101 protein-coding genes, 1 tRNA gene, 1 other RNA gene and 3 pseudogenes (2 of these 106 only partly in view) are annotated in these 113,051 nt (G+C 64.3%); 43 read left to right on the forward strand and 63 right to left on the reverse strand.

Annotated elements, in window-relative coordinates:
- The 4 genes from ABD024_RS08090 to cmk form a co-directional block, all read right to left on the reverse strand.
- Positions 1-110, reverse strand: partial view of a lipopolysaccharide assembly protein LapA domain-containing protein gene (locus ABD024_RS08090; RefSeq protein WP_343851429.1) — the beginning only. The gene continues 139 nt to the left of window position 1, outside the view; 110 of the gene's 249 nt are visible here — the first part of the coding sequence; its start codon is at positions 108-110; its stop codon lies off the left edge, out of view.
- Positions 111-277: 167 nt separating this feature from the next.
- Complete coding sequence (locus tag ABD024_RS08095) at positions 278-577, reverse strand: integration host factor subunit beta (protein ID WP_343851431.1); 300 nt, start codon at positions 575-577, stop codon at positions 278-280.
- A gap of 71 nt (positions 578-648) precedes the next feature.
- Positions 649-2,322 (reverse strand): 30S ribosomal protein S1, encoded by a 1,674-nt coding sequence (rpsA, locus tag ABD024_RS08100; protein WP_343851433.1) that lies wholly within the window; start codon positions 2,320-2,322, stop codon positions 649-651.
- Positions 2,323-2,499: 177 nt separating this feature from the next.
- Complete coding sequence (cmk, locus tag ABD024_RS08105; protein ID WP_343851435.1) at positions 2,500-3,180, reverse strand: (d)CMP kinase; 681 nt, start codon at positions 3,178-3,180, stop codon at positions 2,500-2,502.
- Positions 3,181-3,291: 111 nt separating this feature from the next.
- On the opposite strand from cmk, the gene ABD024_RS08110 reads away from it, so the two are divergent.
- The 4 genes from ABD024_RS08110 (at position 3,292) to ykgO (ending at position 7,002) form a co-directional block, all read left to right on the forward strand.
- The gene (locus ABD024_RS08110) at positions 3,292-3,549 is read left to right on the forward strand and encodes an acyl-CoA-binding protein (protein WP_343851437.1); all 258 of its coding nucleotides are present in this window, start codon (positions 3,292-3,294) and stop codon (positions 3,547-3,549) included.
- Positions 3,550-3,635: 86 nt separating this feature from the next.
- A complete protein-coding gene (locus tag ABD024_RS08115) occupies positions 3,636-5,654 on the forward strand; it encodes an oxidoreductase (RefSeq protein WP_343851439.1) in 2,019 nt (672 codons plus the stop codon).
- 249 nt (positions 5,655-5,903) lie between these two features.
- Positions 5,904-6,815, forward strand: coding sequence for a LysR substrate-binding domain-containing protein (locus ABD024_RS08120; protein WP_343851441.1), 912 nt, complete (start codon positions 5,904-5,906; stop codon positions 6,813-6,815).
- A gap of 61 nt (positions 6,816-6,876) precedes the next feature.
- Positions 6,877-7,002 carry a type B 50S ribosomal protein L36 gene (gene ykgO / locus ABD024_RS08125; protein WP_007080705.1) on the forward strand — a complete coding sequence of 42 codons (126 nt, stop codon included), beginning with the start codon at positions 6,877-6,879 and terminating at the stop codon, positions 7,000-7,002.
- A 114-nt stretch (positions 7,003-7,116) separates the two neighbouring features.
- Here ykgO and greA read toward each other — a convergent pair whose 3' ends face one another.
- Genes greA through carA form a run of 3 tightly spaced genes read right to left on the reverse strand, consistent with a single transcriptional unit; the run spans position 7,117 to position 11,946 of the window.
- Positions 7,117-7,593: a transcription elongation factor GreA gene (gene greA / locus ABD024_RS08130; protein ID WP_343851444.1), complete on the reverse strand. Its 477-nt coding sequence runs from the start codon at positions 7,591-7,593 to the stop codon at positions 7,117-7,119.
- On the reverse strand, positions 7,590-10,817 hold the full coding sequence (gene carB / locus ABD024_RS08135) for a carbamoyl-phosphate synthase large subunit (RefSeq protein ID WP_343851446.1): 3,228 nt from the start codon (positions 10,815-10,817) through the stop codon (positions 7,590-7,592). Before carB ends, greA begins: the two co-directional genes overlap by 4 nt.
- A complete protein-coding gene (gene carA, locus ABD024_RS08140; protein WP_343851447.1) occupies positions 10,810-11,946 on the reverse strand; it encodes a glutamine-hydrolyzing carbamoyl-phosphate synthase small subunit in 1,137 nt (378 codons plus the stop codon). The genes carB and carA overlap by 8 nt, the downstream gene beginning before the upstream one ends.
- Positions 11,947-12,159: 213 nt before the next feature.
- Here carA and ABD024_RS08145 point away from each other — a divergent pair, with 213 nt between their 5' ends.
- Positions 12,160-12,855, forward strand: a complete 696-nt coding sequence (locus ABD024_RS08145; RefSeq protein ID WP_343851449.1) for a 2OG-Fe(II) oxygenase — start codon at positions 12,160-12,162, stop codon at positions 12,853-12,855.
- 54 nt (positions 12,856-12,909) lie between these two features.
- On the opposite strand, the gene dapB is transcribed toward ABD024_RS08145, so the two are convergent.
- The 5 genes from dapB to hrcA all read right to left on the reverse strand — a co-directional run bounded on the left by dapB (position 12,910) and on the right by hrcA (position 18,757).
- Complete coding sequence (gene dapB / locus ABD024_RS08150) at positions 12,910-13,710, reverse strand: 4-hydroxy-tetrahydrodipicolinate reductase (protein WP_343851451.1); 801 nt, start codon at positions 13,708-13,710, stop codon at positions 12,910-12,912.
- A 52-nt stretch (positions 13,711-13,762) separates the two neighbouring features.
- Positions 13,763-14,890: a molecular chaperone DnaJ gene (dnaJ, locus tag ABD024_RS08155; protein WP_343851454.1), complete on the reverse strand. Its 1,128-nt coding sequence runs from the start codon at positions 14,888-14,890 to the stop codon at positions 13,763-13,765.
- Between the two features lie 111 nt (positions 14,891-15,001).
- Entirely contained in the window at positions 15,002-16,921 is a 1,920-nt protein-coding gene (gene dnaK, locus ABD024_RS08160) for a molecular chaperone DnaK (protein ID WP_343851457.1), read from the reverse strand.
- Between the two features lie 153 nt (positions 16,922-17,074).
- Positions 17,075-17,608: a nucleotide exchange factor GrpE gene (gene grpE / locus ABD024_RS08165; RefSeq protein ID WP_343851459.1), complete on the reverse strand. Its 534-nt coding sequence runs from the start codon at positions 17,606-17,608 to the stop codon at positions 17,075-17,077.
- A 78-nt stretch (positions 17,609-17,686) separates the two neighbouring features.
- On the reverse strand, positions 17,687-18,757 hold the full coding sequence (gene hrcA / locus ABD024_RS08170) for a heat-inducible transcriptional repressor HrcA (RefSeq protein ID WP_343851461.1): 1,071 nt from the start codon (positions 18,755-18,757) through the stop codon (positions 17,687-17,689).
- Between the two features lie 123 nt (positions 18,758-18,880).
- On the opposite strand from hrcA, the gene recN reads away from it, so the two are divergent.
- Complete coding sequence (recN, locus tag ABD024_RS08175) at positions 18,881-20,554, forward strand: DNA repair protein RecN (RefSeq protein ID WP_343851463.1); 1,674 nt, start codon at positions 18,881-18,883, stop codon at positions 20,552-20,554.
- A gap of 15 nt (positions 20,555-20,569) precedes the next feature.
- Here recN and ABD024_RS08180 read toward each other — a convergent pair whose 3' ends face one another.
- Positions 20,570-21,205 (reverse strand): response regulator, encoded by a 636-nt coding sequence (locus ABD024_RS08180; RefSeq protein WP_343851465.1) that lies wholly within the window; start codon positions 21,203-21,205, stop codon positions 20,570-20,572.
- A 96-nt stretch (positions 21,206-21,301) separates the two neighbouring features.
- Here ABD024_RS08180 and ABD024_RS08185 point away from each other — a divergent pair, with 96 nt between their 5' ends.
- Positions 21,302-22,900 (forward strand): MASE1 domain-containing sensor histidine kinase, encoded by a 1,599-nt coding sequence (locus ABD024_RS08185; RefSeq protein WP_343851467.1) that lies wholly within the window; start codon positions 21,302-21,304, stop codon positions 22,898-22,900.
- A 293-nt stretch (positions 22,901-23,193) separates the two neighbouring features.
- Here the strand turns inward: ABD024_RS08185 and fur are convergent, their stop codons facing one another.
- The gene (gene fur / locus ABD024_RS08190) at positions 23,194-23,619 is read right to left on the reverse strand and encodes a ferric iron uptake transcriptional regulator (protein ID WP_343851469.1); all 426 of its coding nucleotides are present in this window, start codon (positions 23,617-23,619) and stop codon (positions 23,194-23,196) included.
- Positions 23,620-23,694: 75 nt separating this feature from the next.
- Here fur and ABD024_RS08195 point away from each other — a divergent pair, with 75 nt between their 5' ends.
- Positions 23,695-24,165: an outer membrane protein assembly factor BamE gene (locus ABD024_RS08195; RefSeq protein ID WP_343851471.1), complete on the forward strand. Its 471-nt coding sequence runs from the start codon at positions 23,695-23,697 to the stop codon at positions 24,163-24,165.
- A 30-nt stretch (positions 24,166-24,195) separates the two neighbouring features.
- On the opposite strand, the gene ABD024_RS08200 is transcribed toward ABD024_RS08195, so the two are convergent.
- Both ABD024_RS08200 and ABD024_RS08205 read right to left on the reverse strand, forming a co-directional pair.
- On the reverse strand, positions 24,196-24,474 hold the full coding sequence (locus ABD024_RS08200) for an RnfH family protein (protein WP_343851473.1): 279 nt from the start codon (positions 24,472-24,474) through the stop codon (positions 24,196-24,198).
- The gene (locus ABD024_RS08205) at positions 24,467-24,898 is read right to left on the reverse strand and encodes a type II toxin-antitoxin system RatA family toxin (RefSeq protein ID WP_343851475.1); all 432 of its coding nucleotides are present in this window, start codon (positions 24,896-24,898) and stop codon (positions 24,467-24,469) included. The genes ABD024_RS08200 and ABD024_RS08205 overlap by 8 nt, the downstream gene beginning before the upstream one ends.
- Positions 24,899-24,981: 83 nt before the next feature.
- Here ABD024_RS08205 and smpB point away from each other — a divergent pair, with 83 nt between their 5' ends.
- Positions 24,982-25,473, forward strand: a complete 492-nt coding sequence (gene smpB, locus ABD024_RS08210; protein WP_343851477.1) for an SsrA-binding protein SmpB — start codon at positions 24,982-24,984, stop codon at positions 25,471-25,473.
- A gap of 54 nt (positions 25,474-25,527) precedes the next feature.
- On the opposite strand, the gene ssrA is transcribed toward smpB, so the two are convergent.
- Positions 25,528-25,882: a transfer-messenger RNA gene (gene ssrA / locus ABD024_RS08215) on the reverse strand.
- Between the two features lie 211 nt (positions 25,883-26,093).
- Here ssrA and ABD024_RS08220 point away from each other — a divergent pair.
- Both ABD024_RS08220 and ABD024_RS08225 read left to right on the forward strand, forming a co-directional pair.
- Positions 26,094-26,417 (forward strand): c-type cytochrome, encoded by a 324-nt coding sequence (locus ABD024_RS08220; protein ID WP_343854555.1) that lies wholly within the window; start codon positions 26,094-26,096, stop codon positions 26,415-26,417.
- Positions 26,418-26,436: 19 nt separating this feature from the next.
- The gene (locus ABD024_RS08225) at positions 26,437-26,790 is read left to right on the forward strand and encodes a c-type cytochrome (RefSeq protein ID WP_343851479.1); all 354 of its coding nucleotides are present in this window, start codon (positions 26,437-26,439) and stop codon (positions 26,788-26,790) included.
- A gap of 73 nt (positions 26,791-26,863) precedes the next feature.
- On the opposite strand, the gene ABD024_RS08230 is transcribed toward ABD024_RS08225, so the two are convergent.
- The gene (locus ABD024_RS08230; protein ID WP_343851481.1) at positions 26,864-27,472 is read right to left on the reverse strand and encodes an NfuA family Fe-S biogenesis protein; all 609 of its coding nucleotides are present in this window, start codon (positions 27,470-27,472) and stop codon (positions 26,864-26,866) included.
- A gap of 154 nt (positions 27,473-27,626) precedes the next feature.
- On the opposite strand from ABD024_RS08230, the gene ABD024_RS08235 reads away from it, so the two are divergent.
- Entirely contained in the window at positions 27,627-27,971 is a 345-nt protein-coding gene (locus ABD024_RS08235) for a 4a-hydroxytetrahydrobiopterin dehydratase (protein WP_343851483.1), read from the forward strand.
- Here the strand turns inward: ABD024_RS08235 and ABD024_RS08240 are convergent, their stop codons facing one another.
- On the reverse strand, positions 27,972-28,970 hold the full coding sequence (locus ABD024_RS08240) for an RluA family pseudouridine synthase (protein ID WP_343851485.1): 999 nt from the start codon (positions 28,968-28,970) through the stop codon (positions 27,972-27,974).
- A gap of 335 nt (positions 28,971-29,305) precedes the next feature.
- Between ABD024_RS08240 and ABD024_RS08245 the strand changes: the two genes are divergently transcribed.
- A complete protein-coding gene (locus ABD024_RS08245; RefSeq protein ID WP_343851487.1) occupies positions 29,306-32,533 on the forward strand; it encodes an Rne/Rng family ribonuclease in 3,228 nt (1,075 codons plus the stop codon).
- A 92-nt stretch (positions 32,534-32,625) separates the two neighbouring features.
- Here the strand turns inward: ABD024_RS08245 and ABD024_RS08250 are convergent, their stop codons facing one another.
- From ABD024_RS08250 to ABD024_RS08275, 6 genes are all read right to left on the reverse strand, one after another.
- Entirely contained in the window at positions 32,626-33,279 is a 654-nt protein-coding gene (locus tag ABD024_RS08250) for a response regulator (protein WP_343854560.1), read from the reverse strand.
- A gap of 163 nt (positions 33,280-33,442) precedes the next feature.
- A complete protein-coding gene (locus ABD024_RS08255) occupies positions 33,443-33,697 on the reverse strand; it encodes a hypothetical protein (protein WP_343851489.1) in 255 nt (84 codons plus the stop codon).
- A 521-nt stretch (positions 33,698-34,218) separates the two neighbouring features.
- The gene (locus tag ABD024_RS08260) at positions 34,219-34,482 is read right to left on the reverse strand and encodes an AlpA family transcriptional regulator (protein ID WP_343851492.1); all 264 of its coding nucleotides are present in this window, start codon (positions 34,480-34,482) and stop codon (positions 34,219-34,221) included.
- A gap of 182 nt (positions 34,483-34,664) precedes the next feature.
- Entirely contained in the window at positions 34,665-35,189 is a 525-nt protein-coding gene (locus ABD024_RS08265; protein ID WP_343851494.1) for a hypothetical protein, read from the reverse strand.
- Between the two features lie 241 nt (positions 35,190-35,430).
- Positions 35,431-36,273, reverse strand: coding sequence for a ParB/RepB/Spo0J family partition protein (locus ABD024_RS08270; protein WP_343851496.1), 843 nt, complete (start codon positions 36,271-36,273; stop codon positions 35,431-35,433).
- Positions 36,263-36,481, reverse strand: coding sequence for a hypothetical protein (locus ABD024_RS08275; RefSeq protein WP_343851498.1), 219 nt, complete (start codon positions 36,479-36,481; stop codon positions 36,263-36,265). Before ABD024_RS08275 ends, ABD024_RS08270 begins: the two co-directional genes overlap by 11 nt.
- A gap of 442 nt (positions 36,482-36,923) precedes the next feature.
- Between ABD024_RS08275 and ABD024_RS08280 the strand changes: the two genes are divergently transcribed.
- The gene (locus tag ABD024_RS08280; RefSeq protein WP_343851500.1) at positions 36,924-37,136 is read left to right on the forward strand and encodes a hypothetical protein; all 213 of its coding nucleotides are present in this window, start codon (positions 36,924-36,926) and stop codon (positions 37,134-37,136) included.
- A 109-nt stretch (positions 37,137-37,245) separates the two neighbouring features.
- Here ABD024_RS08280 and ABD024_RS08285 read toward each other — a convergent pair whose 3' ends face one another.
- From ABD024_RS08285 to tpiA, 5 genes and pseudogenes are all read right to left on the reverse strand, one after another.
- Positions 37,246-38,256, reverse strand: a complete 1,011-nt coding sequence (locus ABD024_RS08285) for a tyrosine-type recombinase/integrase (RefSeq protein ID WP_343851502.1) — start codon at positions 38,254-38,256, stop codon at positions 37,246-37,248.
- A gap of 24 nt (positions 38,257-38,280) precedes the next feature.
- Positions 38,281-38,526, reverse strand: a pseudogene (locus tag ABD024_RS16290) (Arm DNA-binding domain-containing protein); the annotation flags it as partial.
- A gap of 167 nt (positions 38,527-38,693) precedes the next feature.
- Positions 38,694-38,778, reverse strand: a tRNA-Leu gene (locus ABD024_RS08290).
- 11 nt (positions 38,779-38,789) lie between these two features.
- The gene (secG, locus tag ABD024_RS08295) at positions 38,790-39,242 is read right to left on the reverse strand and encodes a preprotein translocase subunit SecG (RefSeq protein WP_343851504.1); all 453 of its coding nucleotides are present in this window, start codon (positions 39,240-39,242) and stop codon (positions 38,790-38,792) included.
- A 7-nt stretch (positions 39,243-39,249) separates the two neighbouring features.
- Entirely contained in the window at positions 39,250-40,017 is a 768-nt protein-coding gene (gene tpiA, locus ABD024_RS08300; RefSeq protein WP_343851506.1) for a triose-phosphate isomerase, read from the reverse strand.
- A 127-nt stretch (positions 40,018-40,144) separates the two neighbouring features.
- Here tpiA and ABD024_RS08305 point away from each other — a divergent pair, with 127 nt between their 5' ends.
- On the forward strand, positions 40,145-40,954 hold the full coding sequence (locus tag ABD024_RS08305) for an SDR family NAD(P)-dependent oxidoreductase (protein ID WP_343851508.1): 810 nt from the start codon (positions 40,145-40,147) through the stop codon (positions 40,952-40,954).
- 59 nt (positions 40,955-41,013) lie between these two features.
- On the forward strand, positions 41,014-41,685 hold the full coding sequence (locus ABD024_RS08310) for a DUF6445 family protein (protein WP_343851510.1): 672 nt from the start codon (positions 41,014-41,016) through the stop codon (positions 41,683-41,685).
- A 4-nt stretch (positions 41,686-41,689) separates the two neighbouring features.
- Here the strand turns inward: ABD024_RS08310 and ABD024_RS08315 are convergent, their stop codons facing one another.
- The 4 genes from ABD024_RS08315 to orn form a co-directional block, all read right to left on the reverse strand.
- Complete coding sequence (locus tag ABD024_RS08315) at positions 41,690-42,625, reverse strand: isopenicillin N synthase family dioxygenase (protein WP_343851512.1); 936 nt, start codon at positions 42,623-42,625, stop codon at positions 41,690-41,692.
- 98 nt (positions 42,626-42,723) lie between these two features.
- The gene (gene glmM / locus ABD024_RS08320; RefSeq protein WP_343851514.1) at positions 42,724-44,076 is read right to left on the reverse strand and encodes a phosphoglucosamine mutase; all 1,353 of its coding nucleotides are present in this window, start codon (positions 44,074-44,076) and stop codon (positions 42,724-42,726) included.
- 58 nt (positions 44,077-44,134) lie between these two features.
- Positions 44,135-45,049 (reverse strand): dihydropteroate synthase, encoded by a 915-nt coding sequence (folP, locus tag ABD024_RS08325; RefSeq protein WP_343851516.1) that lies wholly within the window; start codon positions 45,047-45,049, stop codon positions 44,135-44,137.
- A 31-nt stretch (positions 45,050-45,080) separates the two neighbouring features.
- Positions 45,081-45,647, reverse strand: coding sequence for an oligoribonuclease (gene orn, locus ABD024_RS08330; protein WP_343851518.1), 567 nt, complete (start codon positions 45,645-45,647; stop codon positions 45,081-45,083).
- A gap of 71 nt (positions 45,648-45,718) precedes the next feature.
- Here orn and sbcB point away from each other — a divergent pair, with 71 nt between their 5' ends.
- Both sbcB and ABD024_RS08340 read left to right on the forward strand, forming a co-directional pair.
- Entirely contained in the window at positions 45,719-47,164 is a 1,446-nt protein-coding gene (gene sbcB / locus ABD024_RS08335) for an exodeoxyribonuclease I (RefSeq protein WP_343851520.1), read from the forward strand.
- Between the two features lie 33 nt (positions 47,165-47,197).
- Positions 47,198-47,884, forward strand: coding sequence for a DUF2461 domain-containing protein (locus tag ABD024_RS08340; RefSeq protein WP_343851523.1), 687 nt, complete (start codon positions 47,198-47,200; stop codon positions 47,882-47,884).
- On the opposite strand, the gene ABD024_RS08345 is transcribed toward ABD024_RS08340, so the two are convergent.
- Positions 47,881-49,179 (reverse strand): MFS transporter, encoded by a 1,299-nt coding sequence (locus tag ABD024_RS08345; protein ID WP_343851525.1) that lies wholly within the window; start codon positions 49,177-49,179, stop codon positions 47,881-47,883. The two genes, ABD024_RS08340 and ABD024_RS08345, sit on opposite strands and share 4 nt — an antisense overlap.
- 186 nt (positions 49,180-49,365) lie before the next feature.
- Here ABD024_RS08345 and aqpZ point away from each other — a divergent pair, with 186 nt between their 5' ends.
- Positions 49,366-50,067: an aquaporin Z gene (gene aqpZ / locus ABD024_RS08350; RefSeq protein WP_343851527.1), complete on the forward strand. Its 702-nt coding sequence runs from the start codon at positions 49,366-49,368 to the stop codon at positions 50,065-50,067.
- A 35-nt stretch (positions 50,068-50,102) separates the two neighbouring features.
- Here the strand turns inward: aqpZ and epmA are convergent, their stop codons facing one another.
- Genes epmA through rnk form a run of 3 tightly spaced genes read right to left on the reverse strand, consistent with a single transcriptional unit; the run spans position 50,103 to position 53,911 of the window.
- Positions 50,103-51,059, reverse strand: a complete 957-nt coding sequence (gene epmA / locus ABD024_RS08355; protein WP_343851529.1) for an EF-P lysine aminoacylase EpmA — start codon at positions 51,057-51,059, stop codon at positions 50,103-50,105.
- The gene (gene ligA, locus ABD024_RS08360; RefSeq protein WP_343851531.1) at positions 51,059-53,449 is read right to left on the reverse strand and encodes an NAD-dependent DNA ligase LigA; all 2,391 of its coding nucleotides are present in this window, start codon (positions 53,447-53,449) and stop codon (positions 51,059-51,061) included. Before ligA ends, epmA begins: the two co-directional genes overlap by 1 nt.
- A 54-nt stretch (positions 53,450-53,503) precedes the next feature.
- Entirely contained in the window at positions 53,504-53,911 is a 408-nt protein-coding gene (rnk, locus tag ABD024_RS08365; RefSeq protein WP_343851533.1) for a nucleoside diphosphate kinase regulator, read from the reverse strand.
- Positions 53,912-54,085: 174 nt separating this feature from the next.
- On the opposite strand from rnk, the gene ABD024_RS08370 reads away from it, so the two are divergent.
- The 4 genes from ABD024_RS08370 (at position 54,086) to ABD024_RS08385 (ending at position 59,520) form a co-directional block, all read left to right on the forward strand.
- Entirely contained in the window at positions 54,086-55,561 is a 1,476-nt protein-coding gene (locus ABD024_RS08370) for an MFS transporter (RefSeq protein WP_343851535.1), read from the forward strand.
- A gap of 55 nt (positions 55,562-55,616) precedes the next feature.
- Positions 55,617-56,816 (forward strand): cation:proton antiporter, encoded by a 1,200-nt coding sequence (locus ABD024_RS08375; protein ID WP_343851537.1) that lies wholly within the window; start codon positions 55,617-55,619, stop codon positions 56,814-56,816.
- Positions 56,817-56,914: 98 nt separating this feature from the next.
- Complete coding sequence (locus tag ABD024_RS08380) at positions 56,915-58,330, forward strand: bifunctional enoyl-CoA hydratase/phosphate acetyltransferase (RefSeq protein ID WP_343851540.1); 1,416 nt, start codon at positions 56,915-56,917, stop codon at positions 58,328-58,330.
- On the forward strand, positions 58,327-59,520 hold the full coding sequence (locus ABD024_RS08385; RefSeq protein ID WP_343851542.1) for an acetate/propionate family kinase: 1,194 nt from the start codon (positions 58,327-58,329) through the stop codon (positions 59,518-59,520). The genes ABD024_RS08380 and ABD024_RS08385 overlap by 4 nt, the downstream gene beginning before the upstream one ends.
- 2 nt (positions 59,521-59,522) lie before the next feature.
- On the opposite strand, the gene ABD024_RS08390 is transcribed toward ABD024_RS08385, so the two are convergent.
- The gene (locus ABD024_RS08390) at positions 59,523-61,925 is read right to left on the reverse strand and encodes a phosphoketolase family protein (protein WP_343851544.1); all 2,403 of its coding nucleotides are present in this window, start codon (positions 61,923-61,925) and stop codon (positions 59,523-59,525) included.
- Positions 61,926-62,199: 274 nt separating this feature from the next.
- On the opposite strand from ABD024_RS08390, the gene mgtA reads away from it, so the two are divergent.
- Genes mgtA through ABD024_RS08405 form a run of 3 tightly spaced genes read left to right on the forward strand, consistent with a single transcriptional unit; the run spans position 62,200 to position 65,461 of the window.
- Positions 62,200-64,755: a magnesium-translocating P-type ATPase gene (mgtA, locus tag ABD024_RS08395; RefSeq protein ID WP_343851546.1), complete on the forward strand. Its 2,556-nt coding sequence runs from the start codon at positions 62,200-62,202 to the stop codon at positions 64,753-64,755.
- Between the two features lie 37 nt (positions 64,756-64,792).
- Positions 64,793-65,302, forward strand: coding sequence for a CDP-archaeol synthase (locus ABD024_RS08400; protein WP_343851548.1), 510 nt, complete (start codon positions 64,793-64,795; stop codon positions 65,300-65,302).
- A gap of 18 nt (positions 65,303-65,320) precedes the next feature.
- On the forward strand, positions 65,321-65,461 hold the full coding sequence (locus ABD024_RS08405; RefSeq protein WP_343851550.1) for a hypothetical protein: 141 nt from the start codon (positions 65,321-65,323) through the stop codon (positions 65,459-65,461).
- 92 nt (positions 65,462-65,553) lie between these two features.
- Here ABD024_RS08405 and ABD024_RS08410 read toward each other — a convergent pair whose 3' ends face one another.
- The 4 genes from ABD024_RS08410 to ABD024_RS08425 form a co-directional block, all read right to left on the reverse strand.
- Positions 65,554-65,991, reverse strand: coding sequence for a universal stress protein (locus tag ABD024_RS08410; RefSeq protein ID WP_343854562.1), 438 nt, complete (start codon positions 65,989-65,991; stop codon positions 65,554-65,556).
- 593 nt (positions 65,992-66,584) lie between these two features.
- Positions 66,585-67,034 carry a phosphoribosyltransferase family protein gene (locus ABD024_RS08415; protein ID WP_343851552.1) on the reverse strand — a complete coding sequence of 150 codons (450 nt, stop codon included), beginning with the start codon at positions 67,032-67,034 and terminating at the stop codon, positions 66,585-66,587.
- A 7-nt stretch (positions 67,035-67,041) separates the two neighbouring features.
- Positions 67,042-67,518 (reverse strand): ribose-phosphate pyrophosphokinase-like domain-containing protein, encoded by a 477-nt coding sequence (locus ABD024_RS08420; protein WP_343851554.1) that lies wholly within the window; start codon positions 67,516-67,518, stop codon positions 67,042-67,044.
- The gene (locus tag ABD024_RS08425) at positions 67,515-69,059 is read right to left on the reverse strand and encodes a thymidine phosphorylase family protein (protein ID WP_343851556.1); all 1,545 of its coding nucleotides are present in this window, start codon (positions 69,057-69,059) and stop codon (positions 67,515-67,517) included. The genes ABD024_RS08420 and ABD024_RS08425 overlap by 4 nt, the downstream gene beginning before the upstream one ends.
- 280 nt (positions 69,060-69,339) lie before the next feature.
- Between ABD024_RS08425 and ABD024_RS08430 the strand changes: the two genes are divergently transcribed.
- The 3 genes from ABD024_RS08430 to ABD024_RS08440 are packed head-to-tail and all read left to right on the forward strand — an operon-like array spanning position 69,340 to position 70,894.
- Positions 69,340-69,567 (forward strand): hypothetical protein, encoded by a 228-nt coding sequence (locus tag ABD024_RS08430; protein ID WP_343851558.1) that lies wholly within the window; start codon positions 69,340-69,342, stop codon positions 69,565-69,567.
- Between the two features lie 14 nt (positions 69,568-69,581).
- The gene (locus ABD024_RS08435) at positions 69,582-70,067 is read left to right on the forward strand and encodes a DUF3775 domain-containing protein (RefSeq protein ID WP_343851560.1); all 486 of its coding nucleotides are present in this window, start codon (positions 69,582-69,584) and stop codon (positions 70,065-70,067) included.
- Positions 70,064-70,894 (forward strand): universal stress protein, encoded by an 831-nt coding sequence (locus tag ABD024_RS08440; protein WP_343851562.1) that lies wholly within the window; start codon positions 70,064-70,066, stop codon positions 70,892-70,894. The genes ABD024_RS08435 and ABD024_RS08440 overlap by 4 nt, the downstream gene beginning before the upstream one ends.
- 58 nt (positions 70,895-70,952) lie before the next feature.
- On the opposite strand, the pseudogene ABD024_RS08445 reads toward ABD024_RS08440, so the two are convergent.
- From ABD024_RS08445 to ABD024_RS08465, 5 genes and pseudogenes are all read right to left on the reverse strand, one after another.
- Positions 70,953-71,294, reverse strand: a pseudogene (locus ABD024_RS08445) (erythromycin esterase family protein); the annotation flags it as partial.
- Positions 71,295-71,373: 79 nt separating this feature from the next.
- Complete coding sequence (locus ABD024_RS08450; RefSeq protein ID WP_343851564.1) at positions 71,374-71,817, reverse strand: Hsp20/alpha crystallin family protein; 444 nt, start codon at positions 71,815-71,817, stop codon at positions 71,374-71,376.
- Between the two features lie 151 nt (positions 71,818-71,968).
- Positions 71,969-73,312, reverse strand: coding sequence for a phosphoribosyltransferase family protein (locus tag ABD024_RS08455; RefSeq protein WP_343851566.1), 1,344 nt, complete (start codon positions 73,310-73,312; stop codon positions 71,969-71,971).
- Positions 73,313-73,351: 39 nt separating this feature from the next.
- Positions 73,352-73,939: an OmpA family protein gene (locus tag ABD024_RS08460; protein WP_343851568.1), complete on the reverse strand. Its 588-nt coding sequence runs from the start codon at positions 73,937-73,939 to the stop codon at positions 73,352-73,354.
- A 181-nt stretch (positions 73,940-74,120) separates the two neighbouring features.
- On the reverse strand, positions 74,121-75,173 hold the full coding sequence (locus tag ABD024_RS08465; RefSeq protein WP_343851570.1) for a zinc-dependent alcohol dehydrogenase family protein: 1,053 nt from the start codon (positions 75,171-75,173) through the stop codon (positions 74,121-74,123).
- Between the two features lie 164 nt (positions 75,174-75,337).
- Between ABD024_RS08465 and ABD024_RS08470 the strand changes: the two genes are divergently transcribed.
- Both ABD024_RS08470 and ABD024_RS08475 read left to right on the forward strand, forming a co-directional pair.
- On the forward strand, positions 75,338-76,075 hold the full coding sequence (locus tag ABD024_RS08470) for a response regulator (protein WP_343851572.1): 738 nt from the start codon (positions 75,338-75,340) through the stop codon (positions 76,073-76,075).
- 8 nt (positions 76,076-76,083) lie between these two features.
- A complete protein-coding gene (locus tag ABD024_RS08475) occupies positions 76,084-78,138 on the forward strand; it encodes a PAS domain S-box protein (RefSeq protein WP_343851574.1) in 2,055 nt (684 codons plus the stop codon).
- Between the two features lie 6 nt (positions 78,139-78,144).
- Here ABD024_RS08475 and ABD024_RS08480 read toward each other — a convergent pair whose 3' ends face one another.
- Entirely contained in the window at positions 78,145-79,083 is a 939-nt protein-coding gene (locus tag ABD024_RS08480; protein ID WP_343851576.1) for a Crp/Fnr family transcriptional regulator, read from the reverse strand.
- Between the two features lie 92 nt (positions 79,084-79,175).
- Positions 79,176-79,979: a universal stress protein gene (locus ABD024_RS08485; RefSeq protein ID WP_343851578.1), complete on the reverse strand. Its 804-nt coding sequence runs from the start codon at positions 79,977-79,979 to the stop codon at positions 79,176-79,178.
- 239 nt (positions 79,980-80,218) lie between these two features.
- Here ABD024_RS08485 and ABD024_RS08490 point away from each other — a divergent pair, with 239 nt between their 5' ends.
- Positions 80,219-80,710 carry a universal stress protein gene (locus ABD024_RS08490; protein WP_343851580.1) on the forward strand — a complete coding sequence of 164 codons (492 nt, stop codon included), beginning with the start codon at positions 80,219-80,221 and terminating at the stop codon, positions 80,708-80,710.
- Between the two features lie 305 nt (positions 80,711-81,015).
- Positions 81,016-82,302 (forward strand): NRAMP family divalent metal transporter, encoded by a 1,287-nt coding sequence (locus tag ABD024_RS08495; RefSeq protein ID WP_343851582.1) that lies wholly within the window; start codon positions 81,016-81,018, stop codon positions 82,300-82,302.
- Between the two features lie 150 nt (positions 82,303-82,452).
- On the opposite strand, the gene ABD024_RS08500 is transcribed toward ABD024_RS08495, so the two are convergent.
- A complete protein-coding gene (locus tag ABD024_RS08500; RefSeq protein ID WP_343851584.1) occupies positions 82,453-85,116 on the reverse strand; it encodes a TonB-dependent receptor plug domain-containing protein in 2,664 nt (887 codons plus the stop codon).
- Positions 85,117-85,207: 91 nt separating this feature from the next.
- Between ABD024_RS08500 and ABD024_RS08505 the strand changes: the two genes are divergently transcribed.
- Positions 85,208-85,360: a hypothetical protein gene (locus tag ABD024_RS08505; protein ID WP_343851586.1), complete on the forward strand. Its 153-nt coding sequence runs from the start codon at positions 85,208-85,210 to the stop codon at positions 85,358-85,360.
- A gap of 39 nt (positions 85,361-85,399) precedes the next feature.
- Positions 85,400-85,786, forward strand: coding sequence for a response regulator (locus ABD024_RS08510; RefSeq protein ID WP_343851588.1), 387 nt, complete (start codon positions 85,400-85,402; stop codon positions 85,784-85,786).
- A gap of 142 nt (positions 85,787-85,928) precedes the next feature.
- On the opposite strand, the gene ABD024_RS08515 is transcribed toward ABD024_RS08510, so the two are convergent.
- The 4 genes from ABD024_RS08515 to lexA are packed head-to-tail and all read right to left on the reverse strand — an operon-like array spanning position 85,929 to position 91,656.
- A complete protein-coding gene (locus ABD024_RS08515) occupies positions 85,929-89,000 on the reverse strand; it encodes an error-prone DNA polymerase (protein ID WP_343851590.1) in 3,072 nt (1,023 codons plus the stop codon).
- Entirely contained in the window at positions 88,997-90,400 is a 1,404-nt protein-coding gene (locus ABD024_RS08520; RefSeq protein WP_343851593.1) for a Y-family DNA polymerase, read from the reverse strand. Before ABD024_RS08520 ends, ABD024_RS08515 begins: the two co-directional genes overlap by 4 nt.
- 12 nt (positions 90,401-90,412) lie before the next feature.
- Entirely contained in the window at positions 90,413-91,036 is a 624-nt protein-coding gene (gene imuA / locus ABD024_RS08525) for a translesion DNA synthesis-associated protein ImuA (protein WP_343851595.1), read from the reverse strand.
- Positions 91,036-91,656, reverse strand: a complete 621-nt coding sequence (lexA, locus tag ABD024_RS08530) for a transcriptional repressor LexA (RefSeq protein WP_343851597.1) — start codon at positions 91,654-91,656, stop codon at positions 91,036-91,038. Before lexA ends, imuA begins: the two co-directional genes overlap by 1 nt.
- A 156-nt stretch (positions 91,657-91,812) precedes the next feature.
- Between lexA and ABD024_RS08535 the strand changes: the two genes are divergently transcribed.
- From ABD024_RS08535 to ABD024_RS08550, 4 genes and pseudogenes are all read left to right on the forward strand, one after another.
- Positions 91,813-94,266, forward strand: a complete 2,454-nt coding sequence (locus ABD024_RS08535) for a DEAD/DEAH box helicase (protein ID WP_425543134.1) — start codon at positions 91,813-91,815, stop codon at positions 94,264-94,266.
- Entirely contained in the window at positions 94,263-95,090 is an 828-nt protein-coding gene (locus tag ABD024_RS08540) for a ribonuclease H-like domain-containing protein (protein ID WP_343851599.1), read from the forward strand. The genes ABD024_RS08535 and ABD024_RS08540 overlap by 4 nt, the downstream gene beginning before the upstream one ends.
- 720 nt (positions 95,091-95,810) lie before the next feature.
- Positions 95,811-95,969, forward strand: a pseudogene (locus tag ABD024_RS08545) (type II toxin-antitoxin system RelE/ParE family toxin); the annotation flags it as partial.
- Position 95,970: 1 nt separating this feature from the next.
- Entirely contained in the window at positions 95,971-96,387 is a 417-nt protein-coding gene (locus ABD024_RS08550) for an addiction module antidote protein (RefSeq protein ID WP_343851601.1), read from the forward strand.
- Between the two features lie 268 nt (positions 96,388-96,655).
- Here the strand turns inward: ABD024_RS08550 and ABD024_RS08555 are convergent, their stop codons facing one another.
- Positions 96,656-96,823 (reverse strand): hypothetical protein, encoded by a 168-nt coding sequence (locus ABD024_RS08555; protein ID WP_343851603.1) that lies wholly within the window; start codon positions 96,821-96,823, stop codon positions 96,656-96,658.
- A gap of 360 nt (positions 96,824-97,183) precedes the next feature.
- Here ABD024_RS08555 and ABD024_RS08560 point away from each other — a divergent pair, with 360 nt between their 5' ends.
- The 3 genes from ABD024_RS08560 (at position 97,184) to ABD024_RS08570 (ending at position 101,192) form a co-directional block, all read left to right on the forward strand.
- Positions 97,184-98,107 (forward strand): hypothetical protein, encoded by a 924-nt coding sequence (locus tag ABD024_RS08560; protein WP_343851605.1) that lies wholly within the window; start codon positions 97,184-97,186, stop codon positions 98,105-98,107.
- Between the two features lie 750 nt (positions 98,108-98,857).
- Entirely contained in the window at positions 98,858-100,078 is a 1,221-nt protein-coding gene (locus ABD024_RS08565; protein WP_343851607.1) for a tyrosine-type recombinase/integrase, read from the forward strand.
- Complete coding sequence (locus ABD024_RS08570) at positions 100,071-101,192, forward strand: hypothetical protein (protein ID WP_343851609.1); 1,122 nt, start codon at positions 100,071-100,073, stop codon at positions 101,190-101,192. Before ABD024_RS08565 ends, ABD024_RS08570 begins: the two co-directional genes overlap by 8 nt.
- Here ABD024_RS08570 and ABD024_RS08575 read toward each other — a convergent pair.
- From ABD024_RS08575 to ABD024_RS08585, 3 genes are all read right to left on the reverse strand, one after another.
- Positions 101,175-102,410 (reverse strand): YagK/YfjJ domain-containing protein, encoded by a 1,236-nt coding sequence (locus ABD024_RS08575; protein ID WP_343851611.1) that lies wholly within the window; start codon positions 102,408-102,410, stop codon positions 101,175-101,177. The two genes, ABD024_RS08570 and ABD024_RS08575, sit on opposite strands and share 18 nt — an antisense overlap.
- Positions 102,411-102,619: 209 nt before the next feature.
- Positions 102,620-103,024, reverse strand: coding sequence for a helix-turn-helix transcriptional regulator (locus tag ABD024_RS08580; protein WP_343851613.1), 405 nt, complete (start codon positions 103,022-103,024; stop codon positions 102,620-102,622).
- 326 nt (positions 103,025-103,350) lie between these two features.
- Complete coding sequence (locus ABD024_RS08585; RefSeq protein ID WP_343851615.1) at positions 103,351-103,647, reverse strand: hypothetical protein; 297 nt, start codon at positions 103,645-103,647, stop codon at positions 103,351-103,353.
- A 621-nt stretch (positions 103,648-104,268) separates the two neighbouring features.
- Here ABD024_RS08585 and ABD024_RS16295 point away from each other — a divergent pair.
- The gene (locus ABD024_RS16295) at positions 104,269-104,535 is read left to right on the forward strand and encodes an Arm DNA-binding domain-containing protein (RefSeq protein WP_425543135.1); all 267 of its coding nucleotides are present in this window, start codon (positions 104,269-104,271) and stop codon (positions 104,533-104,535) included.
- Here the strand turns inward: ABD024_RS16295 and brxL are convergent.
- From brxL to brxC, 4 genes are all read right to left on the reverse strand, one after another.
- Positions 104,487-106,529, reverse strand: coding sequence for a protease Lon-related BREX system protein BrxL (gene brxL / locus ABD024_RS08590; RefSeq protein ID WP_343851617.1), 2,043 nt, complete (start codon positions 106,527-106,529; stop codon positions 104,487-104,489). The two genes, ABD024_RS16295 and brxL, sit on opposite strands and share 49 nt — an antisense overlap.
- A 10-nt stretch (positions 106,530-106,539) precedes the next feature.
- Positions 106,540-109,179: a BREX-1 system phosphatase PglZ type A gene (gene pglZ / locus ABD024_RS08595; protein WP_343851619.1), complete on the reverse strand. Its 2,640-nt coding sequence runs from the start codon at positions 109,177-109,179 to the stop codon at positions 106,540-106,542.
- A gap of 63 nt (positions 109,180-109,242) precedes the next feature.
- A complete protein-coding gene (pglX, locus tag ABD024_RS08600) occupies positions 109,243-112,782 on the reverse strand; it encodes a BREX-1 system adenine-specific DNA-methyltransferase PglX (RefSeq protein ID WP_343851621.1) in 3,540 nt (1,179 codons plus the stop codon).
- 3 nt (positions 112,783-112,785) lie between these two features.
- Positions 112,786-113,051, reverse strand: the 3' end of a protein-coding gene (gene brxC / locus ABD024_RS08605; RefSeq protein ID WP_343851623.1) for a BREX system P-loop protein BrxC. It continues 3,382 nt past the right edge of the window; the window shows 266 of its 3,648 coding nt (coding positions 3,383-3,648); the start codon falls outside the window, past its right edge — the gene reads right to left on this strand; the stop codon is at positions 112,786-112,788.

Here is a 113,051-nt window from a genome sequence, read left to right on the forward strand (position 1 = left end):
TGCACCTGGGCAAACGCAAGGTCGTAGCCGACCAGATCGGCATTGAGCGCGCCCAGCACGACGCCGGCAGCGATGAAGATCATGAGGACGATGATGGCGAGCAGTCGCATGGCCGAGACTTTACCCGATTGCTCGTGACAGGCACAGGCAGCGCAGACGGTTCATGTGGCAATGATTCATGACGGCCCTGCGGCCATCGCGAACGGCGCGCAACAAAAAGGCAGGACAACTTGCGTCGCCTGCCTTCGATCAGCTTTCCTGCATGTCGACCGACTTGTCAGGCGGTGGTCTGCTCCAGGTCCTGGTTGACGCGTTCGCGCAATTCCTTGCCCGGCTTGAAGTGCGGGACGTGCTTGCCGGGCAGCGCCACGGCTTCACCCGTCTTGGGGTTGCGCCCCATGCGCGGCGGTCGGTAGTGCAGCGCGAAGCTGCCGAAACCACGCACTTCGATGCGTTCGCCATGAGCCAGGGCATGGCTCATCTGCTCGATGACGCTCTTCACGGCCATCTCGACATCGGCAAACGCAAGATGGGTCTGGCGTCTGGCGAGCGCCTCGATCAATTCGGATTTAGTCATGGGCCCCAATGTCCGTGACATGAAACAGCGGGGCGGCGATATGCCGCCCCGCGTCAGGCTGATGCAGGTGATCAGTCGGCCTTGTTGAACTGCTCTTTGAGCAGCGCACCAAGCTTGGTCGTGCCGCTGGCAGCGGACGAGTAATCCACCGACGTATCGGGCACATCTTCCTCGTCCTTCGCGCGAATCGAGAGCGCCAGCTGGCGACCCTTGCGATCCATGCCGGTGAACTTGGCCTCGACCTTGTCGCCCACCTTCAGATGCAGCGTGGCATCCTCGATGCGCTCCTTGGCGATGTCGTTGGCACGCAGGTAGCCCTCCACGCCCTCGCCCAGGTCGATCACGGCGCCCTTCGCATCGACTTCCTTGACGGTGCCGTTGACGATGCTGCCGCGCGGATTCGCCGCCATGAACTGGCCGAACGGATCCTGCTCCATCTGCTTGATGCCGAGGCTGATGCGCTCGCGCTCCGGGTCCACTGCCAGCACCACGGCCTCGATCTCGTCGCCCTTCTTGAAGTTGCGAACCAGATCTTCGCCGGACATCTGCCAGGAGATGTCGGACAGGTGCACCAGACCATCGATGCCGCCATCCAGGCCGATGAACACGCCGAAGTCGGTGATCGACTTGATCTGGCCGGAGACCTTGTCGCCCTTCTTGTGCATCGCAGCGAACGCTTCCCACGGATTGGAACGCGTCTGCTTGATGCCCAGCGAGATGCGGCGACGCTCCTCGTCCACGTCCAGCACGGTGACTTCGGTCTCGTCACCGACCTGAACCACCTTGGCCGGGTTGACGTTCTTGTTGGTCCAGTCCATCTCGGACACGTGCACCAGGCCTTCCACGCCCGGCTCGATCTCGACGAAGCAGCCGTAATCGGTAACGTTGGAAACCTTGCCGAACAGACGGCTGCCGACAGGGTAACGGCGGGCAATGGCGACCCACGGGTCGTCGCCCAGCTGCTTCAAGCCCAGCGAAACGCGGTTGCGCTCCTTGTCGTACTTCAGCACGCGCACGTCCAGCTCGTCGCCGACGTTGACGACTTCGGACGGGTGACGCACGCGCTTCCACGCCATGTCGGTGATGTGCAGCAGGCCGTCGATGCCACCCAGGTCCACGAACGCGCCGTAGTCGGTGAGATTCTTGACGGTGCCCTTGACCACGGCGCCTTCGGTCAGACGCTCAAGCAGCTTCTCGCGCTCCTCGGAGAACTCGGTCTCGACGACGGCGCGGCGGCTGACCACCACGTTGTTGCGCTTGCGGTCCAGCTTGATGATCTTGAACTCGAGTTCCTTGCCCTCGAGGTAGACCGGGTCGCGTACCGGGCGCACATCGACCAGCGAGCCCGGCAGGAATGCGCGGACGTCCTTGATGTCGACGGTGAAACCGCCCTTGACCTTGCCGGAAATCATGCCGACGATGGTCTCTTCCTTGTCGAACGCCTGTTCCAGGTCGTCCCACACCATCGAGCGTTTGGCCTTCTCGCGCGACAGCTTGGTCTCGCCGAAACCGTCTTCCAAAGCTTCGAGGGCTACCTTCACCTCGTCGCCTACCTGCACCTCCAGCACGCCGTCCTCGCTCTTGAACTGCTCGATCGGGACGATGCCTTCGCTCTTCAGGCCGGCATTGATCACGACGACGTCATTGCGGATTTCCACAACGATGCCGGTGACGATGGCGCCGGGCTTCAGCTTGGAGATAGCCTGTTGGCTCTGTTCAAACAGTTCGGCAAAACTTTCAGTCATGTTGATTCCATAGTGGGAAAAGACCGTGATTCGTTGCGCCTTGGTTGGGTGTTGCGCACGAACTTTCCGGTCCACCGGTTGAGGGTGTTTTCGGGTGGTTCCGCAGAACCGACCGTCGTCACCGTTGGCCAAAACCCCCTGCCTGCGCAGGGGCACAGAAACCGCCGCGCGGTCCGATCAGGACTGCACGACGGCAAGTACTTTCGCGACGACCTCGTCGATGCCCATCCCGGTGGTGTCCACCAGCACGGCATCTTCGGCAGGCCTGAGCGGTGCAACCGCCCGCGATGCATCGCGGCTGTCGCGCGCCTCAATTTCTCGCTGAAGGCCGGCAAGTGTAACGCTGAGGCCCTTTTCCTTCAACTGCTTATAGCGCCTTTTCGCCCGCTCGGCGGCGCTTGCGGTGAGGAAAACCTTGTACCCCGCATCCGGAAAGATCACCGTGCCCATGTCGCGCCCGTCGGCGACCAAGCCGGGCGCCTTGCGGAAGCCCAGCTGCAACGCCACCAGGGCTTCACGTACCGGCGGCATCGAGGCGATCGCCGAGGCCGCCGCACCGGCGGTTTCGGTGCGCAACTCGTCGGTGGCGTCGTGTCCATTGACGATTACCCTGGTCTCGCCGCCGTCGCTGGCCGCGCGAAAATGGATCTTCGTGCCCTGCGCACAGCGGGTCACCGCCTCGACGTCCGACAGGTCCAGCCCGGCCATGCCCGCGGCGTAGCCCACGGCGCGGTACAGCGCGCCGGAATCCAGCAGCCGCCAACCCAGCCGTTCGGCCACCAGCGCGCTGATGGTGCCCTTGCCCGATCCCGACGGCCCGTCGATGGTAAGTACGGGAGCGGCGAGAGCATGGCTCATGACAAGATCCTGGCTGAATGGCGAAAGCGGGGAGTTTACCGCGTTGACCCCACCAGGGACGCGTGCTATCTAGCCGGTCTCCTTGTCCGCAAGCCATGTCCGACCTGCCTTATGACCGATCTTCGCCGTGAGTTCGACCAGGCTGCCAAGGACATCCAGCGATTGGCCAAACGCCCCGACAACGACACCTTGCTGAAGCTCTACGCGCTCTACAAGCAGGGTTCGGAGGGCGACCTCAAGCGCACCCAGCCCGGCTTCTTCGACTTCGTCGGCACCGCCAAGCACGAGGCCTGGGCGCAGTTGAACGGCGTCCCCGAAGAGGAAGCCATGCGCCGCTACGTCGCGCTGGTGCACCAGCTGCTGGCCTGACCCGGCCGCCGCGCGCATGCGGCGCTTGCTTTCGGATACCGAACACCGGCACATTCATACGATCGTTTGAGTCTCGTGTGGATCGCATGAATTATCCGAACCTGTTCGCCCCGCTCGATCTGGGCCACGTCACCCTGCCCAATCGCATCCTGATGGGCTCGATGCACACCGGGCTGGAGGACAAGGCCAGCGACTACGACAAGCTGGCCGCGTATTTCGCCGAACGCGCTCGCGGCGGCGTGGGCCTGATGGTCACCGGCGGCATCTCGCCCAGCATCGAAGGCTGGCTGAAACCCTTTGGTGGGCGGCTCACCATGCCCTGGCACAAGCCGCGCCATCGCAAGCTGACCGGCGCCGTGCATGCCGAGGGCGGGCGCATCTGCATGCAGATCCTGCACGCCGGCCGCTACGGCTATCACCCGCTGTCGGTGGCGCCGTCGAAGATCAGGTCGCCGATCACCCCGTTCACGCCGCGGGCGCTGTCCGCACGCGGTGTGGAGCGCACCATCGGCGACTTCGTGCATAGCGCGAGGCTGGCGCGGGACGCCGGCTACGACGGCGTCGAGGTGATGGGCTCGGAAGGCTACCTGATCAACGAATTCATCGCCGCCCGCACCAACCGGCGCAGCGATGCCTGGGGCGGCAACGCGGCCCGGCGCATGCGTTTTCCGATCGAGATCGTGCGCCGCACGCGCGAGGCCGTGGGCCGCGACTTCATCATCATCTACCGGCTGTCGATGCTCGACCTGGTCGAAGGCGGCCAGGACTGGAGCGAGATCGCGAGCCTGGCCAGGGCGATCGAGGCGGCCGGCGCCAGCATCATCAACACCGGCATCGGCTGGCATGAGGCGCGCATTCCGACGATCGTCACCAGCGTGCCGCGTGGCGGCTTCGCCTGGGTCACGCAAAAGCTCAAGGGCGAAGTGGCGATTCCGCTGGTCGCCACCAACCGGATCAACATGCCGGACGTGGCCGAACGCATCCTTGCTGGCGGCGAAGCCGACATGGTCTCGATGGCGCGCCCGTTGCTGGCGGACCCGGCTTGGGCGAACAAGGCCAAGGCCGGCCGCAGCGAGCGCATCAACACCTGCATCGCCTGCAATCAGGCCTGCCTCGACCACGTATTCCAGAACCGGCGCGCCAGTTGCCTGGTCAACCCGCAGGCCTGTCACGAGACCGAGCTGAAGATCGAGCCGGCCAGCGTGCGCAAGCGCGTCGCCGTGATCGGTGCGGGCCCGGCCGGCATGGCCTGTGCCTGTACGCTGGGCGAGCGCGGCCATGCTGTGACCCTGATCGATCAGGCCAGCGAGATCGGTGGCCAGTTCAACTACGCCAAGCAGATCCCGGGCAAGGAAGAGTTCCACGAAACGCTGCGCTATTACCGTCATCGACTGATGGACACCGGCGTCGACGTTCAGCTTGGGCAGGTCGCGGATGCCGCCTCGCTGCACGCCGGCGGCTATGACGAGGTCGTGATCGCCACCGGCATCACGCCGCGTCAGGTGAACTTCCCGGGCAGCGACGATCCGCGCGTGCTGAGCTATCTCGACGTGCTGGCCCGGCATCGGCCGGTGGGCGCCAGGGTGGCGATCATTGGTGCTGGTGGCATCGGCTTCGACGTGGCCGAGTTCCTGGTCGAACACGCTCCCTCGCCCACCACTGACGTGACTCGCTGGACCCGCGAATGGGGCGTGGACATGCAACTGCGGCAACGCAGTGGTCTGCAGCCGCCGCAGCCGGAAGCGCCGGCGCGGCAGGTGTGGGTGCTCCAGCGCAGCGAAGGCCGCCCCGGCGCACGGCTCAACAAGACCACCGGCTGGGTGCACCGGGCCACGCTCAAGGCCAAGCGGGTAACCATGCTGGGCAAGGTCGGCTACGAACGTTTCGACGACCAGGGCCTGCACGTCACTGTCGACGACAAGTCGCAGGTTCTGCCGGTTGACAACGTGGTGGTCTGTGCCGGCCAGGAACCGAACCGCCGGCTGGCCGACGAACTGATCGCGGCCGGCATGAAGGTGCACGTGATCGGTGGCGCCGATGTGGCTGCTGAACTGGATGCCAAACGTGCCATTGCCCAAGGCACTCGACTGGCCAGCAACATCTAGTCCTGGCACACCGACATCGCTGCCGTCAGGCGGCGGTGTCGGTCGTGGAAAAGAAAGCGCCCCGCAGGGGAGACGCATCGACATGGGTTCAGGGGGGGAGTTGAACCAGATGTCGTATTTAGCGTCGCTGCGGGGCGAGGGCCGCCGCCACTAGGGGGGAGGGGAAGTGGCGGGACGAGAGTGATTTTATGATCGACGTAATAAAGTATCTAATATATATTTAGCGCCACATTAATTCGAAATTGCTATATGTTTGATCTTCGCCAGTTGCGCTATTTCGTTGCCGTCGCCGAGGAGCTCAGCTTCACCCGGGCGGCGTTGCGCCTGCACCTTTCCCAACCACCGCTGTCGCAACAAATCCAGTCACTGGAACAGGATCTGGGCGTACGCCTGCTGGAGCGCACCAAGCGCAGCGTGGCGCTGACTGAGCCAGGCCGGATTTTCCTGGAGCAGGCCCGGCAGATCCTCGCCCAGGTCGACGAGGCACGCAGCCAGGTCGTGGCTGCCGCGGCGGGCTACAGCGGCCAGCTGCGATTGGCCTATACCGTTTCGGTCTCGTTCCACCCGGCCATGCCGCAGGCCTTGCTGCGTTTTGGCCAGATCGCGCCCAACGTGCGCCTGCAACTCAGCGAGATGTATACCGAACCGCAGTTCGCCGCCTTGCTTGCCGGCCAGATCGACGTCGGTTTTGTCCGCGACGAACCGGTGCACGCGCAGGATGCCCGCGGCTTGCGATTCAGCGTGATCGACCGTGAACCCCTGTTGCTCGCCCTGCCCGCCGGTCATCCGATGGCCGGCCGCGACAGCTTGCGCCTGGCCGAAGTGGCCGGCGATGCCTTCGTGTCGCAACCGCGCGAACTGGCCGCCACGCTCTACGACCGGCTGGTGGAACTGGCGACGCGGGCGGGTTTCCAGCCATCGATCACCCAGCACGCACAACAGATCAACGGCCTGCTCGCCCTGGTTGCGGCCGGCTTGGGGTTGGCCCTGGTACCGGCCAGCATGCGCACTGTGCGCCTGGCCGGGGTCTGTTATGTGCCGCTGGAAGATCCCGATGCCCACCTGCTGCTGGCCGTGGCCTGTCGGGCCGATGACCATTCCCCGGTCCTGCAGCAATTCCTGGCCACGGTGGCGGATACGGCCGTCGCACCGGGCTTGTGACAAGCCGATGGAGTCGTTACACTTGCGTGCTTACATTTTCGTTTAGTGTCAGGAGCTGGCCGTGAAGGTGCTTAACTCTTTGAAGTCCGCCAAGGCGCGGCATCGCGACTGCAAGATTGTGCGCCGTCGCGGCAAGGTGTTCGTGATCTGCAAGAGCAACCCGCGTTTCAAGGCTCGTCAGCGCTGAGTCCAGTCTGTCGACGCCGTGAAAAAGGCCGCGCAAGCGGCCTTTTTTGTGGGCATCCATCAGTGGGTATCCATCAAGGCCCCGGCGGCGACGCCCCGGGGCCATCGACCGCCGTCATGCGTAACGGACGTCGATGATTTCATAGTGCTTGACGCCGTTCGGCGCGGTGAACTCGAAGCTGTCGCCGGCACTCTTGCCGATCAGGGCCCGGGCGATCGGCGAAGACACCGCGATCAATCGCTGCTTGATGTCTGCTTCCAGGTCGCCGACGATCTGGTAGGTCACCGCTACACCGGAGTCCTCGTCCTCCAGGTCCACGGTGGCGCCGAACACCACGCGATTGCCCGGCTTCAGTTGGGCAACATCGATCACCTCGGCGGTCGACAGCAAGGCCTCCAACTGGGCAATGCGGCCCTCGGTAAAACTCTGCAGTTCGCGCGCGGCGTGATACTCCGCGTTCTCCTTGAGATCACCGTGCGCGCGAGCCTCGGCAATCGCCGCGATGATGCGCGGGCGGTCGGCGGACTTCAGCCGTTCCATTTCCGCGCGCAGACGCTCGGAGCCGGTCTTGGTGATGGGGGGGCGACTCATGCGCTGAGCTCCTCGTGCAGTTCCTGCAGGCTGTGCACTTCACCATCGCCGTGAAAATCCAGCGAATGCACGAGCGCACGGGCGCCTGCCACGGTAGTGGAATACGTGACGCGATGCTGCAGTGCTTCGCGCCGGATCGAGAACGAATCGGCGATCGCCTGCTTGCCCTCGGTGGTGTTGACGATGTAAACGATCTCGCCGTTCTTGATCAAGTCGACGATGTGCGGGCGGCCTTCGAGCACCTTGTTGATGCGCTCGCAGGCGACGCCATGCTCGGTCAGGTAGCTGGCGGTACCGGAGGTCGCCACCACGTTGAAACCGCGCGCAATGATCTCCCTGGCCACCGGCAACAGGGGGGCCTTGTCGCCATCGCGCACCGACAGGAACGCCTTGCCGATCGTCGGTACCTTGATCCCGGCCGCCTCGTGGCCACGCGCGAACGCGGCACCGAAACTGCGGCCCACGCCCATCACTTCACCGGTCGAACGCATCTCGGGTCCGAGAATCGGGTCGACGTTCTGGAATTTCAGGAACGGGAAGATCGCCTCCTTCACCGAGTAGTACGCCGGGATTACCTCGCGCGTCGCGTTCAGGCTGATCAGCGAACGGCCGGCCATCACGCGCGCAGCAATCTTGGCCAGCGGCACGCCGGTGGCCTTGGACACGAACGGTACCGTGCGCGAGGCGCGCGGGTTCACTTCCAGAATGAACACCGTGTCGCCCTGGATCGCGAACTGCGTGTTCATCAGGCCGATCACCTTCAGTTCCTTCGCCATGGCACTGACCTGGCGACGCATCTCGTCCTGGATTTCCGCGCTCAGCGAGTACGGCGGCAGCGAACAGGACGAATCGCCCGAGTGCACGCCGGCCTCCTCGATGTGCTCCATGATGCCGCCGATCAGCACGGTGCCCTCGGCATCGGCGATCACGTCCACGTCGACCTCGACTGCGTGGTCGAGGAAACGGTCCAGCAGCACCGGCGAATCGTTCGATACCTTCACCGCATCGCGGATGTAGCGCGACAGGTCGGCGTCGTCATGCACCACTTCCATCGCGCGGCCGCCCAGCACGTAGCTCGGCCGCACCACCAGGGGATAGCCGATCTCGCGCGCCAGCGCCAGCGCCTCGTCGGCGTTGCGCGCGGTGCGGTTCGGTGGCTGCTTCAGACCGATCTTCTCGATCATGTGCTGGAAGCGCTCGCGGTCCTCGGCCAGGTCGATCGAGTCGGGGCTGGTGCCGATGATCGGTACTCCGGCCGCTTCCAGCGCGCGCGCCAGCTTCAGCGGAGTCTGCCCGCCGTACTGCACGATCACGCCCTTCGGCTTTTCGACGTGGACAATTTCCAGCACGTCTTCCAGCGTCAGCGGCTCGAAGTACAACCGGTCGGAAGTGTCGTAATCGGTCGACACCGTCTCCGGATTGCAGTTGACCATGATGGTTTCGTAACCATCCTCGCGCAGCGCCAGCGACGCGTGCACGCAGCAGTAGTCGAACTCGATGCCCTGCCCTATCCGGTTCGGGCCGCCGCCGAGCACGATGATCTTGTCGCGGTTGGTTGGCGCCGCCTCGCACTCTTCCTCGTAGGTCGAATACATATAGGCCGTGCTGGTGGCGAACTCGGCTGCGCAGGAATCCACCCGTTTGTACACCGGACGCACACCGAGCGTATGACGCAGATGGCGCATCGAGGCTTCGTCAGTGTTGAGCAGTTCGGCCAGGCGTGCATCGGCGAAACCGAGCCGCTTGAGTTCACGCACGCGCGGCTCGTCGAGCGCGGTGATGCCCTGCGCCACGACTTCCGCTTCGGTCAGCACGATGTCCTCGAACGCGGCGAGGAACCATGGGTCGACGCGGCTGAGGCTATGCACTTCTTCCAGCGAGAGGCCGGCACGGAATGCGTCGGCCAGGTGGAATACGCGATCCGGGCGGGGCTCGCGCAGCTCGCGCTTGAGTGAAGCCAGGCCGTCCGCCGTGCTGATGTCCAACCCGGTCGGATTGAGTCCGGTCTTGCCGATCTCCAGCCCGCGCAGCGCCTTCTGCAGCGACTCGTGGAAGCTGCGGCCGATCGCCATCACTTCGCCCACCGACTTCATCTGAGTGGTCAGACGGGCATCGGCGGCCGGGAATTTCTCGAACGCAAAGCGCGGAATCTTGGTGACCACGTAGTCGATCGACGGCTCGAACGACGCCGGCGTCAGGCCACCGGTGATGTCATTCTTCAGCTCGTCCAGCGTGTAGCCGACCGCCAGTTTCGCGGCAATCTTGGCGATCGGGAAACCGGTTGCCTTCGACGCCAGCGCGGATGAACGCGACACGCGCGGATTCATCTCGATCACCACCACGCGACCGTCTTCGGCATTGATGCCGAACTGCACGTTGGAGCCGCCGGTATCCACGCCGATCTTGCGCAGCACCGCGATCGAGGCGTCGCGCAGGCGCTGGTATTCCTTGTCGGTGAGCGTCTGTGCCGGCGCCACGGTGATCGAGTCGCCGGTGTGTACGCCCATCGGATCGAGGTTCTCGATCGAGCACACGATGATGCAGTTGTCCGCGGTGTCGCGGACCACCTCCATCTCGAACTCCTTCCAGCCGAGCACGGATTCCTCGACCAGCACCTCGCCCACCGGCGACAGTTCCAGACCGCGCTTGACGATCTCCTCGAACTCCTCGCGGTTGTAGGCGATGCCGCCGCCGGAGCCGCCGAGCGTGAAGCTGGGCCGGATGACCGTGGGAAAACCCACCTTGGCCTGGGTCAGCAGCGCCTGCTCGAACGTGCGCACTATTTCGGCCTTCGGGCATTCCAGCCCGATCTCGCCCATCGCCACGCGGAAAAGCTCGCGGTCTTCGGCCATGCGAATGGCTTCACGCTTGGCGCCGATCAGCTCGACGTTGTACTTCTCCAGCACGCCATGGTCGGCCAGGTCGAGTGCGCAGTTCAGGCCGGTCTGGCCGCCCATCGTGGGCAGCACCGCGTCCGGGCGCTCCTTGGCGATGATGCGTTCCACCGTCTGCCAGTTGATCGGCTCGATGTAGACCGCGTCGGCAGTGTCCGGGTCGGTCATGATCGTGGCGGGGTTCGAGTTCACCAGGATCACCCGGTAGCCCTCTTCCTTCAGCGCCTTGCAGGCCTGCGCGCCGGAGTAGTCGAACTCGCAGGCTTGGCCGATCACGATCGGGCCGGCACCGATGATGAGGATGCTCTTGATATCGGTACGCTTAGGCATGCGTGCGGGCCTCCTGCATCAGTGCCGCGAAACGTTTGAACAGATAGCCGACGTCGAGCGGGCCGGGGCTCGCTTCGGGATGGCCCTGGAAGCAGAACGCCGGACGGTCGGTCAGCGCGAAACCCTGCAGCGAACCGTCGAACAGCGAGGTGTGGGTGACCCGCACATTGGCGGGCAGCGTCGTCGGATCCACCGCGAAGCCGTGGTTCTGCGAGGTGATCAGCACGCGGCCATCGTCCAGGTCCTTGACCGGGTGATTCGCACCGTGATGACCGAACTTCATTTTCAGCGTCTTGCCGCCCAGCGCCAGGCCCATCAGCTGTTGGCCAAGGCAGATACCGAACAGCGGGATCTTCGCGTCGAGGAATGCACGGGTTGCCGCGATGGCATAGTCGCAAGCCGCCGGATCGCCGGGGCCGTTGGACAGGAACACGCCATCGGGCTGCATCGCCAGCACCTCCGCGGCAGGCGTCTGCGCCGGCACCACGGTGACCTCGCAGCCCTGCTCGGCGAGCAGACGCAGGATGTTGAGCTTGGTGCCGTAATCGTAGGCAACTACCTTGAAGCGCATCGCGGGCTGGTTGAACGCGGTGCGGTCGAGGTCGTACACGCCCTGGTTCCACACATACGGTTTGGTGGTGCTGACCACCTTGGCCAGGTCCATCCCGTTCAGGCCGGGAAACGCGCGTGCCTTGGCGAGCGCGGCCTCGGCGTCGATCTGCTCGCCCGCCACGATGCAGCCGGCCAGCGCGCCCTTGTCGCGCAGAATGCGGGTCAGCCGACGGGTGTCGATGCCGGCGATCGCGACCGTGCCATGGCGCTTCAGGTAATCCGGCAGACTTTCGGTGCTGCGCCAGCTGCTGGCACGGCGCGGTACATCGCGCACGATCAGTCCGGCAGCATGCACGGCAGTGGACTCGACATCCTCGGCATTGACGCCGGTATTGCCGATATGCGGGTAGGTCAGCGTGACGATCTGGCGCGCATAGGAGGGATCGGTGAGGATCTCCTGGTAACCGGTCATCGCGGTGTTGAAAACCACCTCGCCAACGGTTTCGCCGGTCGCTCCGACGGCGTGACCATGGAACACGCTGCCGTCTTCGAGGGCCAGCAGGGCAGGAATAGGCATACGGTAACCGCCTTTTGGATGCAGCAAAGTCCGCAAGCCGCACGATTGCTGGCTTGAGGAGCTTGGAAGGGAAAGGATCTGGGCGGGTAGAAATGATAAGCGGCGGCGCCGTTTCTGTCCACCTCACAGAACATGAATCTTGCGATTTTTCGCCCATATCCGCTGATCGGTCGGCGCTACACTAGGCCACATTTTGCTGGAGTCCGATGTCCCATGAGTGCTGCTGTCCTGCTCGATCCCGCCCGCCTCGATCGCCCGGATACCACGGTGCAGCAGCAGCCCTTTCCGTTCATGGTCGCGCATGGCCAGTTACCGAACGAAGTGCGCGGCGACCTGGACCGCGATTTTCCGCGCTATGCCAGCGCCGGCTTCTTTCCCTACGATCCGGCCGACTGTGGCCCGAGCGTCAATGCACTGATCGAGAACATGACTTCGCCGGCGTTTGCCCGTGCCGTCGGCGAACGGCTGGGGATCGACAATCTCGGCCAGTACCCGACCCTGGTGACACTGTGTCGCCTGCTCAACAAGCGCCATGGCACCATCCATACCGACAGCAAATCCAAAGTGGCGACCGCGCTGATCTATCTGAATGCGCAATGGCCGGATACCAGCGATGGCTGCCTGCGTTTCCTGCACAAGATCGACGACATCGACAGCGTCGTAGCCCCGGAGCTGGCACCACTCTACGGCGAGTTCGCTGTATTCAAGCGCTGCGAGAACTCCTTCCACGGCCATCTGCCCTATGAGGGCGAACGGCGGGTGATCCAGGTTGCCTGGTTGACCAGCGAAGAGGAGAAGCTGCGCAAGACGAAGCGCGGAAACTTCTCGCGCATGTTCAAGAAATTGTTTGGCAGCCTCGACGCCAAACTCGGCGCAGGCCGCGATCGCAACGCCTCGCACCGCGGCTGAAGTCTGTCCGGCAGCGCCGGTTCGCCCCACGGGTCCATGACTTGCTGTGCCGTCTCAGCGCAGCGCGGTGATCACGTCGTCCAGCTGCCACTGCCCCGGCGCACGACCCGCCAGCCAATGCGCCGCGTGCAAGGCGCCACGCGCAAAGATCGAGCGGTCGGTGGCGCGATGCACGAGTTCCAGCCGTTCACCCTGCCCGATCAGCATGGCGGTGTGCTCGCCCACGATGTCGCCGCCGCGCACCACGGCGAAACCGATGCTGCCCTCGACCCGTTCGCCGGGGCGGCCTTCGCGGCTGTATACCGCCGCTGCTTCCAGCGTGGTGTTGCGCGCCGCCGCCGCCGCTTGGCCGAGCGCCAGCGCGGTGCCGGAGGGCGCGTCCTGTTTGCGGCCGTGATGCGCTTCGACGATTTCCAGGTCCCAGTCCGGCAGGGCTGCTGCGGCTTCGCGCAGCAAGCGTGTCAGCACTGCCACGCCGAGGCTGAAGTTGGCGGCGCGCAGGATTGCGATGTGCTGACCGGCATCGGCCAACCGCGCTTCCAGCGCAGCCTCCACACCGGTGGTGCCGCTGACCAGAGCCGTGCCATGCGCCAGGCAGTGATCGAGCGCCAGCGCCAGCGCGGCCGGGCCGCTGAAGTCGACGATGACGTCGATCGGCGGCGCCTGCGTCCAGTCGTGCGCATACCGCAGGGAACCCGCTGCAGCGGCAGATACCGGCTGGCCATCGTGGACCGAACCCGGCGCCACCACCGCATGCACCAGTTCGAAGCGGGCGTCTTCGCCGAGCAGATCCAGCAGCGCGTGGCCCATGCGGCCGGAGGCACCACTGAGGGCGAGGCGAAGGGGGCGGGTCATCGGCGGCGCACTCCAGTGGTCGGTCCGTACATGCTAGCGGGGGCGATGAAGCTTACGCGGTGACTTTCGACCAGAATTTCCTCACGCCGTCGACCCAACCCTTCGCACGCGGGGTGTGCTTGCCGGTGTCGCTGCTGTCGAAGGTGGCTTCCAGCGATTCCAGCAACTCGCGCTGCTGCCTGGTCAACCGTACCGGCGTCTCCACCACCACACGGCAGATCAGATCGCCGTGGCGACTGCTGCGCACCGACTTGACGCCGCGGCCGCGCAGGCGGAACTGGGTGCCGGTCTGCGTCTCCGGCGGAATGCTGACCGGCACTTCGCCTTCCAGCGTCGGCACCGGCAGTTCGGCGCCCAGCGCCGCCTGCGAAAAGCGGATCGGCAACTCGCAGTACAGATCGTTGCCGTCGCGTTGGAAGATCGCGTGCTCGCGCACGTGGACTTCCACATACAGGTCGCCGGCCGGCGCACCGGATGGGCCGGCCTCGCCCTGCCCGGTCAGGCGAATGCGATCGCCGTTGTCGACGCCCTCGGGGATCTGCACCGACAGCGTGCGGGTTTCCTCGAGGCGGCCTTCACCGTGGCATTTCCTGCACGGCTTCTCGATTGCCTGGCCGCTGCCGCCGCAGTGCGGGCAAGCCTGTTGGATCGAGAAGATGCCGTTCTGCATGCGCACCTGGCCGTGGCCGTTGCAGGTCTTGCATTTGCTGACCTTGCCGTCCTCCGAGCCGCTGCCGTTGCAGTGATGGCAGTTGACCTGGGTGGGCACTTCGATCTGCCGGCTGACGCCGAACACGGCCTCCTCCAGGTCCAGTTCCATGATGTAGCGCAGGTCGGCGCCGCGCCGCGGACGGCCGCGCCCGCCACCACTGCGGCCGAAGATGTCACCGAAAATGTCGCCAAAGATGTCGCCGACATCGCCGAAACCGGCGCCGCCGCGACCGCCCATGCCGTTCTCGAAGGCGGCGTGGCCGTGCTGGTCGTACATCGCGCGCTTCGAGGCATCGGACAGCACTTCATAGGCCTCCTTGGCCTCCTTGAACTTGTCCTGTGCCGTGGGATCGTCCGGGCAGCGGTCCGGATGGTATTTCATTGCCAGCCGGCGGAAGGATTTCTTCAGTTCGGCTTCGCTGACACTGCGCTCGACGCCCAGCACCTCGTAGTAGTCACGCTTGCTCATTCATGCATCCACACTGCTTGCCACGCCCCTGCCCTGCATTCAACAAACAGCCCGCGCGGGGAGGATTCCTGGCGCGGGCTGGTCAATCGGCCGTGCCGATGACGGTACCGATTATTGCTTGTCGCCCTTCACTTCAGTGAATTCGGCGTCGACCACGTCGTCCGGCTGGGCCGAACCGCCAGGCGCGGATTGTGCGCCGGCATCGGCCGGACCACCACCCTGCGCGGCGGCGTAAAGCGCCTGCGCCACCTGCTCCAGCTTCTCGACCTTGGCCTCGATCGCGGCCTTGTCGTCGCCGTCCTTGACCTTCTCCAGATCGGACAACGCGCCCTCGATGCTGCTGAGCTGATCGGCCGGCACCTTGCCGCCATGCTCCTTCAGCGCGCTGCGAGTGGCATGCACCAGCTGGTCGGCCTTGTTGCGCGTGGCGACCAGTTCGTGGAACTTCTTGTCCTCTTCCTTGTTCGCCTCGGCGTCGGCGACCATCCGCTGGATCTCTTCCTCGGACAGGCCCGAGCCGGCCTTGATCTCGATCTTCTGTTCCTTTCCGGTCTTCTTGTCCTTGGCCGACACATGCAGGATGCCGTTGGCGTCGATGTCGAAGGTGACCTCAATCTGCGGCATGCCGCGTGGCGCCGGGTCGATGCCCTGCAGATCGAACTTGCCCAGCGACTTGTTCGCGCTGGCGCGTTCACGCTCGCCCTGCAGCACGTGCACGGTCACCGCGGTCTGGTTGTCGTCGGCGGTGGAGAAGGTCTGCGAGGCCTTGGTCGGCACCGTGGTGTTCTTCTCGATCAGCTTGGTCATCACGCCGCCCATCGTCTCGATGCCGAGCGACAGCGGGGTGACGTCGAGCAGCAGCACGTCCTTGACCGAACCGCCCAGCACGCCGCCCTGGATCGCCGCGCCTACGGCAACGGCCTCGTCCGGGTTGACATCCTTGCGCGGCTCCTTGCCGAAGAAGTCCTTCACCGCTTCCTGCACCTTCGGCATGCGGGTCTGGCCACCGACCAGGATCACGTCGTCGATGTCGGACACGCGCAGGCCGGCGTCATTCAGCGCGGTGCGGCACGGATCGATGGTGCGCTTGACCAGATCCTCCACCAGCGCTTCGAGCTTGGCCCGGGTCAGCTTGATGTTCAGATGCTTCGGGCCGGACGCGTCGGCCGTCACGTACGGCAGGTTCACGTCGGTCTGGTGGTTCGAGGACAGTTCGATCTTGGCGCGCTCGGCGGCGTCCTTCAGGCGCTGCAGCGCGAGCGGATCCTTGCGCAGGTCGATGCCCTGCTCTTTCTGGAATTCCTCGACCAGGTAGTCGATGACGCGCATGTCGAAATCCTCGCCACCGAGGAAGGTGTCGCCGTTGGTGGCCAGCACCTCGAACTGCTTCTCGCCGTCGACTTCGGCGATCTCGATGATCGACACGTCGAAGGTGCCGCCACCCAGGTCGTACACCGCGATCTTGCGGTCACCGCCCTTCTTGTCCAGGCCATAGGCCAGCGCGGCCGCAGTCGGCTCGTTGATGATGCGCTTGACGTCGAGGCCGGCGATCTTGCCGGCGTCCTTGGTCGCCTGGCGCTGGCTGTCGTTGAAGTAGGCCGGCACGGTGATCACCGCTTCGGTGATCGTCTCGCCGAGATAGTCCTCGGCGGTCTTCTTCATCTTCATCAGCACCTTTGCGGCGATTTCCTGCGGCGCCATCTTCTTGCCGTCGGAGGTCTGCACCCAGGCATCGCCGTTGTCGTGCGCAAGGATGCCGTAGGGCACGATGTGCAGATCTTTCTGCACTTCCTTGTCGGTGAACTTGCGGCCGATCAGGCGCTTCACCGCGTAGAAGGTGTTCTTCGGGTTGGTCACGCTCTGCCGCTTGGCCGAGGCGCCCACCAGCACTTCGCCGTCCTTGGTGAAGGCGACGATGGAGGGCGTGGTGCGGTCGCCTTCCGAGTTTTCGATGACCTTCGTCGTACTGCCGTCCATCACGGACACACAGGAGTTGGTCGTGCCCAGGTCGATACCGATGATCTTGCCCATGCGTATGCTCTCCAAATCTATCTGCGGCCGCCGCGGCCGCGCTGGTTTTCAGATGGGGTTCTGCCTTGGCGATTCAATGCCGGCAAGGCCCCGGATGCGATTTCGTGGTGTTCGCCGCCGCGCCGTTCAGGTGGGCGCAGGCGACGGTGCCGCTCAGTCCTTCGCCACCGCGACCAGCGCGGGGCGCAGCAGGCGATCGTTCAGCACATAACCCTTCTGCAGCACGCTGACCACGGTGCCCGGCGCCTGACCCGGCGCCTCGACCATGCTCACCGCGTGGTGGCGTTCCGGATCGAGCGGCTGACCCAGCGGGTCGACCTGCGCCATGCCGTGGTTCTCGGCCACCTTCAGCAACGCCTTCAGGGTCAGACCGAGGCCTTCGCGCATCGAGGCGAAGTCGCCGCCCTCGATCGCCAGGCCACTCTCCAGGCCGTCGTAGACGGGCAGCAATTCGCTCAACAGTTTTTCGTTGGCGAAGCGACGGGCCTGCTCCAGGTCGCGATGCAGGCGGCGGCGCTGGTTCTCCAGCTCCGCATGTTCACGCAATACCGTCTCGCGCAACTCGGCATTGCTTGCTTCCAGCTCGGCCACGCGCACCTGCAGGCTCTCCAGTTCAGTGGTCGTCGACTCGGCGGGCGGGGCCTGGGTCGGCGCCTCGCCCGGCGACTGCGGATCGTTGTTCTGCATGCTCACTCCAAACGATTGTCATGGCCGGCACGGATGCCGACCGTCCAGATTTGCGAGAAACCCCGCCTCCCGCTGCGGTTATAGGGTCGTGGCGGCGCGATTCAAGGCGTCGCTGAGCAATTCGGCGGTGGCCTGTACCACCGGGATCACCCGCGCGTAGGCCATCCGGGTCGGGCCGATCACGCCGACCGCGCCGAGCACACGCCCCTGCGCGCCATAGCTGGCGGTGACCACGCTGCAGCCGTCAAGCGCGGTAAAGCCGGATTCCTCGCCGATGAACAGGCGCACGCCCGGCGCCCGGGCACAGACTTCCATCAGCTGCAGCAATTCGTTTTTCTGCTGGAACGCCTCGAACAGCTCGCGCAGGCGCTGCATGTCGGCCAGCTCGGAGTAACCCATCAGATTGGTCTGGCCACTGACCAGCACGTCCGGACCGCTGGAGCCGTTCGCCGCCGGCGCGAACGAGGCGGTAGCCAGTTCCACCGTGCTGGCCAGCAGATGGTTCAGCTCGCTGCCGGTCTTGCGTACTTCGGCCAGCAGGTGGGCGCGGATGTCGTCCACGCGCAGGCCGACGAAGTGGTTGTTCAGGTAGTTCGCCGCCTGCTCCAGCTCGCGGCCGTCGAGCGGCCGGGCCAATTGCACGATGCGGTTCTGCACCTGATTGTCGCTGAACACCAGAATCACCAGCACCCGCGCATCCGGCAACGCCACGAAGTCGATATGCCGCAGCGGAAAGTCGGCTTGACGCGGTACCGTGACCACCCCGGCGAAATGGGTCATCGCCGACAGCAGAGTGGAGGCATTGCCGAGCAGGTCGCGCGTGGTGGTCGGCCCCGGCGGCAGTTCGCGCTGCAGGCGAGCCATTTCCGCGCGCGGCAGCGGCTGCAGCTCGATCAGGCTGTCGACGAACAGGCGCAGGCCGCGCGGTGTCGGTACACGTCCCGCCGAGGTATGTGGCGAAGCGACCAGGCCGGCATCTTCGAGATCGGCCATGATGTTGCGGATCGTCGCCGGGCTCACGTCCAGGCCGGACGAACGCGACAATGTGCGTGAGCCAACCGGCTCGCCGTCGACCAGGTATTGGGCGATCAGCGTGCGCAACAGGCTGCGCGCGCGTGAGTCGAGGTCGTGGCCATGCGGGTTGATCATGCTGTTGTAGCAATCCTTGAGACCCGACAGAAATAAGGTCTGCGCACGCGGCTTGCAAGTGGAACGTGTCCAGGAGCCATCCGGCTGCCGCTACAATCCCACCACCCCATCATCAACCTGCCCATGCTCACTTCGCTCTACGTCCGTCATTTTGCCGTCGTCGAAGCCGCCGAGGTCGCGTTCGGCCCGGGCCTGACCGTGGTCAGCGGGGAAACCGGGGCCGGCAAGTCGCTGCTGGTCGACGCACTGATGCTGCTGGCTGGCGCCCGCGCCGACAGTGGCATGGTGCGCACCGGCAGCGATCGCGCGGAGCTGGCGGCCGAGTTCGACCTGACCGACCTGCCCGAGGCCCGTGACTGGCTGCAACGCGAGGAACTGGACGAGGATGGCGGCTGCCAACTGCGCCGGGTGATTCGTGCCGAAGGCAGCTCCAAGGCCTGGATCAATGGCCGCCCCGCGAACGCCCGCCAGCTTGGCGACCTGGCCGCGCTGCTGGTCGAGATCCACGGCCAGCACGAGCACCAGGCACTGCTGTCGCGGTCGCACCAGTTGGCTCTGCTGGATGCCTATGCCGGTCACGACGACTTGCTGGCGCAGGTGCGCGACAGCGCCGTGCAATGGCGCGAACTGGGCGCGCGCATGCGCAAGCTCAGCGGTGGCGATGATCGCGACCGGCGCATCGAGCTGCTGCGCCATGAGATCGGCGAACTGGAAAAATGGGCGCTACCGCCCGCCGAACTGGAAGAACTCGAGGCGCACCACAAGCGCCTCGCCAACGCCGGCCGCCTGGCCGAAGGCACCGCCGGCGTGGTCGAACTGCTCGATGGCGACAGTGAATTCGCGTTGCGTCGCGCACTCGGCCGGGCGCATGCCGAACTCGGCAAGCTGGCGGCGCTCGACGGCAAGCTGACTCCGCTGCTGGAACTGCTGGACAACGCCGGCATCGAACTCGGTGAAGCCGCTGACGGCCTGGCGCGCTATGCCCAGGACGTCGATCTCGACCCGGAACGCTACACCGAAGTCGACAATCACCTGGCCCGCCTGCACGAGCTGTCACGTCGGCATCGGCTGCCGGTGGCCGAGCTGCACGAGCGACTGGCTGCGCTGCGCGCCGAGCTGATCGAGCTCGAGGGTGCCGGTGACGCACTGGAGCAGTTGGCGGCACAACGCCAGCGCCTGCAAGACGGTTACGCCAGCACGGCAGCCAGGCTCAGCGAGGCGCGTACGACAGCGGCCACCCGGCTCGGCGATGAGGTCAGCGTGTTGATGGCCGAACTGGGCATGGCCGGCGGCTTGTTGCGCGCCGAACTGGAACCGGCGGCCGGTGACGAACCGGATCCGCAAGGGGCGGAACGCTGCGAACTGCTGGTAAGCGCCAACCCCGGCCAACCGCTGCGCCCGCTGCGCAAGGTTGCCTCCGGCGGCGAGCTGGCCCGCATCAGCCTGGCGATCGAGGTCGCCACGCTGGGCAAGGACACCGTCGGCAGCATGATCTTCGACGAGGTCGACACCGGCATCGGCGGCGCGGTTGCCGAAGTGGTCGGACAGAAACTGCGCGCGCTGGGCGCCCAGCGGCAGGTGCTGTGCGTCACCCACCTGCCGCAGGTAGCCGCCCAGGGCCATGCGCACCTGCGGGTCAGCAAGCACAGCGACGGCGACTCCACCCGTACGCAGATCGAAAGGCTTGATGCGGCTGGCCGCCGCGACGAGTTGGCGCGCATGCTGGGTGGTGTCGAGATCACCCGCGAGACGCGGGCTCATGCGAAGCAGATGCTGGCGCGGGCGCAGACTGCCTGATGCGACGATCCGGCGTCACCCGGCCGGCGGCAACATCCCGCGCTCGGTCGCCATCCGGTACAGGTCCAGTTCCGAACCCGCACCCAGCTTGCCCATCAGGCTGGCGCGGTGAATGTAGACAGTCTTCTGGCCGATCCCCAGCTCCGCCGCCACCTGCTTCGGGGCACGGCCGCCGGCCAGCAGTAGAAACACCTCGCGTTCGCGCGTGGTCAGCCGGTTGATCGGATCCAGCGCCGCATTCGGCCGATCGGCCCGGCGCTGGCGCAAATCCGAACTGAGGAAGCATTCGCCCTGCATCACCGCGCGCAGGCCAGCGACCAGCTCTTCCGGCGCCACGCCCTTGGTGACGTAACCGCTGGCGCCGCGGCGTAGTGCCTCGGACACGTACGGTTCGCCATCGTGCATGCTCAATACCACGATGTGGGTTTGCGAGTGGACGCTGAGCAGATGTTCGATCAGCGGCAGCCCACTGCCGTCAGGCAAGGACAGATCCAGCGCGACCAGGTCAGGGCGCCAGTGACTGACCGCCTCGACCGCATCGTCGGCGTTGCGGCACTCGGCTACCACGTCGAGATCCGACTCCATCTCGATCAGCCGCTTGAAGCCCTCGCGAACGATGGCATGGTCATCGACCAGAACAATGCTGTACATCCCGTTACTTTACACAGGGACCTCACGGTTGTGCAGATCCGGCTTGCCGGCGACAAGGCCGACCATCACGCTGCAGTGCGCATGTAACATCCGCGCATGCGCCTGAAACCCCTACGCCTGCCCGACTCCGGCCCCTTGCTAGCTGCCGGCTACCTGCTGTTGTGGCTGCTGTTGTGGCTGACTGTGCAGCCGTACTGGATGCTGCCGTACGGCTTGCGCTTTGGCGCCCTGTTGCTCACCCCGGTTCGCTACTGGGGCTGGCTGCTCGGGGCTGAACTGGTCGCCACCGCCGGCATCGGCGTGGCCCATGGCCTGCCGCTGGGCTGGTTCGGTTTCGCTGTCGACGAATTGCCCGAGCCGCTGGTGATGGCCGCCGGCCTGTGGCTGCTGCGACGGTTCAACCTGCACGCCAGCCTGCACAGCCCGCAGGAGGTGACTCGCCTGATGCTTTCGGTGGTGCTGGTGGTGACCGCAACCACCGCCGTCGATGCAGCGCTGCTGGCGCTGGTCAGCACGCCGAGCTCACCCGAACTGATGATCCGCGTACTCGGCGAGGAACTGCTCAGCCATTACCTGGGCATCCTGCTGATCGTGCCGTTGATGATCATGCTGTTGCGTACCCGGATCGAACAACGCGCCTTGGCCAGCCTGTTCATGGATGGACTGCTGGTGATGTTGCCTTCCATGACGATCCTGCTGGTGCTGTCCGAACAGGCCGCGCCGCAACCGCAATTCGCCCGTGTACTGTCGTTGGCGCCGGTGTTGTTTTTCGCGTTCCGCCACGGCTGGCGTGGCGCCAGCCTCGCCATGCTGATCACCAGCCTCGGCATGACCCTGGTCGACCAGCACCTGGGCCATGCTCCGTCGAACGCCGCGGCCTACCTGTTCCTGGCGGTGGCCGGTACCGGTGCGCTGATGCTGGGGTCAGCCACCGATGCATTGCGCCGAAGCAGCGAGCGCGTCGCCGAGCAGAACGTCTACCTGGGCGCGGTCAACCGCCGGCTGGACCAGTTGGCCCATCAATTGCGCGACGCCGCCCGCGGCAACCTGCAGGCGGACGAGAACCAGCGCCGACACCTGGCTGCCGAACTGCACGACGAACTGGGCCAGAACATCACCGCGATCCAGACCCACGTGAAACTGGCCCAGGCGCGCCTGCACCAGGCCGGCATGGAGGACATCAGCACCTCGATCAATACCATCCTGGCGCACATGCGACGCGCCCTGCACCGCCTGCTGGATGACCTGCGCCCCGCCGTGCTGGATGAGTTCGGATTGCTGCGCGCCCTCGACGAAGGCCCGATCCGCGACCTGCTGAACACCGCCGGGATGGCCTACCGCACTGAATTGCACGGCGACCCGCGCCTGCTTGACGACGACACTCGCACCGCGATCTACCGGCTGGTGCAGGAAAGCGCGACCAATGCCGTCAAACACGCCAAGGCCAGCGAGTTCAGGCTGCGCCTGCGCATTGGCGAGCGCCAAGGCATCGCGGTGGCCTTGCTCGACCTGCGCGACGACGGCGCCGGCCTGCCCAGCCGACTGCCTCGAGGCGGCCGCGGCCTGCAAGGCATGCGCGACCGGGTCACCTCGCTCGGCGGACAGTTCCGCCTGCGCCCCGCCCCGGCCGGTGTCCACCTGCGAATTTTGCTGCGCGGCAACAACAATCCATCCGAGAGTAACCGGCAAAACTAGGAATTTTTCCGATACCGGAAACGTAAAGCCCTCGTTAGGATCCCTTCATCGATGTGGGGGAGCCACCATCGCAAGATGGTGGATCAGAGTCACCGTGGGGACGGGGGCTCTGAAACAACGGCAGGATGCCGTTTCGCCGCTACCTGGCGAGAGTCAAGGGCAACAGCGAGCCATTCGCATTGCCGGCCGACAGGTAGGGGAGCAGCCGCGGGCGGACAGGAGTCCTCCTCGCGGCTTTTTTATGCCCGCTTTCATCGCCCGGCATTCCCGCAGGACTCAAGACAGCGACTCTTCTAGTCTTTGCGAGAGGCACGCTGTTTCGGCCGCACGTACAGCACCAGGCTGTGGTCCTCGATCACGTAACCGTGCTTGGCCGCAATCTCGTGCTGCAGGCGCTCGATCTCCTCGCTGACGAACTCGATCACTTTCCCGCTGTCCACATCAATCATGTGATCGTGATGCTTGCCGCGATCGAGTTCGTAAACAGCCTGGCCACCTTCGAAATTGTGCTTGACGATGATGCCTGCCGCCTCGAACTGGGTCAGCACGCGATACACCGTGGCCAGGCCGATGTCTTCCTGGTGGGCAAGCAGTTTTTTGTAGACGTCTTCGGCGGTGAGATGCTGTGCCCCCTCCTCATCGAAGATTTGCAGGATGCGCATGCGCGGATGGGTCACCTTGAGGCCAACCCTGCGCAGCTCTTTGGTTTCCTGTTCCATGACCCACCCCCGCACACGGCGTTTTCGAGCCGGTAGTGTATCATCCGACACCTTCACGATCCGGACGCAACACGCATGCAAAAGCTGATTACCCTGCTGGTTTTCGCCGTGCTGGCGCTTTCCATTGCCGGCTGCCATATCGTCTACAAACCCGACGTGCAGCAAGGCAACCTGCTCGACAAGAAAACGGTGGATCAGCTCAAACCCGGCCTGACCAAGCACCAGGTATTGGTGCTGATGGGGACGCCTTCGGTGAGTACACCGTTCGACCAGAGTCGTTGGGACTACGTGTCGACCCTGTCGCACCGTGGTGGCGCCATGAAAGTGCGCACGTTCACCCTCACCTTCAACAACGACACCCTGGTGCGCACCGAGGGCGATTTCTTTGCGCAGGATGCCCAGCAGCTGGTCAAGGACAGCAAGAAGTACAACGCCGGCTATCCGGTCAATGAGACCCGGGGCGACAAGAACACGTCGCCGGACGACAAGAAGAATGATGGTGGCTTTGGCCAGGGCGGCAACCAGGGCAGCAACGACGGCCATTGATCGGGGTGGGTCACCCAGCCCGGCCGGCTTTCAGCGGGCGCGCCGACGGCGGGCCTCCATCGGATCAAGCAGCAGCGGCCGGTAGATCTCGATCCGGTCGCCTTCCCGCACGAGCCGGTCCGGCGTCACTTTTCGCGCGAAAATGCCAAGACGAGCCGGTTCGATCGCACCGTCCGGAAGCATGGCGGCAATCCCCGAGGCATCGATCGCCTGCATCACCGTGCTGCCCTCGGCCAGCGCGGCCCGACGCTGGATCGGTCGCTCCGCCCCCGCGTAAACCACCTCGACGCGGATCGTGCGCTCAGCCATAGACACGCTCGGCTTCGCGGCAGAAGTCATCCACCATGCGTCCGGCCAGCCCCTGGAAACCCAGCTTCAGCGCGCTGCCACCAAGTCGGCCGGCATAGTCGAAATCCAGCGCAAACGCGACCTTGCAGCCGGCATCGCCGAGGGCGATGAAGTCCCACACGCCTTCAAGGCTGCGGAACGGGCCGTCGACCAGGTCCATCCGCAGGCGCTGCGGCGGATCGATCGTGTTGCGCGTGGTGAAGCTCTGGTGGAATCCGGCAAACTTGAGATCCAGCCGCGCCACCAGCACATCCTCCTTGCGCTCGATGACCTCGGCAGCGGCACACCAGGAGAAGCGCTTTGGGTATGCTTCAACTTCATTGACCAGGTCGAACATCTGCGCCGGCGAATACTTCACCAACGCGCTGCGACGAATTTCGATCACGGCAACCTCTTCACATCACGCTTGGTTTGGCCCGGTATGCGGCGGAATCGGCATCAGGGCAACAAGGCCCGAGTTTAACGGACATGGCCAAGGCGAAGGACAAAGACAACAAGGGTGGCGGCACCATCGCGCTCAACAAGCGCTCGCGTTTCGAGTACCACATCGACCAGCGCTTCGAGGCCGGCATCGCCCTGCAAGGCTGGGAGCTGAAGGCACTGCGCGCTGGCCGGATCAACTTCGGCGACAGCTACGCGGTCGTCCTGAAGAACGAGATATTCCTGATCGGCACCTCCATCCCGCCGCTGATCAGCGCCTCCACCCACGTCATCGCGGAAGATCGACGCACCCGAAAATTGCTGTTGCATCGGAAGGAAATCGATCAACTGGTCGGCGCCGTCGAGCGCAAGGGCTACACCCTCGTGCCCACCGCGATGTACTGGAAAGGCAACAAGGTGAAAGTCGAGATTGGCCTCGCTCGCGGCAAGCAGGAACACGACAAGCGCGATACGGAAAAACAGCGTGACTGGCAGATCGAGAAGCAGCGCACGATGCGTTCGCACAATCGCGCCGCCTGACTCCGCCACGACAAAACCACAAAAAAAACCCCCGATCGCTCGGGGGTTTTGCATTGGTGGAGGTGGCGGGAGTCGAACCCGCGTCCGAAGGCGTTAAATGCCCGGATCTACATGCTTAGCTCACCGTTCGATCTCGTTCCGCGACAAGCACGGTGGGCGAAGCGCACCGCGGAACCAGCCTGATTGATTTAGCCTAGAACCGCCAGGCGGCAGCGTTCGGCGATCTCATGATAATGACCCTACACCGACGAGCATGAGCACAAGTGGGTTCGGGGCTTACGCCTTAAGCGGCGAGAGCGTAGTTGTCGTCGTTGGCAACTATGAGTTTGCTGCTGGATTAACGAGGAAAGCTGCCCCCTCGGCATGCACCAAGTCATCTCACTACCCCCGTCGAAGCCAGGACACCCCCGGGGAAAACGATATAACCACGCCAGTATATGGGGGCAATGGCCACCACAGCAATGTCGCCCGATGCTGTCAGCGTGAAACACGCGATATCGGACGCACGCTGCGCAAACATTGAGCATTCCCGAGCGCAGTGTTGTTCACGCGTTAAAGCAACGTCTATACTTGGTGGCTTATATGACCCTGTACCCGTCGCACTCGTGGGAATGATCTCGATGACTCGATTGCAATTGCTTGGCCTGGCCGTGGCCACAGCCCTCTTCGCCGCCACCAGCGTTCACGCTGAAGGTGACAAGGCTGCCGGACGCAAACTCATTTACACGTGCGCTGGTTGCCATGGGATACCTGGCTACACCAACGCCTACCCGCAGTACCCGGTGCCGAAGATCGCCGGCCAGAACGAGCAGTACATCATCAATGCGCTGCAGGGTTACCAGAACGGCGACCGCAAGCACCCAACCATGGATGCGCAGGCGCAGAGCCTGTCCGCAACGGACATCCAGAACATTGCCGCCTATCTTTCCAGTCTCGCCAAGTAAGTTGCCAAGGACCTCCCGCATGAAACGTGCGATTACCCTGCTTTCATTCGGCGCCATCCTGGCGTTCGCTTCCACCCAGCTGCTTGCCACCGGCAACGCCGAGAACGGCAAGCAGAAGGCAGCCACCTGCTTCGCCTGCCACGGTGTCGACGGCAATTCGATCGACCCGCAGTACCCGCGCCTCGCCGGCCAGTACAACCTGTATCTGCAGCGCGTGCTGCACGAGTACAAGGGCGGCCAGCGCAACAACCCGATCATGAAAGGCATGGTAGCCACGCTGTCCGACCAGGACATCGAGGACGTTGCCACGTACTTCTCCAGCCTGCCGAGCAAGCTCGATACGCTGAAGGGCCACATCAGCGGCGACAAGTAAACCTGCTGCCGCGCTGCATGAAAACAAAGGCCCGCTTCGGCGGGCCTTTGTTTTTGCGCGATCCGGACTTGGTTCAGGCAATCGCTGACTTGCCTTCGGCCTTGCTGTAGTAAGGCTTTTCGCCGACGGCGTGGTTGGTGGCGTCGCGTACCGCGGTGATTTCCGGCACCCGCTCGCGCAAGGTCTTTTCCACGCCTTGCTTCAGCGTCACGTCGACCATGCCGCAGCCATGGCAGCCGCCGCCGAACTGCAGCAGCACCGCACCGTCGGCGTCGATCTCCAGCAGACTGACCCGGCCGCCGTGCGAGGCCAGCTTCGGATTGATCTCCGCCTCCAGCACGTAGCGCACACGCTCGATCAAACCCGCTTCTGCCCCCGGTACGTTGCCCTTGATCTTCGGCGCGCGGATGTTCAGCTGGCCACCGGTGGCATTCGGCTCGAAATCGATACTGGCGTGGTCCAGCCAGCTGGCGCTGTCGCCGTCGACATGGAAGTCGAAGCCGGCGCACTCGATCGTCCACTCGCCACCGGCTAGGTCCGCGGGTTCGCAGAATTCCAGCTCGCAGTTGGCCGCTGGCGTGCCCGGCGAGGTCACCCGCAGGCGGATGCCCAGCCCGTCGATGCCCTGTTGTGAGAGAAGCCGCAGAAAGTGTTGCTGCGCGCGTTCTGAAATGTCGATCATGCCTGCTCCAGTGTCACCAAACGGGCGCCCGTAAACCTTACCGGCGATACAGCACCATTTTAGTCCTGTTTCAAGTTCCATGCGCGCTTTGACATTTGCGTGCACAACTTCGACGCTTCGCATCCCAAGACTTTCAGCCCTGATGGAGATCCCCATGAACGCGAACGACCTGGCCACCCGGCACTGCCAAGCGCTCAAGGGCAAGGAACACGCGCTGGGCGCCGGGCAAGTGGCCGAGCTGTTGCAGTTGCTGCCGTCGGGCTGGCAACTGCGTGGTGACGGTGCGGCCATCGTCAAGGACTTCAAGTTTGCCGACTTCCATCACACGCTGGGCTTCATCAACGCGGTGGGCTTCATGGCCAACCAGGAAGACCACCACCCGGACCTCGAAGCCGGTTACGGTCATTGCCAGGTGTTGTGGTCGACCCACGACGTCGGTGGGCTGTCGCTGAACGACTTCATCTGCGCCGCGCGGGTCGAGGCCCTGCTGGCGCGCTGATCAGAAGTCGGTACGCGATTTTTCCTTCATCCACAGCAGCCGCTTGCCTTTCACCGACAGCACGTCGAGAAAATCCTTCAGATCGTCCGGCAGCGGCGCGGAAAAGCTGTAAGCGCGCCCGTCCAGGTCGAAGCTCATGTGCGAGGCGTGCAGGAACATGCGGCTCAAACCCATCTCGCGGAAGCGCTTGTTCATCTCGCGGTCGCCGTATTTCGGGTCGCCAGCCAGCGGATGACCGATATGTGCCGCATGCACGCGGATCTGATGGGTGCGACCGGTGCCCAGCGTGGCCTGCATCAGGCGGGCGCTCGGGTACTGCTCCATTTCCCGGAAAAACGTCAATGACGGCTTGCCGTTGTCGGCCACCCGTACCATCCGTTCGCCGCCCTGCATGACCGATTTCAGCAACGGCGCGTTGACGTCGAACTTCGCCTTGGACGGGTGACCGAGCATCAGGCACAGGTATTGTTTGGTGACTTCGCCGGCGCGGATCGCCGCCTGCAGACCGGTCAGCCCGGCCCGGGTGCGGGCAAACACCAGCACGCCGCTGGTATCGCGATCCAGCCGATGCACCAGCTCCAGGTGTTCCTGTGGCCGGGCCGCGCGCAGCAACTCGATTGCGCCATGGCTGACGCCGCTGCCGCCGTGGCTGGCGACGCCGGACGGCTTGTCGATGACCAGGAAATGCTTGTCCTCGAAAATGATCGAATCGGCCACGGATGCCACCAGACCGCTGGCCGGCGCACGCCCCTCCGGTCGTTCCGCCACCCGCACGGGTGGAATGCGCAGCGTGTCACCGTCAGCGAGACGGGTATCCGGCTTGGCCCGCTTGCCGTTCACGCGTACCTGGCCGGTACGCAAAAGCCGATAAATCATGCTCTTGGGCACGCCCTTGAGCAGGGTCACCAGTGCATTGTCGATGCGCTGGCCGTCCCGCTCGGGACCGATCGCGACTTGACGTACACCGTGAGGTGCGTCAGGGGAAGTTGCCGTCTGCATTGAAAAAAACCTGCTTAAATAGGATACTCGGCGGGCGCTACATTCTGCCCATCGAAGTCTGGATCGGGTCGAGTGCCCGCCCGTAACGTCGGCGAGGATTGCTCCGGTTGCCTTCTGGCCGCCGGTAGCGACTCCCTTTCATCGTAACGGTTTGGGTTGCTGTTTGTCCGATGCCATTGCGGGATCGGGGCGGCGGGCGCAGCTGACCGAATCATCCCGACGCCGGAAACGGTGCCGTTTTTTTGCCGCTTAACCGCAGCGGCGCGATCCCCGGCAGGCCGCCATTGTGGCGCCACCGTGGCGCGCGACGCGCGGCCAAGCCGAGGATTACCACCATGAAACGTATGTTGATCAACGCGACTCAGCGTGAAGAGTTGCGCGTGGCCATTGTCGATGGCCAGAACCTGTACGACCTGGACATCGAAATCCCTTCACGGGAACAGAAAAAGTCCAATATTTACAAGGGTCGGATCACTCGAGTTGAGGCTTCACTCGAAGCCTGCTTCGTCGAGTATGGCGCCGAACGCCACGGCTTCCTGCCGCTGAAGGAAATCTCCCGCGATTACTTCACCGCGGGCATGGACCCGCACAAGGCGAACATCCGCGAACTGATCAAGGAAGGTCAGGAAGTCGTCGTTCAGGTGGAAAAGGAAGAACGCGGCAACAAGGGCGCTGCCCTGACCACGTTCATCAGCCTGGCCGGCCGCTACATGGTGCTGATGCCGAACAACCCGAAAGCCGGCGGCGTCTCGCGCCGGATCGAGGGCGAGGACCGGCAGGCGCTGAAGGAAGCGCTCGACCACGTCACCGTGCCTGACGACGTCGGCCTGATTGTGCGCACCGCCGGCCTCGGCCGCGACGCCGAAGAGCTGCAGTGGGACCTGGACTACCTGCTGCAGTTGTGGAAGTCGATCTCCGAAGCGGCCAACAAGCAGAAAGCGCCGTTCCTGATCTATCAGGAGTCGAAGCTGTTCATCCGTGCCCTGCGCGACTACCTGCGCAGCGACATCGGCGAGATCCTGATCGACGACGAGCCGCTGTACAACGACGCCCGCGACTTCATGCAGCAGGTGATGCCGAACGCGCTGCGCAAGCTCAAGCTGTACCGCGACGACACCCCGTTGTTCACCCGCTACCAGATCGAGACGCAGATCGAGAGCGCGTTCGATCGCCAGGTACGCCTGCCGTCGGGTGGTTCGATCGTGATCGACCAGACCGAGGCGCTGACCGCGATCGACGTCAACTCGTCCAAGGCGACCAAGGGCAGCGACATCGAGGAAACGGCGTTCAACACCAATTGCGAGGCCGCGGTGGAAATCGCCCGCCAAGCGCGCATCCGCGATGCCGGCGGCCTGCTGGTGATCGACTTCATCGACATGGATAGCCCGAAGCACCAGCGTGAAGTGGAAGATCGCCTGAAAGACGCGCTGAAACTGGACCGCGCCCGCGTACAGATCGGCCGGATCTCGCGCTTCGGTCTGCTCGAGATGTCCCGCCAGCGACTGCGCCCGAGCCTCGGTGAGGCGACCCAGATCACCTGCCCGCGCTGCGAAGGTCACGGCCACATCCGCGGCGTGGAATCGCTGTCGCTGTCGACCCTGCGCCTGATCGAAGAACATGCGATGAAGGACAACACCGGCCAGGTGCTGGTGCAGGCGCCGAGCAGCGTCGCCAACTTCCTGCTCAACGAGAAGCGTGCCAGCGTGGTCGAGATCGAACTGCGCCACAAGGTGCACGTGATGATCGTTGCCGACGAGAAGCTGGAAACCCCGCATATCGAGATCCAGCGCATCCGCGAAGCGGACATGGGCGAACACAGCAAGCCCAGCTACGAACGCCTGACCACGGTGGAAACTGCCGAGCTGCCGAAGATGGGCCAGGCCCTGGGCAGCGGCGAACAGCCTGCGGTGAGCGGTATCGTGCCGTCCAGCCCGGCCCCGGTGCGCGAGGAAATTGTCACGCCGGTCGCTGCTCCGCAGCCTGTCGCGCGCCGCCAGCCTGCTGCTGCCCCGGTGGCCCGTACTGCGCCGACCGGCGGCGTCATTTCGCGCCTGCTGGGTTGGTTCCGCAGCGCGGAAGCGGCTGCTCCGGCATCGACGCCAAAGCACGCCGACAACAACAGCAACGACGGCGGCAACCGCAATCGCCGTGACGAGCGCGGCAATCGCGGCGGCAACACCGCGACTGCGTCGTCCTCGCGCCAGCCGCGGCGCGAAACGACGCAGCAGCCGAAAGCTGCTGCCCAGCAGCAGGCCCGCAGCAACCGCCAGCGCAACAACGAGGCGCAGTCGCGTCCGTCGCAGCAGGCCCAGACGCAGGCCGTCAAGGCGGAGCGTCAACCCAAGCCGGCCGCAGCTGAAAACAACCAGGCACGAACCGAGCGCAAGCCGAGCCCGCAGCAGCAGCCGAAGGCCGAACGGCAGTCTCGTATCGTCACCGATGAACGCCCCACCACTGCCGCTCCGCTGGATGACGCAGCCAAGGAAGCCGAGTTGCTGCTCACGCCGCTGGCCGAGTCGACCGCGCCGGAGTCCGCTGACAACGCAGCGGATACCGAAGGCAGCCAGTCACGCCGTCGCCGGGGTCGTCGCGGTGGCCGCCGCCGGCGCCGTCATGACGAGACCGGCGCGAGCGGTACGGACGTCGACAACGAGCAGGCGCAGGCGCTCGATGACGAAGATCGCGACGAAGATGCCACCGCTGCTCCGGCAACGGGTAGCCAGGCAGTACGCAGCGAACAATCGCCGCGTGAATCGCTGCCCGCGGCTGCCGCTGTCGCCAGCAACAACGCGACCGACGATGCCATCCATGCAGTTGCTCCCCTGGTTCGTCAGCCGGTTGTTGCGCAGTCAATCGAACAGCCCGTCGCTGCCCCGGTCGACAGCCAGCCCAAGCCGTTCGTCACGGCCGCGGTGGCAATGGTCAGTGCCGCGGCGCCGCCCGCTACGGCATTCAACCTGCCAACTCTGCCGCCGATCCCGAACCAGGGGCAATCTGCAGCGGCAACGACCTCAGCCGAGCGGGACACCGTCAGGATCACTCCAGCACCCGCCCACGCGCCGATTCCGTCTGCGCCGCCGGCTGCCGCGGCCGGTGTGGATACTCCCGCTGCAAAGGTCGAAGCTGCTCCCGTGGCACCGGCAGTCATCACGACGGTTGCCGCGGCTCCGACGACGGTCAGTCGACCGACTCCTGATGCGGACCAGCTGACGGCCCAACCGACGACGGCGCGACCGGCCCCGGCTCCGACAGGCCCGACAGTCGCGGCCCCTGTGACTGTCGCTCCGGCTACGCCGGTGGTAACGCCGACAACCCCGGCTGTCCATCAGGACGACCATGCGGTCAGCGTGACGGCACCGGCGCTCACGGCCGGCGCTTCTGAGAAGCCGACAGCAGCCAACCCCATAGCCTCGCTGCCACTGCCCAAGCAAGGCGACTTGCTGACCCAGCCGGTCCCTTCTCATCCGGCAAAGCCGACGATGCCGGCTGACGAGGAAAGCGAACCCGCGTCGCCGCTGTCGCACGACGAGTCCGACGCACACAAGAGTGACTCACACGGCTGAGTCATCACGACATCGCGTCACACAATGAAAAACCGGACTCGCGTCCGGTTTTTCATTGTGGCGAGTCACGACGCGGCGATGCGGTCGTCGCGTCAGTTACCGACGTGATGGTTCGGCGTATCGATCAATCCGTGCACCGTCATCAGATGGGCCAGGCTGAGCACATGGTCCACGCGCAGCTTCTCCATCAGGCGTTGCTTGTAGGTGGATACGGTTTTTGGACTCAGGTTGAGCTGCTCGCCGATGATCGTCAGCGGCTTGCCGCGAACCAGCATCATCGCCACCTCGAGTTCGCGGCTGGATAGCACGTCGAACGGTGAGGCGCTGCCGTCGAGGGTGGCCAGCGCAAGCTGCTGCGCGACTGCCGGGGCAAGATAACGACGGCCCCCGGCCACCTGGCGCACGGCAGACACCAGTTCATCGGCGCTGCAGCCCTTGGTCAGGTAGCCGAGCGCGCCTGCATCAAGCAGGCGCTTGGGGAAACGCGCGTCATCGACCACCGTCACGATGACGACATGCGTGGACATTTTCGAGCGGCAGACGCGCTCGGTGAGCTCGATCCCGCTCATGCCAGGCATGTGCACGTCGACCAGGGCGATGTCCGGCGCCAGCGTCCGGATCAGATGCAGGCCATCTTCGGCACTGCCCGCTTCGCCGCTGACGCGGATGTCCGGCTGTTGCTGCAAGATCATTCGAAAGCCGGTGCGAACCAGCTCGTGATCGTCCACCAGGACCACATTGATCACTTGACGCCCTCCTTGGTTGGGCTGGATGAAATTAGGCTGCACGACGCCTCATTGCAAGCAGTTCGGTACTTCCGTTGTATGGCACGAGATCCGGCGCATCTGCGGCGCGCAGGTACGCTGGCGCGGCATCATGGCGTGATAGGGACCCCAAGCCAAAAGTTGCTCAGGCGGCCAGCGCGTCGGCCGCGTTGCTTTTGCTTTCGTCGTCGTCGTCGGCATATTGCGCCAGCACGATCGTGGAAAGCGAGCCCGGCATTTCCACCCGGACCTGTTGCCCGAGGCGCTGATGCTCATCGCGAGCCATTTCCCGGGCAAGCTTGATTGCCGCCTCCAGCTGCAGGTCATTGAACAACGTGATCCGGCAGCGGCAGACACGCCAGTTACCCGTGGCCGATTGCTCCAGCGAAATCGCCACCATGACACCCCCTCCCCCTTCCAGTGAGGAACCACCTGGCAGCGACACGACCGATCGGTCATCCGATGCCTCCATCGTCGGGGCACAATGTGTCATGGTCGCAAGGCTGGATATGTCGGCCACCACCCACAAGCATTGTGCGGGAAGCACGGCGCGGCTACCCGGCTGGCTGCCCGATGTTCGGAACACCCCCCCTGTTGGTTCGAGTCCCCTCTTGGGCACCAATACAGGGTTTCAATGAGCAATCGCTGAAACCGCAGCAGACAGGAAAACCGCCAGTTGGCGGTTTTTTTGTATGCACGGTGATATCAGCCGCCCCGTTGGGCTCTCGATGGGGCCCAAGAGGAGACCCGAAAGATACTTCATGCAATTGATTTTACACGAGTAAATTCGTAGCTCTCGCCACTACATGCCCACTTGCCTACCCAAAAGTTATTGCTACACCTGTTTCCGCAGTTCCGGATGCTAATTCAATGGCGGGGACTTTTGGGTAGGGAGGTGGGTAGGAAGTCCCCGGCAGCGGGTCAGGCTGCCAGCGGCGGTTGGGGTGTAGCGCGTGCGTCCATTCGATCAGTGATCCACTGCGCGATCTCGGCGCGCATCCATCCAACAGAAGACAAGCCTAGCTTCACTTGCTGCGGAAACTCGCCCAGCTTCATCAGTCGGTAGATGCTGGGGCGGGACAAGCCTACTGACTGCAAGACCTCGGGTAGCCGGATGATGGCCGGCAAGATGGGCGGGACTGGCGCGGTGGTTTGCTGCTGGTTGCTGCTGGTGTTGTCGTTCATGCTGTCATTCCTTCGCGCACGGCAAGGCAGCCGCTGGACTGGCTGCTGTGCCCTGCTGGGTGGTGTGGTGTCGACGGGGGTGTGGCGTGGTGGCGCCGGGGTGCTACGGGGGGTCTGCGCGGACTTCAATCGCTCATATACCCCTGCGGAAATCTGCGGTGAACCTTTTGGTCTCCCTCGGCTCACTGCGGCGCGTTGGTGGCCTGCCCGGTAGTGCGGAGGGCCGTGGGGTGCCTGCTGTTCTCCATGGTCTCCAGCGGTGTGCTACGGCGCTTCCGTCGGCGGCGGGGTGCGGCGTTCGCTGCCGGTGTGATTCCTGCTGCTCGCAGTGCGTCGGTGGTGGGGAACCAATCGGAGGCAGCGAACCATGCGCGGCCGGGGTAGGTCGTCAGGTTCTCGGAGCGCAGATTCAGTGTGTTGCCGTCATTGCAACGGACGCGCTCACCGTTGCCGGCATCGGCCAGCAAGCGAGCTACGGGAATCATCCGGCCGCGTCCCTCGCGGGTGTATGCGCAGAGCGTTACATAGGCGCTCCCGCGCCCGTCTTCGGTGTACTGCCAATGCCGGGAGAAACCTGCATCCATCAGTCGCCGGTAGTCCTCGACGTACAAGGTGGCCCGCTGGTTGCTGTTCGCCAATGCCACGTGCGCAAGCCGCTGGCCGTCTGCGTCGGTGGTGTATTCGGGTGCTGCCTGCTGTTTCTTCATGCGGTCGTTCTCTCTATGGAATAGCCGCCCGTCACCGTCTGCGAGGCAGGCAGTGAAGGGGGTGTATGGGTGGGTGGTGGGTGTTGCTGGTGGGTGTCTGCTACAACCAGCCAGCGAGTGGCCGGCGTCGGCGGTGTCTCACTGCGACAGCTGGCTGGTGGTGTCTCACTGCGACAGCTGGGTGTCGCAAACCCCGTCACTGGTGCGACAGTGGGCCGCTATCTGGTGCCGTTTCTGCGGGTCAGTAATCGGCGTCGGCGTCAGCGGTTTCCCGCGCAAAGTCTGCGGCGTCTTCGTTGACGGTATCCATCAGTACCTCGCTCTCGTGGAGCTGCAACCCGAGCCGGATTTCCTCGACGGTGAATTGGTCGATTAGCGCGCCGTACTTTTTGGCGAACTGTTCGGCGTTGTGTCGTGTGATCTGTTCCACATTCATCTCCTCTGCGTCCTGTGTCCATCCATCAGGCCCTCGGCGTACACGGGGCCACCTCGGCCAACCGGTGCCCGGATCAAGGTGACCCTCGTGGTCCTTCGGGTTCACCTTTGGCAGCGTGCGCAACATCCGCTGCACCGTGTCTTTCCCGATGCCGAAACGGCCGGCGACGGTCCGGAAGGATTCGCCCGTGGGCAGCCCTTTAGCTCCTCTGTGCGTCACTGCGGCCAGGTATTGCCACGCGGCATCCCGCCTCTGTTCGGGGTGCATCTCCAGCGCCCTCTCTGCGCAGTTGACCAGCTTGGAAACCAGCACGGCCTCCCGGTGGCTCATGGGCAACACGCGGGCCGGTATGGTCTCCCGCTTCGCCAGTCGATACGCCTTCAGGCGGTGGTGACCGTCGGCTACGAACAGGGCGCCGCCGATGTCTGCCGCAAACACGGGTTCAAGCTCGGTGGTGTGTGCTGCTTCCAGTGCAAGCCGCAAGGTGCCGGCGTGCTCCTCGCTGCGCCTCTCGACTCTCATCTGTTCTCTGAGGGGAACCATGCGGGCCTCGCGGGGCTGCAATGCTTCGTCGGTGTTCAGTGCCTTCAGTGGCAGGTGTTGCACCTCGGCGGCCTGAAGCCGCTGAAGTACCCGTTCAACGTCCATCGCCCAGCGCCTTCACTTCCGGGTGCGTGTGAATCAGATACTTCAGAATCTCGGCGTTGCCGGTGTCCCTGCGGATGAAGCTTTCCAGCTTCCGCTGAAAGCCCTTCAGGCGGTCGAAGGTGGGCACGTCGAAGGCGATGGTGCGGATGTTCAGCGGCTCGCTCAGTGCGATGGCTGCGGCCAGTGCTACGGGGTCGAAGTCGATCATGCGTGGTGTCTCTCTGCGGTCGGTGGTGGTGGGTGTGTCCGAATGACGGGCACGGCAAGGCGCCGGGGGCCGCTGGGGTGCCCTCGGGTGGTCATGGGTGGTGCGGGGTGTGGTCTGTGGTGGTGTGGTCGGCGGCGTGAGTGTTCAGCGGCAGGGGCCGGCTGCGCCGTTCCCTTCTGTGATGATGACCACTTAATTCTCGGGCAGTCTCAGGCCGGCACGGGCGGCGCTGTGGCGTCTCTTTCGGTGATGTTGACGACTATATCCATTCACCATACACATCAAAGGCTTGCAGCCGCTTCGCCGTGATGTATCCCGCTATCGGGTTGCATCCCGCCACGGGTTGATTTTTCCGGTCTATCCTCCCGCCGCCGCTGCGCTCAGACCGCCACGCTGCGGCATCCTCGAACGGCGGGCAAGCAAGGAGAAGCGTGTGTCTCATTTGAATCTGCGGCTGTGCGGTCGGGCCTTCACCATCCAGCGACGCGGCTGTGATCCCGTGAACTTCGGCGAATGGTTCGGCCGTGCGACGCTGGCGGCTGGTTGCACCCTGTACGCCATCGGGCCGTGTGTGCTGTACGCGGAGCGCAGCAAGGGTGGTGCCAGTGTGCCCCGGTTCGGGCTGGCGCTGGGGCGGTTCGCGTTGGCCTTCTAAACGGCCGAATGGTGGCCGCTGGTATCCTGCTGGCGGCTGCCGTGTTTCCGATGCAAAACGACAGATCAAGACAGACGGACAGCAAACCATAGACGCGGGGGCGTGGCTTTTACGCCTTCCGCTTGAACTCGACCACGTTGCCGCCTTTCAGCTTGTCCAGATGGTCGGCCCATGCCTGCATGACGTCCCGGCGCTGCTCCTTGAACTTCACCCGCGCGTAGGCTGCTTCAATCTCGTCCTTCGGCGCATGGGCAAGCTGTGCCTCCAACACGTCCACGTCGATGCCCAGCCGCTCACGGCCTAGCGTGCGCAGTGATGCCCGGAAGCCGTGAGTGGTGTGTACACCCTGAAAGCCCATATCCCTGAGCGCCTTGCTCAGCGCATCGCGGGACAGGTGCGGCGTCTTCTGCCGGGCCTGTGGTGGGAAGACGTGTTCCTCACCCGCACTCCTCGCGTGCATCTCCCGCAACACCTCCAGCGCCTGCTCCGGCAGCGACGTGCTGTAATCCTGCCCGGTCTTCATTCGGTTGCTGCCGTCCGGCTCCTTGCCCGGAATCTTCCACTCCCCTGCCTCCAGGTCAATCTCTGACCATCGCGCGCTTGCAACCACGCCAGACCGCATGACGGTCAGAGCTGCCAAGGTCAGCGCCGCACGAACCACGCGGTTCCCGTGGGCATCAATGGCGCGCATGACTTCGCCCAGCTTGCCCTCGTCGTCGGTGACGGCCGGCATGTGTCCGCTGCGGAAGGTGGGCAGGCTCCGGGCAAGCCTGAGCGCGCTTTCATCCGGCCGCAGTCCCTCGTTGATCGCATGATCCACGATGCTGCCGACGTACTGCCGGGCCTTCCGGGAAAGCTGTGGTGTCTTGGCTGCCATCTCGATCAGCATGGGCCGCACGTCTTTGGTTTCCAGCGTGCGCATGTCGGCATCGCCCAGCTTCGGCACAAGGTAGGAGTCCACGACAAGCCGCGCCTTCCGGTACGTTTCGGCTGCCCAGCTTGGCCGCTTCTCTGCCAGCCAGCGGCCCGACACGGCGCTAAAGGTGGCCTGCAATGCCCGCGTGTCGGCCAGCTGCTCCGCATTGGCGGCCATCGCTGCGGCCTGCTGAATCTTCCGCACGCCTTCGGTTGCTCTTCCCTGCCTTGCGTCTCGCTGTGCTTCCACGGCTCGCACACGCGCCTGCGCGAGACTCATTGCCGGGTAGTGGCCGATGATGGCCGGAGCTGGCCGCGATCCATCGGGGAGCCGGCAGCGGACTGTCCACGCCTTGAGCCCTGCTGTACTCACTGCGAGAGACAACCCATTGCCATCGGAGAGTGCATACGGCTTGGCTTTGGCGCGGGCTCTGCTGATTTGTGTCTCTGTAAGCGGGACAGCGAGGCGGGGCATAACGTGAGACCATGTTGGGTAGGAATAACCGCCAACATACCCAAAAACCTACCCAAAAGTCCAAGCTTTCCCGAGACGACGCAAGACCGTTAGAAACAAAAAACCCCGCTTCTCTGCGGGGTTTCGTGTGATCCAGAGACTTCGTGAGACTCCCTGAAACTGTCAAATGGTGCCCAAGAGGGGACTCGAACCCCTACGACTTGCGTCGCTACCACCTCAAGGTAGTGCGTCTACCAGTTCCGCCACCTGGGCAGGTGTATTGCTCAGTGCTTGGCCGGCGGCTTGGTGGCTGCCGGCACCTCGCCCTGACTCTGGGTCGGGGCGGGGGTTGCCGCCGGCGCTGCGGCCGGGACGGCGTTGTTGTTTGCGGCAGGAGCCGCCGACGGTACTTCCGAGCCGGCGGCCGGCGTTGCCTTGCCCGCAGCCGGTTTGTCGGCGAGCGCGGCCATCACGCCCAGATCTTCCGTATTGGTGTGCGGCGCCCCGTTGCCATGCAGGTAGATGCCCATGCCAAGGCTGAGCAGGAAGAACAAACCCGCAAGCACGCCAGTGGCACGAGTCAGGAACGTGGACGAACCACGCGCACCGAACACCGTGGCCGACGCGCCGCCACCGAAGCCCGAGCCGGCATCGGCGCCAGCGCCGTTCTGCAGCAGGATCAGCACGATCATCGCCGCAGCGATCAGAATGTAAAACACGCTGAAAATGACGAACATAAGGTTTCTATTGAGCCTGTAGCGCCTGATGCGCCGCGGCGCAGATTCCAAGGAAGTCGGATGCGGTCAGAGAGGCACCGCCGATCAGCCCTCCGTCCACGTCCGCCTGCGCGAACAATTCCGCGGCATTGGCCGCCTTGACGCTGCCGCCGTAAAGCAGTCGGGTCAGACGGGCAATCATAACATCTTCTTTTTCCAGTTGGCTACGAATGAAGGCATGCACTTGCTGTGCCTGCTCCGGGCTGGCGGTGTGGCCGGTGCCGATCGCCCAGACCGGCTCGTAGGCGATGACCGCGGTGTCGAAACTGGCCACGCCATTGAGCGCCAGCACGGCCCGCAGCTGCCGTGCGATGACCGCCTCGGTTTCACCGGCTTCACGCTGCTCCAGGGTCTCGCCCACGCACAGGATCGGCGTCAGGCCGCCGGCATGGGCCGCGGCAAACTTGCGCGCGACCAGTTCGTCGTCTTCGCCGTGATACTGGCGGCGCTCGGAATGCCCGACCAGCACCCAGCGCGCGCCAATGTCCGCCAGCATGGCGGCAGAGACTTCGCCGGTATATGCGCCCTGCCCCTCATGCTCGCTGACGTCCTGCGCGCCCACGCCCAGACCGGAGTCGGTGTGCTGCCAGGCCAGTTCGGCCACGTACGGAAACGGCGGGAATACGGCCACATCGATATCGTCCGGCATGCCGGTGGCGATGTCGTTCACCAGGGCCTTGGCCATCGAACGGCTGCCGTGCATTTTCCAGTTGCCGGCGACGAATTTCTTGCGCATGTGCTGCTTCCGTTGCGGTCAAACCGCAAGCTTACCGACGGCCCCGGATATGGGCAAACCCGCACTGCCTACTGGCGCCGATCGGCCGGCCCGGTCAAGAATGACGATTCGCCACATGGAACGCCGCATGCCGCCTCCCCGCCCGCTCAGCCTGATCACCGGTGCCTCGTCCGGCATCGGTGCCGCGTTTGCCCGGCAACTCGCCGCGCTCGGCCACGACCTGGTGCTGACCGCGCGCCGCGCCGATCGGCTGGAAGCTCTCGCCACTGAACTTCGCGGACAACATGCCATCCAGGTTACCGTGCTGCCGCACGACCTCGCTGACCCAGCCACGCCACGGGCACTGTGCGATGCACTGGAACAGCGTGACCTGCAGGTCGACTGGTTGATCAACAATGCCGGGTACGGCGTGCCCGGCACCTTCGTCGCCAACGACTGGGCCACCCACGCGGACTTCCTGCAGGTACTGCTGACCGCGCCCACCGAACTGGCCTGGCGCTTGCTGCCCGGCATGCGCCAGCGTGGCCATGGCCGCATCATCAACGTCGCCTCGCTCGCCGGGCACGTCCCGGGCCCGGCCGGACATACCCTGTACGCCGCCAGCAAGGCCTATCTGATCAAGTTCTCGCAGTCGCTGGCGCTGGAAAACCGTGCGGCCGGGGTGAATGTCTGCGCGCTCTGCCCCGGCTTCACCTGGTCGGAATTCCACGACATCACCCGCACCCGCGACAAGATGGACAAACTGCCCGGCTTCATGTGGCTGAGTGCGGAAGAGGTGGTGCATCAGGGCATCGCGGCGGTCGAACGCGGCGACGCCGTGTACATCCCGGGCCAGGTCAACCGCACCATCAAGGCCGTCATCCAGTTGCTGCCGGACCGGCTGGCCATGTGGCTTTCCGCACGGGAGTCGAAACGCTACCGGAATACCCAGATCTAGCTTCGTGGATTTGCGTCGTCGGCTACCGTTTTCCCGCACACACCATCGGCCTTCATCGAATGTCCCTGTTCCCTGTCCAGATGCGCCCGTTGCCTTATCGCAAGCCCGTCGAAGGCCGCGATTACTGGGTGGTCGACGACGTGCTGCCGAATGCCGACGAGGTGCGCGCGCGCTGCCTGGCCAAGACCGACTGGGAAATGGGTTATCCGTACACCGGCGAGGTATGGCCGGGCATGCGCGCCATGCCCGCCTTGCTCGACGAAGAGCTGGCCGCACTGGATGCCCAAGTGTGCCGGCTGACCGGCGCGAAGAAAGTCTGGGTCGAGCAGACCGGGACCGGCATCCGGCTCAACCACAATTGCGTGCAGGTGGTCGGCTCGGTCGAAGGCGCGGTCAAGCCGCATACCGATTCATCGAATCTGTGTCGCTACGCCGCCGTGCTGTATCTCAACCCCGACGTGCCGGAGCAATGCGGCACCAGTTTCTTCCGCCAGCGCATGCCCGGCGGCCAGCTCGGCGGCAATATCGTGCTGCCGCCGCACCGCAACCTGGCCGAGGCACTGGGTAATCGCTTCGTGCAGCCGAATTCGTTTGTCGAGGATGTGCGCGTGGCGCATCGCTACAACCGGCTGCTGGTCTACAAGGCCAACCTGATCCATAGCGCCAGTGCGTATTGGGGGCTGGAAACAGCGGCCAAACGCATGGCCGCCGTATTCTTCTGGATGGCCTGAAACCTCAGATCAGCTTGATCTCGCGCAACCGCTGCAGCAGGTACTCGTGCGAGGTGATCGAGGTGTCGTAGCGACGCGGGTTGTCCGGCGTGATGCACGAATCCAGCGGGTCCAGTACCACGTCCGGATTCGGGTGCAGGAAGAACGGTACCGAATAACGCGGCTTGCGCGCGTTTTCGTTCTTCGGGTTGACCACCCGGTGCGTGGTGGACGGATACACGTGGTTGCTCAGCCGCTGCAACATGTCGCCGATGTTCACCACGATCGCGTCACCCTCGGTGGTGATCGGCAGCCACTCGCCCTCGCGGGTGAGCACTTCCAGCCCTTCGGCGCTGGCGCCGACCAGCAAGGTGATGAAGTTGATGTCCTCGTGCGCGCCGGCACGCACGTTGGGGATGTTGTCCTGGGTGATCGGCGGATAGTGGATCGGGCGCAGGATCGAGTTGCCGACGTCGGTCTTGTCCTCGAAAAAGTTTTCCGGCTCGTCGATATGCAAGGCCAGTGCACGCAACACGCGCGTACCTAGCTGGTCCAGCGCCTCGTACAGGCCGTAGCCGTACTGCCTGAAATCCGGCACTTCGCTGGGCCAGATGTTCGGCGGCATCACATCGGCGAACTTCGAATCGCGCGGGATCTCGCGGCCGATGTGCCAGAACTCCTTGAGGTCGGCGTACTGGCTGTCCTTGGCGGTCTCCACCTTGAACGGCGTGTAGCCGCGCGCACCGCCGGCACCGGCGATGTGGTACTTCATCTTGGTTTCGGTGGGCAGCGCGAAGAAGCGCTGGAACACGTCGTACGAGCCGTCGATCAGCTCACGCGCAATGCCGTGGCCACTGATGCAGCAGAAACCGAATTCCCGGTAAGCCGCGCCGATCTCGGCGACGAAGGCGTCACGATCGGTGTCGTAACGGCGGATGTCGAGGGTTGGAACATTCTTCATGGCTGTAGTCACCAGGTTGGGCGTGCGGTCGATTCATCCGCCACCGCAAGGGCGGGGCACGTCGGGCCAATCCATGGCGACCCAATACCACTACAGGTTCACGAGCGTTCGGCTGCGGATTTTACAGTCCCCGCGAGCTTCTCTGCCAACCGTTGCACTTCCGCCGCATCGGCCCCCTCGATGGTGACGCGCACCAGCGGTTCGGTACCGGAAGCGCGCAGCACCACCCGGCCGCGGCCGTGCAGGATCTGCTCCGCCTCGGCCAAAGCCTGTTTTACCTCGCTGCTCGCCAGTGCCTCGCGTGCGCCGGCGGCACGCACGTTGAGCATCACCTGCGGCATTTTCTGCAGACCCTGCCGTGCTGCGGCCAGGTCCACGCCGGAACGCGCCAGCGCCTCCAGTACGGCCAGCGCGACGACGATGCCGTCGCCGGTGGTGGCACGATCCAGACACAGGACGTGGCCGGAAGTTTCGCCGCCGAGCACGCCGCCATGCTCCTTCAGCTGCTGCAGTACGTAGCGGTCGCCCACGTTGGCGCGGATCAGCGGCACGTCGAGTTCGGCCAGCGCGAGCTGCAGGCCATAGTTGCTCATCAGGGTGCCGACCACCGGCCCCTTCAGGATTCCCTGCGCATGCCAGCTGCGCGCCAGCACATAGAGGATGTCGTCGCCGTCGGCCAGTACGGCATGCCGATCGACCAGCTGCACGCGATCGCCATCGCCATCGAACGCGATGCCGAGGTCGGCGCCGTGCGCCAGCACCGCCTGTTGCAGGGTTTGCGGATGGGTCGAGCCGACTTCGCGGTTGATGTTGAAGCCATCCGGCTTGTCGCCGATGGCGATCACCTCGGCGCCCAGCTCGGCAAATATTTTCGGTGCCACCTGGTAGGTCGCGCCGTGCGCGCAATCCAGCACCAGCTTGAGCCCGCGCAGACTGAAATCCTCGGCCACGGTGCCCTTGCAGTATTCCGCGTAACGGGCCACCGCATCGTCGATCCGGCGGGCCCTGCCGAGCCGCTCGGACGGCACCGTGACGAACTCGGCGTCGATCTCCTGCTCGATCGCCAGTTCGACCGCGTCGGACAGCTTCTCGCCATTGGCGGAGAAGAACTTGATGCCGTTGTCGTGATGCGGGTTGTGCGAAGCGCTGATCACGATGCCGGTCTGCGCGCGCATCGAGCGGGTCAGGTATGCCACCGCCGGCGTCGGCATCGGGCCGAGCAGGCCCACGTCGGCGCCGGCGGCGACCAGGCCAGCCTCCAGCGCAGCCTCGAACATGTAGCCCGAAATACGGGTGTCCTTGCCGATCAGCACATTGGGCCGCTCCTTGCCGTCGCGTGCCAGCACGCTGCCGACGGCGCGACCCAGCCGCAACATGAAGTCCGCGCTGATCGGCCATTGCCCGACCAGGCCGCGAATGCCGTCCGTACCGAAATATTTGCGCTGGCTCATCGTGTCCGTCATTCCGAAAGGTTTTCCCCGTTTCCGCCGCGCCACCTCGCCCAGCCGATCAATCGTCGTCTGGCCAGCGCGGGGCGGCGGGTTTGTTTTCGCGCCGCGGTACGGCGTCGACCGCATGCACCGCCTGCCATACCGCCAGCGCATCCACGGTGGCGGCCACGTCATGCACGCGCACCATGCGGGCGCCACGCTGAACTGCGATCAACGCGGCCGCGGCCGAGCCGGCCGCACGTTCGGCGGGTTCGCTGCGGCCGGTCAGCGTGCCGATCATCGACTTGCGCGACAGTCCGGCATACACGCCGCTGCCGAGGTTGGCGAAACGCTCCAGCGCACACAGCAGCGCCAGGTTGTGTTCCAGCGTCTTGCCGAAACCAAAGCCGACGTCGACCAGCACCTTGCGCCGGTCGATCCCGGCCAGTTCGCAGGCGAACAGCCGGTCGGTGAGGAACCGATGCACCTCGCCGACCACGTCGTCGTAGTGCGGCTCGGCCTGCATGCTGCGCGGTTCGCCCTGCATGTGCATCAGGCACACCGGCACGCCCAGTTCAGCCGCGGCCTCCGTCGCACCGTCGCGACGCAGCGCATACACGTCATTGATCATGCCGGCGCCGGCGGCCACCGCCGCACGCATCACTTCCGGCTTGGAGGTGTCGATCGCGATCGGCAGCGTGGTGCGCGCGATCAGTTGTTCGATCACTGGCAGCACCCGGCGCAACTCTTCCTCGACCGATACGTCGGCCGCGCCGGGGCGGGTTGACTCGCCGCCGACATCGATCATGTCGGCGCCCTCTTCCGCTAGGCGCAGCCCGTGTGCCACGGCCGCTTCCACGCTGTCGTGCGTGCCGCCGTCGGAAAACGAGTCGGGGGTGACGTTGAGGATGCCGACCACCCGCGCGCGATCGAGCCGCAACGGACGCCCGGCGCAATCCAGCACCGGCGCAAACAGATCGATCGACATGCTCATGACCTCGTCAATTTCGGAAACGGCGCAGCGCTCAGGCTTCGATACTGCCGCCCAGTTCGCCCATGTAGCGGCGATAATGACGCAGCTCGGCGATGGAGTCGCGGATATCCGACAGTGCGGTATGCGCCGATTCCTTGCCGACGCTCTTGGCGATCTCCGGCGCCCAGCGTCGGGCCAGTTCCTTGATCGTGGAGACGTCCAGGTTGCGGTAGTGGAAATAGCGTTCCAGTCGCGGCATCTGCCGGTGCAGAAAGCGGCGGTCCTGGCAGATCGAGTTGCCGCACATCGGCGACTTGCCCGGCGGCACCCACGCGCGCAGGAAATCGACTGTGGCCTGCTCGGCCATCGCGTGATCGGTTTCCGAGATCAGTACCTGTCGCCACAGGCCCGACTTGTGGTGCTGGTTGGTATTCCAGCTGTCCATCGACTCCAGCCGGTCGATTTCATGACGCATGGCGAATACCGGCCCTTCGGCCAGCACGTTCAGGTCCTTGTCGGTAACCACCGTGGCGATCTCCAGAATCGAGTCGTTGTCGGTGTCGAGGCCGGTCATCTCCAGATCGATCCAGATCAGGTTGTCTTCGTGTACTTGGCTCATGGGCTCTCCTTGTGGGGCGGAGTTTATCAGCCTCATGCCGGCCCGGCTTTCGGCCATGCGATCATGGCCGGATGCAGACCTTCTTCTGGCACGACTACGAGACCTCCGGCGCCGACCCGCGGCGCGACCGGCCGCTGCAGTTCGCCGGCATCCGCACCAACATGGAGCTGGAGGTCATCGGCGAACCGGTGATGTTCTACGGCAAGCCGTCGCTGGAGATGCCACCCCACCCCGATGCCTGCCTGATCACCGGCATCGCCCCGCAACAGGCCGAACGTGAAGGCGTCAGCGAGGCCGAATTCGCTGCCCGCGTGCACGAACAGCTGGCCGCGCCGGGTACCTGCGGCGTGGGCTACAACTCGCTGCGCTTCGACGACGAGTTCACCCGGCAGATGCTGTACCGCAACTTCTACGAGCCATACGGTCGCGAGTGGGAGAACGGCAACTCGCGCTGGGACCTGATCGACCTGGTACGCCTGTGCCAGGCGCTGCGGCCCGAAGGCATCGTCTGGCCGACCCGCGAGGACGGCTCGCCCAGCTTCAAGCTGGAACACCTGGCCAGCGCGAACCGGCTCACCCAGGAGCGCGCCCACGATGCCTTGTCGGATGTCCATGCGCTGATCGAGCTGGCCCGGCTGATCCGCGTGCGCCAGCCGCGGCTGTGGGACTGGTACTACGGCCTGCGCCGCAAGCAGAAGGTGTTCGAACTGCTCGACGTGGTGAACATGACGCCGCTGGTGCACGTCTCTTCGCGCTACCCGGCCAGCCGCCACTGCCTGACCGTGATTGCACCGCTGGCGCCGCATCCCAGCCGCCCCGGCGAGGTGATCGTGTACGACCTCGCCACCGACCCGGCCGCATGGCTGGCGCTGGACGAGGACGAGATCGCCGACCGCATCTTCACCGCGCGCGCCGACCTGCCGGAGGACGTCGAACGCATTCCGCTGCGCACCGTGCGCGCGAACCACGCGCCGGCGCTGGCGCCACTGTCGGTGCTGCAAGGCGTGGACCTGGAGCGCCTGCAGCTGGACCTGGCCCGCTGCCAGGGCCATCGCGACGTGCTGCATGCCGTCGACGGACTCGCCGAGAAACTGCGCCGCGTGTTCCAGCGCGCCGCCGAACTGCCGCCACCGGAAGACCCCGAACTGGCCTTGTACGGCGGCGGCTTCCTGCCCGACGCGGACAAGCGCCTGCTGGCCCAGGTGCGCGCCACGCCGCCGCAGGAGCTGGGCACGCGCGCGTTCCCGTTCCGCGATCCGCGCTATCCGGAACTGCTGTTCCGCTACCGCGCGCGCAACTGGCCCGAGACGCTGGATGCCGGGGAACACGCGCGCTGGGAAAGCTTCCGCCAGGCTCGCCTCACCCGGCACACGCCGCTGACCGGGCTCACCCTCGACGACTATTTCGCCCGCCTCGATGAGCTGCGCCACGATCCGCACGCGCAGGACAAACTGGCCCTGCTCGACCAGTTGCAGGCCTGGGGCGAACAACTCGCCGTCAGCGTCGAACCCCTCTGATCCAACCCACCCGATCCGCCCTCAAGACCCGCCATGCCCCAGAGCTATTTCACCCCCGCAACCTTCCGCTTCCTGCGCGCGGTCGAGCGCAACAACAACCGCGAATGGTTCCACGCGCACAAGGACGACTACGAGCGCCACGTGCGCGAGCCGTTCCTGCAGCTGATCACCGACCTGCAGGCCCCGCTGGCGAAGATCAGCGCGCATTACCGCGCCGACCCGCGCAAGAACGGCGGCTCGCTGTACCGCATCTACCGCGACACGCGCTACTCCAACAACAAGCTGCCGTACAAGTCGTGGCAGGGCTCGCGCTTCTTCCACCAGCGCCGGCACGAGATCCAGGCGCCCGGGTTCTACCTGCACATCGAACCCGGCGAATGCTTCGCCGGCGGCGGCATGTGGCACCCGGAACCGGATGCGTTGAAGCACATCCGCGAATTCCTGGTCGACAACCCGGCCGCATGGAAGCGCGCCACCCAGGGCAAGGCATTTCGCGAGCACCTGCAGCTGGGTGGCGAATCGCTGGTGCGCCCACCGCGCGGCTACGATCCCGCGCACGAGCTGATCGAGGACCTCAAGCGCAAGGACTTCGTCGCCACCACCGTGTTCAGCGAAGCGCTGGCCTGTTCCGACGAGCTGCTGCCGTGGACGGTGGCCACGTTCAAGCAGGTCGCGCCGCTGGTCGACTACCTGTGCGCGGCGCAGGAACTGGAGTTCTAGGCAGGAACCGCCGCGCGCCGCACGGTCAGCAGCCAGGCCGCCACGGCGATCCCGATCATGGCGGTGAACGCCACGTAGTGCGCCGGTGCGAGCACACCGAACTGCTTCATCAGCAGGCCGATCAGTGGCGGCGTCAAGCCGCCGAACAGCGCATAGGCGACGTTGTACGAGAACGACAGGCCGGAGAAACGCACCGCCGGCGGAAACGCCACCACCATCAGCGCCGGCACCACGCCGACCACGCCCACGGCGAAACCCGCCAGTGCGTACAGCGCGACGAAATGCGCGGCACCGGCCTGCAGGTCGAGGTACAACGCGTAGCCGCACACCAGCAAACCGATCGCGCCGAACAGCAGCGCCCGCGCGTAACCGGTGCGGTCGGCCAGCCAGCCGTAGAAAAGGCAACCCAGCGCCAACGCGAACGAGGCCACGCTATTGCCGAAGAACGCGCGCGCCGGCGTGACATGGAACGCCGACTGCACCAGCGTCGGCGTCATCAGGATCAGTACCACGATCGCGGCGGTGAGCATCCAGGTCACCAGCATCGACAGCAGCACGCTGGGCAGATGCCGTTCGAACACCAGTCGCAGCGGCAGCCCCGAAGCCAGCTCCTTGCGCGCATGCATCGCTTCGAACACCGGCGTCTCGCTGAGCCACCGGCGCAACCACACCGCGAAGAAACCGAACACGCCGCCGGCCAGGAACGGCAGCCGCCAACCGTGGTCGAGCACCTCGGCCGGGGTCATCCGGCTGTTGATGGCCGCGGCCACCAGCGAACCGATCAGGATGCCCACGGTGAGTCCCGAGGTAAGACTGGCGCAGGCAAAACCGATCCGCTTCGGCGGCACGTGCTCGGCCACGAACACCCACGCGCCCGGTACTTCACCGCCCACCGCAATGCCCTGCACCACCCGCAGCACCAGCAACAGCAGCGGCGCCAGCATGCCGATCTGCGCGTACACCGGCAGCAGGCCGATGGCGAGCGTCGGCACCGCCATCAGGAACACGCTGAGCGTGAACATCTTCTTGCGCCCCAGCTTGTCGCCGTAGTGCGCCATCACGATGCCGCCCAGCGGCCGCGCCAGGTAGCCGGCCGCGAAGATGCCGAATACCTGCAACTGGGCCAGCCACGGTGCGGTGTCGGGCGGAAAGAACAGATGGCTCAATGGGATCGCGAAGAACACGAACACCACAAAGTCGTAGAACTCCAGCGCACCGCCCAGCGCAGACAGCAGCAGGGTCTTCACGTCGCGTGGACGCAGGCGCTCGTGGTCGGCTACGGACGGCGCATTCATCAACGGACGGTCCCGGCGGCGGAAGGCGCGCCACCTTACCGCAGATTGCCCCGCGTTCGCCGGCACGACGGCATCCGGCATGGCGGACAACACCCGGGTGTGCTTGACTTGGCGCGCCATGCGCTGCCGCAGCATGCGCATGGGCACGCCAGGTATCTCCTTCCCTTCGCAGCAGGAGTTCCCACGATGAACATGAGCAAGCGTCTCGGTGCCGAATTCTTCGGCACGTTCTGGCTGGTGTTTGGTGGTTGCGGCAGTGCGATCTTCGCGGCGGCGTTCCCGGAGCTGGGCATCGGTTTCGCCGGCGTGGCGCTGGCCTTCGGCCTCACCGTGCTGACCATGGTCTATGCGGTAGGGCACATTTCCGGCGGGCACTTCAACCCTGCGGTCACCGTGGGCCTGTGCGCCGGCGGCCGTTTCCCGGCAAAGGACGTAGTGCCGTACGTGGTCATCCAGGTGCTTGGCGCGATCGCCGCCGGTGCCGTGCTGTACATCATCGCCAGCGGCAAGGCCGGTTTCGACGTGACCGCCGGCAGCTTCGCCTCCAACGGCTACGGCGAACACTCGCCCGACCACTACTCGCTGCACGCGGCGACCGTGGCCGAGCTGGTACTCACCGCGTTCTTCCTGATCGTGATCCACGGTGCCACCGACAAGCGCGCACCGGCCGGTTTCGCCGGCATCGCGATCGGCCTGTCGCTGACCCTGATCCACCTGGTCGGCATCCCGATCACCAACACCTCGGTCAATCCGGCCCGCTCGACCGGCGTGGCGCTGTTCCACGGTGGCTGGGCGATCGACCAGTTGTGGGTGTTCTGGCTGGTGCCGCTGATCGGCGGCATCGTCGGCGGCCTGATCTACCGCTACCTGCTGGAAAGCCGCGACTGATCCGCGTCGGACCCCGCAGGTGGCGGGGCCCGTTTTCAGGCTTCGGAAAACGGGAAGGCCAGCACGTCGGCGATCGCGTCGGTGTCGGCCAGGCACATCAGCAGGCGCTCCACGCCCAGTGCCACGCCGGCGCAGTCGGGCAGCGCGTCGAGCACGCCGAGCAGGCGTTCGTCGAGCGGGATCTCGCGCTGACCGCGCGCACGCCGCACCGCGTTGTCGCGCTCGAAGCGCGTGCGCTGTTCAGCCGCATCGTTCAACTCGTGATAGCCGTTGGCCAGTTCGTGGCGGCCCAGGTACAGCTCGAAGCGCTCGGCCAGCGGCGGTTCGCCGGGACGGATCTTCGCCAGTGCGCACTGGCTGGCCGGGTAGTCGTGGATCAGCGTGATGCGATCGCGCGGAAACGCCGGTTGCAGCTTGTGCGTGATCAAAAGGTCGAGCCAGTCATCGTGGCTCAACCCTTCCGGACCGATACCGAACTCCACCAGTGGTGCACGCAGCTCGTCGATCGAGGCATGTATCGGGTCGATGCCCAGCCCATCGAGAAACAGTTGCCGGTAACTCGTCACCAGCACCTCGGCGCGCCGTTCCACCATCGCCAGCGCGGCCTCGACCAGCGCGATGGTTTCCTGCATCAGCCGGCGATGGTCCCAGCCGACCCGGTACCACTCCAGCATGGTGAACTCGGGGTTGTGCCGCCCGCCCGCCTCGCCGTTGCGGAACACCCGGCCCAGCTCGTAGCAGTCGCCGATGCCGGCCGCGAGTAGCCGCTTCAGCGGATACTCCGGCGAGGTGCGCAGCCAGCGTTCGCGTGCGCCGGCGTCGACGTGACCACTGAACGTGGTGCTGAAGCTCTCGATGTTCGGCTCGGTGTTGCCGGCCGCCGACAGGATCGGCGTCTCCACTTCCAGCACATGGCGCTCGGCGAAAAAGGCGCGGATCAGCGCGTACAGCCGCGCGCGTAATTGCAGGGCGGCGAGTGGTTCGACGCCCATCAGCCGGCCTCGTGCTCGCCGAGCAGGGCCAGCAACTGCGCCTCGTCCCACACCGGCACGCCCAGCTCCTGCGCCTTGTCCAGCTTGGAGCCAGCGGCTTCGCCGGCGATCACCGCGCTGGTCTTCTTCGACACCGAACCGGAGACCTTGGCGCCCAGCGCTTCGAGTCGATCCTTCGCCTCGTCGCGGCTGAGCGAGGCCAGCGTGCCGGTGAGCACGAAAGTCTGCCCTTCCAGCGGCGCCGTGGCCGCCTTGGCCGTGCGCGGAATTGCTTCAAGCAGGCGCTGCATCGCGGCCTCGGCCTCGCGCAGCTCGGCCAAGGCGGCGGGATCGGCGAGATGGCTTTGCAGACTGGTCGCCGCTGCCTGCGGCACACCGGCGGTGATCCAGTGTGCCGAGCCGCCGGCCAGCAGCAGGTCGAGCGTGGGAAAATGTTGCGCCAGCAGTTTGCAGTTCTTCGGACCGAGCTTGTTGATATGAGCCATGGCCAGCAACACGCCAAGGTTCAGGCGTTCGCGCAGCAGCGGTGATGGCGCGCCCTCGTCGCTGAACATGATGCCGGCTTCGAGCAGCGCGTCGACCACCTGCTCGTTGCCCGCCTGCGCGAAGAAGCCGGCGATCGAAGTGGCCACTTCGCTGCCGATATCCGGCAGCACGCGCAACACCGGCGCCGGCGTGCTGCGCACGAAGTCGAGCCGGCCCAGCCACGCCGCCAGCGTCTTGGCCGTGCTTTCGCCGATGTGCATGATGCCCAGCGCGTACAGGAAGCGCGCCAGCGTGGTGTGCTTGCTGGCCTCGATCCCGGCCACCAGGTTTTCCGCCCACTTGGTCGCGACCTTGCCGGCCTTCACCGTCTCCGGCGTGGTGCCGTCGCGCTCGTCGATGGCCTGCTTCATCGCCACGAAGCGTTCCACCGTCAGCGCATACAGGTCGGCCGGCGAGTGCACGATGTCGAGTTCCACCAGTGCCTCGGCAAAGCGCTCGCCCAAACCTTCGATGTCCATCGCGCGGCGCGAAGCGAAGTGGATCAGCGCCTCCTTGCGTTGCGCCGCGCAGACCAGCCCGCCGGAGCAACGCCAGGCCGCGGCGCCCTCCTCGCGCAGCAACGCGGAGCCGCACACCGGACAGTGCGTGGGCATCGTCCACGGCACCGTGCCGGCCGGGCGCAAATCTTCGACCACGCGCACCACTTCGGGAATCACGTCGCCGGCGCGGCGCACGATCACCGTGTCGCCCACGCGCACGTCCAGCCGCGCGACCTGGTCGGCGTTGTGCAGCGTGGCATAGGTCACCGTCACTCCGGCCACCTGCACCGGTTCCATCCGCGCGCGTGGCGTGGCGGCGCCGGTGCGGCCGATCTGCACCTCGATGTCGAGCAACTGCGTGGTCTGTTCCTGCGCCGGAAACTTGTGCGCGATCGCCCACCGCGGCGCGCGCGAGACGAAACCCATCTCGCGCTGGCCGGCGTAGTCGTCCAGCTTGTACACGACGCCGTCGATGTCGTACGGCAGGCTGTCGCGCCTGGCGCCGATGCGGTGGAAGTAGGCGATCAGTCCGTCGAAGCCGCGTGCGATACCCACTTCGGGCGAGACCGGAAAGCCCCACTCGCGCAACTGCTGCAGCGTGGCCGAATGCGTCGGCGGCAGCTCGCCGCCCTCGACCACGCCGATCGCGTAGGCGAAGAAACTCAGACGCCGCTTCGCGGTGATCGCCGGGTCGAGCTGGCGCAGCGAACCGGCCGCGCCGTTGCGCGGGTTCGCCAGCGGCTTCTCGCCGTGCTTGCGGGCGTAGTCGTTGAACGCCTCGAAATCCTTGTGCAGCATGATCACTTCGCCGCGCACTTCGAGCACGTCAGGCCAGCCCTTGCCGCGCAGCTTCAAAGGTATGGCGCGTACCGTGCGCAGGTTAGCGGTCACGTCCTCGCCGGTCTCGCCGTCGCCGCGGGTGGCGCCCTGCACGAAGACGCCGTGTTCGTAGCGCAGGCTGATCGCCAGGCCGTCGAGTTTCGGTTCCACCGAAAATACCGGCTCACGCCGTTCCAGCGTTTGCTCGATGCGGCGCTCGAACTCGGCCACTTCGCGGAAGCGTTCGCGCTCGGTGTCGCCATCCTGCTCGAACGCATTGCCCAGCGACAGCATCGGGATCGCGTGGCGCACTTCGGCAAAGCCGCCGCGCGCGCGCGCGCCGACCTTGCGCGTGGGCGAATCGCGCGAGGCCAGCATGGGATGCTCGGCCTCCAGCGCCTCGAGTTCGCGCATCAGCCGGTCGTACTCGGCGTCGGTGATGTCCGGGTCGTCAAGCACGTGGTAGCGGTAGTTGGCCTGCTCGATCTGCGCCCGCAGCGCGGCGGCGCGGGCGACAGTCTCGGCCGGGGCCGGGCGTTCGGTCATGCGGGTCTCCTTCGGATCTCCCCGCAGTTTAACGACACCGGCGCGCGATGGGACTCAGCGGTGGAAGTGTCCCGCCGCCTCCGGCTGGTAGGCGATCTCCAGCACCTTCAGGCGACGCTTGCGGCCGTCCGGCGTGGGCCAGTCGATCTGCTGGTCGCGCGCCAGCCCGAGCAGCGCGCTGCCCACCGGCGCCAGGATCGACACCGTGCCGGGCGCACCGGCGGCCACCGGGTACACCAGGGTCAAGGTCAGCTTTTCGCCGTTGCTTTCGTCCTCGAAAGTGACGGTGGAGTTCATCGTCACGATATGCTGCGGCATCGCCGCCGGCTCGACCACGTCGGCACGATCCAGCTCCGCGCGCAGCGCATCGAGCTTCTCGGCCTCGGCGGCCGGCAGGCGCTCCAGCAACGCTTCGATGCGTTCCAGGTCGATGCGGGAAACAGTGATCGGTGGCTTGCTCATGACTTTTCCTGATACTCGCGGCTCCTGCCGCACAAAAGCACACGCCGGAACGAAGACGCCCCGGCGCGTGCGGTAGTAAATGGCCGTCATGTCTATCTGGGCATGACTGGCAGGTGAAACAAGGCTCACTGTGCTGATATCGCCGGCGAAAATCAAGCTGTCATAGCAGTTACCATGCCGGAAATGCCTCCCCACACTGCCGCGGACACCCACGCCGTCGCCTCCGACGCCCCCGTGCCAACCACGGTTGCGGCCGATTTGCGCGAAATCTCCACGCGCGAGCGTTTCCGCGGACTGCTGTGGCTGGTGGCCGCCGCGTTTTTCATGCAGGCACTGGATTCCACCGTGGTCAACACCGCGGTGCCGGCGATGGCCGAAGCGCTGCAGGTCACCCCGCTGGGCATGCGCACCGCGCTGACCAGCTACGTGCTGACCCTGGCGATCCTGATCCCGGCCAGCCCGTGGCTGTGCGACCGCTTCGGCACGCGGCGGGTGTTCGGCGCGGCGATCATCGTGTTCGGCCTGGGTTCGCTGCTGTGCGGCCTGGCGCAGACGCTGCCGCAACTGGTCGCCGCGCGCGTGGTGCAGGGCATCGGCGGCGCCGCGCTGATGCCGGTGGGCCGCTACGTGCTGGTGCGCAGCATCGACAAGCGCGAATTCGTGCGGGCGATGAGCACGGTGGCCACGTTCGGCCTGCTCGGTTCGGTACTCGGCCCCCTGCTGGGCGGGGCGATCGTCGAGTTCACCTCGTGGCGGCTGATCTTCCTGATCAACGTGCCGGTGGCGATCGCCGGCGTGTGGATGAACCTGCGCGACATGCCCGACTACCGGCTCGATCGCGCGAATCGCTTCGACCTGTCCGGCTTCCTGCTGTTCGGTGCCGCCTCGGCCCTGCTGCTCACCGCCTCGGAGCTGGCCGGCAACGCGCCGGTACCGTGGCTGCGGATGGGCCTGTGCGCCCTGCTCGCCGTGCTGCTCGGCGTGGTCTACGTGTGGCACAGCCGGCGCACCCCGTATCCGGTGGCGGACCTGCAGCTGCTGCGCGTGCGCAGCGTATGGGTGTCGCTGGCCGGCGGGCTGTTCACCCGGCTCGGTATCTCCGGCATGTTCCTGCTGCTGGTGCTGTTCCTGCAGGTCGGCTGCGGCTGGTCGCCGCTGATGGCCGGCCTGATGATGGTGCCGCAGGCGCTGGGTTCGATCATCGCGAAGTGGGCGGTCAACCGCGCCCTGGTGCACTACGGCTACCGCCGCCTGCTGCTGGGCAACACGCTGATCGTCGCTGCGCTGCTCGCGGCATTCGCCCTGCTCGGCCCGGGCTCGCCGGTGTGGGTGATCGCGTTGCTGACGTTCGCCTACGGCGCCTTCGCCGGCCTGCAATACACCACGATGAACACGCTGATCTACACCGACCTCGACATCAAGCACGCCTCGATGGCCTCGTCGATGGCCTCGACCGTGCAATATCTGGCGATGAGCTTCGGCATTGCACTGTCCACCTTGCTGATGGAAGCGATGCTGCAAGGCCACGCCCATGAAGATTACGTGGTGGCATTCCGCTGGACGATGATCATGCTGGCGGCGATCACCGCGGTGGCCAGCCGCGTGTTCAGCCGCTTGCGGCACGATCGCTCGTTGCCCGGCGCCGCCTGACTCGGGAAGCTGCATGTAGCATGCAGTCTTTACCGACAGTCCGGGCACGCGCCGCATGCACCACGCCAGCGAGATCCTGTTCACCCTGTTCGTCGTGTTCGTTGCCGCCCAGATCGGCGGCGAGATCGCGCAGCGGCTGAAGCTGCCCGGCGTGGTCGGCGAGATCGCCGCCGGCTGTGCGATCGGCCCCTCCCTGCTGGGCTGGATCACCCCCGAACAGATCGCCACCGGCACTCCGCTCGACGTGCTGGCCGAGATCGGCGTGATCCTGCTGCTGTTCGCGGTGGGCCTGGAAACGCGGCTGGAAGATCTGAAGAAGGTCGGCAAGGTGGCGTTCGTGGTCGGTGTGGTCGGCGTGCTGGTGCCGTTCGGCATGGGCAGCGTGTGGGCCCACGGCAACGGTTTCGACTGGGACCGCTCGCTGTTCGTCGCGGCCGCCTTCGTGGCCACCTCGGCCGGCATCACCGCGCGCGTGCTGCAGGAACTGAACGCGCTGCAGCGGATCGAGAGCAAGGTGATCCTGGGCGCCGCGGTGATCGACGACGTCCTCGCCATGCTGCTGCTCGGCGTGGTGGTGTCGCTGCAGGGTGGCGGCAGCATCAACGCCTCGCACCTGCTGGTGGTGCTGGCCGGCGCGGTCGGCTTCATCGCGGTGATCGGCTGGGGCGGCGCGCGCATCATGCGCTGGAACTCCAGCTGGCTGGACCGGCCGCTGGGTCCGCACTCGCCCTTGATGATCGTGCTGGCGCTGTGCCTGGGCCTGGCCTGGCTGTCCACCCAGTTCGGCCTGGCCGCGATCATCGGCGCGTTCCTGGCCGGCATGATCGCCTCGGAAACCCGCCAGCAGCACACCCTGGAGAAACAGACCCAGCCGCTGCTGGCCCTGCTCACGCCGTTCTTCTTCGTGGTCACCGGCAGCAAGGTCGACCTGCACGAACTGGCCAGCGCGGAGGCACTGTGGATGCTCACCGTGGTCACCGCGATCGCGATCGTCTCCAAGTTCATCGGCGGCTGGCTGGGTTCGCTGTCGCTGGGCCGGCGCAGCGCCACCATCATCGGCTTCGGCATGGTGCCCCGCGGCGAGGTGGGCATCGTGGTCGCCACCCTGGGCCTCGCCGCCGGCGTGTTCGACAACCGCATCTACGCCATCATCGTGGCGATGTCGCTGCTCACCGCGATGGTGACGCCGCCGGTGCTGGCGTGGTTGCTGAAGCGCAGCGCCGGCGAGGTCAAGGTTCCCGACGTGCGCGGCTGAATGTCACTTCGACGCGCCGGGGCTGCAGCGCTACGCTGTCCGCACTGGCCCTGCACCGCAACGCTGCCGGGCCCGCCACCGCCGACCGGAACCCAAGCATGGACGAGACCACGCCCGACACCGCCGCGCCGCTGATCCGCAACCGCACGTTCGACGAGATCGCCATCGGCGACAGCGCGACGATCGAGCGCTCGCTGACCGCGGAGGACGTGCAACTGCTGGCGACCCTCTACGGCGACGGCGATCCGCAGCAGCTGAATCCGGCGTGTGCGGCCTCGCCCGGCTTCCACGGCGTGATCGGCCACGGCATGTGGGGCCCGGCGTTGATCAATGCCGTGCTGGGCACGCGCCTGCCCGGCGCCGGCACCGCCTGCCTGGAGCAGGCGCTGCGTTTCCACGCGCCGGTGCGCATCGGCGACACGCTGGCGGTGCAAGTGCAGGCAATCGCGCGGGACGCGGCGACCCGACGCATCCGCTTCGCCTGCCGCTGCACGAACCAGCACGGCGTGCTGGCGGTCGACGGCACGGTCGACGTGACCGCACCCGGCGAGCGCATCGAATACGCGCGCACCCGCCTGCCGGAAGTGCGCGTGCCCGGCGTCGATGGCCTTCCGCTGGCGGCCCGCGCACTGTCGCTGGGCGCGATCCGCGTCGCAGTAGTGCATCCCTGCGACGAAACCAGCCTCGCCGCCGCGCTGGACGCGCATGCGGCTGGCCTGATCGAACCGGTGCTGGTGGCGCCGCAGGCGAAACTCGCGGAGGTGGCGCGCAAGGCCGGGCTCGACCTTTCCGACATCCCCATCGAGGACGTGCCGCACAGCCATGCCGCCGCCGCGCGCGCGGTCGAGCTGGCCGCCGGCGGCCGCGTCGACGCGCTGATGAAAGGCAGCCTGCACACCGACGAGCTGATGGCGGCCGTGGTGGCCTCCGCCGCCGGCCTGCGCACGGCGCGGCGCATCTCGCATTGCTATCTGATGCATAGCCCGGCCTACCCGCGGCCTTTCATCATCACCGACGGCGCGATCAACATCGCGCCGACGCTGGAAGAGAAGGCCGACATCGTGCGCAACGCGATCGACCTGGCGCACATCGTGGGCGTGGCCGTGCCGCGCGTGGCGATCCTCGCCGCGGTGGAGACGGTCAACCCGCGCATGCAGACCACGCTCGACGCCGCCGCGCTGTGCAAGATGGCCGACCGCGGCCAGATCACCGGCGCGGTGCTGGACGGGCCGCTGGCGTTCGACAACGCGATCTCCGTCGCCGCCGCGCGCATCAAGGGCATCGTCTCGGACGTGGCCGGCCTCGCCGACATCCTGCTGGTGCCCGACCTGGAAAGCGGCAACATGCTGGCCAAGCAGCTGGAGTACCTCGGCGGCGCCGCCAGCGCGGCGGTGGTGATGGGCGCGCGTGTGCCGATCGTGCTGACCAGCCGCGCCGACTCGCGCGAATCGCGCATCGCCTCGTGCGCGCTAGCCGCGCTGGTGGCCCACCATTACCGGCTCAGCCCACCATGAACGATCGCGGCGGCCATTCGCTGATCCTGGTGCTGAACTGCGGTTCGTCCAGCATCAAGTTCGCGCTGTTCGACGCGGACGGGGCGCCGCTGGCGCGCACGCCCGCCTGGGGCGGCAAGGTCGAGGGCATCACCGGCGATGCTCCGGTGTTCAGCGAAAGTGGTGCCGCGACCGAGACGCTGACGCTGGACCGCGGCCGCCCCTACCATGCCGCGCTGACCCATCTGCGCCAGCGCATCGTGGCGCGACTGCACGGCCGCCGCATCGTGGCGATCGCGCACCGCGTGGTGCACGGCGGCAGCAAGTATTTCGAGCCGGTGCGGGTCGACGCGGCGGTGCTGGCCGACCTGAAAAGCTACATCCCGCTGGCGCCGCTGCACCAGCCGTTCGCGCTGGAAGCGATCGGCGCGCTGCTGGACGAACTGCCGCAGCTGCCGCAGGTGGCCTGCTTCGACACTGCCTTCCACCAGAGCATGCCGACCGTCGAGAAGATGCTGCCGCTGCCGCGCTCGGCGTGGGACCAGGGCCTGCGCCGCTACGGCTTCCACGGCTTGTCCTACGCCTACCAGGCGCAGGTGCTGGGCGAGCGCTACGGCGACGCCGCACGCGGCCGCACCATCGTGGCGCACCTGGGCAGCGGCGCCAGCCTGTGCGCGATGCGCAACCTGCAAAGCGTCGCCACCACGATGGGCTTCTCGGCGCTGGACGGGCTGATGATGGGTACGCGCTGCGGCGCGCTGGATCCCGGCGCGGTGATCTACCTGATGGAGATCCGCAAGCTGTCGCTCGAACGCGTGGGCCGCATGCTGTACCACGAGTCCGGCCTGCTCGGCGTTTCCGGAGTGTCCTCCGACCTACGCGAGCTGCTGCCGCGCGAAGACGAAGAGCCGGTGCGCGAGGCACTGGCCCTGTACGTGCGCAGCATCGTGCGCGAAGTGGGCGCGCTGACGGCCACGCTGGACGGACTGGACATGCTGGTCTTCACCGCCGGCATCGGCGAGCACCAGGCGGTGATCCGCGAACGCGTCTGCGCCGGCCTGGGTTTTCTCGGCGTGGCGATCGACCCGGCCGCGAATGCCACGCATGCGCCGGTCATTTCCAGCGCAGCCAGCCGGGTCAAGGTGGTGGTGGAAGCCACCAACGAGGAATGGGTGGCCGCGACGGCTGCCGCCGCGCTCGTGCGCTGCTGACGCTAGGCGAGCATGCCGGCTTCCGGCGCGCCCCACACCCAGTTGCGGATCTCCGGCAGGTCTTCGCCGTTCTCGTCGATGTACTGCTTGTGCTCGATCAGCTTGTCCAGCAGCTTCTGCTTGAGGTAGATGCCCCGCTCGCCCGCCTGCGGCACGCGGTTGATCACGTTGATCACCAGATGGAAACGGTCCAGCGCATTCAGCACGGTCATGTCGAACGCGGTGGTGATGGTGCCTTCCTCCTTGTAGCCGTGCACGTGCAGGTTGTCGTGGTTGGTGCGCCGGTAGGTCAACCGGTGGATGAGGCTCGGGTAGCCGTGGAATGCGAAGATCACCGGCTTGTCGCGGGTGAACAGCTGGTCGAAATCGTCATCGTCCAGGCCGTGCGGATGTTCGCTGGGCGACTGCAGCTTCATCAGGTCGACCACGTTGACCACGCGCACTTTCAGCTCCGGCAGGTAGCGGCGCAGGATCGACACCGCCGCCAGCGTTTCCAGCGTGGGCACGTCGCCGGCGCAGGCCATCACCACGTCGGGCTCGCCGTGCTGGTCGCTGCTGGCCCACGGCCAGAGGCCGATGCCCTGGCTGCAGTGCCGCTGCGCCGCATCCATCGCCAGCCATTGCGGCGCCGGATGCTTGCCGGCGACCACCACGTTGACGTAATGCCGGCTGCGCAGGCAGTGATCCATCACCGACAGCAGGCAGTTCGCATCCGGCGGCAGGTACACGCGCACGATCTCCGCCTTCTTGTTGACCACGTGGTCGATGAAGCCGGGATCCTGGTGGGTGAAGCCGTTGTGGTCCTGGCGCCACACGTGCGAGGCCAGCAGGTAGTTCAGCGAGGCGAGCGGGCGCCGCCACGGGATCGCCGCGGTCATCTTCAGCCACTTGGCGTGCTGGTTGAACATCGAATCGATGATGTGGATGAACGCCTCGTAGCAATTGAACAGGCCGTGCCGCCCGGTCAACAGATAGCCTTCCAGCCAGCCTTCGCACTGGTGCTCGCTGAGCATCTCGACCACCCGGCCCTGCGCCGCGAGGAACTCGTCGTCCGGTTGCAGCGTGCCCTGCCACTGGCGGTTGGTGGCCTCGAACACCGCGCCGAGGCCGTTCGAGATCGTCTCGTCCGGCCCGAACACGCGGAAATTGCGCGACGGCTCGTTCAACCGGATCACGTCGCGCAGGAACGGCCCCAGCACGCGCGTATCGCCGCTGTCGCGCACGCCAGGCTGCGGCACCGCGACCGCGTAGTCACGAAAGTCCGGCAGGCGCAGGTCGCGCAGCAGCAGGCCGCCGTTCGCATGCGGGTTCGCACTCATCCGGCGCGTGCCGGTGGGCGCGAGCGCGGCCAGCTCCGGCCGCAGCCGGCCGTACGCATCGAACAACTCTTCCGGCCGGTAGCTGCGCAGCCACGCCTCGACCTGCTGCAAGTGCTCCGGCGGGCTGCTGGCGGAGACCGACAGCGGCACCTGGTGCGCGCGGAAAGTGCCTTCGTTCGGCTTGTCGTCCACCCGCTTCGGTCCGGTCCAGCCCTTGGGCGAATCGAGCACGATCATCGGCCAGCGCGGCCGCGCGGTAACCCCCTGCTCGCGCGCGCCGCGCTGGATCTGCCGGATCTGCGCCACCACCGCATCCAGCGTCGCCGCCATCGCCTGATGCATCGCCGCGGGCTCGCTGCCCGAAACGAAATACGGCGTCCAGCCGTAGCCGCGCAGCAGCTGTTCCAGCTCGTCGCGGCCGATCCGCGCCAGCACCGTTGGGTTGGCGATCTTGTAGCCGTTCAGATGCAGGATCGGCAGCACCGCGCCGTCGCCCACCGGATCGAGGAACTTGTTCGAATGCCAGGCCGTGGCCAGCGGCCCGGTTTCCGCCTCGCCGTCGCCCACCACGCAGGCCGCGATCAGGGCGGGGTTGTCGAACACCGCGCCGAACGCGTGGCTCAGCGAGTAGCCGAGTTCGCCGCCTTCGTGCAGCGAGCCGGGACATTCCGGCGAGGCATGGCTGGCGATGCCGCCGGGAAACGAGAACTGCTTGAACAGCCGCTGCAGTCCCGCCTCGTCCCGACTGATATCCGGGTAGACCTCGCTGTAGGTGCCGTCCAGGTACGCGTTCGCCACCACCGCGGGGCCACCGTGGCCCGGGCCGGAGAGGTAGAGCATGTCCAGATCGTATTGCCGGATCGCCCGGTTCAGGTGCGCATAGATGAAGTTCTGCCCCGGCGTGGTGCCCCAGTGGCCCAGCAGCATGTGCTTGACGTGCGAGAGCGCCAGCGGCTCCTTCAGCAGAGGATTGGCGCGCAGGTAGATCTGCCCGACCGAAAGGTAATTCGCGGCGCGCCACCAGGCGTCGATGCCGTGCAGCTCCGCAGGATCGAGCGGTTGGCGGGCCAAGGTGTCGGTAGTCATGATCTGGCCATCCCCGTGGACGTGGAGGAAACCCGGTTCGGCGCATGGTGTACACCCTGGGCCGTGAATTTCGCTGTGACACCTCGTCGCACCGACTTCGACAGCTTCGCCGTCGAGGCCGCTCTGGTTGCAACCTCGGCACCGCCCGCTGCCTACCGTCGTGATGACCATCGACGGCCGCACCATGCGAGCGCATTCGGCACTCGCCTTCGGCATGGAGTATTGATGAGCATCAATATGCCGGCGCGGTGTTCTTCTTAGCGTTGCCAACACCATGCATGACGCCCCTACAGCCGCCCCTCTTCCGCGGGACTCGACCGGCAAGCCGGCAGACGCACCGTCTGCTGCGCCCGCAAGCCACACCGATGGGTTGTCGGAACGCGAGGCCAAGAATCGACAAGTCAGGTATGGGCCGAACGAGGCCCGCGCCGTCGGCCATGGTGGCGCCATCTCCGCCCTGCTCCTGCTGTTAACCAATCCACTGGTGGTCATCTTGTTGCTGGCGGCCGGCGTCTCTGGCTTCCTCGGGGATAGCGTCGGCGCCGCCATTATCGCGGCCATGGTGATCCTCAGCGTCACCCTCAATTTCGCGTTGAGTTACCGCTCCCAGCGTGCGGCCAATCGTCTGCGCGACGAGATCGCACCGATGGCCACCGTCTGCCGCGACGGCCGCTGGCAGGAGCGCTCCCGTCGCGACCTCGTACCGGGCGACCTGATCCGACTGGCCGCGGGGGACCGGGTCCCCGCGGACGCTCGCCTGATCACCGCGCGCGACCTGCATGTGCTGCAAGCCGCGCTCACGGGCGAGTCGATGCCCGTGGGAAAGGAGGTGGCCGATGGGCCTGAGGGCCTGGATCGAAGCGCCGGTGCGCGGCATCTGGTCTTTCTCGGCACGTCGGTCGTTGCCGGTACGGCAACTGCACTCGTCATTGCCACCGGCCGCCATACGGCTCTTGGCGATGTCGCCGAGGCGTTGACCGAGCGTCCACCGCCCACCGAATTCGAGCGCGGCCTGAGCGATTTTGCCCGGCTGATCATGCACACCATGGTGTTCCTGCTGCTCGCCGTACTACTCATCGGCATCGCCTCGCACCGGCCACCGCTGCAGACCATGTTGTTCGCGCTGGCTCTGGCGGTCGGCCTCACCCCCGAGTTCATGCCGATGATCACCACGGTCACCCTGGCGCGCGGGGCCGTGCGCATGGCGCGCCAGCGGGTCATCGTCAAGCATCTCGCTGCCATCGAGGACTTCGGCAGCATGACGGTGCTCCTCAGCGACAAGACCGGCACGCTGACCAGCAGCGAGACGTCGCTGGCTTCAACAGTTGATCCGTTCGGCGGCGCGTCCGAGCGGCCACATCTGCTGGCCTACCTGAATGCGTCGTTCGAGACCGGCATTCGCAGCCCGCTCGACACGGCGATACTGAACTGCCGGACGCTTGCGGTGAGCGAATACCGCAAGCTGGACGAGATTCCGTTCGATTTCGAGCGGCGCCGGTTATCCGTGGTCGTCGAGCACAACGACGAGAGGCTGCTGATCGTCAAGGGTGCACCGGAGTCGGTGATCGCCGAATGCACGCAGTATGAGGTGGAGGGTGTTGCCAGCCGGATCGACGCCGCATCGAAGGAACGTTGCGTGCGCACCCACGAGGCGTTCGGCGAACAGGGATTGCGCGTGCTTGCCGTGGCCTATCGCAGCGTTCCATCGCAGGAACGCTACGCCGTGGGCGACGAGACTGATCTGACGCTTGCCGGGTTCGCACTGTTCGCCGACCCGATCATTCCTGGTGTGGCGGAATGTTTGCGCGCGCTGGCCGAGGACGGCATAACGGTAAAGATCCTGACCGGTGACAACGAACGCGTGGCGCGTCATGTCTGCGCGCAGGTCGGCATCGATGCCAGCCGGTTGGTCATCGGCGCGGAAATCGAGGGCCTTGGGGAAACCGCACTCGGCATCCTGGCCGAGCGGACCAGCATCTTCGCGAGAGTCAATCCGGCGCAGAAGCATCGCATCGTGCTCGCACTCAAGGCGCGCAATTGCGTGGTCGGTTTCCTTGGGGACGGCATCAACGATGCGCCATCGCTGCATGCCGCCGATGTCGGCATTTCAGTCGCCAGCGCCGTGGACGTTGCCAGGGAGGCGGCGGATATCGTGCTGCGCGAGCGCGACCTGAAGGCACTGCATGCCGGCGTCATCGAAGGGCGAAGAGCCTTCACGAATGTCATGAAGTACCTGCTCATGGGCACGAGTTCGAACTTCGGCAACATGTTCAGCATGGCGGCGGGTGCCCTGTTTCTCCCCTTCCTGCCGATGTTGCCGACACAGATCCTGCTGAACAATTTCCTGTACGACATGGCGCAGACCACCATCCCGACGGACAATGTGGACAACGCACAATTGCGCCGGCCACGCCGCTGGAGTGTCGCCCTCATCCGGCGCTTCATGCTCGGCATCGGGCCGATCAGCTCGCTCTACGATTTCCTTACCTTCTACGTCCTGATCCGCTGGCTGCATGCGTCGGAAGCGATGTTCCACACCGGCTGGTTCATCGAATCGCTGGCCACCCAGACGCTTGTGCTGTTCGTCATCCGAACCACGGGCAACCCGTTGCGCAGTCGCCCAAGCAAGGCATTGATCGTCAGCGTGCTGCTGGCCATCGCCATCGGCGTGATTCTTCCCGCGACGCCGCTGGCGACCGATCTGGGCTTCGTACTGCTGCCGCCCGCCTTCTTCATGTTCCTGATCGCGGCGACGGTGACTTATCTGCTGCTGGTCGAAATGGCCAAGCGGCGATTCATGCGTTCCGCCGACGATGCCTCGTCTGCGTAGCGGGACAACACGGTGAACTGGCCAGGAGCACGGCTTCATGAGTGACCAATGGGCCCGCCTGCTGCAACTCGCCTACTTCATGCTTCCCGCCTACTGCGCCAACATGGCGCCGCCTTTCACCCGGTATTGGCGTGGCTGGAATCGCCCTATCCATGAGCGCCTTCTCGGCAGCCACAAGACCGTGCTCGGTTTTCTCGCGGGGGTTGCCACGGGAGTGCTGGTGACCCGAATGCAATACGGAATCCATGCACCGTGGTCATTGGTCAACTATCAGCATTGGCTGCTGCTTGGTCTCGGCCTGGGCGGTGGCGCGATGCTTGGCGATGCGCTGAAGAGCCTCATCAAGCGCATGCTGCACATCCGTCCGGGCGCACGCTGGATTCCCTTCGATCAACTCGACTTCGTGATCGGCGCGCTGGCATTGACCGGGGCCTATGCCGGCCTTGGCGCAACGGATATGGCGACTATCGCCATAATGACCTTCGTGGGGGATATCGCCGTGAACCGGCTCTCGTATCGCTTGGGCATCAAGGACAGCCCTTGGTAGCACAGGGTTGTGCCAGGCATGTCCGGCATGCTGATGGGCTCGCACCGCAGGATCATGGGCGAATTCACCACGCCGGGGCTGGGGATGCTGTTCGGCTGGCTGGCCACCGCCGCGATGGCGGCGGCGGTGGCGGGGATGTTCGTGATGTGGGGGAAGTGAGGTTTGGCCAGGCGCGGCTCAGGCGGCGACTGGTCGACCCTTGCCGCCGCCGGCCGCGCCCCTTCGCCCCGCGTTTCGCCGACACCCGGCGCTCAACGGCACACCAACACCGGAATCCCGCTTTCCAGCAGCGTCTTGTGGGTCTCGCTTCCGAGCAGCAAGCGGGTCACGCCGCGCCAGCCGTGCGATGCCATGACCACCAGGTCGCAGTGCTGCGCGCGCGAGGTCTCGAGGATCGCCTCATGCGGGTGATCATTGAAGACATAGCTGCTGCCGCATTCGACGCCGGCCGCCTTGGCCAGCTGCTGCACTTCGGCCAGATAACGCTCGGCGCGCGCAACGGCGTCCCGCGCGTACGTGGCCTCGGTGGCAGTCACCATCTCGGCCATGTAGGCGATGGTGTGGAACGGCGGCACCACATGCAGCGCATAGACCTTCGCCTTGCATGTCTGCGCCAGTTCGAGGCCGAGCTTGACCGCGCGCAGCGAGAGCTCGGAACCGTCGATGGGAAGAAGGATGTGCTTGAACATGGCTGGCTCCTCGGTTGGGTTGGATCCTCGGCGGCAGGCGTGGCCATCATCAATGTCCAGTTCGCTGCCGGTCATGGATTCTGATTCGTCAATGGCGAGCTCATCCGGCTCGCCCCTGTGGCCGGGCGGATGCAGCGCGCCGATCTCGCGTCGCTGTTGCAGTGGACCGCCCTCCACTGCCGCGATGTACCGTCACCAGTCGAGCCGCGCAGGCCGCCCCGATGCCCCATGCGCCACCAGTTGCCTTGCCTTCCGGCCTGCCCACGCTCGTGCCTTCGGTATCGACGACCGCAGCATGCGCACGCCCGCAGGGGGCGATGTTGACCACGATCAAATGGAAACTGCATCGCGTACCTGGTTGATTCCGGTCAATCGGGCCGCGCCGAAGCGGGTTCACGATGAACCCGTGCGGCAGCGTGAAGGATCGAGTCCTGGCTGATTCATCGCGAACGTGGACTGGGCGAATGCGGATATCTCCCCGCCGGTCGAAACGGCCACGCGGCGATTCATGCATTTCGCCAACGATGCCTCACCGGCGCAACAAGCTGGCAGATGGCATGAGCTGGTGACTTCCCGCGCAATCCATGGCGATGTCATGCCGGCGCCCGCCTCCCTGCTTCGGATGGGTGGGTCGCGCACAGGTTGACCATCGCTTCGGCGACCGGCTTGCTGATGTCGATCTGCGATGCGGCGGTGACGATGCTGTTGCTGGTGACAATCAGCCGAGCTCCCTCCACCAGCATGTCTTCGATCGCGCCCTCGGCGAATAGGCCATGCAGTGCCACGCAGACAGGCGGGTGGGATGTTCGCCCGCGCAGGCAGCGCAGCGTCTGGACCATGGTCGCGCCGCTGGCGACGATGTCGTCGAGCAGGACCGGTGTGTGGTCGCGCCAGTTGTCGATTTCCGGCAGGAAGATTTCCACCTCGCGATCGCCATGACGTTCCTTGCGTGCCACCACGCTCGGTGCGCACAGAAGGTTGGACACGGCGGTCACCCACTGCGTACTTTCGCCATCCGGCCCGATGATCAGCGGCAGGCTCACATGGGCATCAATCCAGACGGCCAATTGCGCTGCCGCATGCACGACGTGCGAAGCGCGCGGATATACCTCGGCAAGCGTCGCCTAGCGATGCAGATGCGGCTCCACCGTGACCAGCCAATCGAAGGCATGGCCCAGCCAGTCGCCGAAGATCCTGGCGGAAATGGCTTCGCCGGGGTGGAAGCGCATGTCCTGGCGCATAGGCCAGATAAGGCGCGACCAGGCCGACGCGTACGGCACCCAGTTCGCGCGCGGTCGCTGCCGCCATCATCAGCGGCAGCACCTTGGGATCCGGGCGGTCCAGCGTGCATACGATCACGGCGTCGCCATCCGGGGCCGGTGCGGCCATTTGCACCAGCGTTTCGCCATCCGGGAAATGGTGCAGCAGCAGCTGTCGGCGCTGATAGCCCGTATGCAGCGACAGCAATTCGGCAAAGGTGTCGTTGCCGGGCATGGCATAGAGCGTGCTCCCATAAAGCGTGTTCATGAGGATGCCTCGACGCAAACGATGCAGGGATGGCGGGATACGTATTCCATGGCGTAAGCCAGCTCGCCGGGACTTTGCGCGTGAAGCGTGAAAAGCGCTTGCCCGGCCACCACCGTCTCGCCGAGATGCGCATCGAGCGCCAGCCCGGCCAGTGGCGCGGCAGGCGCACCGGCCAGCTTGGCGACGCGGGACAGGCGGCGGTTGTCGATCGCCGTCACGCGCCCTGACTGTGCAGCCGGAACAGCTTGCTGATAGGCAGCTTTCCCTGGTGTGCGCATGCCACCCTGCGCAGCGCAGATGGATTGGAAGCGCTGCCACACCCTGCCCGTCTCCAGGCAGGTGGTCGCCATCGCCAGCGATGCGTCAGCACCCGCAACGCCGCCCAATTCCAGTATGGCGGCGGCGATAGCCAGGGCATGCGCGCGCAGGTCGGGTGGTGCATGAGGTTCGTTGCGCAACACCGCCAGGACGTCGTGCGCCTCCAACGCGGGGCCGATGCCCCGCCCCACCGGCTGACTGCCGTCGCTGAGCAGCACCCGTAGCTGCAAACCGAGCGCGGCCGCGACCTGTTGCAGCAACGCGGCCAGCGACTCCGCCACCGCGTGATCGCGCACCTTGGCGGTCGGCCCGACCGGCACATCAATCACCACATGGGTGGAGCCTGCGGCGATTTTCTTCGACAGCACGGACGCCACCAGCTGGCCGGCACTGTCGATGTCCAATGCACGCTCGATGCGGATCAGCCTCTCGTCAGCGGGAGCCAGGTTCATGGCGCCGCCCCAGGCGATGCAGCCGCCGCAGGTTTCCACGACGCGGCGTATCTGCGCTTCGTCCAGATCGACGGGCGCCAGCATCGCCATGGTGTCGGCGGTACCTGCCGCCGAGGTAATCGCACGCGAAGACATCTTGGGTATCGTGAGCCCCAGTTCCGCCGCGATCGCCACCACGATGGGCGTGGTGCGGTTGCCGGCGAGCCCGCCGATGCAGTGCTTGTCGACCACTAATGGTTGCGGCCAATGCAGTTGCGCGCCGGTCTGCACCATGGCCTTCGTCAGCGCGACGACTTCCTCGATGCTGAGGCGATCGCCGCCGGCGGCGGTGATGAACGCGGCCATTTCGATGGCGGAATACCGGTTTCCGACGATGTCCCGGATGATTCCGTGCAGTGCGGACGCATCCAGCTCCTTGCCATAGATCTTCGCCCGCACCGAAGCCAGCGAATCCACGCTGGGCGAATGGGCGATGATCACGCGCTCGTCGGCGCCAGGCTGCAAGGCGAGCCATGCCGACTCGGACAGCCCGGCCTCGTCCACGCCCAGCAAGCCGTCCTGCACGATATTCAATGTCGCCAGCACCCGCTGCGTGCCCACGCGCAGCTCAAGGCGGGAGTGCGCACCGAATCCCTCGCTGCGGCAGATCGGCGAATCCTTGTTGAGGTAGACGACATGCTCATGCCCCGTATCGATGCCGAGCCGTCGCAAGTGGCCCGCTTCAAGACGCGGCCGGGGAAACGTTTCGAAGCCTGTGGTTTGAGCGGACATGGACGGCCCGGCAATAGGTGGCGTTCTTCGTTTACGCCGCTTCAGATTCGGTCAACTTGATCTTCATCAATAGGATGCTGTCGCCGATGCAGAGCAAGTGCAGCCGGAAGGACCGCGCGGTCAGCGGACCGTGCCTGGAGCCGGTCGTGGCGCCACTGCCCGGCAGGGGATATTGAGCCACATCAATAAGTGCGGTCGTATGGGGTAGTAAATATCCCTCGCGTTTCCACGAATCCGGGCCGGTTGAAGCGAGGCGCGGCAAAGAACCGGGAGTGAGGTCATGACACTCAGGCAAGCGATCGACAAAGGCGTGGCAACCGCCGGCGCGGTCGGCGCAACCCCGGACAATGCCGATCTCTTCTTCCGCGCATCCGAAGGCCGGGGCACGGTGTTTCGTGGCGTCGACCCGAAGCGACTGACGCGGGCCCTGAAACTGGGTGACAAGCAATTCATCACCTTCGTCCAGGCAGTCGGCTACCCGAAAGCCCGGGCAGACCTGGCCGTCTGAATCGGAGGAGCCCCATGACCCCGCCTGCTGCCGAACCGCCGACGAACGCCCCCGAACCGGCACTGTCGATACCGGTCGACACCGTCTATTTCATCATCGACAAACTTCGCGAGTACGACAGCAGGGACATGCTGGCCGAACCGGTGGAAGATCCTCGCCCGCTGGAGTCGGAGGATGTCGATGTGCTGCGCGAGCAGGAAAACGAATACCGGAATGCGACCGTGCTGCAGGAGCTTCATTCGGTCATCGACGATTTGCCGGAGGACCAGCAAGTCGATCTGGTGGCGTTGACGTGGCTCGGTCGCGACAACTGTTCGGCCACCGACTGGCGGTCGATCCGCGAGGAAGCCGCTCAGGCGCACAACGCACGGACGGCTGACTACCTGCTTGGCATGTCGATGGCGAGCGATTTCCTGGAAGAAGGCCTGTCGACACTTGGATTCTCCGGCAAGCAGGTCGACACGGAACAGCCGCCACGACACACCGGGGATACGCCATGAAAGACATCGTCGTCTACTCGGAAAGCTTCAAGTCCTGGCTCCCGCATGTGGAATACGCGATCCGCCTGGCGGCGGCGTTCGGCGCAAGCTTGACGGGTGTCTGCGTCTGCCCTTCGCCCGAAGCCGCGATGTCCGTGTACGACGCACCCGTCCTTGTGCTGGAATCGATCAAGGAGGCGCGCCAGCTCATGAGTGACGCCTACGCGGCTGAAGCCTCGTTCCTGGCGCTCGCGCGCGAATTGGGCGTGATCGACGCATTCTGGCAGGTCGCCGATGGCGACGTACCGCACAGCATGAAGCTGATCGGAAACTGGCATGATCTGCTGGTGCTCGGCCGTACATCCCACTTCGCCTGGGGGTCGTCGTCGGCCATTGGCGACATCATGCTGGGATGCGGCGGTGTGCCCTGCCTGGTCGTGCCGGAGATGCAGGCCAAGCCGCCGGCGCTCAATCGCATAGCGATTGCCTGGAACGGTTCGGCCGAAGCGTTGAGATCCGTGCATGCAGCGCTGCCGATGCTGATCCCTGCGTGGAAGGTGGTCATTCTCAATCGGGGCGGGAACCAGGCTTCCCTCATGGATCAATGGCTGCCCGGGTTCGACCTGGCGGGTTATCTGCAACGCCATGGCGTCATTGCAGAGTCTCATGCGCTGACCGATCGTGGCGAAGGGATCGGTGCCGATTTGCTGCAGGCCGCAGACGCCTTCCAGGCTGATCTTCTGGTGATGGGAGGGTATGGCCATACCCGGCTCCGTGAACGGATCCTGGGCGGGGCCACCAGGGAAGTTCTCGAGAAAAGCACGACCCCGGTACTGATGCGTCACTGAGCGCCCGCGTGTGGGGCCAGCCGGGTGCGATGAAGCAAGCCAAAGCCGATGCGGTCGTTTCGTTGCGCCACATCCAGCGCGGAAAGCGCTGGAAATCGTCGAACGCAGATCGCGCGGCCTGATCGTGCCCTTCGCCGCGCACGAACCGGTTCAGGCGATAGGCATCGGGCCAGTCCGCCTCCACGGCGACCGCATCGAACCCCTTCTCGACCACCAGGCGAAGCGTCAGCTCCGCACGCATGCGGTAAAACTCCCGGGTGCCGTGGGTGGCCTCGCCGAGCAACACCAGGCTCCGCTCCCCGATGCCGTCGAGCAGGGCCTCGTAATCGCGCGCGTCGCCATCCAGCCGAATGGCTTCGTTGCGGATGACGTCCAGCGCGGTATGGGAAGGGTTCGGCATCGGCGTTGCCGCGTGACTGGCGCAAGCTCACGCTGCCCGGCCGGCATGACTGCCGGACAACGGGCAGCGCGGGGGACAATCAGCTGATCGTCAATTTGCGGGCACTGCTGCTCTCCTTCTTGGGGAGCTCCAGGATAAGTACACCGCCTTCGTAACGAGCCGTGGCCTTGTCGTTGTCCACCTCATCGGGAAGGCTGAACGAGCGATAGACCTGCCCGTAATAACGCTCGGTGCAGATATCGCGCTCGTCGTCCTTTTTCTTGCTCTCACGCTTCACCTCGGCGCTGATGGCGACCTGGTTGCCGCTGATCGAGACGTCGATATCGTTCTTGTCGACACCGGGCATTTCTGCCTTGACGCGATAGGCGCCATCGCTTTCGGTAACGTCAAGGCGCACATCCGGCGCCTCCAGCTCGGACCACTGCGGACGCAGGCCGAAACCACGGAAGAAGTCGTCGAAAGGAGTGCCTTGCTCGAACCGCGACAGGGTCTTGAAGGGACTCCAACGGGTAAGGTTTGCCATGAATAAATCCTCCACACAGGTCGCCGGGTTAGCCCCCCGGCTCGCCGCTCCCGGCAAGCTGGGATCACTGGCAAGCGTACGAAGTCGACGCGGGGCGCGTTTGATCCAGGTCAACGTCGTGCGCATGATTCAAGAAAAATTCCTCGTGGATTCAGCGCATGCCGACGGTGACGCCGCGGCTTTGATCCGGCAGCCACTGCACGAACCAGCTTGTGGCGAGTGCCGCTACCCGCTCGATGGCGCCTTCCTCTTCAAACAGATGCGTGGCATTCGGAACCAGCACCAGTTCGGCGTGGCATGGGAGTACCGATAGAGCGGAGCGGTTCAGCGTGATGACTTCGTGATCCGCACCGCCAACGATGAGCAAGGTGGGCGCCTGCACCCGCGCCAGCGCGCCATGCCCTGCAAGATCCGGTCGGCCGCCCCGCGATACGACGGCCTTGATCATCATCGGATAACGCGCAGCCAGCACCAGGGCGGCCGCTGCGCCGGTACTGGCGCCGAACAGGCCGATGGGCAATGCCTGCGTGCGCGGTTGGTGCATGGCCCATCGGGTGGCGGCGTCAAGCCGTGCCGTGAGTCTGGGGATGTCGAAGCGTGCGGATATGTCCCTGGCTTCATCCTCGCTCAGCAAATCGAACAGCAAGGTCGCCAGCCCTTTCCCTTTCGCGTGCATGGCCTGAGCCACCAGGCGATTGCGCGGGCTATGGCGGCTGCTGCCGCTGCCATGCGTGAAGATGACCAGGCCGTGGGCTCCCTGCGGCACCTGCAAGTTGCCATCGAGCAGCAGGCCATCAGCGGGAATCCGGACATCCTCGGAGAGCGCGGGCACGGGCGATCCGGAGGGGGAACGCATCAGCAGGTGCACCACTTCGCTGTCATCGACTGCCGGAAATTGCATATAGAACTGCCCGACCGCACGAAAGTGTCCGGGCGCGGACAGATAGACAAGATCGTCCGCCACGTCCGTCACCGATACCAGACCACGCGGCGACGCCACAGGAATGGCGCAAACCAACCGCGCTGGCTTACGCGCACGCACAGCCAATAGCGCTGCCCGCATCGTGGCCCCCGTTGCCAATCCATCGTCGACGACCACCACGGTGCGTCCGGCCGGATCGATCGGCGGATGACCAAGGCCGTAGCCCTGTCTTCGAGCCCGGATGACGGCCAGCTGTTCGGCCGCCTCACGCTTGATGTAGCGGTCATCGGCACCGGCAAGACGTGCGTCATCCGACTGCTGGATCGTCCCGGCTTCATCGACGGCACCGATCGCATACTCCGGGTTGCCAGGCGCGCCGATTTTCCGCACCAGCACGATATCCAGCTCGCCGTCCAGACGATCGGCAACGATCCTGCCGATCGGTACGCCACCGCGCGGGATGGCCAGTATCAGCGGATGCTGACCGCGCAGCGAGGACAGCGCCTCCGCCAATTGCTGTCCGGCATCGGTGCGGTCACGAAAACCGTCGGTTTGCCACTGCGCCATGGTCATCGGCCTCTGGGCCACACCGTCGACATTGACGACCCATGTTCACGGTGCCGCCGGTGTGCCAGCGAAGTCGACCACCAGCGTCACGCGGCGGTTCGGCTCGGCGCCATCGCCCCATTTGCCCTTGAGGACCTGGCGATTTTCCGCCTTGCCGTAGCTGACCGTGCGGACATTGTCGGCAGCCAGTCCGCCGTTCTTCACCAGGTAATCGCGCACTGCCTCGGCGCGCGCATGCCCGAGTCGAAGGTTGTAGCTCCTGCCACCTGCGGCGTCGGCGAAACCCTCCACCGTCACCATGGCCTGCGGGTAATGCGCCGAGACGATTTTCGCGAAATCATCCAGCAGCGGCTTGTCCTCTTCGCGCACGGTCGCGTCGTTGAACGCAAAGTGCGAAATGGCGTCGACACGGACACGCCCGCCCATCTGGGCGATCTTGGCATCATAGGCAGCGAAGCGTTGCTGCATTTGCTGCGTAAGATCGTCGATCTCCTGCTGCTGTTTCTGATCGTTGGCACGAAGCTCGCTGACCGCCGAATCGAAATCGGCCTTTTTCACATAGCCCGTGCAGCCGCCCAGGGCGACGAGCGCCACCCCAAGCGCGGCATAAGCAAAACGACGATAGGAATACATGGTTGGTTTCTCCTTGGTGAATGCGTGCGGCGACGCATAGTCAGCAAATCGATACCCTGCCCCTTCCGCAATTCATCAAGCTACGCAGGAGGTGGCGAGACATGTTGATTTAAATCACCTAAGCCGCACGCCGCCAGGCTCGTCCCGGCCCGCGTCGACCACACCAGTGCGGTGTATCGCGTTACGGCCTGAGCACCGCGGCGCCGCTCAAGCGCCCCGCGCGCAGATCACCCAGTGCCTGATTGGCCTGTTCGAGCGGATAGACGTGCGTGGTGGTCTGTATGTCCCTGCATTCCCTGGCCGCGAAGAAATCATGCGCATCGGCGCGTGTCAGGTTGGCAACGGAAACCACTTCGCGTTCCTCCCACAACCAGCGATACGGAAATGACGGGATGTCGGACATATGAATGCCGCCACACACGACCCGGCCGCCTTTCTTGACGGCACGCAGCGCCTGCGGAACCAGATCGCCTACCGGCGCGAACAGGATTGCCGCGTCCAGTGGCTCGGGGGGCAGTTCGTCGGACGACCCGGCCCATACGGCACCGAGCGAACGCGCAAAGGCCTGCGCCGTGACGTCGCCGGCCCGCGTAAAGGCGCAGACCCGGCGCTGCTGCCGACAGGCGATCTGGGTGATGATGTGTGCCGCCGCACCAAAGCCGTACAGACCGATGCGCTTCCCCTGCCCAGCCTTCACCAGGCAGCGCCAGCCGATCAGGCCGGCACACAGTAGTGGGGCGATGGCGATGGGATCGGCATCATCGGGCAATGGCACGCTGTAATCCGCGCGCGCAACGATATGGCTGGCGAATCCGCCCGGCCGTGTGTAACCGGTGAACTCGGGCGTATCGCACAGGTTTTCGCGGCCGTCGCGACAGTACTCGCAGCGGTGGCAGCTGCCGCCCAGCCAGGGCACACCTGCCCGCTGCCCCAGCTGCAGTCCGGTAACACCGGGGCCAAGCACCTCGACCAGACCGACGCACTCGTGCCCCGGGATCAGCGGCATCACGATGTCCGGCAGCTCGCCGTCGACGACGTGAAGATCCGTGCGGCATACGCCACAAGCCTCCACTCGCAACCGAACCTCATGGTTGCCCGGTAGCGGATCGGGCAGTGTCCGCAGTGCCAGTGGCTCACCGACCTTGCCAAGCACCATGGCGCGCATGATTCCGTCCTCGCTCTGAACGAACCCATCATCGTGCACGCCACATTCGGCCGAGTTGATATGGCTCAACGCGCCTCAGCGGGCAAGCGATGCCGGCCGCAGCCCGTCACCGCAGCTGCGGCGTTCGATATGACCCGGCGCGCCGGCCAGTCACTGCAAGCGAACAGGTGCAGGCGTATGCTCCGGCCCGAGTGCTCCACTTGACCAGGTACCACTGCGGATCGAGGGTTCAGATGGCCGTCTCGCCCAGTTCTGCGTCATCCACGATCCTCCCGGCACACTTGCTGGTGGTCGATGACGATACCGAGATTGTTCATATCCTCAGCCGTTACTTCAGCGGCCAGGGTTTTCGCGTCAGCACAGCCGGCGACGGCGTCCGCATGCGCCACGTCATAGACAGCGAAGCGGTCGATATCGTGATCCTGGATATCGGCCTGCCCGGTGAAGACGGCTTCAGCCTGACCCGGAGCTTGCGCACGCACTGGCATGGCCCGGTGATCATCGTGACCGGGCGTGGCGAATCCGTGGATCGCGTGGTGGGACTGGAACTCGGCGCGGACGACTACGTTACCAAGCCGTTCGATCTGCGCGAGCTGCTGGCTCGCGTTCACAGCGTCTTGCGCCGCGCATCCTCGCCACCCAGGACAGATGCCGGGCGCTTGTCGTTCGATGGTTGTGTGTTCGATCCGCAATCGCACAGCTTGTCCGGGCCGCATGGCGAACCCATCCCGCTGACCAGTGGCGAATTCGCCCTGCTCCAGGTTTTCCTCGAACACGCCAATCAGGTACTGAGCCGCGACCAGTTGATGACGCATATCCATGGCCACGATGCAGGACCGTTCGATCGCTCGATCGACGTGCAGATCGGGCGCCTGCGCCGGAAGATCGAGCCTGATCCTGTCCATCCGCAACGGATCAAGTCGATTCGCGGCGCGGGCTATCTGTTCTCGCCCACGGTCCGTCGGATATAGGCAGCGGCATGTTCAGCAAACAGGCCCCCGATGCCCACCTGTTCCGCTCGTTATTCGAGGCGGCACCGGATGCGATGATCGTGGTCGATCGACAAGGTGTCATCGTGTTGACCAACGCACATGCAGAGCGCCTGTTCGGTTATGAAAAGGGGGCACTTGTCGGTTTGCGGGTGGAAGCGCTGCTGCCGACGGCCCTGCAGCAGGCGCATATCGCACACCGTGCCCGTTACGTGTCTCGTCCGCGCGAGCGCGCGATGGGCGCTGGCTACGAGTTGACCGGGATACGTGCCGATGGCCAGTCGTTTCCGGTGGAAATCGGCCTGAGCCCGGTCGCCGCTTCGCAGGGAACGCTGTATGCGGCAGCGATCCGCGACATCTCCGAAACGCAGCGTGCACGCCAGGCGCAGGAACGCGCCCGCTTCGACGTTGCCATAGCCCAGATGGGCCGGCGTCTGCTCGAGGCCACGTATCATGAAAAAGCCGTCGACGAGATTCCCGGTTTGGTGGCAACCACCCTCGATATTTCCGCGACAGCGATCATCCTCAATCACCCGTACCATCCCGGCTTGCGCGCCATCGCATCGAAGGGTCTCCCGCAAGCGGTACTGGAAAGCTTGTCGGGCAACCCCGCCTTGCTGGACGTGGCATGCAGCCAGGCGCTGGAGGCCGATGAGCAGCCGCCCACGCAAGGCAGCATCATCGAAAGCCTTCGCGGCATATGCCCGTTCCTGAGCCAGGATTACCAGGACGCATCCCTTGTGCCGTTGCCCGACCGGCATGGGCCCATGGGCGTGTTGTTGGCGCTTGCCCATCAGAAGGGCTGTTTCGACCGAGACCGGCAGAATTTTCTGCAATCGGTGGCCAATATTCTGGCCGGGTCCATTCAGCGCGGACGCGGCGAAGAACAACTGGCGCATTCGCTGCGACTGGAGGCCCTCGGTCAACTCACCGGCGGCATTGCGCACGACTTCAACAACCTGCTGACGGTGATTTCCGGCAACCTGCAACTGCTGGAAATCGATCTGCCGGAGGATCCGGCAACACGAAAAACCCTCGCCAGCGCATCGCGCGCGGTCGAGCGTGGCGCGGCGCTCACCCGCAAGCTGCTTACCTTCTCCCGCCGCCAGCATCTGTTGCCGCGCGCCGTGCGCACAGTGCAACTGCTGGCCGATCTGAGCGAGATGCTGGGGCGAACGCTGGGCGAGCGCATCGTCGTGACCGCCGAGTGCAGCAACGAAGTGCCTGCGGTATACGCCGACGAGGGAGAGCTGGAAGCGGCATTGATCAATCTGGCGCTCAATGCACGTGATGCGATGCCGCGCGGCGGCCGCCTTGCCATCACGGCGCGCTCCTGCAACGTCGCCAGCGCCGATGGAGACACCGGGCTTGCGCCTGGCTCGTACGTAGTCTTTACCGTAACGGACAACGGTGAAGGCATCCCGCCGGAAATCCTCGAACATGTGCTGGAGCCTTTTTTCACTACCAAGGAAGCCGGCAAAGGCAGCGGGCTCGGTCTCAGCATGGTTTATGGCTTCGTGAAACAGTCCGGCGGCCATTTCCATATCGAGAGCCAGGTGGGCCATGGCACGCGCGCCGAGCTTTTTCTTCCGGCTGCCGCCTCGGCGACGGCGGAGGAAGCGGCAACCGCGCCTTCGCGCCGTGGTCGCGAAACGTCGCACCATGGTCACGAAACCGTTCTGGTCGTGGAAGACGAACCGGAGGTGAGGCGCCTCGCGGTCGCCTTTCTGCGTACCCTGGGCTACATCCCTTGCGAGGCCGGCGATGCCGTCGCAGCGCTGGAGCATCTGGCGAAGCACCCGGACACCGACCTGCTCTTTACGGATATCGTGCTTGGCGGGGAGATGACGGGTTTCGAACTGGCCGCGAAAGCACGCGAACAGCATCCCCATCTTCCCGTGCTTTTCACGTCCGGCTACGAATACGCATCGATGGGCATCGACACCCGTGCGTTCGGTTCGTTCGAATTGCTGCGCAAACCCTATCGCCGCGGGCAACTCGGTACGGCCGCCCGCCGGGTACTCGATCGCAACAGCAGCGTGTGACACCGCTCAATTCAACGCGGCGCTCGTCCCTGCCATGGAACGCAGTCCATTGACATCCAGCACGCGCACTTCGCGACGCTGCACGTCGATGTAGCTCAGGTCATGCAGGTGCGACAGCGCACGGCTCACGGTTTCGTGCTTGAGCGCCAGGAAGCTGGCCATGTCGGCGCGATTCATGCGCAGGATGAAGTGCTTCGCGCTGCAACCCAGGCGCGCGTAGCGTGCGGCGACATCGAGCAGGAAGGCCGCCACGCGCCGCTCCGCCGCCAGTGTGCCCAACATCAGCATCCATGAATGATCGCAGCGTATTTCCGCGGCCAGTGCCGCGGTCAGGCGCGATTGCAGTTCCGGCACATGCAGACAGGCGCGCAGTACAGCCGGGTATGGCAGTTCCCATGCCTCACTGGTTTCCAGGGCGACCACATCGTTCGCATAGGTTTTCAGGCCGATGGATTCCACACCGATCAAGTCGCCGTGCATGCGGAAGCCGGAGATCTGTTCACGGCCATCCGCGGCCAGTTCGCAGATCTTGTAGGAACCCGCATGCACCAGATAAATCGCGCGGAATGGCTGGCCGGCGTGATAGACGCTGTGTCGGGCGACATGCTTGCAGCGCCGCACCGGGACGTGTTCGCGAATCGCCTCGATATCGATGCCGGGGGCGCTACTGCCGGAGGCTGCCAGAGTCATGCAGGCATGAGGGGGAAAGCCTGCTTGCGGAGCGCGAATGTCGGTTGTCAGCACGGTCATGGCACATGCCCTCGAGGCGCAGCCCCAGTCGGCTACGACGCCGACTCTAGCCCCGCTCCGCAACGGCGATAGTTCGACTTGGTAACGGATTGCAACGGTTCGTAACAAACGGTCCACCTCCGACCGGCGCTGATGCGTATCGAGCGGGCTTTGATGCGATGGCTGCGCTGGCCAGGCTGATACGGCGTGTCTCATGGCACTCGGCGGGAGCGAAACGTTCAACCGGGCCGCGCTCCGCCATGCGACATGCATGTCGATGCCGCCCTCCGCCCGATCCGCCGCCAGGCTCAATGCGCCAGCAGTACCGGTAACCGGGCATGTCTGAGTACATGGCGCGTCGTGCCGCCCAGAATCAGCTCACTCACTCGCGAGTGACCCCATGCGCCCATGACCAGCAGATCTGCCTGCATGGCCTGCGCCTGATCGAGCAGGGCCTCACCGGCGCTGGCTGTGGCCGGGAATTGCCGCTCGGCATGCAGGGTAATGCCCTGCCGCATGAGCCAGTCGCGCACCGGCAACGGCGGTGGCGTGATGCCGGGCAATTCATCGCGGGCACCGTCGACAAGGCATACCATCTCGGCCTCGCGCAAAAATGGCACGGCAGCACGCAACGCGCGCATGGATTCCTGCGTGCTGTTCCATGCCACCAGCACTCTCCCCTGTCGGAAGGTCCCATCCCACGTCGATGGAACCAGCAGCATGGGTGACGCTGCCGAGAGCAATACGCGCGTCACATAGTCCATGCCGGCAGGGTAGCCGGCCTCATGATTCGGCAGGCGGCTTACCGTGATATCCGCCATGCACGAACGCCGCGCCAATACCGGCACGTATACGCCACGAATCACTTCCCAGGCGCCTTGGATGCCGTGTTCGTCGCATTGCTTCATCCACCAGGCATCGCGTCGCCTGGCTTCGTACTCCTGCGTCGCCAGTACGGCCATGACCTCGGGAATGGCCATGGTCGCCGGAAGCACCTCAATGATATTCAGCCCGGTCGCGTAGGCATGGTGGCGGCCCGCCAGCGCCAAGCCGGTTCGTACCACGGGATTGTCATCGCGCATCTCTTCAGTGTTGATGAGAACCTCGAACATGACGGCGCTCCGCGGCTGAATTCGATACGCCCACACTCATCCATGCGCAGCCCACTCCACTTGATCTGGATCAACCGCTATCGACGCAGCGGGGGACCGCACGGCGGCATCCGCGGTCCGGCGCGCTATTGCACGACGAGTTGATCGCGATCAATACCAAGACAACCGCTCAAGCCACCATGACGCTTGACGCGACTGAGTGCAGGCGCAACATCTCAAGACGTTGGAGACTCTGTCCCATGTCCACCGAAACCGCCGTGAGTCCGGAACTGGCCCGCGTGCAAGGAAAGGCGCTCTTCCAGCACTTGCTTCTACCGATCGATGGATCGGATCTGTCGCTGCGGGCTTTCAGCATGGGTCTGGAGCTGGCCAGGGCCTTCGGCGCCAAGGTACTGGCGTTGCACGTAGTGCCGCCATTCAACTCCATCGCCTATATGGCTGAAATTCTCAGCGCAGCCGAGCTGAGTTACAGCAAGCAGGCCGTGCAAATCGCTACAGGCTACCTGGACGAGGCAAAAAAACTGGCCAAGGCCGCACAGGTACCCTGCGAATGCCACTACGCCTTCGGCGAACGCCCCCACGAGGCCATTCTGGACGCCGTTCGCGAACATCATTGCGACCTCATCGTCATGGCCACCCATGGTTGGCATGGATTGAACCGGCTGACGCTGGGCAGCGAAACGCAAAAGGTTCTGCTGCAGAGCAAGGTCCCGGTGCTCGTCCGCCGGTAACCCGGCGTGATGGTGACCGGTGCGGCGGCGAGGCATTCGTCACCGCCGATGCGCAGCGTCGGATGGCTGCGGGCGGGTACGCGGCGCTGACCGACAGTCCGGCCCGAGGGGTCGCCAGTCGCGATCCGGCAGCCCGGTGAACGCGACGATCCGACTCGGCGCACTATGCAACCCACGGGCTGGGAATTCCGCTACGGCACCTCGCCACACGCAGGGTTCGACGGCGCCATCATCCGGACGCTTTCGCCCGCTGCCCCATGCCGGCGCGGCGCCCGGGCCGGATAACGCAGCGGAGAAACAGCCGCATGACCGTAGACGAAAACACCGAAGACGGCGGCCCGGAAGCGTCGCCCTGGGCCAGCCTCGGTGCCGGCCTGATCACCGGCGCGGCCGACGACGACCCCAGCGGCATCGCCACCTACTCGCAGGTGGGCGCGGCGTTCGGCTACGGCATGCTGTGGTGCGTGTTCCTGACCATGCCGCTGATGATCGCGATCCAGGCGATCAGCGCCGGCATCGGCCGGGTCACCGGCCACGGCTTGATGGACGGCATGCGCCAGTACTACCCGCGCAAGCTGGTGTATGCGCTGGTCGCGTCGATCTTCATCGCCAACGTGATCAACCTGGCGGCGGACATCGGCGCGATGGGCGCGGCGCTGAAGCTGCTGGTCGGCGGATCGGCCCTGCTCTATGCCGCGGGCTTCGCCGTACTGTCGCTGCTGCTGCAGGTCTTCATCCCGTTCACCCGCTACGCGCCGATCCTGAAAGTGCTCACCCTGAGCCTGTTCGCCTACGTGGCCACCGTGCTGGTGATCGACGTGCCGTGGCGTGCCGTGCTCAGGAGCATCGTGCTGCCGCCGATCCGCTGGAACGCGGCGTACGCCGTGGGCCTGGTCGCCCTGCTCGGCACCACCATCAGCCCCTACCTGTTCTGCTGGCAGGCCGCCGAGGAAGTGGAGGAGATCAAATCGAGCCCGCAACGCAAGCCGCTGCAGGAAGCGCCGCAACAGGCACCGAGCGCGCTGCGCCGGATCGGCATCGACACCGCGGTGGGGATGATCTTCTCCAACCTGATCGCGTTCTTCATCATCCTCACCGCCGCCGTGGTGCTGCACGCACACGGCAAGACCGACATCCAGTCCTCGGCCCAGGCGGCCGAAGCCCTGCGGCCGCTGGCTGGCGACCTGGCGTTCGCGCTGTTCGCCGCCGGCATCATCGGCACCGGCCTGCTCGCCGTGCCGGTGCTGGCCGGCGCCACCGCCTACGCCGTCGCCGGCGCATTCGGCCGGCGCAGCGGACTCGAACACAAGCCGCACGAAGCCCGTTTCTTCTACGGCGTGCTGGTCGGCTCCGCCCTGCTCGGCATCGCGCTCAACCTCACCCCGCTCGACCCGATCAAGGCGCTGTACTGGAGCGCGGTAATCAACGGCGTGGCTGCCGTGCCGCTGATGGTCGCGATGATGCTGATGGGTTCGCACCGCAAGGTCATGGGCGAATTCACCATGCCGTGGCCGCTGAAACTGTTCGGCTGGCTGGCCACGGCGGCGATGGCGACGGCGGTGGTGGTGATGTTCGTGACGTGGGGGAAGTGAGGCTTGGCTGGATCGTGGTGCGCGGGTGCGCCGTGCGCACTTGCACGTCGAAGCGGCTCTGCCCCGGATAGCCCGATGGCGCGCGCAAGCTCCGCCGGCCGCCATCTCCCCGGGCTGCGCCCGGGGAGATGGCCTTGCAGGCGACAGCCGTCAGAAGTTGGCCGTCGCGCGCACGTACCAGAACGCTCCGTTGAAACCGAACGGCGAGGTGAGCGCGTACTTGACGCCAAGGAACTGCAGCGTGGCGTTCTGCTCCTTGCCCGGGTAGGTGTTGAAGACGTTGTTGCCTCCGACAGCCACCGAGAAGGTGTCGTTGAATTTGTAACGTGCCTCCAGGTCGAGCAGCGTCTTGCCGCTGTAGTGATTCACGTCGTCCGGCGGATTGTTGCTGCCGAACAGGCCAACCGTAGTACTCCAGCCGCCGTAACGGTTGATCCGCGCGATGGCGTCGAACCGGTGCAACCCGTAGTCGAAACTGAGCACCGAGCGGCTCTTGGGCACCTGGTGTTCGAGGTCGTACACGAAATCGTTGTTGAGCGTGTTCGGTTTGACCTTGACCACGTCCTGCATATTGCGGTTGTAGCGGAAGTCGATGTTGAGCCTGCCGTTGCCCAGTTGGTGCAACGTGTCGAGCACGAAGTCGATGCCGCGGACATGGGAGCCGAACGCATTGCCGAAATAGCTGGCGTCGCTGCCGAGCAGCAGTTGCGCATTCGGGTAGCCGCCGGCGGCGAGCTGGTCGACGGTAGCCTGGGTCACGGTCTTGCTGACCAGGCCAATGCGGTTGTCGATCTTGATCCGGTAATAGTCCAGGCTCGTCGTGACGTTGTCGACCGGCGTCCACACGGCGCCGACGGACAGGCTCTTCGACGTCTCGGTCTGCAGTGGTGCCGAGCCGAGCGCGCGTGCTACCGGATTGTTCACCGGATAGGTGCCGCTGGGGATCAGGCCACCCTGGGCGTTCGCCGTGGTGGTGATGTTCAGCGTGTTGGCCTGGCCCGGGGTCGGCGTGCGGAAGCCGGTGTTGTAGGTGCCGCGCAGCGCGAACGTGTCGGTGAACGCATAGCGGCTGGAAAGCTTGTACACCACCTTGGAACCGTAGCCGCTCGCATGCTCGTAGCGCACTGCCGCCGCGCCCGACCATTTGTCGGTGAGGTTCGTCTCGGCGTCGAAGTAGGCGGAACTACTGTTCTGCGAGAACCGCCCGGCCGCGTTGGTTGGAAAGCCCTGAAAGGCGTCCGAGCCCACACCGAACACCGACGCGGTCGGCCCCACCTCGATCGAACCGGCATCGCCTTGATGGATGATGTAGGTTTCTCGGCGCCACTGCGCGCCGAAGGCGAGCGTGAGCGGCGAGTTGTCGAACGAGCGGACGAAATCCGCGCCGGCGCCCTGCTCCCGCTGGGTCAGCTTGCCGGGGCGGAAGTTTGTGGGCGAAAGGTCGCCCAGGCTCGGGTTGATCGAACCCTGCAGCCGGTAGTCGACCTCGTTGCTGCCGGTGCGATAGTGCGCATCCCACTGGAAATTGCTCTGCCCGCCGCCGCGCACGCCGCCGACCAGCTGGTGGTCGGCGATGTTGGCACCGAACATCGGGCTGTAGCCACCGGGAAACTGCTTGTAGATCGGGTTGAGCAGCTCCCAGCCGCTCGGACTCGCCGCGTTGGCCGTCAAGTAGTGGGCCGGGTCGCCGCCACCGGCGACGATGCTGTCCACGAGCGACTGCGGCGCATCCGCCGGCACCAGGCTGCCGTTGGCGTAGCTGACCAGCGTCGAGCGGCCGGCGATGCCGTATTGCGGCGGCAGGACCGGGTTGCGGTAGAAGAAGCTGGACAGGACTTTCTTGTCCATGAAGTTGCCGTAGCCGTAAAGCTGCACGTCGCCGGCCAGCGGCAGGCCCGCGTTGACGAAGAGCTTGTTCGCCTTGGTCTGCGGATCGCCCCAGCGCTGGCCGAAACCGTCGTACGGCACCTGGTTGGCACCCACCACCGCCGCGACAGCCGCCGCGTTGTGCTGCGGAATACCGCGTGAAGTGGGATCGGTGGTTTCGCGCTCGGCGCTCACATGCACGAAGCCGTCGGCTCCGAGCGGGAACCCTGCGTCGGCGTCGTAGCGCCGCAGGTCGCCGTCACCCTTGCCGTATCCGCCCCATTCCGCGCTGACCGTCGCGCCCTTGGGGGCCTTCTTGAGGATGACGTTGATCACGCCGGCGATCGCATCCGATCCGTACAACACCGAGGCGCCGTCGCGCAGCACCTCGACGCGCTCAATCGCGTTGGACGGGAACACCGAAAAATCGACTGCCTGCGCGCCCTGGTTGAAGGTACCGAGCGGATCGATCTGCAGGTTGACCAGCGCCGAGCGATGGAAGCGCACGCCGTCGACCAGCACCAGGGTCTGGTCGGGCGACAGGTTGCGCAACGACACCGGCCGCACGAACGCCGTGCCGTCAGCAATGGGAAAGCGCTGGGTGGTCAGCGACGGCACGATATTGGTCAGCGCATCGGTGAGGTCCGCCGAGGGCTGGTTCGCGATCTGGCTGCCGCTGAACGCGTCGATCGGTGATATGGATTCGGTCGGCGACAGGCCGGCCCGGTGCGTGCCGGTCACCACAACCTCCTGCAGGTTGGTGGTCGACCTTTCCTTCGCCACCTTGCTGCGTTGCTGCGTTCCGCTCGCCTGGCTGGCCGTGGCCTGCCCGCTGTCCGACGCTCCCGGATCCTGCGCCTGCGCCGAACACGCGAGCAGCGCGGCGGCGGCAAGCGCCGTACGCACCGCACGCAAAAGCACCACGTTGACACCTGCATGGTTGGGCATCTTCTCTCCCCTCAAGTTGGCCTTTGTATCCCCCACCGGCAAGCTACTCCAACTTTTTTCGCCAAAAAAGCCTCTTGTTGGAATTGCGTGCGTGAAATCACTTCGCCGGCGACCGGCAGACTCTGCGGCAAGCGAACCTGGTTCCGTTCCTCCCTACGGCGTGCTGATCGGTTCCGTCCTGCCCGGCATCGCGCTCAACCTCACCCCGCTCGACCCGATCAAGGCGCTGCACTGGGGAAAGTGAGGTTATGCTGGGCCACGCCGGCACGGTTTCGGAGGTTCTGTGGAAACGAAGAAAACGGTACTCATCGTCGACGACGATGACCTGGTGCTGGAATCCATCGACCTGCACCTGTCCAGGACCGACAACTTCCAGACCATCCGGGTTCGTGGCGCGGCGGGCGCCATCAGCCACATGAAGAACGCGCCGAACATCGACGTCATCGTGGCCGACGTCATCCTCGCCGGCACCACCAGTGGCATCGACCTCTGCCAGCTGGCGATCGAACGCTACCCCGCCATCGCTATCGTCGTGATCACCGCCGACACCGAAGTCCACCGCACCGACATCCCGCAACGCGGCATCTTCCTGCGCAAGCCGTTTGGCGGGGAGCAGTTGCTGGGGGCGATTGAGGCCGCGTTGAAAAAGGTGGGGGAAGCTTCGCTGTAGTGCACGGGGGCTACCCCGTTAACGCGGACACTTCCAGGAAGACCGGTCATCGTCAAAAAGAAGTGTCATGCTCAAGCGAAGAAGTTCAGCGACGAGTTCAAGCGGAAAGCCATCGGGGTGGCTCGCGCGTGGGGGTGATGCCTCAATGAAAATCTCGCGACCGCACATCCAGCCCTCCGAGCAACTCGCTCATGTCGAGCAGCCGACTGGCGATCAGATGACACACGCCATCGACCGCCTCCCATCGTCCATCGATTCCAAGCAGTTCTGATTCCAGCAGCACCCGTCTGTGGGTTTCGGCAACATCGCGCCAGACGATCACGTTGACCAGACCGTGTTCGTCTTCCATCGTCAGGAACGTGACTCCGCTGGCCGTCTGTGGTCGCTGACGCATCGTGACGATCCCGGCAACACGCGCATAGGTATTGTGGGGTCGTTTGCGCAGCGTCTGCGAGTCGGTGCACCGGGCAGCGCGCAACCGGTCCCTGATCTGCGCCATGGGGTGCATCCCCAACGTCAGGCCGGTTCGCGCGTAATCCGCCAGCGTGTCCTCGGCCTGCGTCGGCTTCGGCAACGCCACCGCGATCTCTGCCGGACTCACATTGCCGAACAGCGGCAGCTGCTTTTCGACGCCGGCGATCTCCCAGTGTGCATGGTGCCGATGCCGCGACAGACCTCGCAGCGCGCTGGCCTGCGCCAACAGCTCCTGATGGCGTTTGTCCACGGCCGCTCGCGCGCAGAGATCCGCGATGTCGGCGAACGGGTGCCGTGCGCGGGCGGCCATGATCCGTCGTGCGGCTTCTTCGCTGAACCCGCGTATCTGGCGCAGGCCAAGCTGGATCGCCGGAGGTTCTTCTTCCCGGGTGATCAGCGTGTTGTCCCAATCGCTGCACTGCACGTCGATGGGAAAAACGTCGATGTCATGGCGTCGGGCGTCCTGCACGATCTGGCTTGGCGAATAGAAGCCCATAGGCTGGCTGTTCAACAACGCGCAGGCGAAGGCCGCCGGCTCATGGCACTTCAGCCAGCACGACGCATAGACGATGCCAGCGAAACTGGCCGCGTGGCTTTCGGGAAAGCCGTAACTGCCGAAGCCCTTCATCTGCTCGAACAGCCTCTCGGCAAAGGCGATCGTGTAGCCGCGATCGGTCATGCCGGTCAGGATGCGCTCGCGGTGCTTCTCCAGTCCGCCACGCCGCTTCCACGCAGCCATGTCACGCCGCAGCCCATCCGCCTCCCCGGCGGTATACCCGGCGGCAACCATGGCCAGTTTCATCACTTGTTCCTGGAACAGCGGCACGCCCAGCGTGCGCTCGAACACTTCCTTCAACTCTTCCGACGGGTAGTCGACCGGCTCCTCTTTCCTACGTCGCCGCAGATACGGGTGCACCATGTCGCCCTGGATGGGGCCGGGCCGAACGATAGCGACTTGCACCACCAGGTCGAAGAAGTTCTCCGGTCGATGCCGCGGCAGCATGGCCATCTGCGCCCGACTCTCGATCTGAAATACACCCACCGTATCCGCGCGCTGGATCATGGCGTAGGTGGCGGGATCTTCCGACGGCAGCGTGGCCATCGAGTAATCCTGTCCCCGTTGGTTGCGCAGCATATTCAAGCATTTCTGCACGCACGTCAGCATGCCCAGGGCCAGACAATCGACCTTCAACAGGTTCATCGTGTCGAGATCATCCTTGTCCCACTGGATGATCGTGCGATCGGGCATCGCGGCGTTTTCCACCGGCACCAACTCGCTCAGGGGCGCATCGGCGATCACGAACCCGCCGACGTGCTGTGACAGGTGGCGGGGCATGTCCAAAATTTCGGCCGTCAGCTTGATGATGCGCCGGATGACTGCACTCTCGGGATCGAACCCCCGCTCGCGCAACCGCTCGGCGAGTGACTCATCGCCATCCCACCACGCGAACACCTGGCTCAACTGATCGACCTGGTCCAGCGGCAGTCCCATGGCCTTGGCCACGTCCCGCACGGCACTCTTGCCGCGGTAACAGATGACCGTGGCCGCCAGCGCGGCACGCTCGCGACCGTACTTGCGATAGATGTACTGGATGACCTCTTCGCGGCGCTCGTGCTCGAAGTCGATGTCGATATCCGGCGGTTCGTTGCGCTCCTTCGAGATGAACCGCTCGACCAGCAGGCTCATCTTCATCGGATCGACCTCGGTCACGCCGAGGGCGAAGCACACCGAGGAGTTTGCGGCCGAGCCTCGGCCTTGGCACAGGATTCCCTGGCTGCGCGCGAAACGCACGATGTCGTGCACGGTCAGGAAATAGGGCTCGAAGTGCAGCGCTTCGATCAGTCCCAGCTCGTGCTCGATCTGCTTATGTACTTTCTCCGGCACACCCTCGGGCCAGCGCCAACGCGCTCCCTCGTCGGTCAGCAGGCGCAACCAGCTGGTGGGCGTGTGGCCTTCCGGCACGAGCTCGGCTGGATAGCGGTAGCGCAGCTCGTCGAGCGTGAAGGTACAGCGCGCGGCGATCCGTGCACTCTCGTCGAGCAAGGCTTTGGGATAGAGCTTGGCCAGCACGTGGCGGCGACGCAGATGCCGTTCGCCATTGCGCGCGATCAACCCGCCCGCTTCGGCAACCGGCACGCGGTGCCGGATCGCGGTGAGCGTGTGCTGCAGAGCCAACCGCCGCCGGATGTGCATGTGCACGTCGCCTGCCGCCACCAATGGCAGGCCCAGCTCGTGGCCGATCGCCGCAAGCTCACGCACCCGCCGCGCATCGTTCGGTCCGCGATGCAACTCGACGGCCAGCCAGGCGCGATCGCCGAATGTCTGTCGCACCCAGCGACCGTGAGCCATGTCGACCATCAAGTCAGGTACCCACAGGACCAGCGTGCCCGGCAGGCCGGTGGCCACGTCGGCACGCGTCAGGCGATAGGTGCCTTTCCCGGAGGCGCGTCGTCCCGTGGTGATCAGGCTGCACAACGACGTGTAACCCGCCTTCGTTTCGCACAGCACGACGATCTTCGGGCCGTCGTCGAGCTGGATTTCCGAACCCACGATCAACGGCACGCCCGTTTCACGGGACGCTTCCAGCGCGCGGACGATGCCGGCGAGTGAGCATTCGTCGGTGATCGCCAGTGCGGCATAGCCACACGTCTTCGCACGCTCGAACAGTTCATGTGCACTGGATGCCCCCCGCCCGAAGGAGAAGTTCGACAGGCAGTGGAGTTCCGCGTAGGTCGTCATGCGAACCACCCGTGGATCATCCAGCCGGTTTGCTCATCGGGCGCGCAGAACGCCCAGGCCTCCTGCCCCAGTGAGGTCTCGATGACGTAGTAGTCGCGGCAGACTTCACCGCCATCCCACCAACCCGTTTCCACACGCTCCGGACCGGCCAGGATGATCGGGTTCCCGCCGCGCAAGGGGATGGGACGTGGAAGCAGCCAGGTGGGGCGTGGGTGCGGCTCGATCGGCACTTCGTCATGCGTGGCTTTGCGCTGGGCGCGCTCGGGGCGAGGATCCTGCGTGCTGCCCAGCCGATAGACCGCGCCATCCCCCAGCCGCGCGCGCAGTCGCTCGCGCAGTTGTTCGATCGGCAGGGCATTCGCCGGCCGCTCGTCGAACAGGTCGCGGCCCGCAGGCACGAACGCCGGCAGATCGCAGGCGCTCAGACGCAACGCCAGTACCGGCTCGGGCAGCGTCACGTGTTCCAGCCGACCGCGCGCGAACTCGAACAACAGGGCGCCGTCGCGCTCCGGCGCCAGCAGGCCCACCGACACATCGGTGAAACGCTCCTCGCGGTGCTCCAGGCGCAGCAGGAAGCGCTGCACTCCGCCATCGCGACCGGCCAGATACGCGGCCAGATCGTCCACCATGCGCCGCACCGGGAAGATCAGCGCGGATTGGTTCTCCACCTCGTGGAGCAACTCGATGCGCAGGTCGAACGTGTCCGGTGGCCGATACAGCTCCAGACCCGACGGCGAGTCGCCGATCAGCCGATCCAGGGACGCCAACAGTTCCGCGCCGAAGCGGCGACGCAGTCCGTCCCGCGGTAGTGCCAGCACTTGACCCACCGTGCGAATGCCCATGCTCGGCAACGCCGCGATGGCGTGTGCCGGCAAACGACTCTTCGCGATCGGCACCCGCTGCAGGGCGTTGCGCAACGTGTCGACGGACAGCACCGCTTGCCCGTCGGACACCGTGGTCAGCACGTGCGCGGCATGAGCGGTCGGCGCCGCCGCCATGCGATGGCGGAATCCCAGGTCGGTGAAGTCCGCCCGCAGCATGGATTCAAGTCGTGGCCACGGCCCGAACAGGCCCATGCTCTTGCTGACCTCCAGCACGATCGCGTGCGGCAGCAGACTGACCTCGGAGCTGTAGCGGTAGGCCACGGCGGCCAGGAACCGGTGCCACCGTTCCACCGACTCACGGTCATACGGAACCGCTTCGAACTGCGACAACAGCGCCTGCGCAGCGCTCAGTCGCTGTCCGACATGCAAGCCTGCCGCGCGGGCGGCTTCATTCGCCGAAACGATCGCGCGTGCGTTGATCGGCCCGTCGACGAGCACCAACGGCCCGTCCGTGGGACGGCGTCGGAGAATCCCATCCAGCGCCAGACTCGGCAGGTTGATGCAGGCCCATAACATGTCCGAGCGCCATCAATGGACAGAACGCGGCAAGGGAATGGCCTGGGCGGGCACGGCCCCACCTCGGCATTTGCGCACCCAGATCTGCGGGCGTGGCGGTGCCTCCAGTTCCAGTCGCAGCGCGGCAGGCGAGGCATTGGAAAGGTGGGAGCGATCGCGAAACACGAAGGCGAGGGCCTGCCCGGTGACCGCGGCGACTTGCAGGCGACGCAAGGCGCGATCGTCGGCGTGATGCGGCCACGCCAGCACGGCAGCGCAGCTTCCCGAGCGCAGGCACTGCTCGGTCGCCCAGAGCATATCCTTCTCGGCGGCAGCCACGATTTCCACCCGGCGCATGTCGACACCGTGCTGACGCCAGCCAGCGACACACGGCGCATACGGTGGCGACACAATCACCACGTGGCGCTGACCTTGGGTCAACCGTGCGAGTGTGGGTAGCACGAGGCGAAGTTCACCCACGCCATCGACGGGCAGCAGGATTTCGGACAGCGCAGCCTCGGGCCAACCGCCTGCGGGCAACACCGCATCCAGCGCGTGCCACCCCGTGGGCTGCTCACCGACCGGCACCTCGGTGGCATGACCGCGCCAGACCTGACGCGCATCGAGCAAGGTGGACAGGGGAACCACGGCGTTCATCAGCTGCCCCGCAACAGGCCCGCAAACAGACCTTCAATCGCGAAGTCTTCCGTCGGGTCCACGTCGATCGGCTTGAAGCCCAGACTGTTCGGCATCAACCGGATCACATCGCCCTTCCAGTACAGCCGTTTGATGGTGAATTCGTTGCCGCGGACACGCGCTGCGACCACCTGACCGTGACGGGCCACGGGCGTGGCGTGCACCGCCACCAGATCACCGTCGAGGATGCCTTCGTCGCGCATCGAATCGCCGACCACCTTCACCAGGTAGTCCGGCCGCAACCGGAACAGCGAGCGCGACACGCGCAGGCTGCGATCGACTCGCGACTCCGAGAACAACGGCTCGCCGGCCGCGATGCGACCGATCAGCGGCAGTTTCATCGTGTCTGCATCCATCGGATCGGGTTCGCGCACCAGCCGGATACTGCGGGCGCGGTTGGGTTCGAGGGTCAAGCGACCCTTTGCTTCGAGCGAGCGGACGTGCTTGAGCACCGCACTGACATTACCGATCCCCAGGGCCTCGCCGATTTCTTCGAGCGTGGGCGACTGCCCGTCCCGCTCGATCCGGGCGCGGATGAAAGCAAGGACGTTCGACTGGCGGCTGGTGATCTGGATGGTCATGGCTCACATAGTTTCACCTATATAGGTGAAAATGAAAGATGGAAAAAAGCCGCGCCGGACCACCTGAGACAGATCAAGGGTTTAGCGCGCTGATCGCATCCGACTTCGAATGCGGCTTCCGTCCCAGCGTCCGCCGAAGCCATCTCACAGGATGAGATGGCGCCGCGATTCACTACCCCCATCACCCGCCCAGGCCACCGCATGAACGCCCTTCCCGACCGCTACGCTTCCGATGAACTGGTCCTGCGCAACCCCAGCGATGGCCGCACGCTGGCCCAGCGGCTCTCGAAGCGGTATGCGGCGAGGATCACGGGTGCCTTCGTCGTGCCCGGCCGTGAAGGTTCCTTTGCACCGTTGCCCGACGATCTGCCACCTGCGCTCGCACACGCCCTGCGCTCGCGCGGCATCGAGCAGCTGTATAGCCACCAGGCCGAAGCGTGGGCGGCGACGCAATCGGGTGCGCATGTCGCCATCGTCACGCCCACCGCCTCCGGCAAGTCGCTCTGCTACACGCTGCCGGTCATCACCGCGGCGATGACGCAGCACGCCAAGGCGCTGTATCTGTTTCCCACAAAAGCGCTGGCGCAGGACCAAGTGGCCGAGTTGCTCGAACTCAACCAGGCCGGCGAACTGGGCGTCAAAGCCTTCACCTTCGATGGCGACACGCCCGGCGACGCGCGCCAGGCGATCCGGTTGCATGGCGACATCGTGGTCAGCAACCCGGACATGCTGCACCAGGCCATCCTGCCGCATCACACGAAGTGGGCGCAGTTCTTCGAGAACCTGCGCTACGTGGTGATCGACGAGGTGCACACCTACCGGGGCGTGTTCGGCTCGCATGTGGCCAATGTGATCCGCCGGCTCAAGCGCGTGTGCGCGTTCTATGGCGTGACGCCGCAGTTCATCCTGTGCTCCGCCACGATCGGCAATCCGAAGGAACACGCCGAAGCGCTGATCGAGGATGCGGTGACTGCCATCACCGAAAGCGGTGCGCCGACCGGCGACAAGCACGTGCTGCTGTGGAACCCGCCGGTGGTGAATGCCGATCTCGGTCTGCGTGCCTCGGCGCGTTCGCAGACCAACCGCATCGCGCGACTGGCGATCAAGTCCGGCATGAAGACGCTGGTGTTTGCGCAGTCGCGCACCATGGTCGAGGTGCTGACCAAGTATCTGAAAGACGTGTTCGATAGCGATCCGCGCAAACCTGCGCGAATCCGCGCCTACCGCGGCGGCTACCTGCCGAAGGAGCGGCGTGCGGCGGAACGCGAGATGCGCGCCGGCAGCATCGACGGGATCGTGAGCACGTCGGCCCTGGAGCTGGGCGTGGACATCGGCAGTCTCGATGTCGTCGTGCTCAACGGCTATCCCGGCTCCGTCGCCGCTACCTGGCAGCGGTTCGGCCGCGCCGGTCGCCGACAGCAATCGGCGCTGGGGGTGCTGGTGGCTAGTTCCGATCCGCTCGATCAATACCTCGTGCGCCACCCGGAGTTCTTCCAAGGCGCACCGCCCGAGCACGCCCGCATCCAGCCCGATCAGCCGCTGATCCTGCTCGACCACATTCGTTGCGCTGCCTTTGAACTGCCTTTCATCGGCGACGAGATGTTCGGCACCGAGGTCGCCACGCCCTGGCTCGACGTGCTGGGCGAGGAAGGCGTGCTGCATCGCGAAGGCGACCGCTGGGAGTGGATCGCCGACAGCTACCCGGCCATCGCCGTGTCGTTGCGCTCGGTGGCGGACGGCAACTTCGTGGTGGTCGATCGCACCAACGGACGCCAGACCATCATCGCGGAAGTCGACTACACCGCCGCGCCGGTGACCCTCTACGAGGGCGCCATCCACATGATCCAGTCCGTGCCCTACCAGGTGGAACGACTGGATTGGGAAGGCCGCAAGGCCTACGTCACGCGCACCCACGTGGACTACTACACCGACGCGATCGACTACACGAAACTCAAGGTGCTCGATTGCTTCGACACGTCCAACGCCGGATGCGGGCAGGCCCACCATGGCGAAGTGCACGTGGTTCGTCGCGTGCCCGGCTACAAGAAGATCCGCTTCTACTCGCACGAGAACATCGGCTTCGGCCCCGTCAACCTGCCCGACCAGGAACTGCACACGACGGCGGTGTGGTGGCAGCTCGCGCAAGTCGTGCTCGATGCCGCCTTCGAGGATCGCCAGCAGGCACTCGACGGCTTTCTCGGCGCGGCCTATGCGCTGCACATCGTGGCAACCGTGGCAGTGATGGCCGAAGCACGCGACCTGCAGAAGTCTGTGGGCAGCGGCGACGGCGCGTGGTTCGTCAGTGCGGATATCACAGGGCGCGGGCAAATCCGCGGCAGCGACGGGCAGCCTGCCGCTCTGTCGCCTGACGCACCGTTCACGCCGACGGTTTACCTCTACGACGCGTTCCCCGGCGGCATCGGCCAGAGCGAACCGCTGTTCAACCGGCGCGAGGACCTGGTGGCGCAATCGGTGACCCTCATCGAACGCTGCGATTGCCGTGGCGGCTGCCCCGGCTGCGTGGGCCCGGTGCTTGCTGCCGATGAAGACGCGGCCACGACGCCCAAGGCGTTGGCGTTGCGCGTGCTGGCGTTGCTGGTGGCGCTGTGAGCGCCTTGGCGGCGAGGTTGCGACAGCTGCGCACGGAGTCAGGGCAATCGCGCCTGCCCGAAGCGGCTACGCCAAAACCCGCCCTTGCGCCCGACGTGCTCCGATTGATTCAGGCGCGCTCGCGCATGCGGGGTGTGGCGCAGCGTGCCCCGTCCAGTGACCGGTTCGTGCCAGGGGCCGAGATCGCACCGGGGCTGTTCTTCACCGAAGCGATCGTGGATTGGGGACGCCCTGCTGCGCTGATCGATACCGCGTTTGCGCGCTGGGACGAACCCGTCGCCCACGGCCGACTGCTGCACTTCGATACCGAGACGACCGGCCTGGCTGGCGGCACCGGCACGCGCGCGTGGATGATCGGGGCGGCGGACTGGCTGGCCGACGGACGTTTCCGCCTGCGCCAGCTGACCACCACCACGATGGCCGCCGAAACCGCGATGCTGCAAACCTTTGCCCAGTGGCTGCAACCCGACACCGTGCTCGTCAGCTACAACGGCAAATGCTACGACTCACCCCTGCTGAAAACGCGCTACCGCCTGGCACGATTACCGGATCCCTTGTCTGGCCTGGGCCACCTGGATCTGCTCCATCCCGTGCGCCGACACTGGAAGGGCGTGTGGGAAAACTGTCGCCTGGCCACCGCCGAGCGCGAACTGCTCGGCGTGGTGCGGGAAGACGACTTGCCGGGCTCGGAAGCCCCCGCCGCCTGGCTCAGCTATCTGCGCGGAGGGTCCGCACTGAATCTGCGGCGGGTGCTGGCACACAACAGCCAGGACCTGAAGAGCCTGGCCGGTGTACTGCTTCACCTGGCCAGCTTGCCTCGCTAATTCGATGGCTCACGAACTGGGGCAAGACCGCCAAGCCCGGGCGATTTGATGGTTTTTTTTTCGCGCCAGACGAGGCCCGACCGGCGGTTTGCCTCGGCATCACGCACCAACACGACCGCTTGACGCTTTGCGCGCTGCTGGATGGACTGGACTATGCGTATCGGACTCTAAAGCTTCGTGCTACTCAGAATGGGAAAAACGTCGCCAGCAAAGCAATTCAGCGCCGATGGTCGCGCCCTTGCAATACCTCGGCGCCGGGAACGGAAGCGTCGGCGGCGAGGTTGGCAACTTCCATGCCGGGCTTTTGAATCTCCCGGTCGACCTTCCGAACGTTGCTGTCGAGGTCGGGAGTCCCGGTATCGGGGTTCCGCAGGCCCCTGCCGAGGTCTTGAACGCCCCTGCCGAGGTTTGGAATCTCCGCGCCGACCTCCGATACGTTCCCGTCGACGGTGCGAACGTCGGCATCGAGTGGCGGATACCCCCCGCCGGGGTATCCAGACATCCACCTTGAGTATCCGAATGTCCCTGCCGATTGAAATTTGGTCGGCGCCGGGTCGCTGGATATCCACGCCGGGAGGATTTCAGTCGGCGGGGATTGTTGGGGTATCGGCGTCGATGGGGGTGCCAACATCCTGTGCCCCGCGGGTTGGGGCCGATAGCGCGGATCTGAAGAATGTGGCCAAGTAAGTGGCTCTGACCCGGATAGTTGCGAAACCCTTTGGCGAGGGCGTCTCTGAAATGCGCATCGACGTCGGCCCCGGTTACCGCACCTACTTCACATTGCGGGGCAACGCCATCGTTATTCTGTTATGCGGCGGCGACAAGAAAACCCAGCAACGCGATATCAAGCACGCCGCTCAGCTTGCAAAGGAGGTCTGACATGGCCCTTCAACTTACGACCTTCGATGTTGCCGACTACCTGGACAGCGAGGAAGCCATTGCCGAGTATTTATCCCAGGTGATGGCCGATGGCGACGACGATGAGTTCCTTCGAGCCCTTGGGCACGTAGCTAAAGCCCGCGGCATGTCGCAACTTGCCAAGGATGCTGGAGTTGGCCGCGAGAGCCTCTACAAGGCGCTAAAGCCAGGCGCAACACCCGGATATGCCACTGTGGGGAAAGTGGTGCGGGCGCTTGGGTTTCGGATGGCGGTGGAACCGGCAACCAGGCAGAAGGCCGCGGCAGCCGCCAAGAAGCCAGCGAAGCCAAAGACGTCAGTCGCAGTTACTGCCGCCAAGAAGGCGAAGAGCGCCGCGGCTGGAACCGAACGCTTGAAAGGAACACGTGCGCGAGCGTAGGTTGGGCGCTCCATCACGGGTTCTCATTCAGTCGTCATCATCAGGAAAGAGAGGGATCAGATTCTCCGCTAACCCCGCCAAAGCCCCGCGGTGCTTGATCTTGTCGGTCAGGTTGACCTCTCGAGTTGACCAAGTGCGCCGAAGCCTATCACGGCCACTCAACGCTCGAACTCGGCATTTGATCATTCCAAGGCAGCAGCAATCTTTACCTCCATCCTCTCGACCGCATCTGCGCAAAAAAGAAGGGGGCTTTCGCCCCCTTACAAAATCACTTCTCTTTGAAGTGGTGGTTATTCAAGCTGGGTGGAAAACGTTCCCCCTTCTGAACGTGCCGGTCGTAGGTGACGCCGGCGTAGCTGTTGGTGGGATCGCTGTATTGCCCATAGGTAGCCGTCTTGGGGCATTCCTGGCCAGACCAGTATTTCGAACCGCTCATAATCAAACTCCTTCTGAAAGATCGCCAATGGCGCCAAGCAAAGACCCAGACTTGGCAAAGCCATCTTCTGTAATGCAAATCTCATATTCCGAGACAGGTCAGCATGGCTCACAACCATTCCTGCGTCAGCACAGGGGAATCTTCAACGGGATGCGGATGGCAAGTTCGAAGCCGTGCAGAACGAAGCGAACGCGGACACGTTGGAATTGGCCGAAGCCGAGGATGCCCTGGCACAGCACATGCCCACCCTACGCATCCATCAAAACAGGCGAATAGAATGCGTCAAGTATCCTTGACACCATGCCCGGCTATGACATCCGCCAGTGTTAGGCTTTGAACGGGAATACAGGGAAGCAACGAATGATCACTCTTAACACCGATAAAGGTTTGGTGCGCCTGCAATCGTGGGCGGACGTTGAAGCTCGACCCGGTTTCACTCCAAACATTGACCCCGGCACCGTCAAACTCGACCGAATCATCGGCAGCTATGCCCTAACACCTTTTCAGCCCTGCGGGCTTTCCACTTGCCATACGCCCCATGGCAAGGGCTATCTGGTCACCACCACTGACGGCCATGAAACAAACATTGGGAAAGACTGCGGCAAAAAGTATTTCGATGTCGAGTTCAAGCGGCTGGCTAAAGCATATGACCGCGAGGAACGAAGCAGTCGACGCCGGGAAACTCTGACCGCACTTCAACACCAGATCCCGACCATTGAGGAGCGGATCGCTGGTCTCATGGATGGGCCTACCGGCGCCAAGTGGATCAGCAAGCGGACGAAATGCCTAACGGATCCCATGAAAGGGCTTCCCTCTAGCATCATCGCCATCATTGGCGGCGTGATACGTAGGCGGAATGGAACGCTCACCAAAACCCGTGTGGCCACAGTCCAAGAGTTGGAGCGCATGCGCGTTCAGCGCCAACGTCTTCAAGAAGGCGAAAACTACGTCGAGGAAATCGTCGGACAGCTGGACGGGATCTCCGTTCTCTACAAGGAGAACGACCTTCGCCGACTGCTGGTCACGGATATGGAACACCTGTCGGTCGTCAAAGGTCTTGATGTTGACGATCTGAAAGATAAGGCGCTGAGGGATCTGGCGAAATGGAGCGAAAGCATCGAGCCCACCCTGGCGCAAGCGGAAGAGTCCATCGCGGCTGGCCGGCGGCTTTTGACACAGGCCAACATTCGTCAACTTCTCGCTTTCATCCCTAAGAGAGAGGACCAGCGGGTCTTACAGGCTTTCATCGCAGAATTGCCCGACGTGCACGCACTGGCGACATGAGCAACACTTAGCGTTGGCTGGAAGCTTTGAGCGTCGTGTTGTGACAACACTAAGACGCGCTCTCCATCCTTGATCGTCACCTCAGAAAATCCCCAAGAAACATACTTTTGCTTGTCAAGATTTGGCTTCCATGGCCACCGCCGACTTCATGGCCTCGTTGCAAGCCCATTGGGCCACCAGCATGTAGTCCACGCCTGCGCCAACGCGGCTGCGCGGCTATGCTTTGGATCAAGCGTTTGCTGCGGCCAAGGCGGCAGCCGATGGATACGAAGAAGCTGATCACGGATGTTTTTTTTGGCCGCGCACGAGCGCAGCGAATTGCAAATCTAAGCGGGTCCAAATCTAAGCGGGTCAGAGCCGCTTACGAATCTCCGCGACACCGTGACTCGTGGGATTGTTCGGCTCACCCTGAGCCTCACCCCTCCGCGCTGCGCGCTACGGGGCCAGCCTGCGGCTGTCCGAATTCGTTCCAGACGAATTCGTCGAACCCGGGTGGGTTCTCACCCAGTCGTCACCATCAGAAAAGCAAGACGCCCCACTCGGGGGCGTCTTGCTTTTCTGGCGGAGAGAGTGACCGCCTGCAAACTCCGCAATGAGACTTAAGAAACACCAACGTAACCTAAAGCCTATGGCTGATTTAAAGCACCATGGAGGAATTTTAGCCCAACGAACCACAACGAGATCCAACCTTATCCAAGTCGAAATGGCATACTGAATGGCATACCTCAATTCAACCTGGAGCCTCCGTCCATGGCTTTGCTCACTGATACCAAAGCACGCAGTGTCAAACCTGGAGGCACCCCGCTTGCGCACGGCGGAGTCACTGGGTTGGCGCTTCATCCCTCCCCCAGCCAGAAGGGTCAAGGCAAGTGGGTACTCCGCTACGTCAGCCCCGTGACCAAGAAGCGGCGCAACGCGGGGCTCGGCAGCTACCCCGATGTGGGCGTCGCAGAAGCGACTCAAAAGGCCCGATTCATGCGCGAACAGATCGCCCACGGGCTAGATCCGCTGGAGGTCAAAGCCAACGACGCGACCAAGCCGCGTATTCCTGACCTACGCGAGGCGGCGGAAGTTCTGCATCGAGAGCTGGCCCCCGGCTGGAAGAACGCCAAGCACGCGCAGCAGTGGATCAACACCCTCACCGAGTACGCGTTTCCGCTCATTGGCGCGATCACATTGGATCAGATCCAGCCTCGGCACATTGCTGACGTGCTGCGGCCTATCTGGCTGGACAAGGCTGAAACCGCCGGGCGGGTGAAGCAACGCCTGCATGCCGTGATGGCGTGGGGATGGGCGCATGGATTCTGCACGGCCAACCCGGTCGATGTGGTGAGCCATCTCTTGCCGCTTCAACCCGGTAAGACGGTTCGCACGCAGCATCAGCCGGCCATGCCCTGGCCCCTCGTCCCGGCCTTCGTCGCGGAGCACCTGCCCTTACCGCATGGCTTCGATGTCTCCCGGCAAATGTTGGGCTTTCTAATCCTGACGGCGGCGCGCTCGGGAGAGGTTCGGTACATGACGTGGAACGAGGTGGATCTAAAAGCGGGTGTCTGGACGGTGCCCGCAGCACGAATGAAGGCCAAACAGATCCATCGCGTGCCGCTGCCGAAGCAAGCCCTGGCGATTCTCAAACGTCAGCGCGGGCAGCACGACACGTGGGTCTTCCCGTCGGTGCGAGACCGCGCCCCATTGTCGGACATGACCTTGACCGTGTTCCTGCGGCGCGTTGCGGCCGTCAGCGACGTCGCCGGCCGGACAGCGACGGCTCATGGCTTTCGTTCGAGCTTCCGCGACTGGTGCAGCGAGAAGGGCTATCCGCGAGATCTGGCGGAACGGGCTCTGGCCCATGCGGTGCAAAACAAGGTGGAGGCGGCCTATCACCGGACGGATTTGCTGGAGCAGCGCCGGCCACTCATGCAAGCATGGGCTGATTTCGTAACGCCGAACGGGAAGTCACAGACCCATGATTGAGATTGGTTCGCGGTTGTCGAAGCTGGCGCCACTGTTGGACGCAGTATCCGCTGCTGTAAGACGTAAAAGACTGCCGGCCTTGGTGGAAAGCGGCAAAATCATCCTCTACGTTCGCGTGCCCGCAGGCAAGACGGTGTACCGAGACGCAGGCATCCAGCGACGGGCGGCGACGATCAACGAAGCACTCGGTGCCGCAAGGCAAACCCTATCCGGTGTTGAACTTGCCCAAGTGCGAGACGCTGAGCAAGCAGGTACACCGCTTATACGGTATCCGGTGGTGATTCCTGATGTCGCCTATGTGGGGTTAGCGGCTAAGGATGCCCGAAGGCTCCTGGAGCTGGATCGTATCGACGTGCACTGGTTTCCCTGTGTCGTCCTGACTTCACCTCAACCTGAAGCCAATGCCAGGCCACTGCTTCGCGTCGTTCCGCGTTGGTCACCCTGCTGTCTTCGGCCTGATGACGGGCGACGCAAGCGGGGGCCATGGATTGGCCATGACGTAGAGCACGCGTTGTCCATCGCGTTCGATGACGTCTTCGTCGACGAGCATGCCCTGCGAGATCCCACAGGTTCCGTGGAAGACCCACTGGAGCTGCGGGACACCGCACCGGGCGTGTACGTACTGTACAGCGTGGCGGCTCGATTCAATGATCCGAAGAAAGGCATGACGCTTACCGCAAAGGGTGTTCAGGAGGCGGTGATAGACGAAGTGGCGGTTTGCAATGTCGCGAGCTGGCTGTTCAACGGCGAGGTACTACAACAAGTCAGGAAGCTCATCAACACGCGCCACTCTGAGACACAGGGGGTAGAGAAAATCGCCAAGTTCAAGCTTGACGTGCTCGGTGAGAAGGAGGCCGCTTTGCATGCCACGCACCACTGGATCAGCAGTCGTATGGCGCTGCTTATTCACGCAGCGCGATATTGGCAAAATCTAGTCCGGAAATCGGAGAGGGTCTGGGCGTCCATGAACCCCGAAGAGCAGCTTGCTTTGGCCAGGCAACTAGATCACTCGCTGAGAGGCTGGGGCTTCACCACCGTCGGGGAATGGCGTGCCGCCCGACTCGTGGCAGCCTACCCCGACGATCTCCGCGTGGCATCAAAGGAGCTGCGTTGAGCAGTCTGCAAATACACGCTTGACCAACGAAAGGTCATTCTCGGCCTTGCGCGGCGCACCCGGCTTCGGGCTATCGGCGAGCCCAACGATGATGCCACGCCGGAGGTTACGCGAGCGTCCGGTTTCCAGCGTGCAGTCTTCCTTTGTCATATAGGCCACGGCTATCCCGATGCCGGTCAACATGGCCCCATCGCTGATGTGCACGACGCCAAGCGCGTTGTACTCGTACTCCTTGCGCAGCGCCCAGCAGTTGAAGTACGTACCCTTCCCGTCGCTGAAGCGATTCTTCCAGGCTTCGCCAAGCTGCTGACTGTAGACGTAGCCTTCCTTGTGTTTGTGGCCGTCGAGAAAAACCATGAGGTGGAAATGAATGCCGCGATAGAAACCACCTTCGCGCTTCACGATCCACCCCTTGACGTCAGGGCCAATAATGCGACCCTCGCGCAGAGCACGAAGGTAGTGGCTGATGCACCGCTCGGCGTGGTCTGACGCTGACCACTCGTGGTTGTCGGGGTGGATGTAAAGGTCGATCCTGAGCACCAGGAGCTTCGAGTGCTGTTCAAACAGGCCCGTCACATAGTCAAGGCAGGACTTCAGATTTTTCTTTGCGCTCCGCTCGTGATTGCCAATCACCGTCTTGAACCGTTTGGATCGACAAGTGCGCCGCACGAACCTGGCCGCATGCTCAAATGCCGCCCGGGCTTTCGGCTCGTTGACGTTGACCCACTCTGCGGGGTAGAAACCGCTCAGCTTCTCGGCGATCTGCATGCAGGCACGGAGCATCACTGTGATGTGGGGATTGGGGATGGCGTGGATGACCGTGTAGGGCTCTTCGTCGGCCACGCCGGCCATCGTGCCATCGGCCTTGCGGAATGAATGGCCTTTCAGATAGAAGCCCTGTTCGGCACGCTCCACCAACGGCAAGGCGTTTACGCACAAGGAGTGCATGTGCTTTCCAAGGGTCGTCAGTTTGTGGGCGATACCACGTCCGGACTTGAAGGGCGTGACCACGGCAGCCTCGCTCGCGGCCAACCGCTTAGCCATATACTCGAAGCGTTTCAGGTGTATCTGCCAGTCGTGGTCTTCCGTGTTGATGGCTTTTCCGGCGGCGGTGTGGCGCATGCCTTTGGCGATGCGCTCGTGCAGCCGCTCCCCCTCCTCGACCTCCTTGATGAGTCGGTCAATATTTTCGTCAGTAACTGCTTTGTGGTTCATCATGTACTTTCGCTATGCGTTGGGTGGTGTGTTTGTCCGCGTAATTCACGTGACGGACACGGGATGGTTGATGGGGAAATAGGATCCCGATCCACCATGGTTGAAACGTAATGGCCTCGCTTAATGAAGTCCTTGGGTGTATTTGGTAGATCTGCTATAAAGCCATTGCTGATTGCTATTAGATATGTCTCCTGAATTAGCTATCGTTTGAATTACGCGCAGGGCCGGGGAGTCGCCATGGACTTCCTCCGGCCAGACGGGGGATTCTGTACCGCGGGTTTCTTGTCGACTTGGTAAGACATTTCGTGAGTGGGACGCGTATCAACCCACGCGACGATGTCCGTACGTCGCCAGCCAATAGCCGACCGCAGTCCGGCCCCGTTCCCCAGGCGAATGGGTTTAGGGAACTCGGCGTCGAAATACGGGCCTTCCGAGTCCAGAAAGTTCCGAATCGTGGATTCGCTGAGGTTGATCTGCTCGGCCACGTCGCCGATGCGCCACACCAGCTTGTTCGACACTTCCCACTGCGCGACAAATGAGCCGAGCACGTCCTTCACGGCTTTGATGATGGTGTCCCGCAGCATCTGCAGGAAACGGGGTGTGGAGAGATCGACCATGTTGCGGCTCAGCGGAAGGTATGAGGCGATGCTGACGCTGAATTGGTGGGTTTACGAAGTGGAAATCCGCACTTCTCTGGGCGGCCGAAGTTCGTCGCCCCACCCCGCCGCACCAGAGCGGGCTTTGCCGATCTGACGAAGTGCGAATGCACTCGTGGCGACCGGCCTTGGCGGGTCGGCTTTGGGGCCTTGTCGAGTTAGTTTTGACCTGTCGAGTTGGTATTTTGACTCCCAACGAACCTGAACCAAGCACAAAATTAAAGCGGGGTGCTCAAAGAGCACCCCGCTTTAATTGCAACGAGTATTAATGTATTTCAACGATCTTTTTAATTCGGCATCGGCACACTTACACGGCGGGGGATCAGCTCACCATCTTCATCGATGTCATCTTCAATGATAAACGTAACCTGACCGCGAACCACGCGAACCTCCAAGTGCCTAGCGCGGACCTGCACGTCTTTAATAACCTCCCGTCGAAGCATGCCTCCATCACTGTAGAAATAGTTCCCGACGTCTTCCAGCAACTCATTTCGACAATCGTCAATGTGATCTTGGTTGTCAGTATTTCTCACCAAGCTTTCAAAATCGTAAATACCGTCAGTCAAATCGCGCAAAATCAGCATGTTTAAGCCTCGCGAGCAGCGCGCACGGGCGGAATGCGCACGTGCGCATGGAATCATGGGAGTTATGCCCGTATCTGCTTGCGCTGCAGGGTGCAGCGTGCGCGGTCTGAATGCTGACTTTCCGGCTCTGTGTACAAGAACTAGGGCTTCGCCAGCCTACACTAAATTCATAAAATCACAACCCGTCAACGTGCTTGATAACGAGGTGGCAAGGCGCTGTGACTAGGAGCGGCGATCTGTGCCTCGGCGCGGCGGCCTGACGGAGATCTGCATGCGGTTGCGGGGGCAAGGCTGCGTCATCTACAGCCGCGCCTGTTGGTGAGATCAACCTGATGCAAACGCCATAGTACCCGGCCAATTGGCCGGGCTTTTTCTTTGGGAGGGCATCCATGAAGAAGCGATCTGTCTTGAGGCCATTCGATCCGCACGCTCGACCGTGGGCAGTGGCTGGCCGGATCGGCGCCGGTTGCTTGAGCAAGTAGGTACATCGCGGAGATGAGCGAAGGCACCCCCCCCGAGCGTGCGATCTTTTTTTTGCGGGATTCGAAACGCCCCCCGATCCGCTGAGCGCACTATGCTTCGCTCGGGTCAGATCAAGCGGGCGCCCTCTCCAAGTCGTGGGTGTTTCGCTACCAGGTCAATGGTCGCACTCGCGAGATGAGCCTAGGAAACTTCAAAACCTTCGGACTGCGTGATGCACGCGACCGCGCGACCAGCTGTAGAAGGCTTCTGGCAGACGGAATCGATCCGATCGACCAACGAAACGCTGCAATGCAGAAGAAGCGGCTCACCGACGCGCGGGCTGCGACTGATCCCCAGTCGGGAATTCTCCATCTGCATCAATCCACCCCCAACGCCTTGAACACCGCATCCACCGGATCCGAGTAGAAGCTGGTCTGGAACTTCGCGAAGAGTTCGCCGGGAACGGTGGGGATATCGGTGACGCTGCACATGGGCAGGAGGATGCGTTTGGCGCCGGCGTCGAAGGCGACTTGCAGGGATTCGGCGAGGTTGCGGGCTGGGGCGGTGGTGCCGCCGAGGGACATGTCGCCCATCACGACCATCTGGCTTTGCAAGGGGCGACCTAGCGCGGCGGAGCACAATGCGACGAAACTGGACAGGGTGAGTGTTTCGGGGCTGCCGCTGTGTTGGAGTTCGACGAGGTGAAGGTGGAAGTCCTGCACGGCCGTCTTGATGCCGGCGCTTACACGGCTGGCGTTGGCCTTGAAGTAGTCGAAGGCGATGCGCACAGATTCGCGGGAACCGGAACCTGATGTGGTGAGCTTGCCGTTGCCGGCCATGGCCTGGATCTCCAGGCGGTAGACGCCCGGCATGCTGCCTGGGCCCATGGCGATGGTGTAAAGCGTACCTGGGGCCATGCGGCCTTCGGGGATCAGGCCGCCACCGCCCTGCTCCGGCACGTTGATGAAGCGCTCCTCACTGTTCTCCAGGTCGATGTAGGAGAAGTGGACGTCGTAGAACTCCATGCCGCCGATCTTCTTGAGTTGTTCCTTGACCCGGCGGCGGGTCTCCAGCGCGTACTCAAGGCACTGCCGTACCTGCTCCTTGCTGTACTCACCATGCGGGCACAGCAGCTTCAGCAGCCCTGAAGTCGTACGGCGCACTGCGATCACGTCGCGCTGGTTGAGGTTGTTGCCCAGCTTGAAGTGCTTGTCGATCGCATCGGAGAAGCTGTACTTGCGCATTTCGCGCAGGTACTCGGCGAGGTAGTCGACGATCAATCCAAACTGGTTAGTGAAGAACTCCGGACGCATCTTCGGGATCTCCCAGCCCGGCACATAGGCGTGGAAGCGATCGAAGAACGCCGAGTCGATCATCACTTCGGGGAATGGCGCGAGCAGATGCGAAGTCTTCACCAGCGACTCGACGCTCTGGTTGATGTTGCCGATGAACACCATCGAGGCGTTTGCGTTGATCGACTCGCGGCCGCGGCTGAAGGACCCTGATGCCATGTAGTCCTTCATGATCTGGACACCGTCATGATCCTTGAAGGTGATGCCGGCTACTTCGTCGAAGGCGACCACGTCCCACAGCCCCACCAGGCCCACCTTGCGGGCACCCATGTTGTAGAACAGATTCGCCACGGTGGTCTGGCCCCCGGAGACCAGGATGCTGTTCGGGCTGATCTCCTTGAAGATATGGCTCTTGCCGGTGTTGCGCGGGCCCAGCTCGCAGTAGTTGTAGTTGTTCTCGACCAGCGGAATCATGCGCGCCAGCAGGTGCCACTTGGCGCGCCTCTCGAACACGGTGGGCTCCATGCCCGTGGAGCGCAGGAGCACGTCGAGCCACTGCTCATCGGTGAAAGCGCGGCGACCTTCGAACAAAGCCTTCATATCCATGTTTGGCATCTGGATCGGCTTCAGATCCTCGACGATGAACGGCGAACTCTTCTGGTTCTCCTCGTACACATAGCGCAGCGTCACAATGCACCAGATGCCCCCGGCCAGCAGCTTTTCGTACTGGCGCACAAAGGCATCGGAAATCTCCGCGTTCTTCACGCCAAGGTTCGAGAGCAGCGCTTCGTATTGATCGCGCTTCTCGTTGAGCTTGACCGTCAGCTTGTCGATGACCTTGTAGGTGCCACTTTCGCGGATCTTCGACTTGACCTTTTCCGCCTCATCCGGGCGCACGTAGTTCTCGGCCAAGATGCGTTTGACCGTGGCCAAGCCCGCCTGGATCGTCGCTTCATCATCCGAGGCGCAGTACATGCCGAGCAGATACTCCAGCACGTACACCGGCACATTGGCCCCTTCCTTGATCAGCTTGGTCAGGTCCTTGCGCACCACCTTGCCGCTGAAGTGGCGGTTGAGTAGCTGATCAAGATCCGGCGCGGCGGTTTCGGTGGCGTTGGGCTGGGTCATATCGTTGGATTCAGAAGTCATTGGAGAACGCCAGATCGATCTTCAAGGGAACACGCAGCACCTCGACCTTGGTCTGTGCGTCACGCGCGATAAAGAAGTAGTCCTTCTGCCGATCGTAGCTACCGGAGCGGATTGTCAGAATGATCGACTTCACGCGCTCCCCCAACACGCTGGAGGTGCTGTCGAAGGTCAGCACCTGCTCGTCGCTCACCGGGGTCTCGCCATCGCGCAGCGAAATCCGGACGGTGCGCGGCAGTACACGGTTGGAGGTGGGCTCGGTCTGGATCAGCTCGAAGCGCTGGGTATTGGTCACCACCTTGTTGGAGGCGCCAATTAAGGTGATCTCCACAGGGCGGGTACGTGCCTTGTCCGATTCGGACTCACGCACGGTGATCAGCGGAACGATCACCTCCTGCGGCATCGCCGAACCGTGCACGAAGCGGGCGCCACCGGCAAAGTGAAAGCGCATGGCGCCCTTGGGTAGCCAGAAGTCCACGCTGCCAGCCCCCCCCGGCGCGGTTCCCGCCGTCAGTGCGGTGTTGCCCTGCCATATCTGGTCGTTGGCCGGCAGATCACGCCCAATCAAATAGCGTTTCTTGGCCTTGAGCGTGCCCACGGGCTTGTCAGGCAGTGGCGATCGGCTCGCGTCGTCCAAGGCTGATTCCTGATACAGAAACCCGTGATCGGCCGTCACAAGAACCATCGAGCCGTTGAGGTTGTTGATGATGTGCGAAATGACACCGCTCAATTCTTTCAGCGTCCTGGCCACGGCGTCGAATGTCTGGCCCTCGGAACCCTGCTTGTCACCCAGCATGTCGATCAGGTCGTGGTAGACGTAGATCACCCGGTGCTCACCAACCAGCTCGCGTCCCTTGGCCTTGCCCAACCCCAGCAAGTCATCCGCCTTCACCGCAATACCGTCATAGCGGCCCAGCTGCGCGTTGCGACTCTCCAGCGTCGCGGTCGATTGGCCATCAACCAGCACATCCAGGCTGTCGCTTGCCTTGTAGGCAATGCGCTGGTGCGGTAGCAACGCCGCCATGCCGAGCGCCGTGTAGCTGGGCAGCACGCTCAGCATCGCATCGAGCTTTGCCGTGAAGCGGTTCTTGGAGTTGATCTCGCGGACCAGGGCCTCGCCGGCCTCGTAACGGAACGCGTCGGAGATCAGCACGAACACGCGCTTGGTCGTGCCCGCACTGAGTGCCGCGGCGACATGGTTATCGAAGAAGTCCTGCTGCGGCGTCGTACCCGGCACGCGCCAGGTGGCAAGCAAGCCATGCTCGCCTGCCAACACCCCGGCCCAGGCCGATGACAGGCCCGGAATGAACCAACCGGAATAAGCATCTTCGATCGCGCCGCGCAGTTCGTGCAGCACGCTCCAGCCCATCGGCTCCACTTTGTCAGCAGCAAAATGGAAGCAGCGATACCACTGGTCGAAGCGATACAGCTCGCCTCGATACGCCTGAACGGCCGTCGCCGCGTCGGCAAAGCTGAAGCCGGCTGCGTGGCGCTCCTTCAGGGCCAGGAACTCGGCCGCAGCCTCGATTGCGTCGTAGCAGGCAGACAAGGCGCGGATCTCATCGCTGGCGTCGCTGATCAGCGCATTGCTCCAGTGACCATCGCGGCGGCGGGCGGTGATCGCCTGCACGTCGCCCAGTGCCGCACCGCCCAGCTGCATCACCCGGGTCTTCAAGTCATGGATAATCTGACGTTCCACCGCGGCGAAGGTCATGCACTCCAGCAGATCCTCCGCGTGCCAGCCGGAAATCAGCTCGGCCAGCTTGAGCATCTCCGCCACGGCCGCGGACAGATCCGAATAGGCGGCATGGCTGTGCAGATCGTTGCGCCAACGCGCAACCAAGATCGCCGCGTTGTTTGCCAGCTGCGGGTTCTCTAGGTGCAGATGACGCAAAGCTTGAGGCACCTCGGCACTGATCGTGCGGGTGAAGTCAGTGACCAGGATGCGCAGCCACAAATCGGCGAGAGTCGGCTCGTCGCTTTGATAGCCAAACGTGCGCTGCATCAGCGCCCAGAACGAAGGCTCCAGACCGTAACCCTGCAACTCGATCCACGCCTTCGCCGGCTCACCGAGCCGGGGTTGGCCTTCTACCCAAAGCCCCAGCAACAGCCGGTGCGTAATGGATAGCGGCTCGGACTCGTCGCTGCGCAACAGCACGGCCATCATCTTGCGGTCGAGCTCGGCCTCGCCGTCACCGGATTGGACCAGCTGCTTCAGCTTGGCGCGTCTTGCTTCGGCGCGCCGCGAATCGGCCGACAGAAACTTGGCTCGCGATTTAATGTAGGGCACCAGCGTCAGCGAGGTTAGGCCAAGGTCCTCGATCAGCAGCGTGGTCAGGTCGGCACGGAACGATTTGGAACGCAGCCGCACATCCAGCAGCCAATCAGCGGCGAGATCGGGCTCCGCCTTGTTGCTGTACAGCAAGAACTGCGCAGCGGGCTGCTGCTCCAGTTGCCGCTTGACCGCCAGCCCCGGCGTTTGATCCAGCCGCACGATCCCGATGTCGTCGCCAAGCTCCAGCGATTCCAGCGTGATGGCGAACTGCGAATCCGTGTCGTGCCAAAACACTACGCGCTCAGTCGTAAAGAGAGAGCGCAGCGATTCGACCACGCGGCGTTCATTCACATCCATGCGTCACCTCGCCTTGCGCGGCGTTGAGCCAGGACGTAACGGCGGGAGTGAGCGCAGCGACAATCATTCGTCATCGCCCTTCCCGCCCGTCACTGCCTTGACCTCCGCCAGCAGGTCGCCGAATTTGCCGTAGTTCAACTTCACCCCGTCATCGAGATCCAACGTAATGCGCTGGTCGGCGTAGTGGCGCAGCTGTTCGTCGTACGCCAGCAGCTCCAGGTGCTGCTTGCGCAGTTTTTCAAGCTGCTTGGTGAGCTTGTTGCGTTGCGCGGTGGAGCTGGACGCGGCGACATCCTGCTCCAGCTCTTCCATCTTGGTCTGCATCTTGCCGGTCAGTGGCACCACGTATTCGGCGCGCAGGCGCGACAGCGTGCCGGCGTTGTATCGGTGCAGATAGACCAGCGCCTGAAACGCGCCCTGCTTGCCGCTGGAGAACAGCCAGTAGATCGGACGCTTCTTGTAGGTCTGCAGGTGATCCTTGAAGAACTTGTCCGCCAGGTAGCGGCGAATCGCCTGTTCCGGCGATTCGCTGGCCTTGCGGCCCAGGTTGTCCGCCAGGAACGCCATGTTCTGCTCCAGTGAGCCCTCACCCCACTCGGCGAGCAGAAATTCGCGCACGCGCAACGCCGCGTCATCTTCGAACCACAGCTCATCGGTGACCGGCACGATGCCGTCGGCGTCCGCAGGAAACTTCGTGTAGCGCGAGGCGTCGAAGCCGACGTTGCCGCTGTTGGCGTAGATCAAGCCCGGTGCGTCCAGGCTGTAGCGGCCCATCATGCAGCCGATAGCGTAGGAGACTAGTTCCGCCATGGTGTCTTGACGGAAGCGGGTCCACAGCTGCTCGTCGGCGAGCTTGCCGCCGTACCGATATGCAGGATTCACCGTGAGAGTGATCTGCTCGATCGGGACGTCGGGAGTGAGCTCGTCCTGCAAGCCGTAGGCGTCGATGAAGAGGCGGTTGTTGGCCTCTTCGAGGCGCTTCGTCTGGGCGATTGTGTCGCGGTTCTGGGTGATCCAGGCGGTGTAGCTGGATTCGAGGGTGGCAGTCGACCGCGAAGAGAGCGTTAGGAGGGGTAAAGACTGAAAGTCCCACGAGCGTTCGTAAGCATCCCAATCCGTCTTTGATGCCTCGGAAAGCTTGATGTAGGCGGCGCTAACGTCATCAAAATGCTCTCTCCCCATGATGGGTATCTGACGAATCTCTCGAACTTGATACGCAATGGTTGAGCTGAAAATGCCTAAAAGGAACTTCGAAACCTGAGAGCACAATAGCGATATCGTAAAGGGAAGATCACCGTCGTCCCTCATGAAAATAGACGATCCTGTCTTATCGAATGTCGCCCACTCTGGAAGGTACCTGAAGCCAGTGTCGCTCGAGGACAACAAAGTCCAAGTAACACCTGGTCGATACCATAAATATTCTGGAATTATGCGAGCTGAGCCGTTGGAGCGGTAGAACTCTCTTGCCTCCTCAGTCCAGTCGACGACGTGTTCTAAGTTACCCCACCATTTGCGGTAGTCACCACCCTTGGCATAAAAAAACCACTTTTTACCGATGCCCACGTCTCGCTGATCGATTTCCCAAAAAAGCCGCAGGTAAGTGGCATTGTCGGCAGTTATGTTCTGGCCGTCAGAAATGGAAATATCTTGCAGGGAGCTAGCAGCGCCAAAAACCGCTCTCACTGCGCTACTCACCCAATAGGCTATGGGGCTTCCGGGAATCTTTTTGAATTCTTCTTGAGAAACCCTCTTCAACCGACTGTTGGGAGCAGGGAATTCGTGCGGGATCCCCAAGTCATTCAGGTTCTCCGCCGAGGTGTGGGAAAAGTCCGCTATGTAACCACGCAGGGGGCGATTACGAAGAACGGTGGCCGCCGTCCCAAACGCAATGCCCATAACACCATTGGACAGATGAGCCAACGCTTGAATTGTCTTTTCTTGCAGCAGTCTCTCTCGCATTCCCTGGAAAGAAGACAAGAACATCCAACTTTGCATCGTGACCATTGCCTCGCGACCTGTGGTTTTCGCGAACGTGTAACCTCGTTCGATGAAACAGGCGAAAAGATCACTTTTTGCATCGTTGTAGCGGGTCTTCGCCCAGTCTCTCAATTCAGAGCAAAAATACTTGCTGCCCATATACGGCGGATTCGCTACCACGGCGTCGTACTGTGTCGCCAGCATCTCGCCCTGCTGCACCAGCGGATTTAATCGGGTGAGCGCGTCCGAAATAAAAAGATCCCGGCTGGTCGACTTGCTCAGCCTCTTCAGCGCCGGAAGCTTCGCCGCCAACTCCTCCGGCACCCGTATCAACGACCCAAACGTCGTTGCGTACTCAAATAGCTCCTTCAACTCTGTGAGATCTCCAAGCCCCAGTCCGAAGTCTGCGAGCTTCACACCCCGTGCCAAGCGCTCCGCATCAAACCCAGTACTGTCGACCAATGCCATCACATTGAGCTTCACCCCCCGCTCGAATAGCTGCCGGTCATCCGCTCGCGCCTTCATCATCAACGCAAAGCCGGTCAACTGCGCCGCCCGCTCGTCGATGTCGAGGCCAAACAGGTTCTTTTCCAGAATCAGCTTGGCCGCATCTCGCTGGCGATAGCCCCGCTCCAGGTAGATCGCCCTGAACAAGTCATAGGCCTCGACCAGGATGTGCCCGGAACCACTAGCCGGGTCGATCAGGGTCAGCTCTTCGGGGTCGAGCGAACTCGGGGTAATCGCCGCAAGCTGCGCATTGACCTCGTCCGTCTGTTCAGCTGGCTCGATGTAGTACTCCATCTGCGCCTTGAGCGGCGAGTCCGGATAGGTCGCCAGCCACTGTGCACCCAGTGAGTTCTGCACCATGTACTTCACGATCCAGTTTGGCGTGAACAACTGGGTCGCCGCCGGAATGTCTTCGGACTTCACCACCTTGCCGATAACCTGGTCTTTCTTCTCCGAGATGTAGAACTGGTACAGCCAGCCGATGATCTCGATCTGCTGCCAGTCTTCCTCGGGAATGGACTGCACCAGCTTGGCCACCACCGAATCGGTGAGCAGCAGGTTTTCCGGCAACAGCAGCTCAGTCTCATCGCCCAAATGTTCGAACAGGAACGGCATCGCCTGATGCAGCGCATTGCACTGAGCGATCAGGATCAACCGGTACAGCTGCGGATCCTGATTGGCCAGCTTCAGCTCGCGCACGGTGTCGGCGGGCAAGCCCGGCAGCGCATTCGACTCGGCCAGATCCAGCGCATGCGCCAGCACCTCGGGCAAGCCGCCCTGCAGGTTCGACAATACGCGTCGGCCGTGGCCGAGATAGTCGTGCACTTCCATATAGCGCAGCGCGGCCAACCGGTTGAACCAGGCGTACGCCATGGCTTCGACGGTGTGGCCGAAGCCCTGCAGCTTCATCCGCGCAATCAGCTTGGTGCGCTGCTCGTTGACCTTCACTGGCCACGGCCGGCCGGCGATCATCACGATGTCGTTCTTGACCTCCGCCGCTGCCACCTGCAGCGCGCCCTTGACCTCGCTCAGCCCCAGCAGGTTGGCGCGTGCCGTCACCGCCGCGATGAAGTCCTTGCGCGCCTGCGGTGCGTAGCTTTTGAGATTCCCTGTGTTCATTGCTTACTGGATCCGGATGCGTTTGCCGGACTTGAGCACGGCGGTGAAGTGGGCTTTGAGCTCGGCGAGGTAGGTGTCGACCTCGGCCTCGGTTTCAAGATAGGTGGTGGTGGCCAGGTCGGCCGGACGGATGGTCTGCGAGATTTTCGGTGCTGCTGCGGCAGCGGCCGATGCAGAAGCTGAGGCGGAACTCGTCGATGCTTGGGCGGCACCGCTAGCGATCGCCGCCTTGCTCGCGGCCTGGGCCGCCGTGTGTGCCTTCAATAAGG

The sequence above is a fragment of the Rhodanobacter soli genome (genome assembly GCF_039523495.1).
Taxonomy (GTDB): Bacteria; Pseudomonadota; Gammaproteobacteria; order Xanthomonadales; family Rhodanobacteraceae; genus Rhodanobacter; species Rhodanobacter soli.

Excerpts from the sequence above, each read along its gene's own strand:
- ABD024_RS08385 (WP_343851542.1), top strand. The coding sequence starts at position 58,327 with ATGAACGATCGCGGCGGCCATTCGCTGATCCTGGTGCTGAACTGCGGT.
- ABD024_RS08435 (WP_343851560.1), top strand. The coding sequence starts at position 69,582 with ATGACCCCGCCTGCTGCCGAACCGCCGACGAACGCCCCCGAACCGGCA.
- ABD024_RS08485 (WP_343851578.1), bottom strand. The coding sequence starts at position 79,979 with ATGTTCGAGGTTCTCATCAACACTGAAGAGATGCGCGATGACAATCCC.
- sbcB (WP_343851520.1), top strand. The coding sequence starts at position 45,719 with ATGCAGACCTTCTTCTGGCACGACTACGAGACCTCCGGCGCCGACCCG.
- pglX (WP_343851621.1), bottom strand. The coding sequence starts at position 112,782 with ATGAACACAGGGAATCTCAAAAGCTACGCACCGCAGGCGCGCAAGGAC.
- brxL (WP_343851617.1), bottom strand. The coding sequence starts at position 106,529 with ATGACCCAGCCCAACGCCACCGAAACCGCCGCGCCGGATCTTGATCAG.
- ABD024_RS08240 (WP_343851485.1), bottom strand. The coding sequence starts at position 28,970 with ATGCAGACGGCAACTTCCCCTGACGCACCTCACGGTGTACGTCAAGTC.
- ABD024_RS08145 (WP_343851449.1), top strand. The coding sequence starts at position 12,160 with ATGAGTGCTGCTGTCCTGCTCGATCCCGCCCGCCTCGATCGCCCGGAT.
- ABD024_RS08120 (WP_343851441.1), top strand. The coding sequence starts at position 5,904 with ATGTTTGATCTTCGCCAGTTGCGCTATTTCGTTGCCGTCGCCGAGGAG.
- ABD024_RS08460 (WP_343851568.1), bottom strand. The coding sequence starts at position 73,939 with ATGTATTCCTATCGTCGTTTTGCTTATGCCGCGCTTGGGGTGGCGCTC.
- dnaJ (WP_343851454.1), bottom strand. The coding sequence starts at position 14,890 with ATGAGCAAGCGTGACTACTACGAGGTGCTGGGCGTCGAGCGCAGTGTC.
- fur (WP_343851469.1), bottom strand. The coding sequence starts at position 23,619 with ATGGAACAGGAAACCAAAGAGCTGCGCAGGGTTGGCCTCAAGGTGACC.
- ABD024_RS08450 (WP_343851564.1), bottom strand. The coding sequence starts at position 71,817 with ATGGCAAACCTTACCCGTTGGAGTCCCTTCAAGACCCTGTCGCGGTTC.
- mgtA (WP_343851546.1), top strand. The coding sequence starts at position 62,200 with ATGCATGACGCCCCTACAGCCGCCCCTCTTCCGCGGGACTCGACCGGC.
- tpiA (WP_343851506.1), bottom strand. The coding sequence starts at position 40,017 with ATGCGCAAGAAATTCGTCGCCGGCAACTGGAAAATGCACGGCAGCCGT.
- dnaK (WP_343851457.1), bottom strand. The coding sequence starts at position 16,921 with ATGGGCAAGATCATCGGTATCGACCTGGGCACGACCAACTCCTGTGTG.
- ABD024_RS08425 (WP_343851556.1), bottom strand. The coding sequence starts at position 69,059 with ATGTCCGCTCAAACCACAGGCTTCGAAACGTTTCCCCGGCCGCGTCTT.
- ABD024_RS08310 (WP_343851510.1), top strand. The coding sequence starts at position 41,014 with ATGTCCCTGTTCCCTGTCCAGATGCGCCCGTTGCCTTATCGCAAGCCC.
- ABD024_RS08390 (WP_343851544.1), bottom strand. The coding sequence starts at position 61,925 with ATGACTACCGACACCTTGGCCCGCCAACCGCTCGATCCTGCGGAGCTG.
- ABD024_RS08455 (WP_343851566.1), bottom strand. The coding sequence starts at position 73,312 with ATGACCATGGCGCAGTGGCAAACCGACGGTTTTCGTGACCGCACCGAT.
- ABD024_RS08220 (WP_343854555.1), top strand. The coding sequence starts at position 26,094 with ATGACTCGATTGCAATTGCTTGGCCTGGCCGTGGCCACAGCCCTCTTC.
- ABD024_RS08265 (WP_343851494.1), bottom strand. The coding sequence starts at position 35,189 with ATGAAGAAACAGCAGGCAGCACCCGAATACACCACCGACGCAGACGGC.
- ABD024_RS08115 (WP_343851439.1), top strand. The coding sequence starts at position 3,636 with ATGAATTATCCGAACCTGTTCGCCCCGCTCGATCTGGGCCACGTCACC.
- ABD024_RS08575 (WP_343851611.1), bottom strand. The coding sequence starts at position 102,410 with ATGATGAACCACAAAGCAGTTACTGACGAAAATATTGACCGACTCATC.
- ABD024_RS08515 (WP_343851590.1), bottom strand. The coding sequence starts at position 89,000 with ATGACGACCTACGCGGAACTCCACTGCCTGTCGAACTTCTCCTTCGGG.
- ABD024_RS08370 (WP_343851535.1), top strand. The coding sequence starts at position 54,086 with ATGCCGGAAATGCCTCCCCACACTGCCGCGGACACCCACGCCGTCGCC.
- ABD024_RS08585 (WP_343851615.1), bottom strand. The coding sequence starts at position 103,647 with ATGCTGATTTTGCGCGATTTGACTGACGGTATTTACGATTTTGAAAGC.
- hrcA (WP_343851461.1), bottom strand. The coding sequence starts at position 18,757 with ATGATCAACCCGCATGGCCACGACCTCGACTCACGCGCGCGCAGCCTG.
- rpsA (WP_343851433.1), bottom strand. The coding sequence starts at position 2,322 with ATGACTGAAAGTTTTGCCGAACTGTTTGAACAGAGCCAACAGGCTATC.
- ABD024_RS08570 (WP_343851609.1), top strand. The coding sequence starts at position 100,071 with ATGATTGAGATTGGTTCGCGGTTGTCGAAGCTGGCGCCACTGTTGGAC.
- ABD024_RS08345 (WP_343851525.1), bottom strand. The coding sequence starts at position 49,179 with ATGAATGCGCCGTCCGTAGCCGACCACGAGCGCCTGCGTCCACGCGAC.
- ABD024_RS08380 (WP_343851540.1), top strand. The coding sequence starts at position 56,915 with ATGGACGAGACCACGCCCGACACCGCCGCGCCGCTGATCCGCAACCGC.
- ABD024_RS08315 (WP_343851512.1), bottom strand. The coding sequence starts at position 42,625 with ATGAAGAATGTTCCAACCCTCGACATCCGCCGTTACGACACCGATCGT.
- ABD024_RS08375 (WP_343851537.1), top strand. The coding sequence starts at position 55,617 with ATGCACCACGCCAGCGAGATCCTGTTCACCCTGTTCGTCGTGTTCGTT.
- ABD024_RS08305 (WP_343851508.1), top strand. The coding sequence starts at position 40,145 with ATGCCGCCTCCCCGCCCGCTCAGCCTGATCACCGGTGCCTCGTCCGGC.
- secG (WP_343851504.1), bottom strand. The coding sequence starts at position 39,242 with ATGTTCGTCATTTTCAGCGTGTTTTACATTCTGATCGCTGCGGCGATG.
- ABD024_RS08480 (WP_343851576.1), bottom strand. The coding sequence starts at position 79,083 with ATGAGACACGCCGTATCAGCCTGGCCAGCGCAGCCATCGCATCAAAGC.
- ABD024_RS08225 (WP_343851479.1), top strand. The coding sequence starts at position 26,437 with ATGAAACGTGCGATTACCCTGCTTTCATTCGGCGCCATCCTGGCGTTC.
- ABD024_RS08180 (WP_343851465.1), bottom strand. The coding sequence starts at position 21,205 with ATGTACAGCATTGTTCTGGTCGATGACCATGCCATCGTTCGCGAGGGC.
- aqpZ (WP_343851527.1), top strand. The coding sequence starts at position 49,366 with ATGAACATGAGCAAGCGTCTCGGTGCCGAATTCTTCGGCACGTTCTGG.
- ABD024_RS08255 (WP_343851489.1), bottom strand. The coding sequence starts at position 33,697 with ATGGTGGCGATTTCGCTGGAGCAATCGGCCACGGGTAACTGGCGTGTC.
- epmA (WP_343851529.1), bottom strand. The coding sequence starts at position 51,059 with ATGGGCGTCGAACCACTCGCCGCCCTGCAATTACGCGCGCGGCTGTAC.
- recN (WP_343851463.1), top strand. The coding sequence starts at position 18,881 with ATGCTCACTTCGCTCTACGTCCGTCATTTTGCCGTCGTCGAAGCCGCC.
- carB (WP_343851446.1), bottom strand. The coding sequence starts at position 10,817 with ATGCCTAAGCGTACCGATATCAAGAGCATCCTCATCATCGGTGCCGGC.
- ABD024_RS08200 (WP_343851473.1), bottom strand. The coding sequence starts at position 24,474 with ATGGCTGAGCGCACGATCCGCGTCGAGGTGGTTTACGCGGGGGCGGAG.
- ABD024_RS08235 (WP_343851483.1), top strand. The coding sequence starts at position 27,627 with ATGAACGCGAACGACCTGGCCACCCGGCACTGCCAAGCGCTCAAGGGC.
- carA (WP_343851447.1), bottom strand. The coding sequence starts at position 11,946 with ATGCCTATTCCTGCCCTGCTGGCCCTCGAAGACGGCAGCGTGTTCCAT.
- greA (WP_343851444.1), bottom strand. The coding sequence starts at position 7,593 with ATGAGTCGCCCCCCCATCACCAAGACCGGCTCCGAGCGTCTGCGCGCG.
- ABD024_RS08260 (WP_343851492.1), bottom strand. The coding sequence starts at position 34,482 with ATGAACGACAACACCAGCAGCAACCAGCAGCAAACCACCGCGCCAGTC.
- ABD024_RS08270 (WP_343851496.1), bottom strand. The coding sequence starts at position 36,273 with ATGGACGTTGAACGGGTACTTCAGCGGCTTCAGGCCGCCGAGGTGCAA.
- ABD024_RS08430 (WP_343851558.1), top strand. The coding sequence starts at position 69,340 with ATGACACTCAGGCAAGCGATCGACAAAGGCGTGGCAACCGCCGGCGCG.
- ABD024_RS08185 (WP_343851467.1), top strand. The coding sequence starts at position 21,302 with ATGCGCCTGAAACCCCTACGCCTGCCCGACTCCGGCCCCTTGCTAGCT.
- ABD024_RS08495 (WP_343851582.1), top strand. The coding sequence starts at position 81,016 with ATGACCGTAGACGAAAACACCGAAGACGGCGGCCCGGAAGCGTCGCCC.
- ABD024_RS08340 (WP_343851523.1), top strand. The coding sequence starts at position 47,198 with ATGCCCCAGAGCTATTTCACCCCCGCAACCTTCCGCTTCCTGCGCGCG.
- cmk (WP_343851435.1), bottom strand. The coding sequence starts at position 3,180 with ATGAGCCATGCTCTCGCCGCTCCCGTACTTACCATCGACGGGCCGTCG.
- rnk (WP_343851533.1), bottom strand. The coding sequence starts at position 53,911 with ATGAGCAAGCCACCGATCACTGTTTCCCGCATCGACCTGGAACGCATC.
- ABD024_RS08110 (WP_343851437.1), top strand. The coding sequence starts at position 3,292 with ATGACCGATCTTCGCCGTGAGTTCGACCAGGCTGCCAAGGACATCCAG.
- ABD024_RS08500 (WP_343851584.1), bottom strand. The coding sequence starts at position 85,116 with ATGCCCAACCATGCAGGTGTCAACGTGGTGCTTTTGCGTGCGGTGCGT.
- ABD024_RS08275 (WP_343851498.1), bottom strand. The coding sequence starts at position 36,481 with ATGATCGACTTCGACCCCGTAGCACTGGCCGCAGCCATCGCACTGAGC.
- ABD024_RS08475 (WP_343851574.1), top strand. The coding sequence starts at position 76,084 with ATGTTCAGCAAACAGGCCCCCGATGCCCACCTGTTCCGCTCGTTATTC.
- ABD024_RS08580 (WP_343851613.1), bottom strand. The coding sequence starts at position 103,024 with ATGGTCGATCTCTCCACACCCCGTTTCCTGCAGATGCTGCGGGACACC.
- ABD024_RS08490 (WP_343851580.1), top strand. The coding sequence starts at position 80,219 with ATGTCCACCGAAACCGCCGTGAGTCCGGAACTGGCCCGCGTGCAAGGA.
- orn (WP_343851518.1), bottom strand. The coding sequence starts at position 45,647 with ATGAGCCAAGTACACGAAGACAACCTGATCTGGATCGATCTGGAGATG.
- ABD024_RS08400 (WP_343851548.1), top strand. The coding sequence starts at position 64,793 with ATGAGTGACCAATGGGCCCGCCTGCTGCAACTCGCCTACTTCATGCTT.
- ABD024_RS08560 (WP_343851605.1), top strand. The coding sequence starts at position 97,184 with ATGATCACTCTTAACACCGATAAAGGTTTGGTGCGCCTGCAATCGTGG.
- ligA (WP_343851531.1), bottom strand. The coding sequence starts at position 53,449 with ATGACCGAACGCCCGGCCCCGGCCGAGACTGTCGCCCGCGCCGCCGCG.
- ABD024_RS08440 (WP_343851562.1), top strand. The coding sequence starts at position 70,064 with ATGAAAGACATCGTCGTCTACTCGGAAAGCTTCAAGTCCTGGCTCCCG.
- ABD024_RS08230 (WP_343851481.1), bottom strand. The coding sequence starts at position 27,472 with ATGATCGACATTTCAGAACGCGCGCAGCAACACTTTCTGCGGCTTCTC.
- ABD024_RS08555 (WP_343851603.1), bottom strand. The coding sequence starts at position 96,823 with ATGAGCGGTTCGAAATACTGGTCTGGCCAGGAATGCCCCAAGACGGCT.
- ABD024_RS08195 (WP_343851471.1), top strand. The coding sequence starts at position 23,695 with ATGCAAAAGCTGATTACCCTGCTGGTTTTCGCCGTGCTGGCGCTTTCC.
- ABD024_RS08535 (WP_425543134.1), top strand. The coding sequence starts at position 91,813 with ATGGCGCCGCGATTCACTACCCCCATCACCCGCCCAGGCCACCGCATG.
- ABD024_RS08565 (WP_343851607.1), top strand. The coding sequence starts at position 98,858 with ATGGCTTTGCTCACTGATACCAAAGCACGCAGTGTCAAACCTGGAGGC.
- ABD024_RS08550 (WP_343851601.1), top strand. The coding sequence starts at position 95,971 with ATGGCCCTTCAACTTACGACCTTCGATGTTGCCGACTACCTGGACAGC.
- ABD024_RS08520 (WP_343851593.1), bottom strand. The coding sequence starts at position 90,400 with ATGTTATGGGCCTGCATCAACCTGCCGAGTCTGGCGCTGGATGGGATT.
- lexA (WP_343851597.1), bottom strand. The coding sequence starts at position 91,656 with ATGACCATCCAGATCACCAGCCGCCAGTCGAACGTCCTTGCTTTCATC.
- ABD024_RS08420 (WP_343851554.1), bottom strand. The coding sequence starts at position 67,518 with ATGAACACGCTTTATGGGAGCACGCTCTATGCCATGCCCGGCAACGAC.
- glmM (WP_343851514.1), bottom strand. The coding sequence starts at position 44,076 with ATGAGCCAGCGCAAATATTTCGGTACGGACGGCATTCGCGGCCTGGTC.
- smpB (WP_343851477.1), top strand. The coding sequence starts at position 24,982 with ATGGCCAAGGCGAAGGACAAAGACAACAAGGGTGGCGGCACCATCGCG.
- ABD024_RS08405 (WP_343851550.1), top strand. The coding sequence starts at position 65,321 with ATGTCCGGCATGCTGATGGGCTCGCACCGCAGGATCATGGGCGAATTC.
- folP (WP_343851516.1), bottom strand. The coding sequence starts at position 45,049 with ATGAGCATGTCGATCGATCTGTTTGCGCCGGTGCTGGATTGCGCCGGG.
- dapB (WP_343851451.1), bottom strand. The coding sequence starts at position 13,710 with ATGACCCGCCCCCTTCGCCTCGCCCTCAGTGGTGCCTCCGGCCGCATG.
- imuA (WP_343851595.1), bottom strand. The coding sequence starts at position 91,036 with ATGAACGCCGTGGTTCCCCTGTCCACCTTGCTCGATGCGCGTCAGGTC.
- grpE (WP_343851459.1), bottom strand. The coding sequence starts at position 17,608 with ATGCAGAACAACGATCCGCAGTCGCCGGGCGAGGCGCCGACCCAGGCC.
- pglZ (WP_343851619.1), bottom strand. The coding sequence starts at position 109,179 with ATGGATGTGAATGAACGCCGCGTGGTCGAATCGCTGCGCTCTCTCTTT.
- ABD024_RS08410 (WP_343854562.1), bottom strand. The coding sequence starts at position 65,991 with ATGTTCAAGCACATCCTTCTTCCCATCGACGGTTCCGAGCTCTCGCTG.
- ABD024_RS08470 (WP_343851572.1), top strand. The coding sequence starts at position 75,338 with ATGGCCGTCTCGCCCAGTTCTGCGTCATCCACGATCCTCCCGGCACAC.
- ABD024_RS08245 (WP_343851487.1), top strand. The coding sequence starts at position 29,306 with ATGAAACGTATGTTGATCAACGCGACTCAGCGTGAAGAGTTGCGCGTG.
- ABD024_RS08095 (WP_343851431.1), bottom strand. The coding sequence starts at position 577 with ATGACTAAATCCGAATTGATCGAGGCGCTCGCCAGACGCCAGACCCAT.